The organism is Chitinophaga sp. sic0106, from assembly GCF_019219075.1.
Classification (GTDB): domain Bacteria; phylum Bacteroidota; class Bacteroidia; order Chitinophagales; family Chitinophagaceae; genus Chitinophaga.
In genome coordinates, this window is the sequence record NZ_JAHUWJ010000020.1 from 1 (window position 1) to 115,343 (window position 115,343).

Here is a 115,343-nt window from a genome sequence, read left to right on the forward strand (position 1 = left end):
CCTTTTTTACGATATGACCAATGCCTATCTGGGTGTATCTCTCTCATTTCCCAACAGGGTAATAACTAGTATAACTACATTAATATACCTGTTTAATAATTTCCTACAAAAGTAAAAGGGTGTATCATACTTTTGATACACCCTCTTTTATACCCAGGGCCTGCGGCCCTAAACAGAGGCTATAATTTCCGCATGCCGCCGTTTTTAAACAGCGTGTATGCCGTTTGGTAATTGGCAATGGCCTTGCGCAGCAGCACGCTGTCCATAGGCAGCGATTGCAAATCCCCTGTACTGTCTTTCACATGGAATGTTTGCGCCTGATGCTGTGGTCCAAGAATCATCAGTTTACCTGGCTCGAGATAGCCTAGCAGCTGATAGGTGCTGATCATGGCGCGGGGCTGGTAATCAGCAGCCAGTACATCTCTCCCGTATAAATTTGAATTATAGGACCAGTTGAGGATTCCTAACAGTGTAGGGTATATGTCCAGTTGGGAGCACATGGTAGGGATTTCCCTTGCCGTTTCATTTGGTACGTTGTAAACGATGCAGGGGATATGATATTTGTTGACTTCAATTTCATTTTTTCCTGCTACGCTGGCGCAATGATCCGCCACAAATATGATGATGGTATTTTTAAACCATGGTTTTTGCTGCGCCTGTTTCAGGAATTGCCCGATGGCATAATCGGTGTACTGAACAGCTCCTTCGCGACTGGTATGCGAAGGGATGGAAACTTTTCCTTCCGGATAGGTGAACGGGCGGTGGTTGGAAACGGTCATCACAAAATCGAAGAAAGGTTTGCCAGCCGCATGTTTTTCATCTGCTTTTTTAAGCACGGCGCTATAAATATCTTCGTCGCAAACACCCCATGCATTCTCAAAATGTACGGCGCTGTCCGGGAAGTTATCGCGCTGGGTTGGGAAGTTATCTCCTACCAGGCGATGGCGTAAGCGATCGTAAATATCGAATCCGTTGTTGCCAAAAAACTGGTTCATATTATCGAAGTACCCATCACCGCCGTAGAAGAAGGTGCGGTCGTAGCCGGCATTGCCAAAGATGGTGCTGAGACTGAACAATCCTTCGTTGTTTTTACGGCGTACGATACTCTGGCCTGGTGTAGGTGGTACAGCGAGCGTCAGGGCTTCCATACCGCGTACGGTTCTGGTGCCGGTGGCGTACATGTTGGTAAACAGCAGGCTTTCTTTGGCGATGCTGTCCAGCACCGGTGTGATGTGTTCCTTGCTGCCAAAGCGCTCCATGAATCCGGCACTGAAGCTTTCTATCGTAACCATGATGACGTTAGGCTTTACAGTGGCGCCGGTATCAGCTATGTGGCGATAGATGCTGGAACCGTCTTCCAGGTATTTACTGTTGTTCGACTGTAAAAGACTTCGCATTGCTGCAAAGGCCTGTTTATCATCTTCCAGGATATAATATTTATCGTAGGGCAGCTCATTATTAAAGTAGGCAGAGCCGAAGCTATAGATGCCTGCTTTAGAAAGCTCTTGCTGGTAGCGGTTTTTGCCAGTTTCTGCCCAGGTGTTGCTCACCAGGTAGAGGTGTAAGCCGGCGATTGCAAGAGTGCCTCCGGTGAGAAGGATTCGCCAGCGAACCGGGGTATACGACTGGAAGCTTGCCCGGAACATGCCTAAACGGGCGGTAAGCCAGGTAAGCAGTGCAGTGCCGGCGAGTACGCCACCAATCAGTAATGGCAGCGGGTAGGATTGGTTGATATTGTTGATTACCTCATAGGTGTAGAGGAGGTAATCTACCGCGATAAAGTCGAATCTTGCCTCATATTCCCCCCAGAAGGTAAATTCCGCAAAGAAGGAGAAGATAACGATCAGTAAGGCCAGGAAGAAGCAGAAGGAAGTGAATATTTTGTTGAACCAGGACTTATTGAGTCTTTGCGGCAACAGCAGCAGGTAAACTGAATAAGCGGCGGTAAAAAATACCGCTACGCCCACATCAAAAACAAGCCCTTTCGCGAGTATGGAAAGGATGTTTCCAAAGGATAGGGCGGCCACAGGAAAGGCCCAGCATAATAGCGCGACTCTGACAATCGTGGAAAGCAAAAGGTACAAGGCAGTAAATCCGAACTGCACGGCGTACCTGTTAGGTGTAGGTTTCATTATGAAAAATTGATGGGCGAAGGTAAGCTGTTAGATTAAATTAGGATTAATTTTTTTATGAGCGTATCAGACGTGGGTTTGCAGGAGGGGACTGGATTCTGAAGATTTTCTGAATTTATCTAGTGGGGATATTAGCCGAACCGGTAGCCGGTGCCGTAAACGGTTTTGATATAATCGTTTCCGCCGGCTTCCATCATTTTTTTCCGGAGGTTTTTGATGTGGGTATAGATGAAATCATAGGAGCCGGCCTGGTCGTATGCATCGCCCCAGAGGTGGCTGGCGAGGGCCGACTTGGTAATGAGCCGGTTTTGGTTGGCCAGCAGGTAAAGGAGCAGCTGGTATTCTTTGGTGGTGAGTGTGATAGGTTGCTGATGGATGGTGACGGTTTGGGAGGCAGGGGTGACGGTGATTTCGTGAAAGGTAATTTGTGTGTTCCCGTCAAAGTTTTTACGGCGCAGGAGGGCGTGGATACGGGCATTTAATTCAGGGAGATGAAAGGGTTTGGTGAGGTAATCATCCGCCCCGAGGGTGAGTCCGGATAGCTTGTTTTCCAAAGAGTTTTTAGCGGAGATGATAATGATACCGGCGCGGGAGTGTATGCGTTTAAGTTCTTTGACGATTTCCAGTCCGTTACCATTGGGGAGGGTGATATCGGCTACGATGCAGTCATAGTCAAATTCGTTAACCTTATTGATAGCTTCCTGAAAATCGCCGGCTGTTTCGCAGACATATCCCTGTTGCTCGAGGTACTGCTGAATGGCGTTGCGGAGGGCGATTTCATCTTCTATGATGAGGATCTTCATAAAATAAATATAATGATAATTATTCATTGACAATCATTTATGAAATCGATTGCAAAAAATCGATTGCAACACTAGGAAATTTGGAAAACAGCCCTTATCTTTTGAATGAAAATTGCAGTTCGATACTGTAGTAGCTATTCATAACCCACAAATTTAATCGCATGATTTCCACGTTTCGCATGCATGCATTTGCTGTATTAGCGGCAACCTGTCTATTATCCTGCAAGAAGGATCAAACCCTGGAAACCCCTGCCGATCCTGGCACGGGTACGGGAGCACAAACAGAAGCAATTTTAAGTACCTGGACAAACAACTGGGACAGCTATGCCACGGGCACCTGGCTTTCGCAGGCGCAGGCGGCCAGTGATTTTGGTAATGTCAGCGGTTGGAATTCCGGACGTACTTACATTTCCAATGGTAACCTGCGTATCACGCTGGAGCCGAATGCACTGAGTGCGGCCGGCGGCGTGGTAGCCAACATTGATGTTTCTGACGGTGCTGCTTATGAGATGGATTATGACATCCGGTTCCACAGCCAGTTTGACTGGAGCCGTGGCGGAAAAGTAGGCTTTGGTTTCAGCGTTGGTGAAGGTAACACCGGCGGTGATCCGGGCTGGGATGGTAATGGTGGATCTTTACGCCTGATGTGGTATCAGACAGATGCCGGCAGGGTATTTTTCCAGCCTTACATTTATTACAAAGATCAGCCAGGTGAGTATGGTAACTCTTTCGGCAAAAGTTACCCTTCTTCCGGCAGTATCCAGAAAGGTACTACTTACCATGTGCACATGTACATCAAAAGTAATACCGGCAGCAACACCGATGGTCACGTACAGATCGTGATCAACGGTACGGTGGTACTGGACCAGGACATCCGTTGGACTACCAACGATGCACAGCGTCTGATCAAAAAAGTAACCTTCCACACCTTCCGCGGCGGCAGCCAGAGTTACTGGGAATCTACTTCAACAGGTTATATCTATTATGATAACCTGTCTGTACACAAGATCAACTAAACAACAAATCCCTCATTTCCGGCTCGCACGGGAATGGGGGATTTAGCACGCATGAAGTACCTGATTATATGAATAGATGGGATTCAGAAAAACGTGGTGGAGGCCTGTCTTGACATTATCAACGGCGTACTTTGCGGAGAGAATTACATATCATCGGTAAGATCAGAAAGATCATTTTAAGCGCCTCGTCATTGCCGGTGACGGGGCGCTTTTTTATCGCATCAGGGGAAGATAGTTTTCCAGTCGTTTTTCATACTGATTACCTGCCAGTTGTACTGCTTTGCCATGTTGAGCGATTTATTGTCTTTCTCACTATACTCAAATTCCCTGGCGGCGTCATCATGGTTTACAATGAGTTGTAATGATTTGTAGGGGTTGCCCTGTGAAAAGCGCAGCATATACACATCCCCGGCGCCACCTTCGTTGCCGCAGGCCAGAATAGGCCTTTTGCCAATATGATACTGAATATTGACAGGCTTTTCCTGCTTGTCGTTAAAGGTGGTCAGACCAGGCAAACGCATAATATCATTCACACCGGCGCTATCTATGTACCTGTATTTGAGTTCAGTACCAATCACCTGCTCAGGTGGAATGCCATACAGCGTATCGCTGACCACCCGCATAAAATCTACTGTACCACCCGAACAGATAAACGTTTTAAAGCCATTGGTGCGGAGGTAGTTTAGCAGTTCCACCTGTGGTTTATAAATCGCCTGGTATAGGGAGGTTTTGAGGGTGGGGTGCTTTACCGTATTGAAAAAGAGCTGCACTTCGGCTGCAAACGCGGTTGCGGTCATCCCGGCGTGGGTGAGGTTCACCAGGTGTATCACTTCTTTTAATCCGGCCTTCTCGAAGTATTCTTTATCCTTTTCAATAACGGCCTTGTATGGCTGCTGATTTTTCAATGCCGGGTTTTGAGCTACCATTCTGTGTACGCGAAAAATGGCAAATAAACCTTGAATAAGCGGCTTTTCGGCCCAAAGGGTACCGTCATTGTCAAAAGTAGCGATACGGTCGGCCGGCGGTACAAAATCATTGCCCGGTGTGGTAACAGCCGTAACGAACTGAATAATGGACTGTTTGACAGGGCCTTCATTCCAAGAGGGAAGTGGATCAGTTTGCCCCAATGCCTGGATGGAAATAAGCATACTGATCAGGAGTGCCTGGAGAAGTCTTTGCATGGTCAGTAATTTTTTCTACAGTACAGTTGGCGGGGCGAGATTGTTTAAATGGGGGAAATGGGAGGGCTATTTTAGCGGGGAGATGCCTTTAATGCTATTCCCCGCTATAATATATATGCCTAAAAAAACAAAAACATCATGGCATGACAAACTCCTTTCAGGATGCCGGTGCAGGTTTTCCACGTGTGTACAGTAGAATGATAAATCGTTTTTCGCAAAATCCCCGGCATAGTACAGTAGTTGTTGTGCCTATGAGGACGATTGACCGGAACAGATATTGTACGTTTCATAGTACAAATCTCGCAGGAGGGTGTGACAACCCTGTGTCAGCAGGATTGATCATCTCCCAAAAAAAATCAGATGATATGGTTGGCCTTCATTAATTCTTCCTGGTTCTGGTGATTAATATAGGTCAGGATCAACGGCTGCTGGTGGTTTACCTGCAACAGGTAGGTGACGTTAAAAGGGATGGCGGCATCCGGCTGTTTATGGTAAGTAGCTCCCCAGGTTACTTTTGCGCTGGTATAATGTTCTGTGATGTTATTCAGGGAGATTTCAATGACCTCCATTCTCACCAGTCCCGTTTTTTTATTGTAATCAATTACACTGCGCAGCCATTCTATAAAGGACTCATCATTTTTATAGGTTTTCGATTTTCCGCCATCGGCTACCAGGAATTCTTTTGCATAGAAGTGAGCGATGGCCTGGGGTTGATGACCAGCGGCGGCTTTGCCGTAGTCGGTAAAAAATTTTTCGAGCGTCGTTATCATAGCAGATTATTTATTCCAGCCGATTTCCATAATATCTTTTTCCTGCTGCAGTTGCTGAACGAGTTGCAACATGGACTCATTATTTATTTTATCAAACTTCAGCTGAAGGGTATAGTAATCATCTTCTTTCTCCATGAAAAAGCCGGATAAGCTCAGCTCTTTCATGGCGGTTACCTGTTGCAACACATTGTTGGCGATAGCGCCAGAGGAAGTAACCACGCGTAAGGAGTTTTGGCGAAAGCGCTGGGAAACTCTTTTCTCCAACGGTTGCAGGGCCCATAAAATAATAATGGCTACCAGCGTGGTGGCCCCCGCAGCAAAGTACATACCGCCGCCGGTGGCAAGGCCGATGGCGGCTACAGTCCACAATCCTGCAGCGGTAGTGAGTCCGCGTATAGTGCCCTGCTTCATAAACAGGATGGTGCCTGCACCAATGAAACCGATGCCACTTATCACCTGTGCGGCTACCCTGGAAGGGTCCAGTACCACATGCTCCGTGCCCAGTACATCAGAAAATCCGAATGCGGATACCATCATGATCAGGGAGGACCCAACGGAAACCATCATGTGCGTGCGCATGCCTGCCGTCCAGTCCTTGCGTTCCCTTTCCAGCCCGATCAGCGCCCCGAAAAGCGCTGCCATAGAGAGTCTGATTGCGATTTCCTGCCAGGTTAACATATGCCAACTTTTACTTTAAGTTAACGAAAAGGCAGCGTTTTACCAGCAACATTTGTGCGGCTACCAGATAAAAAAGGGTGATAATACGGTTGTTGGAACGATAAAAAGAGTGCAATTTCGAGAACGCCATATCACTTTAGCATGCAGTTTATATCAATACTCCAAAAGCATTAACGTGGGTATAAACATTTTTTTAGCAGCAAATCCTTCCTTGTACCGCTTTAAAATACAGCGGTTGCTGTCTGCCTGCGACGGACTGCAGGTCGAGGTATTGTCCGCCGAAGAATGGACCTGTCCGGAAAATATACACCTGGAATACGATCTGGTGCTGGTCGACAGCAGAGCCGTATTCCGTCAGATAGAAAGCATTCCCTGGAATGCCTTCAGGCTGGCTTCGTTTATACGTGGTTGTTCTGAACTGGTGCCTATGATTATGTTGGGAGATGATAACGACGTGGAGGAAAAAGTCCGCGGACTGCAAAATGGCTGCGATGATTTTCTGGATCGTTCGGTGAGCGTGGAAGAGCTGGAATGGAGGATTCGTAACCTGGTTAAACGTGCCCGCCGGCAGGCGGCATTTTTGTGAAAGGATGTTTAAGGAGATTTGTTTTCCGCCGTCGGCGGAAAACAAATCTCCGGAGGAGTAAAGACCGAGGGTCTTTACTCCTCCGGAAAAAAATACTGGAATAAGCTTACGGTTTATCCCACCATACCGGTTCCGACAGGTAAGTAGGCTTCGCTGCATTGGCGTTCGCCTTTAACACCTGATCAATATTGAAATTGATTTCATAGCTGGCCACAGCAAACCGACGTGGGTAATCAGTAGGGGCAGGATAACCTTCAATATAAACATGCGATGGCCGCTGATAGCCCTTGTACACACCGGTAGCCACGTTGTACACGCCGGAAGCGTCCGCACAGTAGTTGTTGCGGCGCATATCTACCCAGGCTTCCACGCTGAACGACAACGCAATGTATTTCTGAATCATAATATGGCTTAGCGTCAGGTTAGCAGCGCTTTGTACCACAGAGGTGCTTAGCAGGAACTGCTCCGTTCTTGCCGGTAATATACCGAGCAGGTTCATATGCGCGCGTATCCCCGCCTTGTAAGCCGTTAAGGCCGCGTTGGCATCGCCCTGGCGGAATTTAACTTCTGCCTCAATAAACCTCATTTCCGCATTGGTGAGTAACAGCCCTTTTGCATCTCTTTTCGTATACCAGGAACCGGTAGACAATACCCGCTGACCGGATGTAGGCGCATAAGGATTTTTCCGTAGCGGAATATACACGGAGTCACCATTTGAAAACTTGTTGGTAGCTGCTGTATAGCTGGGGTTGGAAGGGCCTGTTTTAGGCAGGTCGGAAGTCATATCCATTCCTTTGGTAAATAACCAGCCGGTATCTACCTGCATGCGTGGCAGAATGCTGTCCATCCGAGGATCACGCATGTTATTAGCTCCCGTAGGTGCCCCCTGGTAATTATTGGTGAGATAGTCAATGTAGAGTTTGGTGAAGCGCACCGTAGTGGCAGTATTGGTATACTGCAACGCTTCTTTCGCTGTATTGGTCACGGACGGGCCCTCGTCCACATACTGGCGGATGCTGCTCTGGTCATCCGTTTGGGGTGCGTTGGCCAACGCATCCAGCACAGCCTGCGCATTAAAGCTTCCTTTCTTGGTAGTATGCAGCAGGAAACGGGCTTTCAGGCCATAGGCCAGCCTGATCCACTTATCCACCGAGCCATTGTTGAGTACGTCTGCCTTCGACAGTGGAGGCGCCGCAGGGCCCTGGGTCTTTTTCAGGTCAGCAATAGCTTCATCCAACAGTGGGATTATTTTTCCCTGAATATATTCCCCGTCATCAAATTTAGGGGTGTAGGTGCTCGCCATGGCAAATTCATCATAAGGCAGCATGCCATAGAAATCAGCCAGGGTACCAAAGCCCCAGGCCTTGATCACTTTGGCAGCACCGATATAATGCCAGGCTTCTACCTTCTGTGCAGCGGTAATTAACGGGTCCACGTTGACAGCGGTATTTACATACCAGCACTGCCATGGCCAGTTGGCGCTGGAAGTGTTGCTGTACCAACGGGTAAGGTTCCAGTTGTTGTTGGTGGCCGCGTTACTGGCCGGATACACCACCGCTATCTGTTGTGTCAGGAAAGAGGCACGGGTGCCGGAGCTTTCATAACAATCTGAAAACTGGCTGATTAGCGGCGCCAGCCTCATGTCTGCTGTTGGCACATCGGAAGTGGCGGTGTTAGGATTTTTGTTGACATCCAGCCATTTTTTACAGGAACTAACGGCAACGGATATACTTATAAGCAAGAATATTTTTCTCATGGTAGCAGCAATTAGAATTTAAAGTTTAAACCGAAGGCAACTCCTCTCGTAGAAGGTACGCCCACATAGTCGATTCCCACTGATCCGGAACCGGTAACGCCGGCGCCGGCAGCACTGATTTCAGGGTCCATGCCGCGGTAATTGGTAAATAACAGCAGGTTATTGCCGGAAATAGTGGCGGTAGCACCTTTCAGCCAGCCAATACGGTTCACCACATTCGCAGGCAGCGAATACGATAAGGACACAGACCGCAGACGCATCCAGTTCACGCTCTGTATGAAAAACGGAGCATTGTTGGCATATATATCGCGGTAATATTTTTCAGTAGCTTTCACCGTACGGGTTACCGGTTCGTACTTACCGCTGGTAGGGTTCAGCGCCACACCGCTAAAGGTGAGGTCACTGCCACGACCCAACGTAGCTTCGGATAAACCGCTTACCGTCATCAGCCACTCTGTTGCATTATATACATCTCCACCAAAGCGGAAATCCCATAGCATGGAGAAGTTGAACGACTTATAGCTAAAGCTGTTGTTGAGCCCACCTATCATATTAGGTTCCCTGTTACCCACCGGTAAGGTGGTGAGGGAAGAGATGGTAGGGTAGCCGGTATTATAATCCAGGATCACATTTCCACTGGAATCGGTGGCCCATTTGGAACCGCTCAGCCCCATAAACACTCCTTTGTTAAAGGAAGCGGCCTTTCCCGGACCTTCCTGCACATCGGTTACATACAAAATGTTGATAGCGCCAGGCAGCTCTTTCACGCGACCTTTATTTTTAGAGAGGTTGAGGGTTACATCCCAGTTGAAATTCTTGTTACGCACAGGGTTGGCGTTAATGGTAAGTTCTATACCCTTGTTTTCAATCACGCCGGCATTCACCGATTTCAGGATATAGCCGGTAGCGTTACTCACCCTTGGCGACAGTATCTGGTTCACACTTTTGTTGTTGTATACGGTGAAATCCAGTCCCAGCCGGCCACCCAGGAAACGCAGCTCTGTACCAAATTCATAAGAGTCGGTATTTTCCGGTTTCAGCTCAGGGTTGCCTTGCTGCCAGTAGTTCCTGTAGCCGCCACCTATGGTCAGTTCCGGACCAAACAGGCCGGTAGAGGTCACATAAGGATCGGTGTCTTTACCTACACGGGCCCAGGAAGCACGGAGCTTACCAAACGATAACACGCTGTTTTTAGGCAGCAGCTCACTGAACACAAAGCTACCGCTCACAGAAGGATAGAAGAAGGAGCGGTATACCACCGGCAGGGTGCTGCTCCAGTCGTTACGGCCTGTAATGCCCAGGTAGACCAGGTTTTTATATGATGCCCTGAATTCTCCATACACCCCAACCAGCCGCTTCTGGCTTACATTGTCCTGTGCGTAACGGTTTTTGTTATCCGCGTTATTGAGGGAGATCAGCCCAGGTATAGCAAAATTCTCTGCCCGCACGGAACCGGTTTTAGTATAATAGTCTTCTGTATTGTGTCCCAGGAGGAGGTTGAGGTCGAAGTCCTTCACCTGTTTGTGTGCATTGAGCATGAGGTTACCGCTGGTGAAGTTGTAGCGGCGGGTGGTTTCGGACAGCATCCCGTTTTGCCAGGCTATTTTCACGGCAGATCCCGGGCTGGTGAGACTGGTAAACTGTGTCACGAAGTTATCGATACCGAGGCGGTAGGTGGCATCCAGCCAGTTAGTGATTTTCACGCTGGCGTAGATGTTACCGAGCATGCGGGTGGTTTTATCGCTTTGCGGACTTCTGTTGACGGTCCAGTTGGCGTTATCGATATCATCTTCCAGGGCTACATTAGGGAGCAGGCGGCGTTTGGAGCCGTCGGGATTCAGCCATACCGACATATTGTCGTCTGTAGGCCACGACATAATACTTTGGAGATAGCCACTGCCGCTGCCGCCATACAGGCCGCTGCCGGTGAGGGTTTTCTGTGTGTTACTTACCGCGTAGGTAGCGTTTACCCCAAAGGTAAAGCGGCCCACTTGCTGCTCTCCGTTGAAACGTACGGAAGTACGGTTATAGTCGGTAGTAGGTACAATACCCGTTTGCATGATATTGGAGCCGGAGAGGAAAAACTTACTGAGCTTGGTACCGCCGGAAATATTGAAGCTGTTATCAAATGCGTGCGCGGTCTGAAAGAAGTCGCCCAGGTTATCGTAGGCCGATTCGCCGGCGCCGAACTCAGGTCCCCAGGAGAAGTAGGTTTGATCTGTAAACGTGCCGCTGTAGGCGGTACCACGTTTATAGCGGTCCTGTACTTTGGGTAGTTTGTTGACCCAGTTGGTGGTATACCTGGGTGTAACGCTGATGATAGTATTACCTTCGGAGCCTTTTTTGGTGGTGATTACGATGGCACCGGCAGCCGCTTGCAGTCCATACAGCGCAGCGGCAGCGGGGCCTTTGAGCACGGTGATGGATTCCACGTCTTCGGGGTTGATATCCATAGCGCGGTTGCTGTTGGTGGTAGACATGTTCACGGAGCCATCGAAGGCGCTGTTATCGCCCTGACCGGTGGAGTTGTTCATTGGTACTCCATCGATGATAAACAGGGGTTGGTTGTTACGTTCCAGGGAGGTACCACCGCGGATGATAATGGAGGCCGAGGAGCCAGGGGCGCCGCCTGCATTGGTGATGTTAAGACCTGCAATTTTTCCGTTCATGGAGTTGATCAGGTTGGCATCTTTGTTTTTCATCAGCTCATCCGCCTTGATGTCCTGCACGGCATAGCCGAGGGCTTTGCGTTCTTTTTTGATACCCATGGCGGTAACGATCACCTCGCTGAGTCCGGTACGTGTGGGCATCAGCGTTACATTGATGGTGGCTGCTTCGCCAACGCTGATGGTTTGGGCGAGGTAACCGATGTAGGTGAATTCAATCGTTTGCCCGGCGTTTGCCTTGATCGTGTATTTTCCGGAGGCATCCGTGACGGTGTTGACATTGCTTTCCCGGATACGCACGGTGACCCCGGGCAGCTGTACCTTTTCATCGGAGATGACGGTGCCGGAAATAATTTTTTGCTGCGCCACTGTGAGATTGGGCAACAGGAGTGCTATTAACGACAGGATCGTCAATAACCTGAGTGTAGTTCTCATGTTAAACGTTTTAGATGTTGGTTGACTTGCAGTTAATACTTATCTGATTATAATAGGAGCATAGTATTTCTTTCTACATACAAAACTTGATTCCACAATAAGCAAATAATTGAAAAATGTTTCTTTGAATCCGTTGTGAATTACAGTTTGGAAAATGGATTTCGCATTGGTACTAATATACTGGCTAAAAATATAATTTTCAAGCTATTTTTTAAATATTTAGGTATAGGTACCCATGACACCTTCGGTGTCATGGGAGGGGGGCCGTGCTGCGCACGGCGGGCGCTTTTAAAGGACGGGCTTGAAGGCTTGTGCATGTGCCGGTTCTTTTGAATGGGGATTCGTGCCATTTTCCGGAAGGGAGTGCGCACAGCGCACACCCCCTTCCGTGATCAGCCCCCGCCGCAGGCAGGGCTGATCACGGAAAAACCTGCTGAATTTTTAAATTATTTTTCAGAATTTAGGACCTTATCAAAAAATGGGACACGTTATGAACTGTAAGTCAGGTAGCTACTTGATAAGAATAGCTTTATTGCTGCTGCTCTTCGCAGGAACAAAGTTACAGGCGCAAACCGCCAATCCACAGCAGTACAAGTATGTATTCACGGTGGCAAAGGATGGTTCGGGCGACTTCAAATACATTCAGGATGCGATTGATGCCATGCGGGTATATCCGTTGATGCCGATTGTGCTGTACATCAGAAATGGGGTATATAATGAAAAGATTGAATTGCCGGCGCCTAATACGGATGTACGTTTCATCGGGGAGAGTGTGGATAGTACGATCATTACCTACAACGACTTTTCAGGCCGTGGTAAGCTGACGACCTTTACCAGCTATACAGTGAAGATTTCCGGTAACCGTTTTATTGCAGAAAACATCACGTTTGTGAATGCGGCGGGGCCGGTAGGACAGGCCGTGGCGTTGTATGTAGACGCAGATAAGGCCGTGTTTAAAAACTGCCGTTTCCTGGGACATCAGGATACGATTTTTACCGGCGGGGAAGGGGCGCGACAACTGTTCGTAAACTGCTACATTGAGGGTACTACGGATTTTATTTTTGGTCCTGCTACGGCAGTATTCCAAAACTGTACCCTGCATTGCAAGGCTAATTCCTATATCACCGCTGCCAGTACGGCTGGTAAGGCGTATGGCTATGTGTTTGCCGATTGCCGTATTACGGCTGATCCGGCGGTAAAGTCGGTGCAGCTGGGCCGTCCGTGGCGGTCAGGTGCCAAAACAGTTTTTTTACGTTGTGAGATGCCGGCGGCCATTGCGGCGGTAGGGTGGAGTAACTGGAGCAATCCGGAGAATGAAAAAACGGTGTACTACGCGGAATACAAAAGCAGTGGAGCCGGGGCTAATGCTGCCGGTCGGGTAAAATGGAGCCATCAGCTAAGTGATAAGGAAGCCGCACTATATACCCTTGCAAACATTTTTCGTTTAGCCGGTACCGATAGCTGGTATGAAAGCATTGATACGCCTGCGTTTCAATGGCCAGCAAAAACAAAATAATTTTACTTGGTGTTTCATGAATTACGTAGCATATTTGCATTTTTGCACCAATATTCTTTGTAGTTCATGAAACACCTGAAGTTGATCCTGCCATTGCTGTTCCCTGCTGCGCTTACCCAGGCCCAGCAAATTACCAATGCTACTTATCTTGATCGTTTTGACGGCCTTTTTGCCGAGATAAAAGTTAACAACCGTAAAGTGCTGCTGCACCGTTCAGGCCTGGTTACCATTGATAAAATAGAGAACCAGGGCTACTTTCATACGGTAGTAGGGATTAAGAATAATGCCTGCGGCGCCATCAATTACAGCGGCAAAATCATTGCGCCTTTTACCTTTGATGAAGTAAAGCTTGCCGATGAGGACGACGAATACGAGCCGTCTAACAATTACTGCTTCGTTATTACAAAGCTCAATGGCAAATATGGCGCTATTGATACGCTGGGCAATGTCATCTGCAAAAATGAATACCAGTTAATTGAGCCGCTGAACGCACGCCTGCTCAAGATCCAGCGCAATGGCCGCTGGGGCTGGGTGGAATTAGCCACCGGCAAAGTGTTACAGGAACCTGCCTACACAGCAGTGAGTAAGAGTTATGTGAGCCCTTATGTAGAGATAGAAAACAATGGTAAAAAGGGGCTCGCCAAAGAAAGCGGGGAAGTGGTGGCAACACCGGAATACACCGCCTTTCATTATCCCGGTATAGAAAATAGCCCGCAGTTTGGCTATGAAATAAACGGAAAGATAGGCCTGATGGACCTCTCCGGAAAGCGACTCACGCCTGCCGAATACACGAAAATACAACGTGGCCCTATAACCGGAACCTTTACCATGACACTCCCCGGCAAAACCGTTATTATCGATGCCGCCGGAAAAGTGATGACCGCACCGCCATTCACATCTGCCAGCTCCTTCGGCAGCTTTATGGTGGTAAAACAACAGCAAAAATTTGGCGCCATTAACCAGGCTGGAAAAATGGTGGTACCCATTGCATACGACGACATCGAAGTGTACACTGGCAAAGGAGAGCCACAAACGCCATCGGCTTCGCTGCAAAAGCGCTGGGTAGCCCCGGAACCTGCGTATTTCCTGGCAAAGAAGGGCACCTTAACCGAGTTGTTTGACAGTACCGGCAAAAAGTTATTAACCGGCAACTATGCGCGGCTGCGGGTTTTCGGTTCTAAACAAGGTGCTTTCATCATTACACAGGATGCGAAAGGAAATTCCGCATTACTACGTACAGACGGTACCGTTATTATACCGTCCGGCTTTGAAATGGTGGTGGATGGCTATTCCAATTCGTACCTGTATAGCGACGGCAGCGCAGGAGCAAAGCAAAGCGAGTATGTGGCTATCGCTGCCAATAAACAGATGGGACTCTACCATCTCCCTGAAAACAAAATGGTACTACCGGTGAAGTATACACGCATAGAGTGGCAAAACGAACATTTACTTAATGTAAGAGAGGGAGAAGATGCATACGCCATGGTGGATGTCAATAACAAGATCGTCAAACCCCTGCAACAGTACGGATTTTATACGGCGGTGGCACCTGACCGTGTCATCGAAACGAAATATCAGAAAGACGGAAGAGTGACTACCATGACCGACCTGGAAGGCACGGTACTGTATACACGTAAAAACTGGGATTTTAAGCAAAACAGCTTTTCCAGGCTACTGCTTCCTCCAGGTAAGGAGCCGGATCATATCCTATTTACGGACGGACTGCTGAAACTATGGGGTATACCGGAAGAAAACCTGTTCCTGAATAAGAAAGGAGAAGAAGTGAAATTCAAGGAATACGATTTTGTCAGCGACTTCTATAACGGCCTGGCTGTTGCCGGTAAAATGGATGCCGACAGGAATGGTACTTATGGGATCATCAACCTGAAAGGTGAAATCATTTATCCCATCACTGCGGCTGATATGAAACAGTTTGACAGCTCGCTGATACTGGTAAAATCGGACACACTGGAAGGCTTACTGAAAAAGGACGGAAGCGTTTTTTTACCACTGAAATATAAACGTGTTGCCCGCATGAATGACCTGCCTTACTTTAAAGTTACATCCAATAAAGGAGAGGGCGTGCTGGACTCCACAGGTAAAGAAGTGATTGCACCTGCCTACCAGGAAGTGTATTACTATAAGGATAACAAGATTTTCCGGGTGATATCTGAAGATGGTAAGTATGGATTGATTACCCTGGACGGAAAGGTTTTGCTGCCGGCAGTATACGATGAGCTGACTCGTAATTATGGCCATAGTAGCGGAGCTTTCCCTATTTTTGTAAAAAAAGATAACCGCTATTTTTATATAGATGAGCAGGGAAAGGAACTACCTTACACGGCTGCAAAATCCAAAGGGTATAATGACTAAATATATTATTGGCGCTTGTTTGTTATGGAGCGTAACAGCGCATGCACAAAAAGGCTCCGCTTTTGTGGGCGGCCTTGCCAGAATTGAACAGGATGGTAAAAGCTGGTATATCAATACCCGTGGTGAAAAGGTATTTGATGCGCTGATGGATGTATTGAAAGGAGATGCCGACTCTAATGCATTGCAGGTAATCACCCTCAACGGAAAAATGGGCGTGATGGATGCGGCGCAGCGCATCGTGCTGGCGCCGGAATACGATCAGGTGAACAACAAGTGGAACCAATATCTAGAAGTAAAAAAAGGTAATAAAGTAAATCTGGCCGACAACAAAGGAAAGCTGCTCTTTCCCTGGCAGTTTGAAGAAATAAATTACCTCGACGGCAGCAATTTTGATGTGCGTGCTGGTAAGCTGTGGGGGATCTACAGTCTGGAAGCAAAGGGCCTGCTAATACCACTCGCCTATGAGGAATTCGACTACTGTGGCGGCTGCGGGCGTAAAGGAGATTACCTGTTCGCGAAAAAAAATGGAAAATGGGGCATCATTAATTTCAGTAATGAAGTATTGCTGCCCTTCGAATATGACCACCAGCATGCCTTTATGCGCAGTGATAACTGGATTCGCAGCCTCAAACGTGGTGACCAGGATGTGGTAATTAACCTGGATACTAAAAAAGTGTATAACGCTCCCGAATACACGGAAATGGATGTATTGGCAGGCGGTTTGTTGAAAGCCAGGCATAACGGGCAATTCGGACTGATTGACGCCACAGGTAAAATAGTAGCAGATTTTGAATACACAGATATCTATAGTCCCTATGATGAAAGATATGCGGGCCCCTTCATGGGTGTGGTGAAAAATGGTAAACATGGCATCATACTTTCTTCCGGCAAGGGACTGCTGCCTGCTACTTACGACAGTGAAATCCGCTGCCAGGAACACTACCTCATTGTGCAGGAAGATGGCATGTACCAATTATTGGATAGCACGGGCAAACCCTTGCTGGATAAACATTACACCAGCATAGAGCCTATGTACGTGGGCAGGGATGACAACAAACAGCTCATTTTTATCCTGAAGCAGCAGGCGGTGGATGGCTTTTATAACCCGGCAACTGGTAAGACCGCGGCACCGGCATTTTATGAGCTGGACCCTACTTCTGATGCCAGTATGGCCATAGTGGAACACCAGGGCCAGTTCGGGCTATATAGCATCGGCGGTGAAATTATACTGCCCATCACCTATAATGGAATCGAAGAATTAACGACCACGCTATTTACTGTAACTGATGAAGAGAACAGGCGTGGACTGTATGATGTACGTGATAAAAAAATGCAGATACCGCCGGCATTCAGGAATGTAAGCCTGCTGCCAGGCAGCCCGGATAATTTCCTGGTTACCCTGAATCATGACGACGCCGCCTACCGGTATGGGATATACGATAAAAACTACCGGCAACTGCTGCCACCAGATTATACTGATATTATCTGTATTGGTAGGGAAGGTTATTTATTAAAGCAGCTGCAGGGTGATTCAGTAATTTATTCTCTCTATAACATAACAACAAAAAAACGGTTTCCGCTCAAATGCCTGTATGCCCAGCAGGTAGACATACCCGGACAGTTGCAGCTGACCGGGACTGACGAAGCCGGCATCATCAATGAAAACGGCCAGATGGTAATACCGATGGTCAAACAAATGATTCATCCGCTAAAGAATCATACTTATCAGGTAATCAGGGTACAGAAAGATGGTAGTTACAAGTACGGTTATGCCGACAGTACCGGGAAAATGATCGTGCCGGTGATATACGACTATTCTGGAAACGATCGCGATTTTGAGGGAGATGGACTCCTGCTGGTGCGGGATGATAAAGAGGTTGGTCGCAGTAAAGTAGGCCTGGCCTCTACGCAGGGGCTGATTAAACTGCCCACTGCTTATAGCGCCATTATGGAAGGAAAGCCGGGACCAGGATATATTGTGATGAAAGATAATAAGTTCCAGGTGCTGGGCCTAAACGGACAGCCGGTAGTGCCCACTCTCTTTGATGACGTAACCCTGGCAGAAGTGCCTTACCGCAACGCCACGCTGGTATCCTTTTCCTGGCCGGTGATGGTGCTTAACGGCAAAGTATATCAATACCTCACCGCTGACGGTACGCTGCTACCGCTCAAGCTCACAGGGGTGATTTCTTATCAGCCCGCATATGGATACTAATCCATTAGTGGGGAAAAAGTACACAGTTGAACTGATATAAAAGCGAATGCCAGCGCGGGTTACAGGGCTGGCATTTACTTTGGTGGCTATTTCTAAAAGGAATTTGCTATGACTATGCGTAAGAACCTGCTTATCGGAAGTGTCGCAGCCGTGGCTGCCGCCGGTTTAATGCTCTACCTTAAAGGACGCAGTGTGTCCATTCCACGCGGAGCTACCGCCGTAAAGCCTTTCGATCTCTCCAGATACCTGGGTACCTGGTACGAAATTGCCCGGAAAGATTACCGCTTTGAAAAAAATATGAGCAATGTAACCGCTACCTATAGCCTTACCCCAAAAGGAGAAGTGCTGGTAGATAACCGCGGATATGATGAAGAAGCTGGCGAGTGGCGGGAAAGCACCGGTAAGGCCAAATTTGTAGGGGATAAGACTACGGGGAGATTCCGGGTATCCTTTTTTCCGTTTATATATGCCGGTTATAACGTAATCGATATTGATGATGATTATCAACACGCCCTCGTTGTAGGAGATAACCTGGATTACATCTGGTTCCTCTCCCGCACACCTGAACTACCGGAATCTGTACGGGAACGTTTTATGACAAAAGCGGAAAATCTGGGGTACGAGATAACTTCCCTTATCTGGACAACGCACGACAGAAAAGAGCCCGAGCCCGAAGTTGTCAGTTAATTGTCAGTTTGATAAATAATAATTTGAGGATCACCTGCCAGGGGGATGTGTGCTCGCAACACGTCTTCCACGGCGGGTGTCGTCATTTTAAGTTCCATGAATTAGGGAAAAAAATAAGGGTAATAATCTTTGTAAACCCGCATCGATTCTATGGTTTCCATAAAATCCTTATCCGATTAAAACTTTTCCCGATTGCGTAAATGATCCTCCTATCTTCACTGTAATTTTGCGGTTGCGAATTTCGGGATAACATTACTTATACCAACAACATTCTATTTATTCATCCTGCTTTGACCTACCCGGAAGCGAACTATTCAAACTGATAATTGATATATGAACAGGGGAACCATTACGCGGATTTGCTTTATTGCCGTTGGAATAGCTACAGGAAGCGTAGCACACGCACAGCATATTCAGGAGCCATCCGTTAAGTCCAAGACCAGCTTTGCTATTGTAGTAGATGAAGATACTTACCGTAAGGCTAAACCGGAAATAGATGCTTACCGTACCGCAGTGGAACAATCCGGCCTCGGTACCTATGTGATATACGATAACTGGAAAAATCCGGAGCAGATCAGGAAACTCCTGAAAGACCTGTACGCCCGCCCGCAGAAGCTGGAAGGTACCGTGCTGGTAGGCAACATTCCTGTGGCTATGATCCGCGATGCGCAATACCTCACTTCTACCTTTAAGATGAACCAGAAGATCAACTGGCAGCGTTCCTCAGTACCTTCTGATCGTTACTACGATGATTTTCACATGGATTTCGACTTCATCAAACAGGACAGCCTGAAGAAAAATTATTTCTATTATAGCATCAACCCGGATGCGGCACAGCAGCTCAACAAGAGCATTTACTCTGCCCGCATCAAGCCACCAGTGATGGCTGGCAAGGAATCTGCTGAGTTGATCAGCGAATACCTGAAAAAGGTAGTGGCAGAAAAAAAGAAAAAAAATCCGGTGAATGATATGTTTATCTCCACCGCGCATGGTTATAATTCAGAGTCCATCAACTCCGTTGCAGGTGAGCAGATGGCGCTCAGAAACCAGTTTCCTGCAGTGTTCAGTCCAGGTAATGTGGTGAAGTTTTACCATTTCACCAACGAGCCTTTCCTGAAATTCAGTTTGCTGTCGGCACTGAAACAACCGGAAACCGATATCGCCATCATGCATGGCCACGGCGATTCCGATATTCAGTTGATTAACGGTTACCCATATGTATCCAATCCACAGGGTTCAAAAGAGAACATCCTCCGCTACCTGCGCGCCAAGATACAATCCGCTAAGGAAGATGGCCGCGATGTGGAAGCAACCAAAGCTTCTTTCGTAAAATCCCTGGGTGTGCCTATGTCGTGGATGGACAATGCGCTGGACCCGGAAGTGATCAAAGAAGATTCTATCTATAACCACAATCTGGATATTCATATAGACGATATTATTGCCACCAAACCAAACGCACGTTTCGTGAGCATGGATAACTGCCTTACCGGTAGCTTCCACCTGGATGAGTATATCGCAGGTTACTATCCGTTTTCCGGTGGTAGCAATATTGTGGCGGTAGCCAATTCTGTAGGTGTATTGCAGGACCTCTGGCCGGATGAAGGCATGGGCTTACTGCAGCATGGTGTACGCGTGGGCAACTGGTTTAAAAACTACGGTTACCTGGAAACGCATATCATGGGCGATCCTACTTTCAGCTTCAGCAGCATTTCCAACAAAGATATCAATGACGCGGTGACGGTTGATCACCCGCTTGCTTACTGGAAATCCCTGTTGCAAACACCAGACGCCGATATCCAGGGGCTCTCTCTTATCTACCTGAAAAATAAAATGGATAAAGCTGCTTATTCGGCTTTATTGAAAGATACCTACTTCAACTCCCAGTACGAAACTACCCGTATGCAGGCGTTTCAGCAACTGGAAAAGCTGAATGACAAGAATTACGTGGAAGTGCTGAAAGCAGCTACTACTGATCCTTACGAGTTTATCCGCCGCCGTGCCCTTTACGAAATCGGTGAAAATGGTGGTGATGAATTTGCCGCCACCGTGGTGAACATGATTGTGAATGATTATCAGTCCGAACGTATCGGCTTCAAAATCCGTGGTATCATTGCTTTCATGAACGCGCAGCCGCTGCTGAAAGAAATTGATAAGCAGATTACACCTAACAGCATGGTGCATTTTGAACAGAGTCGCGCCGACCTCGTAAAATCCATCAACTACAACGAGAAAAAAGTAAAAGAGCTGACAGATACCATCCTCGATAAATCTAAAACTGACAAGAGCAGGATTTCCGAGATCACTACCATGCGTGCTTACCGTTACCACCAGACTATTCCTGCACTGGTAACCATCGTAAAAGATGCGCAAAACAGTGAAGCCGTGAAAATGGCTGCTATGGAGGCATTGAGCTGGTTTCCGAGATCTTACAGGGTAAACGAGATCATCGCACTTTGCAAAGAGGTGAGCAGCAGCAACAACTATTCCGCGGCCCTGAAAACACAGGCACGCAAGAACCTGAACATCATTCAATAACGCTTGTTTTATACTATAATGAAAGGATTTATCAACGCCATCGCTATTATATTTTTTGCCCAGGCTGCAGTAGCCCAGGCGCCTAAGAAAAAGGAAATTCTCCCTGCCGATGTACAGATTCGTGTAGCCGTGCTGGCAGCACCGAAAGAGTTCCGTGACAGTGCTACTGTGCTGGGTTATACACCGGAAGGTAAGTTGACCGTGCTGCGCCAGGGCACTAACGATATGATTTGCCTGGGCCCTAATCCTAAACAGGCCGGTGTTTACGTATATGCGTACCCGAAGCGCCTGGACCCATTCATGGCCAGAGGTCGTGAACTGGCAGACGAAGGAAAGAATATCAAACAAAAAGACGAAATCAGAGAAGCCGAAATCAAAGCAGGCAAGCTTTCGTTTCCGCAGGACCCTACAGTATTGTATGGTTACTGGGGTAAGGACGAAGACCTGAATCCTGCTACCGGAGAAATCAAAGACGGCTTACGCCGCTACGTAATCTATGTGCCTCACGCCACAGGCGCCAGCACCGGATTACCTACCGCTCCTAACCTGCCAGGCATGCCGTGGCTGATGGGCGCCGGTACTTACAAGGCACATATCATGGTAAACCCTGCAAACATGGGTCATAGTCACTAAAGACTAATCAAATTATTATGGCATTACATTTTTCATTTACACGAAGTGTAAATGCGGGGCTTCTTATCCTTATACTTTTACCGGTAGCCGCCGCCGCACAGGATAAAAAGGCATATAAAATCGCTGGAACCGTTTATGAATCAAAGGTGACCAAAGGCAAACCGCTGCCTTATGCAGCGGTGTCAATTCCGGCCTATGGTATCACTGCTCAAACAGATGCCTATGGCCGTTTTGAGCTGGCTAACGTGCCATCAGGAGCAGCTAACTTACATGTGCGCTTTCTCGGCAAGGTGACGATAGACACTTTGTTGCAGATTAATAACAATATGGATCTCAACTTCACGCTCCGTAATTCGGATTTCCGGTTAACGGAGGTGAGTGTAACGGCGAAGTCGTCCAGCGGCAGCAACGGTACTGCGTCCAGGATATCGCGGGCGGCCATTGATCACCTGCAGGCAAACAGCCTGGCGGATGTGATGGCGTTGTTGCCCGGTGGTGTAACCACCAATCCTGACCTTACCAATGCTAAAACCATTACTATACGTAACGCCTACTCGGGCAATAATCCGGTGGATGCGATGAATGCCTTTGGTACGTCCATCCTCATGAACGGTGCACCGATGACCAATAATGCCAACCTGCAAACGTTGAGTCCTACCGTAAACGGTGGCACCGGTGCGCTGGGTGGTGGCGCTTCTCCCAGCAATGGTTTTGATGTGAGAGGTATTTCTATGAACAATATCGAGTCCGTGGAAGTGATCCGCGGGGTGCCGGGTGTGGAGTATGGAGATGTGACCGCCGGCGTAGTAATAGTGAATACCAAGGCAGGTGAGCAGCCACTGAGTATACAGGCGCGCACCAACCCGAATGTATATCAGCTGAGTGCCAACAAAGGTTTCAATTTAGGAGAGCGCAGCGGCGCCCTCAACCTGGGTGTGGACTACTCTTACAATACCAATGATCCTGTACAGCAATACCTGAAGTACCAGCGCTTTACCGGCAGGGCCATGTATTCCAATACGTTTTTCCATCGCTTGTCGTCCACTACTTCGCTGGACCTGATTTATGGTAAGGATACACGTAATCAGAATCCGGACGACCAGGTAACCAAAACCCGCAGCAGCGGGCAGGATGTAGGCCTGATCTTCAATACCCGCGGAGCGCTGAAGTTTAACGACAGCTGGCTGCGTACCCTCAACTATGTGGCAAGGGTAGGTTATACGGCCAGAAACAGTTACTATGAAACGCAGTATACATCTGCTATCGCGCCGTATTCTATGACTACCAACGACGGAAGTATACTCACGAATCGTCCGGGTACGGATATCTATGATAACAACGGTAATAAGCTCACTACCGCCAATCCGGGGGATCAGGGAAAATATGCCGTTTATCTGCCCAGTACTTATATGGGGGCTAATAATATCAACGGTAAGGAGTTTAACAGCTTTTTTAAAGTAGCAGCTACTTTCTTTAATAAAATTGGCGCTACCAATCACCGTTGGATCTTAGGGGCTGATTTTAAAACGGATAAAAATTATGGAGATGGTAAAACTTTCTCTGATACAGCGCCGCCTTTGCGCAGCAATGCCAGCCTCAATGCGACTTTCCGCCCGAGGGCTTACCGTGATATCCCTGCTTTAAACCAGCTGGGGCTGTATGCAGAGGAGAATTTCAATACCCGCATCGCCGGCCGCCGCCTGGACCTGACAGCAGGTTTGCGTTATGATCAGTTCAGTGGCAACCGCAATGCTTTATCTCCCCGCTTAAATGGTAACCTGGAAATTATCCCAAGAGTACTGAGCATTAACGGAGCCTATGGTAAACTGGCGAAAGCCCCGTCTACCTTATATCTATACCCGGAACAAGCTTACTTTGAATATGTTAACATCAATGAAATCGGCAAGGCCGGCATTCCTGCGGATCAGCAGGTGTTGATGACAACTACCAGGGTATTCAATACCGAAAACAAAGACCTGGAAATTGCGAAGAATGAGAAGGCAGAAGTAGGCATACGATTGAACGTAAGCCAGGCTACCCTGCGCCTCACTGGTTACCAGGAAAAAATGAACAGTGGCTATACGCTGGGTCATTCTGTCAATGGCTACCAGCCGGTGACCTGGAATGAATACACCCGCGTGGGCGATGGTTCCCAGCCTATTTACCAGCTGGCTGCCAGCAACCCTGTACTGGCAGGCTACTTTATGCCTACCAACAACCTGGTGGCTAAAACCCGCGGCCTGGAAATGGATCTGGACCTGGGCCGCTTTAAATCCATCCGTACCGCCTTTGTGCTCAATGGTGCTATCCTGCGCACAGAAAGCTACAATAAGGATTACACCTACTTCGATGATTTCAGCACCAACGCTGCTGCCTCCAGAACACATATCGGACTGTATCAGCCGGGCATGCTACACCGTTATGATCAGTCGGCCGTTACCAGTTTACGCGCTACCCACAACATTCCCAAGCTGGGCTTTGTGGTAACGCTCACCACGCAGGTGATATGGACGGAAAGTAACTGGACGGAATATGGTAACGACAGCATCCCTGTAAAATATATCTCCAAAAATGATGGGCAGGTATATGATTTTGATCCGGCAAGAAAAGATGAACCGGAGTTTAAATCGCTCATCCGCAATACTAACAGGAACGCTTATACGAAAGAGTCGTATCCGCCGTTGCTTACCTTCAACGTGAACATCACCAAGGAGATTGCAGATTATATGCGGGTATCCTTTTTGGCCAATAATATGTTCAGAACTTACCAGCGTGCGGAGTCCGACCGTTCACCGGGAACATATGTACAGAGAGGTAATAAGTTCTTCTTTGGGTTGGAATTATCGCTGACACTATAATAATAGCGTATGAATTATTTAAAATTACTGATAGCTGCTATCCTGGTACCGGTACTGTTTGCCGGTTGTAAGAAAGTACTTGATGCAGCTGACACGGAAATAATAGGAACCTACACGGTGAAAGTGAAGGCTACTTCTACCACTCCGGGTATTACTGATACCGAAGGGTTGAAAGTGACTTTCGAAAATTTTGCGGAAGGTACTAAGGTAGAAGATACATTGGGGGCAGATGTAACTGCTGTAGGCGGCCTGATACCGGGTTTGTACAGTATTAATGTAAGCGGCCGCGTGCTCGACGCCAATGGTGATGTGTATTACCTCAACGGTGCTAAAATCAATTATCCTATCACGCAAAATGGTGCGGTGATTGAAATTGATGTTTCCGGTTTAAAGGTCAGTCCGCTGATTTTTTCTGAGATCTATTACTCAGGTACTGCTACCAATTATTTCAGAAATCAGTTTTACGAGGTATACAACAACTCCATTGACACTATTTATCTCGATGGTTTATACTTCGCCAATCTTACTCCTGCTACGGCTACACTAACCTTACCGGTATGGCCTGCCACTGATGGTAACAATTACGCCTATGCGGAAAGGATCTGGAAAGTGCCTGGTACGGGCAGGCAATATCCGCTGGCCCCGGGGGAATCGTTTGTGATGTCGCAGCTGGCGGTGAACCATAAGCTGCCCCAGTATAATCCTGCTTCGCCTATCGACTGCTCTACCTCCGAGTTTGAGTTCAATATGAACAATCCTACATTCCCGGATAATCCTGCAATTGATATGTCGCATGTGTTTTATAATGGCAGTGCTTCCAAAGGGACTTTACCACAGTACCTTACCTCGGTATTCGGAGGGGCATATGTGATTTTCCGTGTGCCGCAAGGGGAAGCGTATGATCCGGTAAACAATGCTGAGTTGAAAACGAGGAACCTGGGAAGTACGTCCACCAGCTTGTTTGCGAAGATTCCTATCCGCTATATTCTGGATGCAGTAGAGTGCGGACAGAATCAAAACATGATAGCCGCCAAACGTGTGCCTGCTGTGCTGGATGCAGGGATGACCTACGTAGGTGCTACCTATAACTCACTGGGTGTAGCACGTAAGGTAGGGGCGGAAAATGTGGATGGAACGCCTATCTATACCGATACCAATAACAGTACGGAAGATTTCGAACGTGGCCTGGTGCCGGTATTCCGCCGCCATGGTTCAAAGATGCCTTCCTGGAATCCTACGAAGTAAGTAGCTATAATCGCAAAAGAGATGAAGAAATTATATATCACGATGATGCTGGTAGCTGCGGGTGGTGCAGCGGTAGCACAATCACAAAATACCAATACACCTGCCAGTTACGAACTGCGCCAGCAGCGTAGTTTGTGGGAGCAGTCGGGCAATCCTGCCGGGCTTAAGCTGGACCGGCCTTACCAGTTTTCTACCCTGAAAGCTGGCTATGAAGGCTATGACGGAGACTTTCGTCGCCCGCAGGAAGGAGCTTCCGGCAATCGCCAGCTGGTGGAAACTGCCGGTGGGGTTTTTCTCGACAGCTTTTATCTCTCCGGAAAATTCAGTTATCGCAGAGAGCAGGTGAAGGATGCAAAATTTAATGCTTCCATCATAGATCCGTTTCGTGGCATGCCGTATATTATTGCTGACCTGAATCCGAGCGATTGGATCCAGCAGCATTACAACCTGCAATTCCAGGTGGCCAGTCCTACCTATGGCCGCTGGTCCTGGGGCCTTGGCGGCAGCTATAATGCCAGCAGCGGCGCCAAGCAGCGCGATATCCGCACAGAAAATTACTATTATGCCATCACGGTAACGCCTGGTGTGGTATACTCCATATCTCCCAAACACCATGTGGGATTAAATGCGACGTATAAAAACACGAAGGAAGAGGCTTCCATGAAGAATGTAAATACCTATGTAGATCAGGTGTATTACGAACTGTTTGGACTCGGTACGGCGGTGAGTCAGCTGGGTTCAGGGCGTACCAACAACTATGAAGGCGATAGCTGGGGCGGCGGCCTGCAATACCAGTACAAAGGTAATGTGACACTGTTGGCTAACCTGAACTACCTGGTAGAAGCGGAAGACCTGATTATTTCCTTCACCACGCCGCGCGACGGTGGCTCTGTGCTGCGCAAATTGTGGCAGGCGGGCATCGGATTGCAAAAAGAATCTGATAAGTTGCTGCATACCCTGCAGGCGCAGTACTACAACCGCCACATTGATGGTATTCAGTACGTAACTCAGCGTGATAATTCCAGTGCCCAGCAAGGCTGGGTTACACTGGCAAAATACATCCGGTCTACCTACAAAACGCAGGAGCTGGGACTCAATTACAGCATCACTGGTAAGAAAGGTCATGATGACTATTCCTGGAAGGCTGATTTTGCTGCATTATATAGCAAGTTGAATGACGAATATATATTGCCGCATTCCTGGAAGAATACGGAGAATGTATATTTCCAGGTGGGTGGTAAGAAAAACTTTTCACTCGGTGGCGACCGGGAAAGCCGATTGCTGGTGGGCCTGCGCGCGGGATACAATCGTAATCTGAATGGCAGTTATCAGTACAACGGGCAACATCCGGAATACCCAACTGTAACGGAGCTGGAAACAAACGATTACCGTTACCTGGCTTCAGATTTTGTACGTTTCGAGTTGCCGTTAACATATAGCTTGCATATCGGAAAAGATAACAAGCGCGTACTTTTTGTAAATGCCTACGGCAGGTATACAAAAGCTAATAGTTTTGATTTCAATAACCGGTATACTTATGGTGGATCGGTGGGAGTGAACTTTTAAACTTACAGGACACCGGAATGCTACGGGTTTAATCTCAGTAGAGCCGCAATGCTTGCGGCTACTCGCTTTAAACCCGTAGCATTGCGGCTCTACGGTTCAAATCAATTATTACAAATGGAAAACCGCGCTGGTACCCGGTTGCAGGTGTATTGTCAGTTTATCCCCTTCCAACTTATATGTCTTTGGTTTTTGTTCGAACCGAACTGTTTTATATGGCCAATGCAGCACTACTGATCCATTCTTATTAGCCAGCACTGTTACTTGTGTGAGTTCCCCATTTTCCACGGTAGCACTATATATGTGCCCATCTTCACCTCTCAGCTGCTTAAAACTTACATTTAACCAGGTGGCCGGTATGGCCGGAAATAGTGTGGTAACGCCATTATGCGTTTGCAGCAGCAGTTCGTGTATGCCTTGTGCATAGGCGAAATTTCCTTCTAACGTGAAGGGGTTATACGTAAATCCGGAGTATTGTCCGCCTTTCTGGTCGCCGTTGAGGTGAAAGCTGTTGGCGCCAACGAAGTTGCCGGCAAACCTGCGCAGCATGGATACGGCGCTGTCGCCATTACCGGTTTGTGCATACAGGCAGGCGGCCCATGCGAAGGAGTAGCCTACCCATTGGCGGGTACCTTTTTTCTCCATCCAGGCCAGGGAATGATCGATGATGGCTTTCTCCTTCGGATTGTTATAGGAGATAACTTTCAGCGGATAGATGCCGATCATATGGCTGTGGTGGCGGTGGGAGTGGTTCAGCGGTTGCCCCGGGGCTATCAGCAGGCCGGTGGTATCGGTACTGAAATAGGGGTACTGCGCCAGTTCTGAGGTGGTGGTCTTCTTACCGGTGGCAGCTTCGTTGATTTCAGCATATTTTTCAAAGAAGAAGCGTACCAGTGCCAGGTCGTAGTTGGTGAACTGCGGGAACCAGGCTTTGATATTGTTGTCATTGAATTCCGGTGACGAGCTGAGTGGGTGTTTATATTGACCGCTAACGGGGTCGGTTATACGAAGCGCACGTAAATAGGTAGCTACTTCATCGAACCAGGGTTTGCAGCGGGTGAGCAGGAATGTTTTATCGTTGCTGTATTTCCATTGCCAGTAGAAGTGTTGGGACAACCATGCCGCCGTGGTGGGGCTCAGGGAGTACTGTATCCAACCGCCCATGGGCTTGGCGGAGATGGTGCTAACACCGGGCACGTTGAGGCCGTTGACGCCGAAGTATTGTTTGGTCCAGCGTTTATTTTCCCCGCGGGTGTTCCACAGCCAGTTGGTGAAGCCTGCGGTGAGGTCCAGGTGGTTAGCTGTATAGCCGGGCCAATAGCTGAGTTCGGTGTTGAGGTCGTGGTGGATATCACCTTTCCAGGGTGGCAGCTTGCCGTTGTCGGCGGTCCATACGGCCTGCAGGGTGATGGGTGGGGTGTTGTTGCGTGCTACCGCGCCGAACTTATACATGTCCAGGTAGTATTGCTTTGCAAGCAGGGTATCGGGCAGTTGTACACTGGATTTTGCCCAGTATTGCTTCCACCAGCTGGTATGTGCCTGCAGGGCTTTATTAATGAATGCCTGGCTAAGGATTGGCGTTTGTGCGTTAGCGTTATGAGTGATGGTCCAGCTACCGGCGAGGCGGTTGTTGGGTAGTTGTTGCCAGCGTACGGTAACTTCGTAATACTGCCCATTATAGGTAGGCTGGTGGTAGTGTAAACTATTGGCTGTGGTGGTGACTTTACCAGCGGCGTAGCCGAGGCGTTGCAGGCTTTGTCCGTCCACGGAGTTGGTGGCTTGCGTAGCGGCGTTGCCGGTATACGCCGGGGTTACCAGTGTGGGGGTGAAGTTGGCCGGCGCATTGTCTATGATGAAAAGTCCATAGTCGGAGTTTGCCTGCACGAAGGTGTGGAATACGCACCCATTGCGGAAGCGGATGGTGTTAGTGCCCGTTGCAATATCCAGGGTATTGCTTTGTATCTCTCCCAAACCTGCGAGGGGAAAGGTAATAGCAGCGCCAGGTATTTTGGTAGGAGCAGCATTGGTTTCGTAGGGAGCATCGCCGGCGGCTTGAGCGGAATCGTACTGGTTGTGCTTAACCTTTTCGGCTACCCATTTAAAAGTGAACTGATCGATGCCGGGCATGGGGCGGTCGTCCCAGAGGTCGGCGCGGTCAAGGGAGAGCTTGAGCAAGTCTTTTTCTTTCCATACGAGGGCGCCCAACATACCATTGCCGAGTGGCATGGCGTCGTACCAGAGGGTGGCGAGTGTGTCTGATTGCAGGTTGTACGCAGGCTTGGGCTGCGCGAAGGAGTTAGTGCTAAATAGTGCTACGGCAGCTGTTTTTAGCAGCAGCAGTTTTTTCATATTCATTGTTCAGGTTTGTGATCCGAAACTAAGATAACGGAAAAAAGCTGCTGCAATTGAAAAATTGGATGGATGGGATCAGTCGTGTACTACCATTTGCCGGTACATTTTATAGTCGCCATCGGCCTGGCGGCGCCATACGTTAATACTTTTGCCGGTAACAATACCCTTGTTATCGCCGGCTTTCCAATGTACTTTATAGTAGCCGTTGACGAGTACAAAATCTCCCAGATTTTTCAGGCTGGAGATATTAATTTCCACCTGGTCGATGCCTACGTTAGGATCTTCGTGTACCACATAGTAAGCGTTGATGGAGTCAATGCCCTGGATGGCAGTGGCGTAGTAGGGCATGTAAATGGCATCGGTGGTATACAGACGAGCCATGTTAGCGCCATTTCTTTGCTTTACATTATCCTCGAAAGTATCATTTTTCGCATCGATCAGTTTTTGAATTTTATTTTTTTCGGGAGATGGAATGGCTTTCTGCAATACGGTGATCGTGGGAAATACTTTGCGGTCGATATAGCCGGTGCTGCCCTGGATCTGGGTGAGTAACGCGGGACTGGCGGGCGAAGTAATGTCCCAAATCTGCATGTATTTAGCGTGATAGATATAGGGTGCGTTATCGCCATACAGCAGGGTGGTGGTATAGTTACCGATTTCTATTACATGATTTTTCAGCACCTGCACATCGGTGAAGGTATGGGCAGTGTTGCTATGCTTTACAGAATCCAGCCAGGCGCTGATAAAGGTTTGAATGGCGCCTTTGCCATAGAGAGTGGGGTTATATTCCGGCATTACCACGGATTTGGTGTGGTAGTAGGTCATGATGCCGTTGAGGTCGCGGGTGGCCCAGGCATTGTCGATCAGCTGGTTAATAGCCGTGAGTTTGCTGCGCCAGTCGACCTGTGCATGACTGCCAATGGGCAGGGCAAGGAGCATTATGATTAACAATGGCTTCATATAGTTGGGTATTAAGGGTTTTTGGGAGATGTATCGTTGTTACTGATAGTATAACAAAGAAACTGAAAAATTGATGAAGGATTAGTGCAGTAAGTGTTATTTTCCTGCTAAAATCCCCGGCTTCTCAAAAAGAAGGAATTGTGAAATTTTACCCTTCGCTATTTGAAAATTGGGAAACAACGCTTTAATTGCTGTTTTAAATTAAAATGCTATGATATTGGATGTTCAGCCATACAACAGGCTTGGTCAGTATAAAATTGGAGCAGGAAAGCAGGAGATCAGCCAGCAGCTGGACGGTGATACCCATGATATAACCGATGAGGCTTCGCAGGATGCCTATCCGCATCTGGGGTTGACGTTTGATTATGATGAAGAGGGGCATTGCGTGAGTATCAGTGCAGCGGTGCCGGCGGAAGCAATGTATGAAGGGCGGAATTTACTTAAAACTACTTTTGCCGATATCCGGGATCGCTATCCGAATTATACCCGTATGGGAAACAATGGGGTATTATTAGTAGACATTGGCATCGGTTTAACTTTTGCTAATCCGGAAAATCTGGACAAGCAAATGCCTATGGCGGTAAGTATTTTTGCGAGGGAGGTGATGGAAGAACAGATCAGGGATTTGGAAAGGTGGTATAGGATGTCGTGTTAATTAATTCAATAATACAAAAAACAGGCAGTGAATATTTTTTACTGCCTGTTTTTATTTATGGACATGGTTGGTTAAACCAAATTTATTTCCACCGGTATATTACTTTTCACCGCTTTCGAATACGGGCAGGTATTATGTGCCGTGTTCACGATCTGCTGTGCTACCTCTTTTTCCAACCCTGGCAGCGCTACGTTCAGGCGTGCCCGTAAGCTAAAGCCACTGTCGGAAGTTAACAGGTCTACTTCGGCATCTACTGCGGTGTCAGCTGGCAGCCTGGTGCCGAGGGTATGCGCCGCAATGCCCATGGCGCCAATGAAGCAGGCGGACCAGCCGGCGGCAAACAGTTGTTCTGGGTTAGTACCTTTTCCGCTGCCTGGTAAGCCGAGTTTAATTTGCAGCTGCTGATCATCGCTGCTGGCTGCGCCTTCGCGGCCGCCGGTAGTATGTGTTTTACCTGTATATAAAACTTTGGTATTTGTTGCTGTTTCCATGCTATTAATATTTAAGTTGGTGATTGAACTATTTTTGTAAGCTGGCTGCAATGATAACTTGCGCGACTTCTTCAGGATGCGAAATAAACACGGCGTGACTACCTTTTATTTCAGTGATTTTGTCGCCGGCTCTTTCATACATTTTGCGTTGCACCCAGGGAGAAAGCGCGTGGTCTTCAGTAGACAATACCGCATAAGCAGGTTTTGTTTTCCAGGCGGCATGTGTAACCGGTGTGCCAAAACAGGCGGCGTATATAGGTCCCTGTGAGGCGGCCATGAAGTCGGCTTCCTCTTTACTCAGGTCTGCCGCAAAACCTTTATGGAACTGCTTTTTGTCGAAATAAAGTATGCCGTTTTCATCCGGGGGAAGAATGCCTGAGCCTTCCATTTTTGGAGCACCTTCGGATTGCTGTGCGCTGTTCTCCCCTGCATCCGGCTGAAAGGCTGCAATGTATACCAGCGAGGCAACTTTCGGATGTACACCTGCTTCTGTGATCACCGTGCCTGCCCAGGAGTGGCCTACCAGTACCGAAGGGCCGTCTTGTTTATCCAGTATTCTGTTGGTAGCGTCCACATCATCTTTCAGGGAGGTGAGCGGATTTTGAACTACTGTTACGTTATATCCTTTCGCCGTCAATATATTATAGAGCTTCTGGAATCCGGAGCCATCTGCGAAAGCGCCATGTACCAATACTATGTTTTTAATGGGCTTACCACCAGGGCCTGCCGCCAGCAGGGTTACAGGGATGCAAAATAAGAATAGGAGCGTGAGTTGAACGAATGATTTCTTCATGTCTGTTGTGTTTAAATATATCGGGCTTTTTAGTGTAGCCGTTACTGTAATAATTATTATTGATTAAGATTTGTTTTTGTTGCTGCAAGGATTTTACCGTCGCTGTTGCGTTGCAGAAATCCGATCAGTTCCCAGTCCTGGGTGTTGAATCCGGCAGGAGTTGGTACCATGGCGAGACTCGCTCTTTTAGGGTCTATGCTGGTCAGTTGTTTTACAATCTGCACATGACTGAGTTTTCTACCTGCATTTTCACCGGCTCTCACATTACTCTGCGCATTTTTCTGCACCAGTGCCAGGAGCAACCTGGTATTTTTCTGGGGAGATAAAGGCGCCCACGATACAGAGAGGCCGCCAGCTGCCGGCGTAGCCTTCAGGTTCAGTGTTTCGGGTGGGGTGGCCTCCAGTGCCTGGTTGATAGCGTAGGTGATGTTAGCCACGTCGGAGCCTACGTACTGACTCCGGCCGTTGACTACTATCTGCGGCGTATACACGGTATTCAGGTTGAGCCAGCCAGCGTATTCTTCCTGTCTTTCAGAAAAAATATGTTGACTAAAACTGTCCTTCCAGCCCTGATGGTCCCAGTAGTCCACGTGGAAGGCGAGGAGGTACAGCTGTTTGCCATTGCTTTCCTGTTCCAGTTTTGCCAGCAGCTCATCGGCTGGGGGGCAGCTGGAGCAACCTTCGGAGGTGAACAGTTCTACTACGGCAAACCCTTTGGAGCTGTCGGTGCTGGTAACCAGCGGGCCGTTGTTGGTGCGGTACAGCGGGTTACAAGCAGCAAACAGCGCGGAGAGTGACAAGGCGGCGGAGATGATGATAGCTTTCATATACTTAATTTTTTTAAGGATCAGTAAGGATCGCATGGATACCATGCGTGGTCAAGTGTTTGAATAAAGTTTGTACGGGCGGTGGCATCTGCGGGCCGGAAGGCCGGCTGGTTATATACATCCACAGAGTAAGCGGGTGGCTGTCCGTTGGCGGTGGGCTGCATATTTACCGTTTCTACGCGGAGCAGTTCGCCGTTGATATAGCTGCCGAACCAATATTTATTATCCTGTTCGCGGTAGGTCACCAGTTTGAGCATGGCTGCCGGTTGCGTGTTATTTTCTATTGCAGCTTTATTGCCGTATAGCATCGCTACTTCATTATCTTTTTCGTTGATGATGGTGGTGATCACGTGCATGCCGCTGTCGTTAAATGCGAATGGTCGGATGGCAGGTGTTTCTTTTTTTGCGGTGCAGCTGGCGATGACAAAGGCCAGTATTGCCACAGTGAATACATTTATAACGCGCATGGCTATATTAATTTAAGGTGGATAGATCGAAGATACCGCCGGTTTTAGCAGCTGCCTTATGGCAGGTGGCGCAGGACTGTGCTACCAGCAGGGTGGTGGTGGGTTTGAGCGTTTTGGTTTCAAACTTGGCGTAGCCCCAGCCGTCGGTACTTTTATAGCGTTCGGCGTTTCTGACCATGAACTGTACGTTCTGGAAGTTGCCGGGATATATGTAGCCGTCGTTACCCCTTTCCTTATCCCATACTACCTTGGCGATCACGGCACCGTCGGGCCATGGGTGGATCTGCTTTTCCCGGATGGCTTTCATGGCAATCGGATTGGCGTACATCACGCGCATGGTGGTATTATCAAACCGGGAGGTGGTGCTCATTACTTCCCACTGTCTGAACTCGGGCATGAACTGTATGCCGGTGAGTGAGGTGGGCAGTGGGTTGGGCAGGGTGGCTGCGGGTTGCGCTATGCTGTCTTGTTTTACTGCCGTTACCGTTTTCTTTTTAGTGAGAAGGTAATTACGCAGGGTGGTCAGTTCGGCGGCACTTACGCTGGCGTCGCTGTGAACGGCGGCATACGAAGGCAGTGGCATGGTACCGGAGTTGATCATGTTATATGCTTCCCAGAGCGCCGCTTCCCGGGCGGCGGGTGCCAGTTTGTCCCATTCGGAAAAGTTCAGGTGCTTACGGGCAGTGAGAATGTCGTTACGCACGATGGAGGCCACTCCCGGCAACTTATCGAACCATTTCAGGTTTGCCGTGTTGGAATGACAGGGGTAGCATGCACGACTAAAGATCTCTTTCACTGCTGCCGGTGCTTCGAGATCGCCTGTAACTGGCGGGTTATCGACCAACTTGGTAGTAAATGACAGGGCCGCTGTTACTGCAAGGACGATGCCTGCGGATACGCTGATAATTTTGAGCCGGTTTGATATTTTCATATGCCGTAGTATTATGACACAAAGAGAAGAATTGTTGATCTGCTGTTGAAACGTAATACCCTGTATCCGGCAAATAAAGGGGTGAGCCGGACAGATGCCGGGGTGAATCCATCGCCCTTTTTAAGGTTCGTATAAAGAGGTTTCCGGAGCTTGCCGGGCTTGCCGGCTGGCTTGTCCGGTTCGGTCGCCAAATGGCCGGATTCGGGGCTGATTTGCGCCTGCGACAGATGAAATACGATTATCTTTGGTTCACTATGAGGAAAAAACAGTCATTTAAAATATCTGGGCGGATCATATGGCTAAGCTCCCTGTTTCTGGGCGTCATTGTTTCGTTACCCAGCCTGATCCAGCACCAGTACAATTTATACGAGGTGATAGCCAATTCGATGATAACCTTTCTATTTTCATTGTTTGTATGGTATTTCAATATCTATACATTACCCGTGTATACTTCCAGGGAAATTGCGCGGGGATTTGCTATTTATCCCCTGATCAGGAATCTGCTGGTAGGCGTGGCAGTGATGTTCCTGCTATCCTATATCCAACAGCAAATTCTTACACATATTAACTTTGGGCCGGTAATGCTGATGTTTGAGGTACGCGGCGTGCTGATCAACCTTACCTTTTATATGTTTATCCACCTGCTATATCAAACCTACCAGGGGCAACGGGTAAGTATTGAGCTGGAACGCAGCAAAATGGATAACCTGGCCGCCCAGTTTGAACTTTTGCGCCAGCAGGTGAATCCACATTTCCTGTTTAATACCCTCAATACGTTAAAGTATATGGTGGAAAGCGGGGATCATAACAGTGTGGACTTTATTTTGAAATTATCCGATTTCTACCGTTTCACGCTTGAAAACAGAAAGCTTGACCTCATCCGCATGTCGGAGGAACTGAAAATTTTACAGGCCTACGTTTATTTACTGAAAGCCCGCTTTGAGCATGGGTTTGAGGTAGATTTGCAGGTAAGTGAAGCACATAAAGCCACCGCTGTGCCGCCGTTTACTTTACAGCTGCTGGTGGAAAATAGTATCAAACATAATGTAGTAGCACCGAACAAAACACTATACGTAAGGATTTATTCAGAGGGGGACTATATAGTGGTAGAGAACAATGTACAGCCTAAGATTACGCCGGAATCCTCCACCGGTATTGGACTGGAGAATATAAATGAACGATATCAGCATCTGCTCGGAAAGAACATTGAAATCTTACCAGATAATAAAAAATTTATTGTAAAACTTCCGGTAATCGATGAGGATAGTAATAATTGAAGACGAAATTAAGGCAGCAAAGTCGCTGGCAGGGCTGATTGCCAAAATCCGCCCGGAGGCCACGGTAGAAACCATGTTACACAGTATTGAGAGTGCAGTTGACTATTTAAACAACAATCCGCCACCGGACCTGCTGTTTATGGATGTGCAGCTCTCCGATGGCTTATGCTTTGAAATTTTCCGGCAGGTGAAGATCTCCAGCCCGGTGATTTTTTGCACCGCCTTCGGCGAGTATTCGATGGATGCTATCAAATCCAATGGGGTCGACTATCTCCTGAAACCTTTTTCCACCACCGACCTGGAAGCTGCCTTCACGAAAATGGATAATTTCAGGAACTTTTTCCAGCAGCGGGAGCAGTCCGACTGGCAGGAGCTGATCAGGCGGCTGGACAAGCCGGAAAGCAAAACGAGCTTCCTGATATTCCACAACAACAGGTATATGACGGTACGTACGGAGCAGATTGCCTATATCTTTATCAAGTACGATGCGCCTTATATTGTAACGTTCCAGCAGCAGAAATACATCATTTCCCAGACACTGGAGCAGCTGCAGGCACAATTATCTCCCCGGCAATTTTACCGCCTTAACCGGCAATACCTGATCAATTTTGATGCAATTAAAGAGGTAGAACATTACTCCGGCCGGAAACTGGCCATACACCTGGCAGTTCCGGCAGAGGAACAGCTGACTGTTGGGAAAGATAAGATGACGCAGTTTTTGCAGTGGATGGAAAACAGGTAATTGTAAATACAGCATACCAGAATAGCGCCTTACTGACCATCAGTACGGCGCTTTTTTATTTTGGGAACGGAGTTGCAAAGCTTTTAATGCAGGTAATTGTATAAAAATTGAACGCTTTTTTTTAGCTTTAAGAACTGATATAAAAGCTATGGCTATTCCACGTCTTACCCATGAAAAGCAACTGCTGGCTGAAATTGCCCGGGGGGACCGTCATGCTTTTAAAGAGATTTACGACCATTACTACCCACATATCTATCAATTTGCTTTCCGGCTGTTGCAGTCCAGAACGCTGTCCCAGGAAGTGTTACAGGAAACTATGCTCAAGCTGTGGCAGCAGGGGGACCGCCTGCCTGCTATCCTTAACCTGGATGCCTGGCTGCACCAGGTGACCCGCCATCATGCGATTGATCTGCTCCGTAAAAGTGCCGTATCGGCCCGGGTGCAGGCTGTAATCAGGGATAGCTATGACGACAGGCACAATGAAACGGAAGAAAGCATTTTGCTGAATGAAACCCGGAAAATTCTGGAAGAGGGTATCCGCCAGCTGCCACGGCAGCAGCACCTGGTGTACCAGCTTTGTCAGCAACAAGGTATGAAATACGAAGAAGTAGCCACCCTGTTGAATATCTCTCACGGCACCGTACAAACGCACATGAAACTTGCCCTCAAATCCCTGCGCCGCTACATGCAGGAGCATACCGATATCGCCGTACTGCTCATCATTCTCCACCTGTTGTAATTTTTTTTCTACTTCGTTACCTCGATGTTCCCGCTGGTTCGTCAATAGGATATAGCCTGCCAATGAAGGCCGGCTGATGACTCACCAGGATCTAATGGAAAAAGAGAGACTTCGTTACTTATTCCGGCAATACCAGCGTCATTTCCTGAGCGCCGCAGAGCGGGAGGAATGGCTGGCAGCCGTCGCAGATGATAGTCTGGACGGGATGCTGCATGAAATAGCTGCGGAACAATGGGGCAACCCCGAAGCAGCAGCTGACCCTTTGCCGGAAGAAGTAGCCACCAACTTATATACATCCATTGTTGCACACCCTCAGCCGGCAAGGATACGGCGCCTGTGGCCCCGCCTGGCGGTGGCTGCCTCTCTGCTTATCTGCTGCCTCGTAGGAGGATACCTTTACCGCGAAAGTAATGTCAGGTCACATCCTGCTATTGCACAGCAGCAAACAGCCATCACTCCGGGCGCTACCCGTGCCACCTTAACCCTGGCCAATGGCCGGAAAATAATCCTGTCAGCAGCCACGGAAGGGGAGATTGCCCAACAGGCCGGTATCCAGATTAAGAAAGAAAAAAACGGTGTGCTGGTATATGAGGTTAGTGAAAGTGGGGAGGCGGATGTCCATTCAGTGAACACATTGTCCACCGCAAAAGGCGAAACCTATAAAATTATCCTGCCCGATAAAACTGCGGTATGGCTAAACGCTTCTTCCTCGCTCACCTATCCGGTGCGGTTTACGGGCACCGACAGGCAGGTGACCCTCACCGGGGAAGGATACTTTGAAGTAGCCGGTGACCCGCTGCATCCTTTCAAAGTGAGCGCGGGTGCGCAGCAGGTAACGGTGCTGGGTACACAGTTTAACATCAACGCCTATACGAATGAACAGGTGATCCGCACCACCTTGCTGGAAGGAAGTGTAAAAGTGAGTGCCGACCATGCAGTGGCCATTATGCAACCGGGGCAGCAGTCGACCCTCCGGAACGGCGAAATAGGCGTACGCACCGTTGACACTGATCAGGCCACCGCCTGGAAAGACGACCAGTTCGTATTTGACGGTGAAAATATTGCCTATATCATGCGTATGATGGAAAGGTGGTATGATGTAACGGTGGTGTATGAAGGTCCTGTGTCGCAGGAGAAATTCTATGGAGGTATATCCCGCTATGAAAATGTATCTGAAATATTGAAAGTATTAGAGTCAACCAAAAGTATATCCTTTAGGATAGCAGCAAAAACAATTTATGTTAAAACAAACGAAACCAAAAATCAGCTGAAGTAATCGTAAAATCCATCGTTATGAAAGGAAGTATTCCATGTTAAGCAGTTGAAATGACGCATAAAAAAGCCAGGAGTGCGGACACACCCCTGGCTGATCCGGCTCATTTCCCAAGTATGTATTAAATACCACGTTAATCGCAGCTCCGCTTATGGTTCAAGATAGAGCGGCTGCTTAAACCGAACTAAACAAATGTATAGAATTTCCACCAAGGAATGCGGCACTCCCGTGCCGATACGTCCCTATTTTGCTAAATTCTTGTTGATGATGCGTGTCATTAGTTTTTTAATGTTAGCGACGCTAATGCAGGTAAGTGCCAAAACAGTGGCACAGAAGGTGAGTATCAATGCCAGCAACGCCACACTGAAAGCCGTCCTGAAAGATATCAGCAAACAATGCGGCTATCATTTTGTGATTACGGAATCCAGGCTGAAGGAGTCGCGGCCGGTAAATATCCATGCAACCAATATGGAGCTACCCGCTGTACTGGATGAAATATTCCGCGGGCAGGTGTTGACTTACAGTATTAATAAAACTACTATCGTAGTGAAGGAGAAAGACGTTCCTGCCCCGGAGTCTGCACCCACAATGGTGATCCAGGAGATTCGGGGGAAGGTGACCGATGAGTCCAATATCCCGCTGCCTGGCGTCAGCGTAAAAGTAAAGGGCAGCAATACCGGCACGCAAACGAATGAAAAAGGTGAATTCACTATCCGTGCGGATAATGGTGCTGTGCTAATATTTTCCTTTATTGGATTTGAAACCAGGGAAGCAACAGTGACCAACGCCAGCCTGAATATCACTTTGACCATCAGGCAAAGTGCGATCAATACGGTAGTGGTGAACGGTTATACCTCCCAGCGTAGGTCCGATGTAACAGCGGCTATATCCACCGTTTCGGGCGCGGATCTGCTGAAAGCACCGGTAACAAATGTAAACAACGCCCTGGCAGGGCTCGTGCCTGGGCTGGTGGTGCAACAAACCTCCGGCCGGCCAGGTATTAACTCCGCAGCACTGTATATCAGAGGGCAGGTGTCCTCCAATGCTACTGCCCTGATTATTGTAGATGGAGTTGAACGTACTTCTTTCGGAGATATTGATCCTAATGAAATCGAGAGTATCAATATCCTGAAAGACGCATCTTCCACCGCATTATATGGCCTCAAAGGCGCCAACGGCGTTTTTGTGATTACCACTAAAAAAGGGAAGGAAGGCCCCGCAAAAGTAGCCTTCACCAGTAACTTCGCGGTGGTGAGTCCTACCCGCCGTCCCGATGTATTGGGTGCTTACGAGAGTGCCATGCTGTACAACGAAGGACAGGTGAACGTAGGTGATCCCAGGACATTCACTGATGAGGACCTGGCGATTTTCAAAGCCGGTACCGGTGATCAGCTCCTTTATCCGGATGTGAACTGGTATTCAGAACTGGTGAAAGACCACTGGTCCCAAAACCAGCAAAATCTGACGATTTCCGGTGGAACAAAAAATATTAAATATTTCACCTCCTTCGGTCACCAGTTTGAAAATGGCAACTTCAAGGAATTTAAAACTCCACTGGATTACTCCACTACCCCCAGCTACCAGCGTTACAATTTCAGGGCAAGAGTAAGCATGGACGTTACCCAAAGTACCAATTTTGAAGTGAACCTGGCAGGACGTAATGAACACCGCTATTCCCCTACCGGCTATACGGAATATAACGACCCTGCCGGCGCTGTGAGCAACGGTATTGAAGGGGTGGTGGGCCGCGCACTGAAAATGCCATCCTGGGCATCTCCATTCTTTAAGGAATACATAAATTCTGATGATCCTGCACTTATCGCGTTAGACGGAACCTATAACCATATTGTAAACTACGGCCTGGCGGGTGTAAACTCCGTAAATCCCTATGCATTGCTTACCTATGGAGGCTATGCCTTCACCGATAACAATGTAGGAGAAGCTGTATTTACACTCAGTCAACAGCTGGATGCCATCACCAAAGGATTATCGGTGAAAGCGCAGTTCGGGTATGATGCCACACAGCTGTCCGGAAAATTGCAGCGGGGAAGCATCGGCTATTTCAACCTGGACAAAACCACACTGGCGTTAACACCGGTGGCGGGTACCTACAACGATTTTTTCGGTGCCCCCGCCTATACCCGCAGCGGCTATACGAAAACCAACCTCCAGGTATTTATCAATTACCTCCGCTCTTTCGGGAAACATAATATCAGCGCCAATCTCATCGGACAACGGGAGTTACAGGGCGCCACTTCCGCAGCAGCTCCTTTCGCCAATCAGGGGCTTATTTCTCAGCTTACCTATAATTACGGTGGCCGCTATTTTTTAACGGGTAGCGCCACCTATAATGGGTCAGAAAACTACGCCAGCGGCTATCGTTATGGTCTTTTCCCATCTGCGTCACTGGGGTATAACCTGGCCAATGAAGCATTTATGCGGAAATATGACTGGATAAGTATGCTGAAAGTGCGCGGATCAATAGGAAGAGTAGGTATCCCGAGTCCGGGTACTGGTCGTTTCTACTACCAAAATAAATTTGGAGCGGGCGCCAATGTTCCGTTCGGCAATCCTAACAGTTCCTTCAGCGCGCCTACCTACATTCAAACACAATACGGTAACCCATACGTGACGTTTGAAGTCTCCCTGAAAAGAAATATAGGACTGGATGTATCCCTTTTCCGGGACCGGCTGAATATCACCGCAGATGTATTTGATGACACCCGCTCTGATATCCTTGCCACCCGCTCTGCCACCAGCTTTGCCACCTATGGCGCTACGGTGCCCAGTACGAATTACGGGATGAACTACAACAAAGGGTACGAGCTGACGGTCATGTACCGCAATAAGGAGCGCAACTTTACCTACTCCGTTACCGGTAATTTCAGCTATGCACACAACGAGCGCAGGATCATGGATGAAGCGCCGGGACTGGCAGCTAACCTCAAGGCAACGGGTACGCCACTGGGCACCTATTTCGGTTACCAGGTGCTGGGATTTTATGCGGACCAGCATGATATAGATAATAACCCGGTGAATAAAGTAACTGCTTATCCTTCTATTCCGGGCGACTTAAAATACCAGGATATCAATGGGGATGGTATTATTAACAACCAGGATGTGATGCCTATCGGCCACCCGAATATTCCGGAGTACAACGGTAGCCTGCAATTCCAGTTTGGATACAAAGGATTCCAGTTATCCATGCTATTTAACGGGGTTACGAACGTAAGCTCTAACGTAATCTTCCAGAGTGCATCGTTGGCACAATACTATGCACCTATGTTAGGGAGATGGACTCCTGATAATCCAAACCCTACGTGGCCTGCCGTACGGCCGGGTTTGAACGCAAACCCAAACGAAAGTCTGAACGATTTTATCCTCCAGGATGCCTCTTATATCAAACTACGTAATGTGCAGTTAAGCTATTCGCTGCCTGCCTCATTGCTGAACAAGGTGCGGCTAACCGGGCTCACCGTGTATGTGAGTGGGCAGAACCTGAAAACCTGGACGAAATTCTATGGACTTGATCCGGAAAATACCATGTCCGGCAACGCCTACGCACCAGCTATCACTACTATTCCCACTACCAAAGTCATCAACTTTGGACTGAACCTTTCTTTCTAACCAACGATTCCATTTTATGAAAAAATTTATATATCTGGTAAGTCTGGTGATGCTCTCAACCACCTTATCCTGCAAGAAAGATTTCCTTCAAAGGGATGTTGGCATCCAGACAGACCTCGAAGAGGTATTTAAAGATCCTTTACAGGCCGCCCGGTACGGCGATTTTACCTATACATTTTCTATAAATGACTACGGCCGCCTGAGCGGTTACAAGGGTATGACTTCCCAGTTTACGGATGAGTCAATTGCCAATAATGCACAAACAGAAGTGGCTACCATGAACTCAGGGCAGTGGCTGGATGGCGGTGCATCAGATGTTACGGGCATCTATTCCCAGATGTACAGGGGTATTCGCAATGCCAACATCATGTTGCAGTACATGGAAAAAACACCATGGACGGCAGAGTACAACCCCGACTATATGAAAGGGGAACAGCTGTACCTGCGGGCCTATTTTTATTTTGAATTATTACGTCGCTTTGGTGGCGTGGTATTGCTGACAAGAGTACTGGATTTTACCGAGGCTGCTACGGATATGCCACGGAACACCTATGATGAAACCCTGTCGCAGATACTGACGGACCTGGAACAGGCCATTAACCTGTTACCGCTCACCAATGCCGACTGGCCCAACCCTGCGGCCCAGGCTAACCGGGCCACAGGAGCCGCTGCCATGGCTTTGAAAACGCGTGTGCTGCTGTTTGATGCCAGCCCGCTCAATAATTCAACGGAGGATGCCGCCAAATGGCAAAAGGCCGCAGCTGCTGCTAAAGCCATCATTGATCTCGGCAAATACTCACTGGAGCCTAACTACGCCAACGTATTAACGGTGGCTAACTCCAACGAATATATCAGAATATGGCCACGTGGTGGCAGGGCATTTATTGGCACCTACCTGAGTGATTTTTTAATTCCTACCAGCTATGGTGGTGCTCAATCGAACTTATCGCCTACACAAAATCATGTGGACCTCTACGAAATGAAAAACGGGAAACCGATCACAGATCCCACCTCCGGCTATAACCCACAGAACCCTTACCTGAACAGGGACCCACGTTTTTATGTGAACCTGTTATACAATGGCGCTACCTGGCAGGGCAGGGCGGTGCAAACCTGGCAATCCAGGCCTAATGCGCAAGGTGTTGTTACTTATGGCACTGATAACAGTACCGCTATCAGTATAACAAAAACCAGTTATTACCTCAAGCGCTTATGGCCGGAAGCATCCAAGTCAGGGTCTACTGCCAACGCATTACTGAATTATGTGTTTTACCGTTACGCCGAAGTACTGCTTAACTATGCCGAAGCGCTGAACGAGGCCACAGGACCGGACGAAGAAGTGTATAAATCAGTAAATGCCATCCGTGTAAGAGCGGGCATGCCCGACCTGCCGGCAGGTTTATCCAAAACGGATATGCGTGCCCGTATCCGCAACGAGCGCGCCATCGAATTTGCTTTTGAAGATATGCGCTGGTGGGATATCCTCCGCTGGAAACAAGGCGCTGAAATAGTAGCCCAGCCCATGAAAGGCATGAATGTGATTAAAAATGCCGATGCAACGCTTACATATGAGGTGGTGGAATTGCCGGTATTCCAAAAGGTATTCAACGATAATATGTACCACTACCCAATTCCAAGAGCAGAGATGAATAAGACTTCCGGCGCATTGGAGCAGAATCCGGGATGGTAATCAGTATTCACTTAATGAGTTTAACAATGACCAGAAATATAAAATTACCCGGACTGATATTGATGTTGCTGTCAATGATCAGTCAGTCAATATACGCACACCAGGATACTACCGTGGTTATACCTTCTTTCAGTGATACTGCCAGAGGTATTAAAATAATGGCAGCTCCTGAAGAAATAGCCATTCCCTTTGCTGTGGTAACTAAAGCAGCCCTTAATAATGCAGTGAGCTCCGTTAATGCTGCGCAGCTACCGAAACTCCCGCTGAGTAATTTATCGGGCCTCCTCGCCGGCCGCGTTAGCGGCCTATGGGTCAACTGGACCGGCAACCAGCCTGGTGGCGGTAACCTCACCTATCAGATCAGGGGGAAATCTTCCTATGCCGGCGGTGCCACACCTATGGTGCTGGTGGATGGTATAGTCCGTGATTTTGAAGATATGGATATCAACGAAATTGAGAGCGTATCTGTATTAAAAGATGCAGGCACCCTCAACTGGTATGGATTAAGCGGTGGTAACGGTGCCATATATGTGACTACCAAACATGGGAAAGCTAACCAGCCTTTAATTACTGTAGATGCACAGGGTGGATTGCAAACCACTGATAACTTAATCAGACCACTGAATTCGTATCAATATGCCACTTTGTATAACCAGGCATTAACGAATGTAGGGCAGGCGCCGGCCTATGACAGTGCTGCATTGTATGCGTATAAAAACCATACGGACCTGATGCGGTTCCCGGATAATAATTACCTGGATGAATTCCTGAGTAAGTCAGCACCTACGCAGCGTTATGCCTTATCGTTCAGTGGTGGAAGTAATCGTATCAAATACTTTACCACCCTGAGCTACTTTAACCAGCAAGGGCTTTTTAAGCATACCGAAACAGATAATTTTAATTCCAACTATGGTTACAAACGATTCAACTTTCGGATCAACCTGGATTATGAAGTAAATGAATCACTGAGTGTGACCCTGCTGTCTGGCTTGCGGAGTGAAATACGGAATGATGTAGGCGATGGCGCCACAGCGGTGCTCAACAATATTTACAACCTGCCGCCCAATGCATTTCCGCTGCTAAATGAAGATGGCAGTTATGGCGGAACGTCACTCTATCAGAATAATCCGATGGGTCAGTTGCAAGCTACCGGCTATTCCCGTACCACTACCAATGTGCTGCTGGCAAGTGTAATGGCAAAGCAAAAGCTGGATTTCATCACTAAAGGATTATCCGCTAATCTGCTCTTTTCCTATGACGGATATGGCAATTACGGCGATGGCTTAACACAGAACTATTCAGTGATCAACAAAACTGTATCGCCGGTGCAGACATATCGCACGCCGGCGGCCATCGCTTATCGTACTGCGGCCTTTCAAACAAATACAAAGAACAATGAGGTGTGGATGGGTTTTGATTACGACCGCCATTTTTCAGGTGATCACAGGGTGACGGCAGCGGTGCGTGTACAACAATATGTGAGTGCAGCAGTTGACCGGCTGGATTACAAGGAACGTATGGTAGCCGGAAGAGCGGATTACAGTTATAAAGGCCGCTATATGGCTGGCTTTACCGGCAGTTACAATGGTTCTGAAAACTATGCCCCCGGCCATCGGTTTGGATTCTTTCCTGCAGTTACCGCAGGATGGCTCGCTTCTGACGAGAACTTTCTGAAAGACTCCAAAGTGCTGAACTACCTGAAAGTACGAGGATCTGCGGGGCGCTCCGGTAACATAGGCCCTACCTATGATGCCAGTGGCAATGTGGTGCGACTCCCATACAGAACACTCTTCACCAGAGGTGCAGGGCCGCTGCTGGGGTCTTCCTTTTCTACCTCCACCACCGCCTACCTGGTAACGCCGTCAGGTAATCCGCTCACCACTTGGGAAAAAATAAATCGCATTAACCTGGGTGCGGATGTATCCCTGTTTAAAAATGCGTTGTCGCTGTCGGCCGATTACTTTAATGAAACCCGCGATGACATCTTAGGCACTCCTAATTTACCCGGTATCCTCGGGATGAGTATTGCCCAGGTTAATTCCGGAAAAGTGAATAGTAAAGGAGTGGAGTTTAGCGGTACGTATAATAAGCAGTGGGGAGATGTAAATATCGCCCTGAACGGTAATATCACCTATGCTAAAAATACCGTGCTGGTGCGCACCCTGTCCAATGGGCTGGAAGGACAGTCACAGGAAGGCCGCTACGTCAACAGCGGACACTTTTATATCGCAGAAGGGATTTTTCAAAGTCAGGCGGAAATAGATGCCAGTCCAAAGCAAACGCTTTCAGGCCTGGTGGTTCCCGGGGATATAAAATATAAGGATGTGAACAATGATAAGGTCATCGATGCCAAAGATGATATCGCTACCGACTATACGGATATTCCCAATATGTTCTATGGGTTTGGATTAACGATACGTTACAGGCACTTTGATTTGTCCACACAATTCCAGGGAGTAGAAGGCCGGACGATTAATTTAAACGGCGTGTTTCATGCCGGACCTGGTGGTTTAAATCAACTGCTGCTCGACAGCTGGACGCCTGCCACAGCGGCTACTGCCAGGTATCCGCGTTTAGGGTTAACCGATAACGGTAACAATACCGCTAATTCTACGTTCTGGCTGCGCTCCGGCGACTTCCTGAAAATGCGTACGCTGGAAATCGGATATTCCACACCGGAGAGTTTTAACCAACGTTTCCGTTTTAAGGGAGCGCGTTTTTTCCTGGGTGGTTATAATCTGATGACTTTCTCTTCGCTCAATAAGCTGGGCATAGATCCGGAAACGCCTAATGCCGGCAGGTTTACCAGCTTTCCTTATGTAAAAACCTATTCAGTAGGTATTAACGTAAAAATTTAATTCGGGTAATGATGAACAAACTATTATATAGGAGCTTGCTGGTGATGGGAGTGATGGCCTGTGCCGCCTGCGGAAAAGATTTTTTTGCGCCTTCGTACAGCGAAGGTCCCATCTCTGAAGATGCTATCTGGACAACGGACCGCCGGGTGCGCGAATATCTGAATAACGGATACAACTATATGCTGGGCCGCTTCAATGTGGACGGGGGCGGTGCTTTGCTGGCCAGTGGCTGCGATGAGGCGGTGAACTCCAACCTGAACAGTAATGTAAATTACTTTAACAATGGTACCTGGAGCAGTCTGAAAACGTTCGACGAACAGTATACGAACCTGTATGCCGGCCTGTGGGTGGTGAACACTTTTTTGCAGAAGTCGCCCACCGCGGTGGTGTTCCCGGCCAGTGACCTTTGGGGGTTAAGGGGAGAAGCATATTTCCTTCGGGCGATGATGCACTTCGAACTGTTTAAGCGGTACGGCGGCATTGTGCTGGCCACGAAGGCCTTTTCTCCCTCAGATAATTTAAACATCCCACGTAATACTGTTGACGAGGTGGTGCAGTCGATTGTAACAGACTGCGATTCTGCTATCGCGATGATCGGTCCTTCCTGGACGAAGGAATGGGATGCTGCTAACTATGGACGTGCTACTAAGGCCGCAGGGATGGCATTGAAAACAAAGGTATTGTTGTACTATGCCAGTCCGTTGTATAATACCGCCAGGGACCTGAAAAGGTGGCAGGATGCGGCCAATGCAGCAACAGCACTGATAGACCTCAACAAGCACGGACTGCTTTCCAAAACAGATTTCCCGTCGCTCTGGGATTATACCGCAGCGGCTACTTCCTATAACAAGGAGGTGATATTTGCTACACCTGCCGGCAATATCAATACAATTGAATCGTTCAATGCGCCGGTAGGCTTTACTGGTGGATTAGGCAGAACCAACCCCACGCAGGAGCTGGTAGATGCGTTTGAAATGACGAATGGTTTGCCAATTACAGATCCCGCTTCGGGATACAATGCCCAGGCTCCTTATGCAGGGCGTGACCCGAGACTAAATCAATTCATCGTTTACAATGGTGCTACGTTTAAAACCGGTAGTCTTTCCCGTGCAGTGGAAACTTTTGACGGCGGTTTGGATAATGTGCTTACCAACGTGAACAGTACTAAAACGGGTTATTACCTGCGGAAGTTTCTGAGCAGCAATGCCACCTATAACGTAACCAGCATTACCAACGTACGCAGGCCCTGGGTATTGTTCCGTTATGCAGATGTGCTGCTGATGCAGGCGGAAGCGCTTAACGAGGCCGCAGGCCCAACAGCTGCTGTTTATGCGGCGGTAAATGCAGTACGTACGCGGGCAGGTATGCCGGCATTGCCAGCCGCTTTATCGCAGGTGGACATGCGCGCACGCATTAAAAATGAGCGCAGGGTAGAGCTCTGCTTTGAGGACCAGCGGTTTTTTGATCTGCGCCGCTGGAAGGAGGGCGAGTTATATCTGAATGCACCGGTGCATGGTATGAAGATTGCCAAAGCGGGTACTACCCTTACCTATACACCGTTTGTAGTGGAAAACAGGGTCTTCACAAACAGAAATTATTGGTATCCGTTGCAGCAGAGTGAGCTCAATAAGGCAAGCAATTTGCAGCAGAATCCTGGTTATGAATAATCAATAATAAAAGCAGCGATGAAAATATTATCAAAAGTATTGGTGGCAAGTGGCTTATGTTTTTATGCGACGTTGGCAGTGGCGCAAAAAACGGATCAATTCATGGGTGAAATCGTGAACTATGATGAAGAGACGGTGCCTTCGTATGAATTGCCGGCACTCTTGAAAACCAATAAGGGCAGGCAGGTTAGCAATATTGGCACCTGGGAAAAGGTGCGCAGGCCTGAAATTATTCAGCTGTTTGAAGAAAACGTTTACGGCTACACGCCAAAGAAATTTGATAGCATCCGGTACCTTGTAACAAACGAGGTGCCCGATGCAATGGGAGGACGCGCGCATTTGAAAGAGGTTGCCATCCGGGTTTGGAACAAGGGCAATTCGGTTACTATTAACCTGGTATTATTTACACCCAACAAATCCCGGCAGCCGGCGCCTGTATTTCTGCTGATCAACAACAGGGGGAAGCGGAATACAGATCCTACCCGGGCGATGAAGAGCGAATTTTGGCCGGCGGAAATGGTGATTGACAGTGGTTATGCGGTAGCGGCTTTTCATGTGAGCGATGCCGCGCCGGATAATAAAACAGATTATAGTCATGGTGTGCTGGACCAGTTGTATCCTGAAGTATTGCAGCAGGCAAACGGGATGAAAGCAATTGGAGCGTGGGCCTGGGCGGCCAGCAGGGTAATGGATTACTTCACCACGGACAAGGCGGTCAATGCAAAAAGGGTGGCATTGGTAGGGCATTCACGTGGTGGTAAAACGGCTTTGTGGGCAGGTGCGCAGGATCAGCGTTTCGCCATGGTGGTGAGCAGTTGCTCCGGTAGTACCGGTGCCTCTCTGGCCCGGCGTAAGTATGGGGAAACGGTGAGTTTGATCAATAAGCAATTCGGCTACTGGTTCAATGATAATTACAAGCAATTCAGTAAAAACGTAGATGCGTTGCCGGTAGATCAGCATATGCTGATAGCGCTGATGGCGCCAAGGCCGGTATATACCACCAATGCGGCGCAGGACAGGTGGGCGGACCCACGCGGTTCTTATTTATCGGTGGTGAATGCATTGCCGGCATTCCGGTTATATGATGGGCAACTGACGTTGCCTTCCGAAATGCCGGCGCTGAATGAGCCGGTATGGCGTTCTGTTATTGGTTATCACTTTCGTCAGGGCAAGCATGATCTCAATGTATATGATTGGTCTGCCGTTATAAAGTTTGCCCAAACCCGCTTATAGTACTGGTTATTTATTCGTAAATACGGGCTGGCTGATGGCCTTCAGCGATTCCATGATATAACCTGTCATGGCGGCATCAGCCACCCACTCTTCGCAGGAGGCATAGCTATCTTCGCGTTTGTCCAGGTAGGTATGCCCGTCTTTAAATCGTTTTTGCATATCGAGTGCCAGCTGTGCCTGCATCAGTTCCCATGCAGCAGCGCGTTTGCGGGTATCTTTATTATTTGTGAAGACGCTGATGATGCAGTTGAAAACAGCAAAGTTCATTCTCCGGCTTTGTCCCCAGTCGGTGCCGATGGGGTAGAAAATATTTCCCGTGCCTGCTTTAAATATGCTTCCTCCGGGTGGTTGTACCCTTCCTCCGATGATACTGTCTCCCGCATGGAAATTCAGATCGGCGAATGCCTGGAAAACCAGTTCGCTATTGAGTTTGAATGCTTGCGGTATAGGTTGGCCGGCCAGCCAGAAATACTTGGTAGCATTCAGCTCAAATGGCGCAGTCATATAATCCGGATGAATGAAATGATGGTTTACTACGGTGCCATCTTCATTAATATTGGAACCGCTAAGCCAGTCCTTTAATGGCTTGCCGCTATATATCTGCTTGCTGTTTACATCCGCGGGCCTGGCCATTGCGTTGATGGTGAGTTGCAGCAGTTGCTGCCGCCAGATGGCCTGCTGCGGATGCTCAGGCATCATGGCGCAGGCTACGCCGAGGATACTGGCATCCCAGGCATTTTCTTCCGCGCCGGTATCGCCGGGACTTATGACTTCACCTGCTTTGTTGCGATAAGTTTTTATTTGTGCGGCACCTTTGTTGTGCAGCACCCACTCGCATTCGGTATTGATCATGGCCTGCACTTCCTGTTGGGTAGTGGGGTCCAGTTTATCCCACATGGCCCAGGCGGCAGTGGTGGTATAGCAGGCCCATAGCGGTGATTGCCAGGCTTTTCCCCAGCCGCCCGTTGTGTTGCTGCCGTGCGCATGTGCTAGGCTGCGGATCAGTTGTATGGTTTTTTGCTCCGCAGTGGATGCAGGCACACCTGTATATTCAGGGAGATATAAACCCATGCGCAATGAAATGGCTAAGGCCTGGGCTTCGGCTGCAATTGGCCTGATCTTGTGTTCTGTAGTGCCTTTGAAATCTAAAAACTCATTTACCGGAACTTCTGCAAAACCTCGTTTAGCCCACCACGTAGTGAGGGCGTACTTATTAGTATTTAACAATATTTCACCCATCATTTTTCGTGGCGGTGTGTTCGGGCTGTTTTTAAATCTTTCCCAGTTAATGGTTTTGACATTATTTGTTTGTGCAGATAGTTGGAAGCTGCCAAGGCTGAGGCAGAGTAGGATGCTTGATGTGAACTGACGCATAAGGTGGAATCGGAATATTTGTTTTAAATGTAAGCGATAAAGATAGTCAAGGATGTGGAAAAAACTAAGTGAGGTATACCTCTTATTTATTATTGGTACACAAAAAAGGCCTGCTTGCTGCAGGCCCCTTTAAAGTAATATTTGCTGAACTGTTAATCACTTACTTTTTCATATTCCAGCGTTCCGGTTTGTGGGTTAGTGATCACCCTTTTCTTTGCATCAAAATAGTCTACTGAAAACTTCAGTGACACTACGCTGATGGAGATGGTGAGGGTGCTGTTGTCGGCAGAGAGATGCCATTTTCCTTTACGTGATTTATCTTCTTTGATGCCCTGGAACACACCTCCTTCTTCAAAAACCTGGTAAGTTTCGTTGGGGGTGGTTACTTTACCATTTTTTGTTTCCTTTACCAGCTTCCATTTGCCAATAAGTTCCTTTGCTGTTTGGGCTTTGGTGACATAGCCTGCAAGGCATAATGTAAACAGGAGTGCTATTTGTTTCATGGGAGAGAAATTTATTTTAAAATAATGCTATTCCTCCTGACTATAAAATTTTTTATAGCGTTTATCCGGGAACGTATTCCCATGAGACGTTTACATCTCCCTGAAAAAAATTATTTACTATTATCTGTAAAGAGATATAATACCAGCAGGCGAACCATCACGTTTTTACTGTTAATAGGTACGTGTGCAATGTTGCCGTCAAAAAAAAGTGCATCGCCGGTTTCCATTTCAAAGGTTTTATCTTCCAGCTGATATTCCAGGCTGCCTTCCAGCACATATACAAACTCATAGGCCGCGGTTGTTACCTGGGGGCGGTTGGAACCGGGGAATAAAGTAAGGAGGGAGATCTGAAAAGCTCCGCCGTCGTGACTCGATTCCAGGATGGACTGGTATTGGAAACCGACTGCTCCTTCTTCCTTTTCATAGGCAGCAAAAGTTTCCTTTTTTAAGAGCAGGTATCCGGGGAAGGTATTGTCGGCATATAGCTGGGAAAAGAAATGTTCCGGGCGGATACCCAGTTTATTCATGATCGTGAAGAGCGTAGGGATAGTAGGGATCATCCGGCCGTTTTCTATTTTGGAGAGCATGGCCGATTTAATTCCTGTAATAGCCGCCAGGTCCAGCAGTTTCAGGTCCTTTTCCTTCCTGAATTTCCTGATGACTCCGCCTATTTTGTAATATACCAGTTGTCCGTGTTCGATTGACTCCTGTTCCATAAAAACCAATTAATATGTAAAAGTAAGAAAACTTCGTGCATGTATGCCTGTAATAAACTGTAGCGCTGCATTAATAAGGGATATTTCCTTTTTTTTTCAACAATATCTGAATTTACCGTGTTTTGTTAGCATTACCTGTAGTTAAAGAAAAACCGCACAGGCATTCTACCCGCTTAACAGATACTGGCAATCATCAAAAATACTGTTGATAACAACAGCTATAGTTATTGCAAGACCAAAACTTAAAACATATGCAAAAGAAGGTAATTATCTGGATGCTTGCCAGTATGAGCATCCTGAGCGTTGGAAAGGTGGGTGCACAAAAAAAGGAGCGCCCTAAGAAACCCAACATTATCATGATCATTTCTGATGATACCGGTTGGGGAGATTTAGGTGTATATGGGGGTGGTGTGGGCCGTGGAATGCCTACCCCCAATCTCGACAAACTAGCGAAGGAAGGGTTGCAGTTCTGGAGCTTTTATGGACAACCAAGTTGTACACCTGGCCGCGCAGCCATGCTTACAGGAAGAATTCCTAACCGGAGCGGGATGACCACAGTGGCGTTTCAGGGCCAGGGTGGTGGATTACCGGCTGCGGAATGGACGCTTGCTTCCGTACTCAAGAAAGCCAATTACAAGACTTATTTCAGTGGTAAATGGCACCTCGGTGAGGCCGATTATGCCATGCCAATTGCCCAGGGATTCGATAAAATGCAGAATGTAGTACTCTATCACCTTAACGCATATACGTATGCCTTCCCTTCCTGGAATCCGGAAATGGGGCCACAAATGCTGGCTTTCTTTCAGAAAGTAACCACGGGTGTGCTCGAAGGCGAGGCCGGCGGTAAAGCCAGAGAAACCTCAAAGGTGACTGAGGAGAATATCGGTGAGTTGGATATGATGATGACCGATAACGTATTAAAGCAGCTGAATGATTATGCAAAAGGGTCCGGACCATTCTTCATGTGTATCAACTTTGCTAAAAACCACCAGCCCAATGTTCCATCCAAACAGTTTGCCGGAAAATCGCCTGCAAAAAGTAAATACGCAGACTGCGTAATGGAGATGGATTATAACGTTGGTCGCATTATGGATGAAGTCCGTAAACTCGGCATCAGCGAAAATACTTTTGTGATCTATACGGTAGATAATGGTGCATGGCAGGACGTACACCCTGATGCCGGATATACACCATTTCGCGGTTCAAAAGGAACGGACAGGGAAGGGGGAAGCAGGGTGCCTGCTATTGCCTGGTGGCCAGGCCAGATAGAAGGTGGTACTGATAGCCATGATATCGTAGGCGGACTGGACCTGATGGCAACCTTTGCCAGCTTCGCGGGTATCAGCTTGCCTTCTGCGGACAGAGACGGAAAGGCAATGGTATTTGATAGCTACGATATGTCGAACGTATTGTTTAAAGAAGGTAAGCCACTCCGCGACAGATGGTTTTACTTCACAGAATCCGAACTTACGCCAGGTGCTGCACGCGTAGGTCGCTGGAAAGCAGTATTCAATACCCGTGGTGATAATGGCGCACAGGCAGGAAGTGATATGCCAGGCCAGCAACTGGGATGGAGAGGCAATGAAAGCTATGTAGCTACAGTGCCTGCGATCTATGACCTTTGGCAGGACCCGCAGGAAAGATATGACCTGTTTATGAATAGCTTCACCGAGAAAACATGGACAATGCCTATTTTCAATAAAGCCATGCAGGACCTGATGGAAACTTATATCAAATATCCGCCAAGACCACTGCAAAGTGAAGGTTATTCTGGTCCTATGGAAATCAATAAATTCCGTACCATCCAGGAGGCTAAGAAACTGATGGATAGCAAAGGCATAAAACTCCCGGATGAATTGAATAAATAATAAGTTTTGGTACCGCCTGCCGGACGCTTCAAAAGCCTTCACCGGCAGGCTTTTCTAAATTTCAAGCTGACGCCATGAAACAAAAAGTTGTAGCTGTCCTTGCCTTTGGTTTATTGTTGACGGCAAGTTGTACAAATTATGTGAAAGAGCAGGAAAAAACAAATACCGCTTTGGTAACTCCGGAGGCAGATCCGCTGCCTTCCTGGAACAGTGGGGATATTAAAGAAGCAATTATAAAGTATGTGGAGAGTGTGACCGATTCTGCTGATAAATCCTATATCCCGGTACAAGACCGCATCGCTACTTTTGACAATGATGGTACCTTATGGGCAGAACAACCGGTATATTTTCAGTTTTTTTATGCCCTTGATAAAGTCAGGGAGATGGCGGGCCAACATCCGGAATGGAAAACTATTGAACCTTTTAAGTCGGCTCTCATGAATGATATGGGAGGTATCATGCGGCAGGGAGAAAAAGGTGTTTTGGCTATAGTGGCTGCCACTCATGCCGGAATGACCACCAGTCAGTTCGATTCATCAGTTTCACAATGGATTGATACGGCACAGCATCCGGTAAAAAAAATGCATTACACCTCCATGGTTTACCAGCCTATGCTGGAATTAGTAAAATATCTGCAAAACAATCAGTTTAAAGTATTTATCGTATCTGGTGGCGGAATCGACTTCATGAGGGCGTGGGCCGAAAAAGTCTATGGAATTCCCAAAGATCAGATCGTTGGTAGCAGCATTAAATCAAAGTATGAATACAATAATGGCCAGCCAGAGATTATAAAACTCGCTGAGCTGGATTTTATTGATGATAATGTAGGGAAGCCGGTAGGTATTCAAAAGTTCATTGGCCGTAAACCGGTGTTTGCATGCGGTAATTCTGATGGCGACCTGCAAATGTTACAATGGGCGGCATCCAATAAATACAGTAACCTGGAGTTGTATATTCATCATACGGATGCGGACCGGGAGTGGGCATATGACAGGAAATCAGCTATAGGAAAGCTGGATGCCGGCCTGGATGAGGCACAAAAGAAAAATTGGCTGGTGACCGATATGAAGCGCGACTGGAAAACAATATTTCCGGAAAGTAAATAGAACAGACTGAATTTGAAGTCGGCCGGCTTATTGTTTAGATGGACTTGAAATCTATGACCGTAAAATCTTCTCCATCTTCCGGCCTTTTGCCAGTTCATCCACCAATTTGTCCAGGTATCTGGCCTTTTGTGTCAGCGGGTTTTCAATTTCCTCTACACGGTAGCCGCAGATCACGCCTGTAATGAGATGTGCGTTGGCATTAAGTTTTGCGCGCTCAAAGAATGTTTCAAACGTTACTTTTTCCGCTATCAGCGCTTCGAGTTGCTTTTTGTTGAAGCCGGTGAGCCATTGGATGACTTCCAGCAATTCTTCTTCGGTTCTGCCCTTTTTTACCACTTTATCGACGTAGTGAGGGTATACGGAGCCAAAGATCATTTTGGCGATGCGCTGGTCGTGAGCGGGAGTGGTGGTCATGGTGGAAGTTGTTTTTACAGGCTGAATTTATTGTATACGTATTTAAGGAACCAAGCTGGAATGTTATCTGTCTCAAGTGTTATTCTGTTCTCTGTCCATTCTCCTATCAGAAGATAAGTGTCTTCTGAGTTATCAAAGAAAAAGCATCGATGACAATGTGGAAGCATATCAAATAATAAATCCATGGAACGCAGGTAACGTTCCCGGATTTTCTGTTCGCTGACGGGATGTCCACCCTTATTCACCCTTTCTCGAACACGATTTACATTGATATCTGGAGATTCTGTAGAAATAAAATATAAATAATTTCTAAATCCGGCATTCCTGGCAGTTATGAGGATATCTAATTTTGATGGATGGGACATAACAGTCTCAAAGGAAAAGGATTCCTGCTTGTCAATTAATACGCGCCTTAAATATTCAGAAATCAACGCTGCCTCATAACTATTAGAGTCAGCACCTATAGTGATGACATTATTGGTTAATTTTAAATCAATTGTATATCCTTCCTCACGAGCTTTTGCGACGAGGGTAGAATTTTCAATATAGTCGTTAAATGCGGTAGGGGTTGAATTTAGCTTATAATCCCCTAGATTAACAAACCCTTTTTCTTTTGCAGATTTTTCGATTTCATCTGCATTTATGTAAGTGCCGGTTGAATATAATTTCTGAATTTCTTTTATGATAGTACTTTTCCCAGACCCATTGGGTCCGGCAAAAACACGCATCCTTTTAATTTTTTCTGCTGACATGTATTACTGCGCCTTTTACAAGATTTTTTTGTCTGAGTTCATCGCTAGTGGGCAACTGAACCTGAGAAATCTGTTTGAGTGTACCATTCGGCAATTGTACCACTACCCAATCTTCCTTAAGAAATGTAATTGGAAGGTTCATTGCTTTGTTTTCATTGATCGCATTCGTTGCAGCTTGCTTACCGATTTCATTAAAAAAACCCGCAGGCATATGCTCTTCAAAATCAAGAAGATCAGCATTTCTTCTCCTTTTGAGTTGTTGAAAATATCTAGCTCTGTTATGCTTTCCAGCCATGTTTCAAGTATTTTAAATACTACTTAAAGGTACAATTTTTTATTGGTTGATTTTTACAGCGTCTATTGTCTAATCGCTTTGCCTCACTTCACCACCTTCACCCCCTTTTCCTTCAATTCCGCCACCTGCTTTTCCGTTATCTCCTTATCAGTTACCAGGGCATTTAAAAGAGACAGGGGGGCAAATTTCTGGTAGCTGTCGCGGCCTATCTTCGATGAATCGCACAGCACAAATAGCTGATCCGCACTGCCCGCCATGGCGGTGCTGATGCTGGCTTCTTTTTCGCTGAAGGCGGTAAGTCCACTTTTGACAGATAGTCCGTCGGTGCCTATGAAGGCTTTATCAGCATGGTAGCTGTTGATATGTTCTATTGCTTTGCTGCCATGCATGGCTTTACGCTGACTGTCAATTTCTCCGCCTGCAAGGTTTACCTGTATGCCTGGGGTGTCCATAAAAGCGGCGGCAACAGGGAGAGAGTTAGTGATAATGCGCAGGGGAGTAATGTCTTTGAGATGGGCGCACATAGTAAACACCGTGCTGCCGCAGTCGAGGAATATGGTATCGCCGGGCTTCACCAGCGCTGCGGCCAGCTTGCCGATGTATTTCTTTTTGTTGACGGCCTGGGTTTCTTTGTCTGCATAGGCCGTAAAAGGGTGCCTGGGAGGGGCCTTCATGGCGCCACCATGGGTACGGATCAATAACTCCTCGTCCGCCAGCTGCTGTAGGTCCCTGCGGATGGTGACCGCGGAAATGCCCAGTGCATCGGCTATTTCCTGCACTTCCATGCTGTCCCGCTTATCTAAAATCTTAAGAATTTGCTTTTTTCTTTCCGGATATCCCATTTTAATCTACCTTTGATAAAAATAATCAAATTTGATCAAAAGTAATCATTTTTATGCAACCTGAAGTGAAAATTATCTCGAAAGAAGTGTTGTCGGACAACTGGTATACGCTCTATAAAGTAACATACGACTATAAAAACCGCTGCGGCACCTGGCAAACGCAAACACGTGAAGCGTACGACCGTGGCAACGGCGCCGTAATACTGCTCTATAATCCCGCCACGGGAAATGTGATCCTGACGAAACAATTCCGTCTCCCCAGTTATATAAACGGCAACAGCACAGGGATGCTGATAGAAGCCTGCGCAGGCCTGCTGGACGAGAACAACCCCGAAGAATGCATCCGCCGCGAAGCGGAAGAAGAAACCGGCTTCCGCATTAAAGACGTAAGGAAAATATTTGATGCGTATATGTCGCCCGGCTCCGTAACCGAGATACTGCACTTCTTCATCGCCGAATACAGCGCGGAAATGAAAACCGGCGCCGGCGGCGGACTGGAACATGAACAGGAAGAAATCGAAGTCCTGGAAGTACCAGTAGATACTGCCATGGCCATGATCACCAGTGGTGAAATTAAAGACGGTAAAACCATCATGCTGCTGCAATACGTGAAACTGCACCAGCTGATGTAAGCTATTGAAATAGCATAGTTTTGGGATTCAACTGTTAAACTGCTTCAGCTAGCCTATTGAGATAGCGCAGTTTTGGGATACAACTGCTTAAAAGCATTGTACACCGCCTGATGAATAACTGTGCTGTGCAGCTCTTCTGGCAGATAGTCGAACACCGCTTTAATATTTTTAGTGGATTTTATATGATCGTATAATTTCACGGCATCTTCATACATGCGTTTATCTTCCGCCTTATTGGGCGCGCCAATATACACACGTGTATGCGATGCCGTTACCGGCGTATTTAGCAGCGACTCATCATCCCACCACAAGCTTGGACTGATGATGATATAAGTAGAGAATAGTTGCGGGTGCCGCAGTAAAATCTCCGTTGCCAGCAGCCCTGCCAGCGATTCTCCGATTACCGTGCGCTGTTCATTGGTATGGAAATTTTTGCGTAAAAAAGGTTGCAGCTCCTTTTCCAGGAAGCCGATATATTTAGCCGATTTCCCATACTGGGGGAAACTGCTTTTCTTAAACCCTGCCTTTTCAATAAAGTCAGTATTAGGTACGGCAAAGGTGAAGTCGCGGCGGCGGTTAGTGTTCTCAATGCCCACTACTATAGACCTCGGAAAGCGGGCTATCCAGGGTTGAGTATTGAACCGCACGATGCCGGCAATGTGAAAAAAGTCCTCTTCTATGCCCCCGTCCAGCACAAAGATCACCGGATACGTCACCGTATCAGCAGCATTGTAGTCCTCCGGCAGGTAAATGTTGATGTTCCGGTTTTCCTGGAGTATATCGGACCAAAGCGTTACCGACTGCCCGATGGTAATAGGTGTACTGTTGGTTTGTGCGGCTGCAATGGCATGCAGGAATATGAAAATTATGAAGAGGTTCAAAAAACGACTCATGAACAGTGTTGTGTTTTATTGGAAATGAATGTACACTATTTACCTAAAATATTGCAGATGTAAAGTTATCACGTATGTACTTTTCCATTATGCAGATTTTGTTCTTATCAGAAATTATCCTATATTTGCGCCGTCAAATTCACTACAATGAAAACGAACATCACATACCGTACAGCGTTGAACGCAGCTACTGTCATCCGGGCAGTAATTGCAAGCACCTGTATCGTCTTAATTTAAGACGGGGAGGCAGCCCTGCACCCAGTATGATTGATGATTACTCCCCATTACACCTTCAGTTATTTTTAAAGGAATGGTCCATGTACAACATGGAGTAATCTGCTGTTTCCCCTATTGATTCAATCTGAATTATAAACCAATTTATTAACTACGCATGATGCACCTGATCATTAAAACTTTGATTATCATAATTACCGAACCACTCCGGTAACAGGATCGCATTTGCTTATTTGCAGCGCCTCCGTTACCAAACGCAGGCGCTTTTTTTATTTAATACATTTTTATGAAACGCTTAACCCGAAACAGGAATATAGGAATCATGGCCCATGTAGATGCAGGTAAAACCACCGTCACCGAACGTATGCTGTATTATACCGGCCTTACTCATAAATTAGGTAGTGTAGATGAAGGGAACACCGTAATGGACAGTGACCCGCAGGAAGAAAAACGTGGTATCACTATTTCCTCCGCAGCGATTACCACCTATTGGAACGATCACCAGATTAATATTATTGATACGCCAGGTCACGTGGACTTTACCGCTGAAGTGGAAAGGTCGCTGCGTGTGCTCGATGGCGGAGTCGTGGTGTTTTGTGCCAAATCAGGCGTACAACCGCAATCTGAAACGGTATGGCGCCAGGCCGATAAATATAACGTGCCACGCATTGTGTTGATCAATAAAATGGACCGGCAAGGGGCCGACTTCCAAAGGGTATTAAACGAAGTACGGGATGTGCTGAAAGCCAACGCCGTACCGGTACAAATCCCCATCGGTGCTGAAGATGATTTCAAAGGGCTGATTGACCTCGTTAACATGCAGGCACTGATTTGGAATAGTGATGATGGTAAACAGTTTACTGTGAGCGAAATCCCTGCTACGCTGTTGTCTGCCGCCCTTCAGGCAAAACAGATGCTGCTGGAAGAACTATCCCTTGTGGATGAGGTGATCTTCGAAAAGTATACAGTTGATCCGGACAGTATAACCGTATCGGACATACGTAGTGCTATTCGTAAAGCAACTTTGACAGGTACCTTGATACCCGTACTGGCTGCTGCCGCCTATCGTAATAAAGGTGTGCAACCTTTGCTGGACGCGGTAGTTGATTACCTGCCTGCACCCGAAGATATAGCTACCATTCATGTGGCTGATCCGGAGCAGGAACTGGAAGTAAGTGTGGAAGGTCCGCTTGCTGCCCTGGCATTCAAGGTTATGGCTGATGATTATGCGGGTAAATTGACGTTGGTAAGAGTATATACCGGTACACTTCGTACAGGCGATACCGTATGGAATAGCCGCACCGGTAAACGCGTAAGAGTAAGCCGCCTGTTGCGCATTATGTCGGATAAGTTTGAACCAGTGGAAAGTATCGAAGCAGGCGACATCGGCGCTATCGTAGGACTGAAAGAGGTACGCACCGGGGATACATTATCCGCGGGCGACCAACCGCTCACGCTGGAAAGGATCCACTTTCCCGAGCCGATGATCGGTTATGCGATCGAACCTAAGCTGGCAAAAGATGCGAACCGCCTGGGTGAAGTACTGGCACGACTCGTGGACGAAGATCCTACCCTACAGGTTACCGTGGATGAGGTGTCGGGTCAAACCATCCTGAAAGGTATGGGAGAGCTGCACCTGGAAGTTGTCCTGGAAAAAATGGCCACGCAATATCAGCTGGATGTTAACAGGGGACAACCACAGATTGCCTATAAGGAACTATTCACCACCACTGTTACACATAAGGAAGTGTACAGGAAACAGAACGGAGGCTCCGGTAGCTTTGCTGCTATCGAGTTTGAAATGGGACCTCGGGAAGATGGTAAGGCCGGCCTGGAATTCATCAACGAAATCAGGGGTGGTGCCATTCCGAAGGAATTCATCCCTTCTGTTCAGAAAGGTTTTGAAACTGCCATGAAAGCAGGTGTGCTGGCAGGCCACCCATTACAGGGTATGCGAATACGTTTGTTTGATGGTAGTATCCATGAAAAGGATTCTCACGCACTCGACTTTGAACATGTCGCCCTCTTAGGATTCAAGAGTGTTGCGTCACTAGCCAGGCCGAAACTGCTAGAGCCAATCATGCAAGTGGAGGTAACGCTGCCGGAAGAGTTCACCGGTGCTATCACAGGCGATCTGAACAGGCGTCGTGGTGTGGTCCGTCAAATTGAAATGAAAGGAAACGCACAGGTTATAAAAGCGGCAGTTCCCCTTGCGGAATTGTTTGGTTATGTGACCGTGTTAAGAACGTTGTCGTCCGGAAGGGCTGCCGCCTCGGTAACTTTTAGTGATTACCAGGTGGCTCCTGCAAGCGTAGTAGCATAGTGCTTAGTAGAAGCAGGTGATTCCGGAAGGGTCACCTGCTTTTTAATTTTGAGGTTTTTTGTGTATTTTTGAATACTGCCCCAAAACTTGGTTTTTAGGCTTAAAACAGAGATTAAAATGACAACAATAACGCTTAATGTTCCTGATAAAGTAGATCTTGATCCGAGGGAGACAGCACGGTTCCTGGCGGCCAAGCTTTTTGAGGTAGGACGGCTTTCTTTAGGACAGGCCGCTCAAATGGCTGGTTTATCCAAGTCTGCATTTGCGGAAGTTTTGGGAGATTATGATGTATCTCTTATCAATTATTCAATTTCCGATATAAGAAGAGATGCTTCAAACATATAATGTTGTAATCGCAGATACTAGTTGTTTTATCCTTTTGGATAAAATCAATGAGTTGGAACTGTTGCACAAGCTTTTTGGTGATATCATGACGACCGATACTATCGCTATTGAGTTCGGTAAACCTTTGCCAGTTTGGGTGCATATAAAAGAAGTTGCTGATTTACATTACCAGAATATTTTAGAGTTAGAGGTTGACAAAGGGGAGGCCAGTGCTATTTCGCTGGCAATTGAAACGGGGTTGGCGTTATTAATCCTTGATGATTTAAAAGCGCGAAAAGTAGCAGATAAATTACTATTAACTTATACAGGAACTTTGGGGCTATTGTTAAAGGCCAAAGAAAAAGGACTTATAACTGCTGTTAGGCCGATTCTTGAAAAAATTCAAAATACAAATTTCAGATTTTCAAAAAATGTGTTTGCTGATATTTTGAAAGTGGCAGGCGAATGAAATCGGAGATGAAAACTTTGATTTAATTTTCAAATTCTTAATATCTCCCTGATAATCATCTCTATAACTCCAAAATCCTCCCTATCTTTGCCGCTTCATTAACCCGAATTTTAATCATTTTATTTTCTATGCAAAAACATTGGAACCTGCTCTGTATTAGCGTATTTGTATTATTTCTGGCCGCCTGCGCACCCGTATCTCCGCAGAAATTTTTTGAACAGGCAGTATTAAACACCAACCTGATAAACGACTTTGATCCGACATCATTTGGTAAAACACTGGAACAAAATACCATCGAATATCCAGATATTCCATCCAGTAAAAAGAAAGGCGACGAAGCGCAGGAAGCGGTAAAAACAAAAATCCTCACTTCAGAACGCGCACTGGAAAACATCAAGAAACTCTCCACCAACGACGACGAAACCAAAGCAATCAAGGAGAATTCGATCGCTCTTTTCGAAATGGTAATACCAGTGTATAAAAATGAGTACATGCAATATGCTAAGCTCTGTGATACAAAAGGGTCCGACGAAGAAAAGGCGGCTATCCTGACTAAGATCGAACAGGACTATGCGCCTAAAGTATATCAGCAGCTGGATGCACTGTACCAGAAAGGAAAAGTATATGCTGAAAAAAATGATATTAATGTGAACTGGGGGAGATAGTAACTGTTACTCCCAAACGAAGGTGTTGCATCGCATCACGGCGCTACACCTTCGAACTGACCTTCTCAACAAACCATTTTGACCCGCTCACCAAACCTCCCATCCTCCACTCATCCGTAATTTTGTATTACAAAAATACTAACAGATGAGAAAAGTACTTATCACCGGCGCAAACAAAGGACTAGGCTATGAACTGGCAAAATACTTACTGCAACAGGGCTATTTCGTTTACCTCGGCGCAAGAAACAAAGCACTCGGACAACAGGCAGTAGCTACCCTGCAACGGGAAGGCCTCACCAACAGCGCATTCCTGGAAATAGACCTGGCCAATCAGGCGTCTATTACCCACGCTGCTGCTACCTTCGGTAGCAAAGAAACTAAACTGGATATCCTGATCAACAACGCAGGTATCCTCGGACGCCGGCAAAATCCGGAGCACCCCCTTAATATTCAGGATGTACGGGAAGTGTTTGAAACCAACCTGTTTGGCACTATTGCCGTTACGGAAGCATTTCTACCTTTCCTGGAAAAGTCTGAGCTGGCAGTAATTGAAAATATTACTTCAGACCTCTCCTCACTTACTTTACATCAGGACCCCAACTGGCTGTTGTATAAAGCGAAATCAATTACCTACGGCCCAAGCAAAACGGCCCTGAACGCCTATACGGTGGCACTGGCTTACGAATACAAAGACCGTAACTTCAAAATCAATTGTGTTACGCCTGGCTGGACCTCCACCGATTTTAACGGACATAGCGGTGGAAAAACAGCAGCTGAAAACTGTGTGAACCTCGCCAAATATGCCATGCTGGATGCCAACGGTCCTACAGGTAAATTCTTTGGGGAAGAAGGGGAGCTGCCCTGGTAGCAGGTCAACAATTGGCTTTTCCTGTTGTTAATGCAGCATGGGCGTTTTTATGAAACCGGGCGCTGCGCTAATAATTTTACTGGTCGCTTTAACGGCTGGTTACCATGCTGCAGCGCAGCGCGACACCGCACATCACAAAAAGCATAAGGTAAATATTACCGGCATCCCCATCATTAATTACAACAGTTCCTACGGGATTATTCTGGGGGCCAACGGGATGGCGTTTTTTGATATGAGTAAGAAAGATACCATATCACCGGCCAGTTCGGCTGGTATCGGTGTCGGATATACGCAAAATAAGTCCTGGTTCGGAGTCGCGTTTGGTCAACTTTATTTCCAGGAGAATAAATGGCGCATCACCGCTGCTGCCGGTACTGGCAATATCAATTTCCAGTATTTTGAAGCTGCCAGCGATGTGGATGAAGGTCAGTTCGTAGATTATGCCTCGGTGAGTCGCTTCGCTTTTTTAAAGGTACTCCGTAAAATTTACGGACCTTTTTATGGTGGCCTAATGGCAAAGCTCCAGCACTCCGAAACGGTGTTTGATGTTGGTTATGATTCCACCGCTGTGGTCAATGCCAATGGCCTGGGTGTGACCTTTCTCTACGACACCCGCAATAACGTATATACACCTACGAAGGGCTGGAAAGCAAATGTGAGCTTCCTCGGAAACCCGGAGTGGCTGGGGAGCGACAGCGTTTTTAACTCCTTGCGGTTTTATATTAACTACTACCATCCTGTTACCAAAAATGCAGTGTTGGCAGCACGCATCAGCGGGTTTGCCGGCCTGGGTGATGTTCCATTTACAGGTCAGCATGCCGTTGGTGGAAAAGATATCCGCGGCTATACTAATGGTAAATACCGTGGTAACCAGGTGTATGCCGCACAGGCTGAATACCGGTGGAATTTCTACAAACGCTGGGGAGCCGTTGGCTTTTTCGGTGTGGCCTTTACGGAAGCCCCCTCCAGCGTCATGCTGCCAGGAGGCGGCGTGGGCGTACGTTTCAAAGCCATCCGCTCAAGGAATATCAACATCGGCGTAGACGGCGCCCTTGGAAAAGACGATAAAGGCATCTACTTCCGCATCAACGAGGCTTTCTGACATACGGCCGTATAATAGGCATAAGTACCCAGCCAGGTATCAATGTAATCGGGCTCCTGCACATTTTTGAAACCCTGCATTTCCATGTACACAGGTATCAATCCTTTCACGTTGTCAGTAGTGGTATTAAAGCCATCCAGCAGCTGCACAGTATAAAAAGCCATGCGCATGGCACGGGAGGAAGGTTGCCCCCAATCGCCTATCACCAGCCTGCCACCAGGCTTTAGCACCCGCTGTATTTCCTGCAGGGCCGCAAATTTGCCCTCCTTACTCAACTGGTGAAATACCAGGGAACTCACCACTTTGTCAAAGCTGTTATCCGGATACGGAAAAGTACCACCGTCATAAAGGTCCAGTGGAACTGCTATGCCTAGCTTTGCCAGTTTTTTTTCTGCCAGGACTTTTACTTTTGGGTCGATGTCGAGCCCGCGTAATTTCGTAGGTGCATTATAGTGATGAATGCGGATCAGGTTCTGACCCGTGCCAAAGCCGAATTCAAGTACGGCCTCCTGGTGCTGCGGGTTCAGCTCGGCCACCAGCCGTTGCCGGATGCGGTTTTCAGGCATGGTAAGCCGGACGGTGAAATCGTAAAGACCCGTCAGGAAATTATATCCCATGGCCGGGGTGAATTGTTTTCTTGCTGGTTCCAGTGTTGCCATAGCGGAGCGTTTAGGCCACAAAAGTCCGTCAATCAGCCTTCCGGAAATTGTACAATCCTGCTAACTTTTCAGTGCGAAAAATGGCTTGATGCCAAACATCTTATAGAATACACGGGTAAAATGAGAGGAGTCAGTAAACCCTACCTCATGGGCACAGGCGGTGAGCGACCAGCCTTCCCTGGATTTTAAGACCGCTATCATCAGCCGCTTCCAAAGGATATACTGATGTACGGATATTCCCAGTTGTTTTTTAAAGAGATGGGAGAGTCGCCCTTCAGATAAGTACGAGGTCCTGGACAACTGGCTTAAGGTAAGGGTATTGGTATGGGCCAGTGCATCGATGGTGGTCAGGCACTGCTGAATGCGCCCGTCGAGATGGCTGTTGTCGGGAGTACCGGCGTAATGCAACAGCAGCGGGATGTTTACGCCCTCACTGTTGTGAAAGGGCTCCAGGTCCGAATTATTGGTAAGGAGGTTAGCTAACGGGAACGCCTGCATGAAATAGCGGCCCGCAGGTGATAGCGGATCAACGAATAACAGGTCGCAGTCGGCCTGCAGGCAATTAAAGCTATGACTTAAATTAGGCGGCAGAATAGCATTGGTGAGCTGGGTGAATTCTCCTGCTGCCGTGCTGATACTGAAAGTGCCGGTTTTACTATATACTACTTCAATCAGGTAATGCGCGTGCTTCCTCGTTTGGTAATTGCTTTTGGAAAACACGGCATAGCCCTGGTCCAGGTTGAATATCTCTACCGGCATGTGCTTACTCCTCCGGATTTTCAACGTCCTGAACAGCTACGAAATCATTGATTTCCGGGTCCCACTCAAATGCCGGGTGATCGGAAGCAAACACATTTTCCAGTCGCGGTTCAAAGTTGAGCACCTCTGCCAGACTAATAATCGCCACATGATCAGGGTTACCCAGGTAGGCATCATCTTCGTCACCATGAAACAGCTGCCAGCCGCTGTCTTCCGCGTTATCCGGCTCTGCGCACAGCGCCCAGTTGATTTCTCCTTTTTCCAGTGCCCGCAGCGTGATGATGGCTTTCCTGCTTTCATCAAATTGTGGCTGCACCAGTATGGTGGCAATCTGGCCGGCGGTAAAGCTCACTTCATCCCCTTTGTTTAAATCCTGGATATAATGAGGCTGATTGGTTAAGTATCCTTTAAAGGCCTCGCCGCTGATCTCGGAAATCTCTACCCACATCCGCTCCGCACGGCAGTTATCCTCAGTTTTGAAATTAAATACGAAAAACAACCGCACCATATTGCCCACCCGGAGACTGGCAATTTCTTCCGGCGTAGGCGCCAGGAAATGGCGGGGGTGGAGAGATGCTTCCTTACGGATATCCTGTAAATAGTAGCTTGCAGACATGTATGTATTTTGCCTGCAAGATATTATTTTCCGAGGGATTATAACTTCTTCCAAACCTCCGGTGCGCACTGTTAACAGATATGTTGCAGCTGCCTCCAAATTGAAAGAGGCTGTATCACGGATGATACAGCCCCTGGTAGTAGAACTTATAAACTGAAATTAACGCGTCTTCATTGTTTCCATATCTTTCAGGCGCTTCATCGCATCCTGTTGACGTAAGAAGCCGTAGTTGATGCCGCTTGGGTTAAGTGTGGAACCTTCCTGGTAAGGATATTTATCGAAATCTTTAAAGAATTCCTTGATCTTTCCCTGGATAGGTACCAAAAGCCACATCTGCTGGCCAAGGAATTTGGTGGCTTCACCGCCTTCTTTCATTCCTCTTTCATAAGGGTCCATACGGAGGTTGGTGATATTGGCCCATGATGGTACTTCTCTGGTAGCAGTAGCAATATTTCCTTCTGAGGCCACAGCAAAGCTGGTCTTCCAGTCGTTCCAGCGAACTGCATTGAGGTTACCGCCCTGATCAAAGTAATAGATCACATCTCTGGGACCTTTTTGTGTTTGACCGGTGAGGTATGGCAGGAAGTCGTAACCATCCAGGTGTACTTTGAAGTTTTTGCCATTGGCGGTATAGCCATTTGCCATTTTGCTTTTGATGTCCGGAACACCGGCAGCATCGCACAAAGTAGGGAACCAGTCGATGAGCGAAATGATTTCGTTACTCACCTGGCCTGGTTTGATTTTGCCTGGCCAGCGGACCATCATCGGAATGCGCATACCACCTTCCCAGGTAGTGCCTTTTTCGCCATGGAACATGGTCATGGCGCCATCAGGCCATAGGGCTATCTCCGCACCATTATCTGTAGTGTAAACCACGATGGTGTTATCCGCAATTTTCAGCTGATCCAGCAGATCCAGGAGTTCGCCTACCATGCCATCGTGTTCCACCATACCATCGGCGTGTATACCTTTGCCTGTTTTGCCCACGGAAGCTGCCTTCAGATGGGTGAATACGTGCATGCGGGTACTGTTAAACCATACAAAGAATGGTTTATCCGCTTTAGCTGTTTTGGTGATATAATCCTTACATGCACCGAGGAATTCTTCATCAATGGTTTCCATACGTTTGCTGGTGAGTGGACCCGTATCTTCAATTTTACCATCGGCAGAACTACGTATTACCCCGCGAGGGCCATATGCTTTTTTGAATGCCGGGTCTTTTGGATAGAAGTAGCCTTCTGGTTCTTCTTCTGCGTTGAGGTGATAGAGGTTGCCAAAGAATTCATCAAACCCATGTTTAGTGGGTAAGTGCTGGTCCTGGTCGCCCAGGTGGTTTTTGCCAAACTGCCCGGTGGCATAGCCGGCGGTTTTCATTACATCGGCAATGGTAGGCATCCAGTTAGCAATGCCGTGTGGATCTCCGGGCATACCAATGGTGAGCAGTCCTGTCCGGAACGGCTCCTCCCCAAGGATAAACGATGCACGGCCGGCGGTACAACTCTGTTGCCCGTACGAATCTGTAAACAGCATGCCTTCGTTGGCAATGCGGTCAATGTTGGGAGTCTGATAACCCATCAGCCCTTTCGTATAGGCGCTGATCTGCGGAATACCAATGTCGTCACCGAAGATTACCAGGATGTTAGGCTTTTTCTGTGCCTGGGCGGAACTTCCGGTCAATGCACCCAATAAGGCTATGGTCGCTATTGCCCGTAACTGCTTTGAAAAAATCAACATAGCTCGATTTTTAGGAGTTAGTGTGCCAGACATTAACAATAATGGAAAGTATTACGGTAACGGTTTTCCAGGGCATAACCTTCGCCGGAGAGGCGACGGTACTCGGATCTGTTCGTACGCGGTAATTACGATCCAAAATGTTTATGCCTGGTCACAGATGATGTATCTGTTGCTTATATGATCTATTTTAACAGCAAATAATCCAAAATGTTTAAGCGAACGAACCAAACCTGGCAGTAAATTATTTACCGGTAAAATGAGCTACCTTCATCATCCATAAAAAATGAACAATATGAGTACCGAAAAAGCCATTCTTGCAGGTGGTTGCTTCTGGGGAGTAGAAGAGTTGATCCGCCAGCAGCCGGGTGTTATCTCTACCGTAGTGGGATATACCGGCGGCGATGTGCCCAATGCCACCTACAGGAACCATGGCACACATGCCGAAGCCATCGCTATCACATTTAATCCTGATATTATTTCTTATCGCACCCTGCTGGAGTTTTTCTTCCAGATTCATGACCCTACCACCCGCAACCGGCAGGGAAATGACATAGGCACGTCCTACCGCAGCGCTATCTTTTACCTGAATGATGAACAGCACCAAACCGCCGTGAAGCTGATAGAAGAACTGAATGCCTCCGGCAAATGGCCCGGCAAAATAGTGACAGAAGTAGTGCCGGCAGGCGATTTCTGGGACGCTGAAGAAGAACACCAGGATTATCTGCAAAAACATCCTTTTGGCTACACCTGCCATTATATCCGCCCAGAGTGGACTTTATAACCTTACCGATGCTGCCTGCCCCGCGCAGGTGGCATCTCCCTGTTCATACCCCCAAAAAAACCATTCACTCCCCAAAAAATACGGTTAGGCCGGAAAATAAATCTCAGATTGACGATTAATCATCACCTTTGTAAAAACTGTCACATATCCCAAGCTAAAACAACCAGGAGCAAATAATGAGAGATACATTTTTAACCAACAGCTGGAAACGTATACTAATAGTCATTTCTGCGTTCCTGCTGATGTATCTGATTTCCTACCTCATCGATCCATTTACCCCATACTGGGAAAATTTCTTTCAGCGTAGCTGGAAGGAGATTATCAGCGACTGGACCTTTACCTTTATCGGCTGCCTTATTATTTCAGAATCCAGTATTTTCATCAGCAACCGGCTCAACAGACAGGTACCCTGGACGGAATCCCCCGGCAGGCGCTTTGCGCTGGAAGCTGGCCTGATCCTCATAGTAGTGCTGGTACTCCATACTATTTTCAGTATACTATGTATTTTACTGGAAGATGATAATATGATCGCGGGCGGTAATATGACCGTAGAGGAAACGAGGGGCCTGATTCAGTGGGTACTGGTGAGCGTGATCATCGCTTTTGTTATTATTGGTATCAACACCGTTAACTACCTGATATATAACTGGAAAAACGCTTCACTCAAAGCCACAGAACTCAACCAGATAGCGATGGAAGCGGAATTGCAGTCACTGAAACTACAGATAGATCCGCACTTTGTATTTAATAACCTCAGCGTGCTCTCCGAGTTGATCCTCGAGGACCAGCAGATAGGCTACGAATACGCCGAAAACTTTTCACGCATATACCGGTACCTGCTACTCAATTCAAAGAAAAACCTCATCCTCCTGGAAGAAGAGCTGAAGTTCCTGGATGCCTATCGCTTCCTGATCAGTCACCGCTTTGGCGAGGCGGTGAGCTTCGATATTAATGTGCCGGAGTCCAGCCGGCAGCTTTCCCTGCCGCCACTCACCCTGCAACTGCTGGTAGAAAATGCGCTGAAGCATAATAAAGCCAATAAAAAGTCGCCCCTGGAAGTGCGCATCTACACTACCCATGACCAGGGGCTGGTACTTACAGCGGAGGCTACAGAGGTTGCGTTCAGAGAACGTGATGATTTGAAATGGCAGCAGTGGCAGGTGGCAGTAGTGCCGGGTGTGGTATGGGGACCGGTTGCGGATGGGATTGGTGGGTAAACGTGCTGTAGAGACGCAATGCTTGCGTCTCCTTGAGAAGGAGACGCAAGCATTGCGTCTCTACGGGAATTAAAATATGCGCAAAAAGTAAAAAGGCGGCGATGTAAAATCGCCGCCTTTTGCCTTTCTAACCATTTATCACGTGTTATTTCCGGAGGTCGAACCTATCGAGGTTCATCACTTTATCCCATACTTTAACAAAGTCGGTGACAAATTTCTCTTGCGCATCGGAGCTGCCGTATACTTCTGCAACGGCTCTCAGTTCTGCGTTGGAGCCAAATACGAGGTCAGCGCGTGTAGCCGTCCACGTTGGTTGCGTTGTTTTGCGGTTATAGCCCTGATACAATTCTTTATCATCTGAAGCCTGTTTCCATGCGGTGTTCATGTCCAGCAGGTTTACGAAGAAGTCGTTGGTGAGCTGACCCGGGCGTTCGGTGAACACGCCGTTATTGGAGGCGTCGTAGTTGATGTTGATGACACGGAGGCCACCCAGCAGCACGGTGAGTTCGGGCGTGGTGAGGGTGAGCAGCTGTGCTTTATCTACCAGCATGGCTTCGGTGGACTCCACCAGTCTGCCTTTGCGGTAGTTGCGGAAGCCGTCGGCCAGTGGTTCCAGGAAGGCGAAGGAGTGTACTTCTGTTTCTTCCTGTGAGGCATCCATACGACCAGGTGTGAATGGCACGGTGATATTGTGGCCGCCATCTTTAGCGGCTTTTTCCACACCGGCGGCGCCTGCGAGCACGATCAGGTCGGCGATGGAAATTTTCTTTCCATTGGCGGCGGCGTTATTGAAATCCTGTTGGATGCTTTCCAGTTTTTGCAGCACGTTCCACAGTTGAGCGGGGTTGTTTACCTGCCAGTCTTTCTGAGGTGCGAGGCGTATACGTGCGCCGTTGGCGCCACCACGTTTATCCGAGCCACGGAAGGTGGAGGCGGAGGCCCAGGCGGTAGCTACCAGCTGGGAAACGGTGAGGCCGGAGGCGAGGATTTTTTCTTTCAGGGCAGCGATGTCGTTTGCATCTACCAGCGGGTGGTTTACTTCAGGAATAGGGTCCTGCCAGATGAGTATTTCTGCTGGTACTTCCGGGCCTAGGTAGCGACTGCGTGGTCCGAGGTCGCGGTGTGTGAGTTTAAACCAGGCGCGGGAAAATGCGTCCGCATATGCGTCAGGGTTAGCCAGGAAATGGCGACAGATGCGTGCAAACTCCGGATCGAATTTCAGTGCGAGGTCCGTGGTGAGCATGGTGGGCAGGTGCTTTTTGCTGGCGTCATATGCGTCCGGGATGATGGCTTCTGCATTTTTAGCGACCCACTGGTGTGCGCCGGCAGGGCTTTTGGTGAGCTCATAATCGTAGTTGAAGAGGTTTTCCAGGAAGTTGATCCCCCATTTGGTAGGCGTGGTGGTCCAGGTGACTTCCAGGCCGCTGGTGATGGTATCAGCTCCTTTACCGGACTTGTAGCTGTTTACCCAGCCGAGGCCCTGTGTTTCCAGGCCGGCAGCTTCAGGCTCCTTGCCTACGTTGTCAGCCGGGGCGGCGCCGTGTGTTTTACCGAAGGTATGCCCACCGGCAATGAGGGCTACGGTTTCCTCGTCGTTCATGGCCATGCGACCAAAAGTATCGCGGATGTCCTGTACGGATTTTAGCGGGTCCGGGTTACCATCCGGACCTTCCGGGTTAACGTAGATGAGTCCCATTTGCACGGCTGCCAGCGGCTTTTCCAGGTTGCGACCGTGGGTTTGTCCATTTGGATCATCATCGGAGGATACTACCCCATGATTTTCTACTACGCCCGGAGAGCCGTGTGCATAGCGGATATCGCCGCCGAGCCAGGTCTTCTCAGAACCCCAGTATACATCTTCATCTGGTTCCCAAACGTCTGCGCGACCTCCGGCAAATCCAAAGGTTTTGAGGCCCATAGATTCCAGTGCCACGTTGCCTGTGAGGATTAACAGGTCGGCCCATGAAATCTTGTTGCCATATTTCTGTTTGATAGGCCATAATAATCTGCGGGCCTTATCGAGGCTCACGTTATCAGGCCAGCTGTTGAGTGGTGCAAATCTTTGCTGACCGGAACCTGCGCCTCCGCGGCCGTCGCCCACACGATAAGTGCCGGCACTGTGCCAGGCCATGCGTATAAACAGAGGTCCGTAGTGACCAAAGTCGGCAGGCCACCAGTCCTGTGAGTCGGTCATGAGTGCATGGAGGTCTTTTTTTACAGCTTCCAGGTCAAGGGTTTTAAACGCTTCTGCATAGTTGAATGCCGCGTCCATAGGGTTGGAAAGGCTCGAGTGCTGACGTAGTGTATTCAGTCGCAATTGATTTGGCCACCAATCACGATTCCTTGTTCCGCCGCCTGCAACATTTTGTCTTTGTGTGCCGTTGTGAAACGGGCATTTGCTGATGTCTTGAGATTCCATGTTAATAGGTAATGCTAAGAAGTGAATAATATTATTATTGAACCCTTTGTGTTTTTCTGATGCGTCAAATGTAGGACTTTAATGATATAGTCAAAATCAATTGATTTGATGATCGTATAGTTAAAACCTATCTGATGTGTTTTAGGAAGGCCTGTAATGTTAGAAAACACTTTGGGTTGGTGTTGGGTTCGATCATGTTGGAATTTGTACCTCGCCTGGGGCGGGGTACAAATTCCAAGGGGGAAGGAAGGGCTGCAGGCCCTTCCTTCCCCCTTGGAAAAAAACGTATATACGTGTCAGTGATTAAATTTCTCCCACCAGCCAGGAGCCCTCAGCCAGCTCAGCTTCCAGGTCTCCCGCATCCCATCCGCAGTAGCCCAGGAAAATCGTAATTTCTGTATCATCGATTTTCAGGGTGTTGATGTATTCCATGGCGATTTTAAAATCTCCCCCTAAATAATGATTACCGGAGATATGGGTGCCGCCGGGAATGAGGTCCGGCCGCTGATGCACAAAAAACAGGTGCTCACGGTCCATGGGGCCACCATCGTGTATTGGGAACGGAATGCTGTATTTGAACTCTTCCAGCTCATTGATGTGATGGGGAAACAGCTTGTTGGTCACAAATCCCATAGCCCCGTTTTCATTATATTCAGCCAGAAAAATCATGGCGCCTTCAAAAAAGCTGCCATCCAGTAATGCCGTGCTGTGTAAGTAATCGCCTGCTTTCATGCGGATAGAATTAAAATTATAGTAACATTTCAAAACCATATTTGGCGCTGCTCCAATAGTCGTCCAGTGCAATAATTCTGGATTTAAAGAACGTAATCAGCGCGGGCCAGTCCTCCTGACGCAATACCGACACCCCTTCCAGCTCTTTGCGGATATAGCTGACGGGTTTTCCGTACTCATCGTTAACCAGGAACTGCCAGTCCCAGTCGCGCTCTTCCAGGGATGCTTCCAGCATATTTTTCTGCAATTCGAACTGTTCATAGAACAAGTGGTGCAACTGCATATCCGCTTGTGAAATGAGAATGGTTACGCTCGCAGTTTTGTTGTCTGCCGTTAATTTAAAACTCACGCCGGGAATGCCGGTTTTGTAATTTGACCAGCTGATGGTTTCGCCATCTGCAGATAATATAGGTTTCATGTATTTGCCGAATGCCGTCCAGAACGCCTGCTTGATCGTCGATACTTCTTGTTTGGAATACATAGGCCAAAAATAACTATAAATTCAGTATCTGGTTTTTTTAGCTGTGCGTCGCCTTCGGCGGCGGACAGACATAAAATGGGCGCGGACCGAAGGTCCGCGCCCATTTTATATGTATGAAATAGCATTTTTAATATGCCGGAGCTGGCCGGGATGCTGATTTCTTCGGTTTCCTGATTTCACTGGTGAGATCGAGAATATTATGAAGCAACTCCTGGGCTGCGTTGATCTCTTCTTTTTTGATGGACACACTTTCGATGTTAAACCCAACCGGCATGTTCTTCGCCTGTGCGTAGTTCAGGATTTCCGCGGCAATGTTGGTAGTAGTATCCAGGGAAGCCTTGAGTATATCCTTGGAATTTTTCAGGTCGTTGTACAGCCATTTCGGTACTTCAATGCCCAGCCATTCCATGAACTGCAGGGTTTTGAGCGAGCCGCAGGGCGCCAGCGTGAAAATCAACGGGGCTATTGGTTTGCCACTGTCTACACTGTTGTAGTAGTAATCCGACAACAGGTTTTTGGTATCGTGCAGGTTGTATACACACTGTGATACAAAGAAATTACAGCCCTGATCCATCTTGTTAAAGATGCGCAGGTGTTCATCTCCTTTTTTGTTATGCCTTTCAGGAATGGTGACACCGCCGAGTATGAAATCACGTCCGCTGGCCCTTTTCAGGTCGTAGGCATCACTCAGGCTAAACTGCGTGGCGGCTACCTGCTGATGGGAAGAAGCACCTACGAAAACGGAATATTCAATGTCCTCGTTATGCCGCAGCCAGTTGGTAAACGTTTCTTTCGTTTGATTGGCAATGCTCTTGTATATAATTTTAGGAACGGACAAATCCGCTAAAAACTGCTTGCTGTATTGCTCCGGCGCAATAGTAGGAATAAAGGAAAATGTTCTTTCCTTTTCTGTGCGGAGCGACTCATCCTGGATATCATACAGGATCAATCCATCGATGTCCAGGTTCTTCAGGCGTTCTACCTGATTGTATGCAATGGCGGTAACACGTTCTTCTTCTGTCGTGATTTTGGGAGGGGTAAGGCTGTATAATACTATGCCCGACTGTCCTTCCACAAATTTGGTCCTTAATAGCTCCTGCATCCCGAATTGTCTTAATGAGTTAGTTTATGTTCTATTTTGAGGTAAAACTATAGAATAATTTTCTATAAATCAAGAAAAGGCGAAAATTTCATCTAATCATCTGCCTGCCATCGGCAGGGGATTGACTGGTTCCGGGACAGGACGGAAGGCCTGTCCCGGACTAATATTAAAAGATTTATATATATTTGAATCAACATCAAATGAAAAACCACATAGGGATATTTCTTCAAATGCTTCTGGCTACTGTTTTTTGCATACTTCATTTTTGCCCACCCCTTTATCATTTAAGTACAATTGGAAAAAAGCCGGGAAATAGGCAGTGATTCGGGAGATGTTACCCTGTATGTGGTATTTTCCCGGCAGTATCCATAACGACCGCTACGATTACGATATCGCGTACAAGCAGGACGGTACATTACGGACCTTTGAACAAAGATGAGTATGTTTAGTACCACAACCGCTCCCAAGGGATACAAGTGGTTGAGTATTAGATATGAAGATGGTTCCACGTTCACTGAAAACAATTCTATGCATCGTTACGCTGCTGACAGCCCTTCCTGGGGCCGCCCAGCAAGATCGTATATACTCCGGCGTTCCCTGGGCCGATGACCAGGGAAAGGCCGTAAGTGCCCATGGTGGCTGCATTGTGAAAGATAAGGGACGCTATTATTTCTTTGGTGAAAAACACCTGGAGCCCTATAATAACTTCGGCGGCTTTACCTGCTATTCCTCTGCGGACCTCTGCAACTGGACGTTTGAGCGGATAGTCCTGCCGGTACAGGATTCCGGCAAGCTGGGACCCAATGCGGTAGGAGAGCGCCCGAAAGTCATGCAATGCCCCGCTACCGGTGAGTATATCCTGTTCATGCACGCCGACAGCCTGGGTTACAAAGCGCCATATGTTGGTTATGCCACCTCCGCCAATATTACCGGCCCTTATACCTTTCGTGGCCCCTTGTTGTTTGAAGGCAAGCCTATACGAAAATGGGATATGGGAACTTTCAAAGACCAGGATGGCCGCGGTTATCTGCTCCTGCATGGCGGGGACATCTACCAACTGGCGGATGATTATCACAGTATAGCCGTCCACGTTAATAAGGAAATGGTTAAAGGTTTTGAATCGCCCACGCTGTTCCGCAAGGATAGCATTTATTACTTCATTGGCTCCGACCTCACCAGCTGGGAACGTAATGACAACTACTATTTCACGGCCACCTCGTTGGCAGGCCCCTGGGAGAAAGGCGGGTTTATTGCGCCTGCCGGCACGCTTACCTGGAACTCGCAATCCACTTTTGTTTTACCGATAGCAGGCAGTTTGGATACCACTTTTATGTTTATGGGCGACCGCTGGTCGTTCCCCATGCAGACTTCCGCAGCCACTTATGTGTGGCAGCCATTGCAGATAAAGGGCCGGCAACTCTCCATGCCGGTGTATCATGAGGCCTGGAAAATTAATATCAGCACAGGGGTAACATCTCCCGAAAAAATAATTGGAAACAGGATAACGCATACGGATAAACGAATAGAGTATAAGGGCAACTGGATGCATAACGCCTATAGCAGCACTTCGGACAGCAGCGCCTCATTTTCGCTGTCCTTTAAAGGTACGCAGGTAGCCTGGTATGGCCCGGCTCTGCCGGATGGAGGCTATGCACGTATATCCATCACTGATAGTAAAAATATAGTGATATATACTTTTTTGGTAGATAACTACTGTAAACATGAGCAGCCCGGCCTGCGGTTTATAAGTCCTGTACTGGCTGCTGGCAAGTACAGGTTGACGGTAGCAGCAACCGGTACTCATGCTACGTGGTCGGATAAACGAAAATCGGACTATGGCAGCACAGGTTATAAAATTGCGGTAGGGGAGATGCTGGTGTCGCAGATAAATAAATAACAACATTGTAAACACTCAAACAACGGTAGATACATGAAACTGATTTTTCCGATAGCAGCACTGGCATTGGTGTTAGCAGCTGCTTCCTTCCGCGTTGAAAATGATAAGGTAACGGTGCGTGAGCTGGCGGTGAAAGCCCCTTTCACCATGCCTAAAATTAAAGTGCCCGATTACAGCAAAGGCATCACGGTGAACATTATCAGTACGGGTGCAGTGGCAGGCGACAAGGAAAAAAATGCCGCCGCCATTGCGCAGGCAATCGCCCAGGTAAATGCTGCCGGCGGTGGCACCGTGCTCATTCCCGCTGGCGAATGGCTCACTAAAAAAGTACACCTGAAAAGCAATGTAAACCTGCACCTGGAAAAGGGCGCCACGCTGCTGTTTTCAGGTGATCCGGCTGATTACCTGCCGGCAGTGCACAGCAGCTGGGAAGGCATGGAGTGCTACAATTATTCCCCGCTCATCTATGCGTATGAATGTAAGAACGTAGCGGTTACCGGTGAAGGGGAAGTTAAAAGTGAGATGGATACCTGGAAACAATGGTTTACCCGCCCCAAGCCGCATATGGAAAGTCTGAAACGCCTGTATAACCTGGCCTGGAACTACACACCGGTAAAGGAAAGGCAGATGGTGGACGATACTTCGCACCTGCGCCCGCAGTTTATACAGTTTAACCGGTGCCAGAACGTGCTGCTGGAAGGCATTCAGATAACCAACAGCCCTTTCTGGACTATACATCTGTATCTTTCAAAAGACATTGTGATCCGCAAAGTAAAAGTATATGCCAAAGGGCATAACAATGATGGGGTGGACCCTGAAATGAGTCAGCAGGTGCTGATTGAAGATTGTGTTTTTGATCAGGGAGATGATGCGGTAGCGATTAAGTCAGGCCGCAATCCGGAAGGCTGGCGCTTAAAAACACCTTCCAGAAATATTGTGATCCGCAACTGTACCGTGAAAAACGGTCATCAGCTGGTAGCCATTGGCAGTGAGCTTTCCGGTGGTATTGAAAATGTGTTGGTAGATAATTGTACTGTACTGGATGGAGCTAAGCTCAATCACCTGCTGTATATCAAAACCAACGAGCGGATGGGCGGTTTCGTCAATAACATCTACCTGCAAAATGTGCATTCCGGAAAAATTGACCAGGGGGTGCTGGGGATCGATACAGATGTGCTGTATCAGTGGAGAACGCTGGTGCCTACCTACGAACGTAAGCTCACGAAGATCAGCAATGTGTTTTTGAAAGATATCAGTACCGGCGAGGTGAAGTTTGTATCCAGGATAATGGGACAAAAGGAATTACCGGTGCAAAATGTGAAGCTGGCGGGGATTCAGACAGGCAAGGTGGATACCACGGCGAATATGCAGGAGAACCTGGTAGGGTTTAGTGTTACGAATGTTAATCAGTAAGTAAAGTTTGTGAGGAAAGGGGAGGTACTTGTACCTGCCCTTTCTGAGCCAATAAGTTCTTCCTGTTTGCTGCCACGGTGCAAATATTACTAACGGCGGTGGCTATAGTTATTTCCTGCCAGCCCCATGTATCATTACCTTCCATACCTCTACAAACTCCGTCCCCAGGGTTGACCCGTGCTTATCCTTTTTGTCAATATCCGTTACAAATATCTGATGGCGGCTGCTGACAGGTGTATTCGGTTGTACCATAGTCGTATCCGTTACCTGCTGTTGATTTACGGCAGCTACATCCTGGATCTGGTAATTATAGTTAAAGGGGTCCTGCAGGTGCAGCAATGCATAAATCCTGGATACCGGTGTTTTACCAGGTTGCAGCTGCCAGCCGGCAGGCTGCCGGAATTGCTGGAGGTAGTCCTGCGGACCGGAAAACAGCAACACTCCCGCCATGGGGAATCGTTTGCCGAAATAGGCTGCATGCCCGGCGCCCTGACTATGGCCTCCTACGATAATGCGGTCCCAGCGTGGCTTTCCGTTAGATACAAATTGCGCCCATTGTTTTGGCTGTTGCTTCGCCAGGAAGTTGAGCAGGGTGGTAATGCGCTGCACCAGTGAATTGGCGGAGTCAACCTGCACCTTATCACTTACCGGTGTGCCAAACATTATCTCCTCCCTGAAGTTATTGAAACAGGTGCTATCTTCACTCACAGAACAAACCGTGGTCACTACCTTGTTCATATAGTCAGGTGTGATAACGAAATACCCCATAGCTGCGAAGCTGCTGTCGAATCTCCGGAAATCAGCGGCCTTGCCATTGGTACCGGGAATCATGATAAACAGCTGTTGTTTCTTGTTTTTTGCCGCCGGTTCGTATACCAGGTGCGGTGTATGAACCATTACCTGCGATGGGGTAGTGGTGGCGGGTGAAATTTCCTGGTGCCTGATTTGTGCAGTCACCGCTGTGCTGCCGAACAGCAGGGCAATGATGTATGTTAAAGGGTTGTATGCTTTCATAATATCGGAATATGGCTGCCAAGATAAGGCGGCCGCCGGATTATTGCTATAAGCGCCAAACTATTTATTTTCGTAAAAATTGTTACAATGGGATTGCTCAGTAAAATCTTTGGGAAGGATAAGCCGGATAACCAGACTGATGGTTATGAAAACTTTTGGAAATGGTTTCAGAAACACGAACAGCAGTTCTTTAAAGCGCTGAAGAAAAAGAAAGACCTGGAGGAAGATTTCTTTGATGAGCTCACCTCGGAGCTGAAGCAGTTAAACGACGGTTTCTTTTTTCTGGCTGGCATGGTCGACAAAAATACTGCGGAGCTGATCATTACCGCAGATGGAAATATTAAAACAATCCCGTTTGTGGAAGAGCTGGTGGCCGTGGCGCCGCAGCTGCCCAACTGGCATTTTACAGCGTTAAAGCCAGCATCGGACATCAGCACTGCAAATATTCAAATGGGAGAGCTGACGTTTAACCCGGAGAATATTCATTTCTATCCGAATGAACATCCTGAATATCCGGATGAAATTGATATTACCATTGTGTACGATCATTATGAGGAGACCCTTAAGGATAATATTCTCAGCGGCATTTACATCTTCCTGGATAATTTTTTGGGAGAACTCAGGTTCGCTACGGCAGTGGATAACATGACGGTGACAGGCCGGGAGGCAGGTCAGCCCGATCTTATTCCGGTTACCAAGTTAAAGGACTATTTGTTGTGGAGAGAGAAGGAGTTTATTGAGAAAAGTGAAGTGGCTTTCCGCAATACAGAGAACGATAATTATTCCGTGCTGGAGGCCGAGCTGACGTCCGGTAACCGGTTGCTGGCGGTGGTAAATACCGATGTGTTGTCGTGGGAAAACAAGGCTTCGCATCCCTGGGTAATGGTGATAGAAATTCATTTCAAGGGCAATGAGCAAACAGGTATGCCGGATAATGAAACGTACCAGGAGTTGGAAGAAATTGAGGAGAATATTGGCATTGCACTAAAGGCCGAAGATGGCTACATCAATATAGGCCGGCAGACGGCCGAGAGTACCCGTACTATTTTTTATGCCTGCAAGGAGTTCCGCAAGCCGGCTAAAACATTAAAGGATGCACCAGTGGCCTTGGGAAAGGATTTGCAGTTCAATTATGCGATCTACAAGGATAAGTACTGGCGCACCTTCAACCGGTTTGTGACAACAGGCTAAAATGGTCTGTAATAGGGTCGGTGCGTGAGGGGAGAAAAGCCCCAGGGGATAGAAAAAAACAGGATTACAAAAGCGATGCTATACCAGATAGCGATGGTTTTATACTGTTCCCTGGCGCTGGTTTTCCTTTTAGCTTTGGCTGAACCAATGGTAAGTAGGATAATGCTTAGCAGCATCATGGAGCTATGTTCCATCCCAAAAAATCTGATCTCCCTCATTTTTACAGCTTCTCCGAAATGCTGGAGAAAATAATGTACCAGCGGACTGATAAAATACAAGCATATGCCCAGTACCAGCTGGATGTGTGCAGCGGTGACCGTGGCTATACGTAGTTGCTTGCTGCCAGCGCCGAAAGGACGTGCCTGCAACCATCCGCGGTAGGCATTGAAGAGGGAAGCTACCAGGGTGATCACCACCAGCCAGCGAACCAGGGAGTGCAAGGCTAAAAGAAAAGGATACATCATTTGTTGCTGAGGCAATAAAAAAACCGCCGGTGGCGGTTGTTAGTACGTGGTTATACTTCGTAATCGTAGTGTACTACGCGCATGGGTTTACCACCGGTAGCGTTGTAAAAGCGCATGGCTTCGGTGTCTCCTTCCATGGCCTGAACAAAAAATTCACCGATATTTTCCTGCTGGCAGTAGTCGCGCAGGCCATTGAGCAGGAGGCTGCCGAGGCCACGTCTTTGTTCGGCGGGATCTACGGCCAGGTCGTAGAGGTATACTTCTGCAGTTTCTTCAAAATAGGAAGGCAGCACGTAGGCGGTGAGTCCACCCAGCACTTTTCCATCCGCTTCTTTGGCGGCAAGTACAATAAAATCTTTGTTGCTCAGTAGTCGATGCAGGTAGTTTTCTGCGGGTACAGTAAATTCTTCCATCTCAAAAACCGCTTCATAAATGTGCAGGATGGAAATAAAGGCCGGCAGCTCAGCCGCGGTGAGTCGTGAAATTGATACGGACATTGTAATTTTCGTTCTGGCTTATAGAGATAATTCCTGTTTGTCGCCCACAAAATTACAATTCTGATTGAAGTAAAAGAAATTAATAAAAGATTAAACCCGTTCCTGCTGGCGCAAGTGTTCTTCGTGGAGGGTATTGACATCCACAGGGCCACGGCGGCCGGCGAAAGCGTTGTAGCGGATACCTTTGAAGATCCGGTAATTGCCGATGCCTATACGTTGCAGGAAGTACCGGCAACTCGTTTTAAGTACACCGAGTCCGTAGATACTGCTGCGGCGGAAATTGATGGAGGAGGCTTCTTTGAAATAGCGGGTGGGGCAGGTAACCTCACCGATTTCAAAGCCACTGTAGAAGATTTGCGCTACCATCTCATTATCAAACACAAAATCATCGGAGCAGTTGTCAAACGGAATGTTTTCCAGGACTTTGCGGTGGAAGGCACGATAGCCGGTATGGTATTCCGATAATTTCTGGCGCATCAGTATATTCTGGGATACAGTCAGTAACCTGTTAAAAAAATATTTATATAACGGCATGCCACCTTTAAGGGCACCCATACCGAGGATGCGACTACCAAACACCACCGGATATACGTTGTTGCCAATGATTGAAGCCATAGCGCCCAGCAGCTGGGGAGTGTACTGGTAGTCGGGGTGTAGCATAATGATGATGTCGGCCTCCAGTTCCAGTGCCTTTTTATAGCATGATTTCTGGTTGCCGCCATACCCTTTATTCTTTTCATGACGAATGATATAGTGGATGCCGATATTCTGCGCAACCGCCACTGTATTGTCTTTGCTGCAGTCGTCCACCAGGATGATATCGTCCACGATTTTGCGGTCGATTTCTTCATAGGTGATTTGCAGGGTTTTGTCGGCATTATAGGCAGGCAGTACTACTACCACTTTCTGACCATTTATCATAGTAACTGGTTTATAACTTAAATTTAGTTCCGGGCACTGCATTGACCCCGCTCCTGAAATTTTTTCAGCCGTTAACATCTGATTTAGTAACTGCCTGTAAGAAAAGGTTAATATGCAGGGAGATTTGAATATCACAATGTCACAACCATGAAAACTTCCGGTATTTTTTTGTTGTCCCTGCTCTTGTTTGTTTTCTGCCAGGCCACTGCACAGGCGCCGGATTGGAGTAATCGCAGTAGTTGGATTGTGCCCGGTTATGCAGAAGATACCCTGGCGCGGCCCAGCCCATGGTACAGGAAAATTTTCACCATCAATAAGCCACTTGCATCGGCCACGCTGTATGTTACCGCACATGGTATTTATGAGGCATACCTGAATCAGCAGAAGATTGGCAGCGATTATTTTGCACCCGGCTGGACCAGCTACGATAAGCGGCTGCAATTCCAGGAGTATGACCTGCTGCCACTGTTGGGTAAAGGAAAGGCGGAGTTGCGTATAGTCGTAGGCGAAGGATGGTACAGGGGGGCTTTTGGAGGGATGATGCAACGGGATAATTACGGAAATGATCCGGCAATTATCGCTATGGTGGTACTGCGATTTGCAGATGGTACGCAAATGGAAGTTCCAACAGATGTTTCCTGGGAAGTCGCGACTGGCCCAATTCTGCATGCTGATTTATATGGCGGAATGGTGTATGATGCCAATATTCCTGTTACCGGATGGGGGCCTGTAAAAACAGCAGATTATAGCAAAACGATATTAGTGCCTACGATCGGAAAAGGCGTGCGTAAACAGGAAAAGCTACCGGCACTCAAAGTATTCACAGCGCCGGATGGTAGTCAGCTGGCCGACTTCGGGCAAAACCTGGCAGGGTGGGTACAGTTGACAGTGAAAGGTAAAAAAGGGGATACGGTTACCCTGCAACATGCGGAAGTACTGGATAAACAGGGAAATTTTTATACTGGTAATCTGCGGGAAGCCAAAGCTACGGACACGTATATACTAAAAGACGGCGTGCAAACGCTGGAGCCGGTATTCACCTGGCGTGGCTTCCGGTATGCTAAGGTTAGTGGTGTAAGGGTGCGCCCGGAGGACCTTACAGCTATTGCACTATATACAGCAATGACGCCCACGGGGACTTTCAGTTGCTCTAACCCCTTACTTAACCAGCTGCAGCATAATATCACCTGGAGCCTGAAAGGGAATTTCCTCGATATTCCTACGGATTGTCCGCAGCGCAGTGAGCGGCTGGGGTGGACCGGTGATGCGCAGGTGTTTTTCCGCACGGCTGCTTATAATTTTGATGTAAAGGATTTTTATAATAAATGGCTGCAGGATTTAGTGGCGGATCAGCGGGATAATGGCTCTGTGCCGCAGCTGGTACCCTGGATTTATCGTAACCTGCAGCCGCCACGCCGCAATGGAATCGCCGGCTGGAGTGATGCTGCCACCATCGTTCCCTGGGAAATGTACCAGGTGTATGGCGACCAGTCCATCCTCGAAAAGCAGTACCCCAGCATGAAAGCCTGGGTGGATTACATCATTGGGGCCAGCAAAAATGGATTGTGGACCGCCAATGGCTATGGGGACTGGCTCGCGCCGGGGGACTCCACCTCCTTGCCGTATATTGATCAATGTTACTGGGCTTACAGCACTCAGTTGCTGGTGAATACAGCCACGCTGCTGGGCAGGCAAACCGACGTGGATGCCTATACGAAAATAGTGCAACAGGTTAAGGATACTTTCCGGGTACACTACCTGCGTCCCGGTGGGCGCACGATGCCGGACACCCAAACTTCCTATGTGCTCGCCTTGGAGCTGGGAATGTTGCCTGATAGTCTTAAACAGCCGGCAGCAGCACGTTTGGCATCACTGGTGGCTGCAAATGGTAATCACCTGGCCACCGGGTTTCTCGGTACACCCGGACTGCTGCACGCACTCAGCAATAACGGCGAACTATCAACTGCTTATCAATTGTTACTGCAAGATACTTATCCCTCCTGGCTGTACCCTGTGAAAATGGGTGCTACCACCATCTGGGAAAAATGGAATGCCATCCTGCCGGATAGCACCGTGCAGGCTACCTCGTATAACCACTACGCGTATGGAGCCGTGGGCAACTGGTTGTACAGCGTAATAGGCGGCATACAGGCTGCCAGCCCGGGATACCGGGATATCATTATTCGCCCGCAGCCCGGTGGCGGACTCACCTGGGCCAAAGCCAGCTATAACTCCGCCTATGGTGAAATCAGGTCTGAGTGGGAGCTGGAAGGAAATAAGATAAAGATGACGGTGCAGGTGCCGCCAGGTACGAGTGCTAAGGTGTATGTGCCGGGGAAGGAGATGGTGTTGGTGAAGGAGGGGAGGTTTGAGTTTGAGGGGAGCATGACCCGCTGATATAATTTGATTGCTTTTCATTGTTTGAATGCAATTGAAGGCGGTAACATAAATAGTTAACCTGATATAAAGAAGTAATAGCCAAATGACTTTTGAAAAATATACCCACAAAATTGCTTCTGCCGAAATAGCTGCATTAAAATTATTAGGATATAGAATGGAAGGCTTGCATGCTGAAGAGGATAGATTTATTAATAATAATTTTCCAAATTGTGATTTACATCGATTGTTGATACAAGTGAATAATCTGTTGAATCCCCTTTCTGATCGGCACAAGCGTAAAGGCGTCATATTTGAGTCATCAATACCCCCAAGTTTAAGATTGTATTATTTAGCGGACGATTTTGAGGATGTTAATACCGGTCTTGCCATTGCAAGGACTTTTACTTGGGAAACCGGAGCCTTGGTGGCTAAACATGATTTTTTTAGGTTGCCAAGGGTTCATAGAGGCAGGGGAATTGCGAAACAGATATTTAAGGATTTTCTTCAGCAGTATATTAACATGGGAGTAAAAAAGATTTGTGTATATGCTGCTTTAGAGGATGGTGGGTTTATATGGGCCAAAAATTTCTTTGCTGCGGAAATAAAAGAGGAGGTTGCTGAAATACTTAATAAGGCAAAGGCTAAATTAACGCAGCATCAATACTTGGCAATACATAAAATTTATGATAATTATTATATGAAATACCCTGGAGGAAACGCATTTCCAATTCATAAATGGGCCGAATTGCCTTTTATGGAATCTATACTCCGTGGCAGTACCTGGCATGGCTCGATTGATTTGACTAATAGGGAACAATTCGCTAAATTTGTATTATATGTCCTTGGAGAAAAATCATAACATCCATGAGTCAGCTTCAATTGGTGAAGAATTGTTGTTGGGTAGTCCATTATCAGCAATGGATAGAAAGTGCCTTACTGTAAGACAGGTGGTGCATGACGGTGACTTTTCCTTAGAAGAAGCATTGGCGGTTTATGAAGTATCAAGGGCTGAATTCGATGATTTTATAGCTAAATACCTGATTTCGGTGTTGGAATCATCTATTAATCCTTCAACTCCCGAACACCTCAAAATGGTTATAAGTCTGGAGGTTTTCACAAATATTTACAAACGATTATTCTTCAAAATAGATAAAGATGCCACTTCTATTTTGGAGCATCTGGATATATTATCCAAAGATGTTGAGCAAGGAAAGATAAGAGTATAACACCCAATCATATATAAGTCATTTAGGCGGTTAAGTAGGTCTTAACCGCCTTTTTATCTTTAACCTACTGTCACAAAGTATTGAAATTACGGAGTTAATACTTCTTTCTTTTTGACATCGCCTTGTAGTTCACTAATATGCAGCGAAAACAACAGCATAATTATCATCGGTATAAACTGATATCGCAATACCACTGGTGTTGCAAAAACGCTGAACCCAAAGTTGATCACCACAAACACCGTTGCCAGCCATACGGAGGCAAAGGAAACATAAGTGCCACTATTGTGTCTGCGAGCCTTGTATAGAAAGAAGAGTGAAACCAGGAAATAAAAATTAAGACCTGTCCATAGCAAACGGTAGAAGTAGCCGATGATCAGCATAGGCCAGGTAGGGATGCGTTTGTGTACCGCCGCACTTTCGAGCTGAAACCATTTTTGCGGGGAGCGCCACATATCCTTTTGACCCAGGTTATAGTTAGTATATTTTTCCAGGTGTGGATTAAAATATGTTTTCGTATTCAACCACATATAGTAACGCATAAACGAAAAGGGATACTTCTTTATCAGGTACCAACCGTATTTATTGTAGCTGGGGGAAACAGACCCCCACAGTTTGATTAGTCCTCTGGAAGTGCCTTCAAACTTAGGTCCGTATGCAAAGGAATATGGTTTCAGAATAGCGTTGGGCATCTTGATGAAAAATGTGCCTGGCAGTTCGGCCATTTGTTCATCTGTGGGAGCAATCTTTCTGAAATACAATTTTGCATAGCGGTCCAGCGGGCGCAGGTCTTCCGGGAGTTGTGTGCTATCTACCTGAATGTGGCCATACATATAAAGAGCATTGTTGGCGATCTGCCAGCCACCGAAGATGGAAAATTCCGCATGGCCGGTAATTTTCTTCGTTTCCTGTTTGGTGTACAGTATGAAAGGAAAAATGAATAGCCAGGGTAGGATGATACCGAATAATTTGAAGGGCAGTTTATAGGCCGTAATTGGAATAACCAATAGGGCTACCAGTGGATAATAAATAGCAGTATAGCGGACGGTGAACGCGATGCCGATCAATATGCCCTGTATCAGCAGGTACTTGAGCTTTGGCGACCGGAACATCCACATGTACTGCGCAAAGATGGTGACACTCAACGCGCAGAACAACGCATCACTGAGTACACAGTTGGCCAGGTATAGCAAGGCAGGGTTTACTATCAGGAAGATAAAAAAGAGCCGCTTATTCCATCCCCGCAGATCCAGCAGGTACAAGGCTGTATAAAACAGGTACAACAAAGCGACCTGCAATATCAGATACTGCACCGCCACCAGCCACACGTGCGATGGAGAAATGATGTGCACCAATTTTAAGAAAAACGGATATCCCACCGGCCAAATATTTACCCGCAGGTTTTCCAGGTTTGTATCTACATAGTTGGAAGAGTCAGAAATGAAATCCGGAAACGGATACAGCAGTTTAAACACTACAAACTGGACTATTGTTACCAGCAAGGCAGCCAGCAAATACTTCCGGTTGGAAGGGTTACGGAATATAAATGCGACAAATGACTCCCGGTTAAGGGTAGTCAGGGGTTGATGCGATAGTAAACGAATAAGGTTCATAATTCGGATGTTTGAATTGCTGGTAGGTTTGCGGCTAAATATCTGTGTTTGGGATGCTACGGGACTTCAGTGTGGGCAAAAAAAGATTGCGGGGTTCTGATCCGCCATTGGAGCTATCCTATGCTGTGAGTATGGTTCAAATTTTCCTGCTGGTCATCACTACTTATTCTTGGCATTGGAGCTATCATGACTGTGAATACGGTTCAAATTTCGCTGGTCATCATGACCCGCATTCGAAAAGTGGTTTTGTCTAAGAACTGTCACAAGAATATTATATCGTGCGCGATATAATATTTCGATTTACATTTGTGTCGTAAACGATATAAAAATTATCATCATGGCAAATACAATCTATCAGACAAAATCCACCGTTACAGGTGGCAGAAATGGTAAGGTACAATCAGAGGACGGTGTATTGAACCTCGAACTGCGCATCCCTAAAGAAATGGGTGGCCCCGGAGGTAGCTATACCAACCCGGAACAGTTGTTTTCTGCCGGCTATGCCGCCTGTTTCGACAGCGCCCTGAATTTTGTAGCATTACAGCAAAAGATTAAACTCACCGGAACAAGAGTATCTGCAACAGTGGGACTTGAAAAGGCAGATCCTGGATTTAAGCTCGCCGTGGCACTGGATGTAGCCATTCAGGGAATTCCCCGTGAACAGGCGCAGCAACTCCTGGAAACGGCCCATCAGGTATGCCCTTATTCCAACGCACTGCGAAATAACGTAGATGTTAAGTTAACTTTGCTGGAAGAAGAATATTAATATCATGGAACCAACATTAAAACTGGCGGATCAGATTTGTTTTCCGGTATATGCAGCCTCCAGGCTCATCATCAGGAAGTATACCCCTTACCTGGATGAGCTGGGGCTCAGCTATCCCCAATACCTGGTTATGCTGGTATTATGGGAAGAAGATCAGGTGCCCGTAAGTTTTATTGTCCAGAAACTATTACTCAATACCAATACAATTACACCGCTGCTGCAGCGCCTGGAAGCGATGGGTATGCTCACCCGCAAAAAGTCGCAGCACGATGAAAGAAAAGTAATTGTTTCCCTGACCGCCAAAGGCCGGAAGCTAAAAGAACAAGCGGCGACCATTCCATCAGAAATGGCCGCCTGCCTGCTTTCGAAAGAAATCACCGCAGCAGATCTGGGCATGCTCGTGAATAAGTTAAATCAGCTGATAGCCACCCTCAATGAAGAAGATGCTTCATAATTGTGAGGTATGTCACATCCGGTGCGGCCACGATCGCTGAACTTTGTATATTCATACTAAACGAAACGACCTACCATGTTAAATTTCGAACTTTATAATCCCACCAATCTGGTTTTTGGAAAAGGACAGATAGCTAAATTGAAGACATTGGTGCCGCAGGATGCCAAAATCCTCCTGCTCTATGGAGGCGGTAGCATTTTTAAAAATGGGGTGTACGACCAGGTGGCCGCCGCACTCGAAGGCCATGATATCACAGAATTTGGTGGCGTAGAGCCCAACCCGCATTTCGAAACACTGATGAAAGCAGTGGAAGTGATCAGGGAGAAAAATCTCAACTTTATACTCGCCGTTGGCGGCGGCTCCGTGATAGATGGCGCGAAATTCGTTTCTGCAGCAGTGAAATTCGATGGCAATCCTATCGACATCCTGCAAAAACAAATTCGTATAGTAGATAACGTAGTGCCTTTCGGCACTGTGCTCACCCTGCCCGCTACCGGCAGCGAAATGAACTCCGGATCGGTGATCACCATCAGGAGCACGCACGAAAAACTTTCCTTTGGCGGACGGGCATTATTCCCGGTATTTTCGGTATGTGATCCGGAGGTCATTACATCTCTCCCTAAAAGACAACTACAGAACGGTGTAATAGATGCCTATACACACGTGATGGAACAATACCTCACTTACCCTGCCGGTGCGCTCCTGCAGGACCGCTTTGCAGAAAGTATCCTGCAAACGCTCGTGGAAGTAGGCCCTTCCGTGGTGGATAACCCGGACGACTACACGCTGGCGGCCAATTTCATGTGGAGCTGTACCATGGCGCTGAACGGACTAATCCAGAAAGGCGTGCCTACGGACTGGGTTACCCATATGATCGGTCACGAACTCACCGCCCTCTATGATATTGATCACGCCAGAACCCTCGCTATCATTGGTCCTAACCTCTATAAAGTGATGTTCGATACCAAAAAGGAAAAGCTGGCGCAATATGGTCGCAGGGTATGGAATATCCAGGGCGATAATACGGACGAAGTAGCCAAAGTGGCTATCGAAGCTACCATCCGCTTCTTCGATACCATGGGCATGAAAATGAAACTTTCCGCTTACACCACCGAATACGCCAAAACCGCCGATTTCATCGAAAAACGATTCAATGAAAGAGGATGGGTAGCCATGGGTGAAAGGAAAAATATCACCCCTGATAAGGTGCGAGCAATTGTGGAAATGAGCTATTAGTTTTTATTTATTATATAATTTGGAAGCGCGAACGCCACCCGGCTTTCGCGCTTCTTTTTTACCAGCTACGAGAAACGACGGAGGACAACGCCCTCTCCACCTTTTGTTTATCCGGCATCGCAGGCACCCGTAAAATCGAAACAAAAACAAACAACAATTTCCCCACTCCTGTGTTGATGAAGAAAAACTGCTTCAGATGACAAACTTAATCATCGCTTCATTTGCCCAGGAAGCACAAGCCATCACGGCCTTCCACAAGCTGACTGAACTGGAATCTATCGGGGACCTCACTATCTACGAAAGTGTAATTGTACAAAAGAATGCACAGGGCGAAACCGGTGTGGTGCAAACTGGCAACAGCACAGAGGGGGTACGCACCTTATCTGGTATGGCGCTGGGTACACTGGTAGGGGCCTTTGCCGGGCCGGTGGGCATCCTGGCGGGCATGCTGCTGGGAACAATGGGAGGCGCTGTTTGGGAAGCCAATTACTTCAACTTTACAGAAGAGTTCAGCCGCAAAGTGGCCGATTCCCTGAAGCCGGGGTATACCGCCCTCATTGCGGAAGTTGATGAAGACAATGAAGTATTTGCCGATACCTATATCAAATCTTTGGGCGGCACCCTGCTCCGCACAGACGTAGACTTCGAATATGAAAAAATTGTGGACGACCAGGTAGAAGCCCTCGATGAACAGATTGCTGCCGACCGTGCAAAACTGCGCACCGCAGAAGCTGCCGACAAAGCCCGCTTTGAAAAGGAAATCGCTGAACTGAAAGAAAAAAGAAAGCAACGTATCGCTGAACTAAAATCAGCCGTCAAAAAATCAGGCGCACATACGGAAGCTACGCTGAAGGAAATGAGAGCCACCCGCCTGAAAAGTAGGATAGAGCTGTATAAACGGCGTATTGCCACTCTGGAATCCGAACTGGGAAAATTATAAATGCGATCGGGATGGCGAGCCACCGGCCCGTCATCCCAATCAAATAAAATGCTACTTTATCCACTGCACACATACCGGACTTCCAACCTTAATTCGTTTGCCCGTATCCGTTAGCTTGCCTGTTTGTTTATCCACCTTAAAAATCACCACATCATTACTCTCCTGATGCGCTGCCAGCAGGAAGTTTCCAGCCGGGTCAAAATTGAAATTGCGTGGCATCACACCCAGGGTAGACTGGAATCCCGTTACACTGAGCTTTCCGCTGATCTTGTCCCGCTTAAATATCGCAAGGCTGTTGGCATCACCCCTGTTGGAGGCATAGAGGAAATTATTATCCGGGGAGAGATGAATATCCGCTGATCCGATTTTTCCCTTGAAATCCGCAGGGTGACTACTGATCGTTTGTAACAAGGTGAACCTGCCATCTGCATAACTATACACCAATACTTCTCCGGAAAGTTCTGTCATCAGGTACGCGTATTTTCCAGTGGCATCAAACACCATATGGCGAGGGCCGCTGCCTGGTTTTACCTGTACAAACGGAGCCGTAGCAGGGGAGAGCTTGCCGGTACTGGCAGCAAAATTGTAACACATGATCTTATCAATACCGAGGTCATTGACAAACAGGTATTTATTATCGGGAGAAAAGAAGGCCGCATGCGCATGTGCTTTCTCCTGCCGATCGGCCACCGGCCCGGTGCCGGTATGCTGTACCTGGTCCGCCGCTACGCCTATGTGGCCTTTGTTCACAGGGAACACCACGGCATTGCCACTACCGTAGTTAGCCACCGCAATAAATTTACCATTGCTGCTGGCCGACACATAACAAGGCCACTGGCCGTGCGAGGGAACCTTGTTAATAAAGCTGAGCCTGCCGCTGCTGTGGTCAAACGCAAAGGAAGATACACCGCCAGGGCCGCTGTCTTCATTTACCGCATACACGAAGTGCTGATCCGGCGAAACAGCCAGAAAAGACGGATTCGTGGTAGCTGCCTCACTTACAGGCGTAGCTTCCCCGGTTTGGGTATTGAAGTGATATACATAAATGCCTTTGCTCTGGCCGCTGTTGGTGTAAGTACCCAGCAACAGATAAGGCTGATCGGATGGTTTGCCGGACATATGATGTTGTTTATGCTTTTGCTGGCCATATATCCCGCCAAAAGGCAACAGTGCTAAGGCTGATAACGTGGCATATCGCTGGAGAATTCTTTTCATCTGATGTTAACTTGGATTAAAACAGCACCAAGATTAGTGAAAATAAGATAAAGAACAAAAGGCGCAGCTGGCTGTTTTACCAAATTGTATTGTAGTACAGACTAAAAAACGGAAATTATGATATTAACACCCAACACACCCGCACCGGATTTTGACTTATATGCCACGCCCGATCAGCGTTTGAAGCTGTCGGATTTCAAAGGGAAAAAAGTAATCCTGTCCTTTTACCCGGCGGACTGGAGCCCTGTTTGCTCTGATCAGCTGGCACTCTATAATGAAACGCTGAACATGTTTCGTAATGCCGGCGCTGAGCTGCTGGGCATATCGGTGGACAGCAAATGGAGCCATCTGGCATTTTCGCAGGAGCGTAAATTTCATTTTCCACTGCTGGCAGATTTTGAGCCCAAAGGTGAAGTAGCAAAACAATACGGCATTTATAACAACGATGGCGGTGAAGCCCACAGAGCTTTGTTTGTGATAGATGAAAAGGGCATCATCCAATGGAGTTACCTTTCACCGGATGGCATCAATCCCGGTGCAGACGGTATTCTGGATGCTTTGGATCAATTAAATAACGGTAAAAATTAATAGCATGGCACATTTAAAAACAGCAGTCAGCAAAGGGGATCACACGCTTGGTAATCCAAACGCAGCAAAGGTTTTGGTAGAGTATGGCGACTATCAGTGTCCGCATTGTGGCGTTGCTTTCCCCTTCATCAACCGGTTATTGGATAATTATGGAGATGAAATCCTGTTCGTATTCAGAAATTTCCCGTTACAGGAATCGCATCCGGCTGCGATGATGTCGGCCCTGGCAGCCGAAGCGGCCGGGCAGCAGGGTAAGTTCTGGGAAATGCATGATATGATCTTCGAACACCAGGCTAAGCTCAGTGCAGACACCTTGCTCCACTTCGCAGAAAAGCTGCAGCTGGATATGCAGCAGTTTTCACAGGACTGGCGCAGCCAGGAGTTGATGAGCAAGGTGGAAGGGGATTTTGAAGGTGGCCTGCGCAGTGGTGTAAATGGCACGCCTACCTTCTTCCTCAATGGTGAACGTTATGAAAAATATGCTTCTACCTACGAATCGCTGGAGCTGATGATGCGCGATTAATTATTGATAAAACTCTTCCCTGATCTGAATCAGCAGGTGTTCCGCTCTCCGGTAGTCCGGTGCCTCCGGCAGGCCGGAAGCGGCATAGAGGGCGTCCATATTATCCAGTTTGGCATTGATGAGGTCCATCAATTCCGTATATTCATAGGCGCCACTCCGGATCTTCAGCAGGGCTTCCCGGTCGCTGCGATGTACCCGCACTTCCTGATAGCGGGCAATTTCTTCTGCCATACTCAGCAATCTGAATGTATGCATCATATTTTTGGCATCATAGTTTTTCCCATGCGCCAGCGTGCCCTGGTAGCGCTGTTCGTTGCGGTTTTCCACCCACTGCCAGTATTCGAGATATTCCCGGCAATAAACCGACCAGGCATCTTTATTGAAAGTCATTACCGCCAAAGGTTCCACGCCTTTAGGAATGGAGCTCAGCTGTACCTCGTTGGCCTGGTCGCCTGAAACAATACCACGCAGCTGCGGGTGATGGTAAATCAGGTAACCATCCCGGAAGTTGGGAATGGCAGTAAGTCCGCAGGCTTCCTGCTGAAGTTGGTTTTCCAGCAGCCATGCTGCCAGTGTCATGCTGCCATTGCTGTGTACAACATAGCAAAAGTCCAGCACTGTTTTGCGTGCTTTTTCAAATGTTTTATTTATTTTTTTATTGAGACCTGATGCTTTCTTAATCTGCGTTTTAGCGTAGCCGGCAAAGGTTTCCTGGCAAAGCTTCGACAAAAAATCCCGGGGCTGAATGCGTGCCATCACGGGATGCTTAAACAATACACAGTGTGTTGGTGTGTTGAGCAGTTCCAGGATGTTCGGATTGTTTTTACAAAGAAGTTCTATAAACCTGCCAATCTCAAAAAATACCTCGTCATTGCTGTTGTTGTTGACCTGCGGCGTATAATTAAGGCCATAGAATTCCTGTTTAGGCAGTATGAATATGCCTTTTAGGTCCATGTCGGAAGTGGGAAGTGCCAGGTTATAGGCATTGCTTCCACTGATGCATTTGAGCAGCAGCTGCCGTGGTGATTGTATTAATTCCTCAAAGGTCATGGCGGATATACTTTCTAAAAATCTCATCCAGCTGTGCTGTTGTATGTTGTACAGGAGAGATGTTATTCGCTTTTTCTAAACCTGCCACGAGGTTGGTTGAAATCCACTGTTGCAGGAATGGAACAGGGGGCACCAGCGTTTTTTCATCGGCGGCTTTTTTCTGTAGCAGCAGTGCATCTACAGCCTGATGCCATTCCTGGTCTGTGATGAGGGTACGCAGCGCACCGAATTCAATTGGAGGAACGGTCTTTTTATCAAGTATCCACATGCCTGCCAGCAGTGGCCGCAGGGCATAAAAGTACTTTTTGAGCTTTACTTCCGGCGTCTGCAGGCTTTGCTCAAAGGTGTTCCTGGCCATGGAGAAGTAATGGTGACAACCCGCCCGATGTGAATAGTACTCGTTCATCAGGCTGCGGAGTTCGGCGGCAAAATCGGTATCTTCTCTATATATAATTGGCGATTGCAGCCATTCATATAAAGGGCTGTTGGATTTTAGAAACAGTTGTAAAGCCTTTCGTATATCCCATCCATTTATATCCAATACTTCATCTACCGGGATTTCGATTACATCTTTGCGGTCGTGGATGCTGAGGTATTCCAGGCCTGGGCGCTGGTAAATAAAACGCACGTCATAATCGCTGTCGGGCGAAGCAAAGCCCCAGGCGCGACTCCCGGACTCTATCGCCATTAATATCCTGACCCCTTCCTGTTGCTCAATTTGCCTGAGTTGTTGCTGTATAGTTGGTTCCATATAATTACACCTGTTTCAGAAAATCCTCACGGTGAGGGCTAAACGTATCTATGAGCACGCCTGCTTCCAGGCAAATGCAGCCATGCAGCACGTTGGATGGCATATAACAGCCATCGCCGGCACGGATGATGCGGGTTTCGTTGCCGATGGTGAATTCAAAGGCGCCGCTTTCCACATAAGTTACCTGTGTATGCGGGTGCTGGTGCATTGTGCCTACCGCACCTTTCTCAAATTTTACTTTTACGAGCATGACGCGGTCGTCGTACCCGAAGATCTGGCGTTCAATGCCCGGGGAAGGGTTTTCCCATGCTATTTCCTGTTCAAACTGGAAGATCTGGCTTTCTGGTTTCTTACTCATCGATGTGTGTCATTTTGGGTAAAATTAATTTAAATATATATTATCTTGTCTGCCCATAATCGGAACATATGCGAAAGAACTTGTTACTATTAGGTATGAGCTGCCTGTTAACTGCCGGAGTAGCCTCCCGCGCAGCAGTGGCAGCGCCGGCAGTCACGCTGCAGCAGGCCCCGGACGGCAAAGAGCTGATCGGTCGTTGGGATATCACCGTTGATGAGGATGGCAAGCAGCTGCCCAGCTGGCTGGAAGTGAAGCTCAGCGGCTTCCGCACCCTCGTAGGGTATTTTGTAGGTACCAGCGGCAGCGCCCGCCCGGTTGCCAAAGTAAACTTTGACAAGGGTAAATTCAGTTTCACCATACCTCCGCAATGGGAGAGTGGCAGCCAGGATTTTGTGATCGAAGGCACCGTCGCCAACGAAACTATTACCGGTACCATCACCACCAGTGAAGGCAAAAAATACAGCTATAAAGGCGTGAGAGCTCCGATGCTGGTGCGTGAAAAAGCACCTAAATGGGGCAAGTCCGAAAACCTTTTTAATGGTAAGGACCTAACCGGATGGAAACCTACCGGCAAAGTAAACCAGTGGGTCGTGAAAGACGGAGTGCTCACCAGTCCTAAATCCGGCTCCAACCTGGTATCAGAAAAAACCTTCAACGATTTTAAACTCCATGTGGAGTTCAGGTATCAGCAAGGTAGCAATAGCGGCGTATACCTCCGCGGCAGATATGAAACGCAGATAGAGGATAGCCCTAAAGGCGCACATCCGTCATCGGTATTATTCAGTGGTATCTACGGTTTCCTGGCACCAAGTGAAATCAATGCCTTAGGTCCGAATCAGTGGCAGTCGTACGATATCACCCTGATCGGCCGTATGGTAACGCTGGTGGTAAATGGTAAAACCGTTATCTCCAACCAGGAGATTCCGGGTATCACCGGTGGCGCGCTGGACAGTGATGAGGGCGCACCTGGTCCTATCTATTTCCAGGGGGATCATGGCCCGATTGAATTCCGTAAGGTGGTGATTACGCCTGCGTTGTAATATCTCATTGGGGCCTTCGGCCTTGGTGGTCTTTTTTCACGCAAAGCAGCATAAGGGGCATAAGCAGCAAAGGCCTGTGTTTTGTTCCAATAAGTTGTTTGATTAAGGAGGGGGCTGAGCCCCCTCCTTAATCAAAATAGGGTCAGCCGAAGGCCGACCCTATTTTGATTTTAACCAACAAAACACAAGCCTTTGCTGCTTACCTGCTTTGCTGCTTTGCGTGAAAAAAACTCGCTCTTCTGGCGCCGAAGGCGCCATTGCCTCTCTTTGAGCAAAATAACTTCCTGCTTATTTCTGCTGCTGCCTGATCGCCTCCAGATCCACCTCATACAACAACAACTTCCCTTCCTGCTCCCGCTGCAACTCCTCTTTTAACCGCAACCCCAGTTTCTCCAGTAATCGTACAGACGCCACGTTGTGTGGGAACGTAGTGGCATATAACACCGGCTGCTTCGTATGGGCTATGAGCCCGTCCAACACGCATTTGGCAGCCTCCAGCGCGTAGCCGTTGCCGGTATACCGCGGCAAAAATGCATAACCAATATCTCTGTCAGGTAAATAAGCACGCTGGATCAGACTGATCATCCCAATGGGTGATGCCGTGTCTTTCAGGTAAACAACATAGTATTTGATATCCGGATTGCCGTTGATACGCTGGATATAAGCCCTGGCATCCAGGATAGTATGGATATAACGCTCACCTATAAACGTTTTCCATCCTTCAGTATTTAGTAACTCCAGAATAAAAGGGGCATGGTGTAATGTGAGATTTTTTAGCTGCAGCCGATAGGTATCAGTATTAAAATTCATAGTTATAAGATATTCATTTTATTTCCGGACAGTTGTTATCATGTTATTTATAGTGTAACTTGATAAGTAAGAAAGTTATTTATAAGTTACTATTAAATAATTAAATTTACGGATAACCCCTTCATCTAACTAGGTCTGCAGGACTCCTTCACCAGGTTTTTTTTGTTTTCTTCAGTTCCTGCTTGCATTTCAAAGGGATTAAAAGTAATATTGAAATATATTTCTATTCTCATAAGCAAAACTGGAAACTATGCCTCCCATCTTTTATGGGAGGCTTTTCTTAGCAATCCGAACAAAATTGATTTAGCAAGTTCGTTGACGACTGCATCCACGTTCTGAAGAAATTTTTAAATCTCCCCTGTATAATTATAAATTCTCAAAAAAGCATATTATATTAGCAGCCTGAGAGTCACCCAAAAAAACACGCTCGACATTTCCTTCCTCGTAAGGAGCTGTTTTTTTATTGAACCAAAATCAAATCCACGTTTTGACACAGGTGATTCTCTTACCTCACGTAAGTGCTTTTCGTTTATCTGTCGCGTCGGTTTTTTCGATTAATTCTTCCTAGCAGGAGATAATCGTAAAAAGTCACGTCTTAGAAATTCCATTATTAAGTCAGCCAAAATTTACAGCGTAAACTGTATGCGACACGTAAACACTCTACAGTGCCTGCTATCTCTATTCCTATTAAGTACTACCGCTTCGCAGGTCAAAGCACAATCCCGAATTATCAGCGGTAGTGTAAAGGATGAAAAGAATACGCCCCTCCAAGGCGTAACCGTTAAAATCAGGAACTCCAACCTCGGCGCCACCACCGATAGTAAAGGACATTTTTCCTTTAGCGCCTCCGGCAGCCCTGATTCTCTGATCATCACTTTCATAGGATATAATCGCGAGGCCGTAAGCCTTGCCGCTTCCTCTAACTTTAACATTACACTCCTCCCGGCAACAACCGGCCTTACCGATGTAGTAGTGGTAGGCTATGGCCAGCAGAAAAAAGAGTCTGTTACCGCAGCCATCTCCACTATCTCCTCCAAAGAACTGGTGCAGTCACCAGTAGCCAATATCAGTAATGCCCTCGCAGGGCGACTCTCCGGCCTCACCGCCGTGCAAACAAGCGGTAAACCCGGCGCAGATGCTACCACCCTCTACGTACGCGGGGTAGGTACCTATACCGGTAACACCGCCCCACTAGTGATGGTGGACGGTATCGCCCGCGATTCCTACAACGACATCGATCCAAACGAAATCGAAACGCTCAGCATCCTCAAAGATGCCTCCGCCACCGCCGTTTACGGCGTACGTGGTGCCAACGGCGTTATCCTCATCACCACCAAACGCGGTAAATCCGGTGCCCCTAAAATCAGCGCCTCCGCCCAAACCGCTGTCAGCAACTTCGCTGCCATGCCCGATTTCGTTGGAGCATACGACTATGCCACGCTTAAAAATGAGCAGTCGTTTCAAACCTATTGGGTCAACCACGCCAAAGATGCAGATATCAAAACATGGGACGACTTCGTAAAAAAACGAGATGCCAACTGGGTGAAAGAAGCCAATACCTACTTCTCCCCGGATGACCTCAAATATTACCAAAACGCGCATACGCCTACAATCGATGGCAAAACAAATCCATACTATGATCCGTACTTCCACCCGGATGTAGACTGGAAAAGCCAGATCTTTAATAAGTATGCCCCGCAGAACCAGGTCAACACAAATATCACCGGCGGTACAAATTCAGTTAAGTATTTCGTTTCCTTTGGATACCTCAACCAGGGCGGTATGTTCAATACCGATTACATGCCCTTCTCCAAAGAAATGCAGTTTAAAAAGAACCGGTATAACCTGCGCGGCAACTTCGACTTCGATGTCAACAAAGACTTCAAAATCTCCCTGGACCTGGGTACACAATATGTAACCATCACAGGAATGGATAACGACGCATACATCTGGGAAAAGAGGGTACTGTGGTCTTCCCCGATGGCCTCCCCGGGCATCATCGATGGTAAGTTCCTCATCCCTTACACACAAAGCACCAACGACCAAACAAACCCGTTGTATGCCATCGCCAACTCCAATAACTATAACATTACCAACAACAGTACGCTCAACTCTACGCTTAAACTAGCCTATAAACTGGACTTCATCACACCCGGTTTATCCGTAAACGCCAGAGGAGCCTACGACAGCTACTTCTCCAGTCGCACCGGCGGTAAAGCCTTCCCTGTACTCTATAACTTCAGGCCCAACCCTAACGGCGATAAACTGGACCCGATCATTTACCGCGTTAATGATATCCGCCCCAACGAAAGGTGGAGCGACTGGTACAACGGTAAGTGGCGTAAGATATATACAGAGCTTTCCATCAACTATAACCGCACCTTCGGTAAACATGCCGTAACCGGGCTGTTACTCGGTAACACCGAAAAACTGCATGATCCTAACCTGGTGCCGGACCTGCCACATGCCTACCTGGGCCTCGCCGGTAGGGTGACCTACGGCTACGGAGGCCGGTACCTGGCGGAGTTCAATATGGGTTATAACGGCTCTGAAAACTTCCCTGAAGGTCAACGCTATGGCTTCCTGCCGGCTGTTTCCGCAGGATGGGTGGTTACCAACGAAAACTTCTTCCCAAGAAATGAAATCCTCACCTATCTCAAAATCAGGGGATCATTGGGTAAAGTAGGTAATGATAAAATTACCATCCCTAACACCACCACGCAGGCCCGTTACCTCTACCTTCCCGATGCCTGGGAGTACACCGGCAGCTACGCCTTTGGTACACTCACGGATCGTAACGTGATCCAGGGCGCCGGCGAAGCCACACTGGGTAACCCTAACGTTACCTGGGAAACTTCCACCAAAGGAAATATCGGTTTTGAAGCCCGCTTCTTCCACGATAAATTATCCGTTACCTACGATCACTACAACGAAAAACGTGTAGACATCCTTTCCTATAAAGGTACCGTACCGGGTGTACTCGCCGCTACGCTGCCAGCCTACAACCTGGGCTCCGTAAGGAACTGGGGTAATGAGGTGGAAATCGGCTACAATGATCGTATAGGCAGCAAGTTTACCTACTGGCTCAAAGGCAACATCTCCAACACTCAAAACGAAATCCTCTTCAGAGACGAAGCCATTATTCCCGGCCTCGAATACCAGGCCGCTACCGGCCGCCCTATCGGGCAAGGCTCCTGGCTGCAATCCAGCGGTATGTACACCTCCTGGGGGGATCTCTATAAATTAGATGGCAGCGGCAACCCTATCCTGTCAGAACCGGTAGCCGCACTGAATAAACTGGGTAAATCCTATACTAACGCTGACGGCAACACGGTGTACCAGAAAGACCTCGGCTACGGCGGTGTGCCACTGCAACCCGGTGAAATCCGACTGGTGGACTACAACGAAGACGGAAGAATTGATGAGAAAGATTTCGTGAGATCCGGTAACACGGCTATCCCTAAAATCACCTATGGTATCTCCTTAGGCTTCAGCTACCAGGGCTTCGACTTCTCCGTACTCTTCCAGGGCGTATCCGGTACTGCAAGGTATGCGATGCAAAACCAGCTGCACTTCAATAAACAGGAATCCCTGTTTGACGTAGATATGAACCGCTTCACCGAAGAACGCTACAAAAACGGAGAAAAGATCGACTTCCCGATTGCCGGCTACAATATGTCAGGAGCGGCCAATACCTTCTTCCTGATTAATACCTCCTATACCCGCCTGAAAAATATGGAAATAGGATATACCGTGAAGGCGGACCTGCTCAGAAGAATCGGTATCGGCTCCGCACGCATCTATGCCAATGGTAACAACCTGGCTACCTGGTGTCCGAACCCTATCTGGGGCGATCCGGAAAACCTTAACTACATCGGGTATCCCATCACACGTACCTACAACCTGGGTTTAAACGTGAATTTCTAATTCGTAAAGATCACTAGTATGAAAAGATTATATATACTGATGCTGATGATTGCAGGCTGCATAGGCAGTATGCAAATGAGCAGCTGTAAGCGCGACTTCCTCGAGAAACCAAAAGGAGGAACGGTGACGGTGGATACCATTTTCCACACCATGAACCAGGCTCAGTATGCGGTAGCACAGATGTACAACCTCTGTATCAAAAGCGGTTTCCCTGGTAATGATCCCGGAAACTCCCGCCCGGAAATTATCACCGACGCCTTATATATTGTATACCCGGGTTATAACTGGGCCTGCGCCACCATCAATGCCGGCCCTTATAACGGTGGTAATATGTCGCCATCGGCCAGCATCGATCCCAGCTTCACCAACCACTACAAAGGTATCCGCCAGGCCAACCTGGTATACCGCAATGTAGACATGGTTACTGACGTCACCGACGAATGGAAGAAAGACGTAAAAGGCCAGGCAGTGTTTTGTCGCGCTATGCAACACTACGAACTGTTCCGCCTGTACGGAGGTATCCCCATCGTTGGCCAGGTGCTCAACAGCGACAACATGATGGTAAAACGCAGCTCCTTACAAGCTACCGTGGACAGCATCGTGAAATGGTGCGATGAAGCTGCTACACTGATGCCGCCTACCAGGGCGTCGGTAGATTTTGGCCGTGCCACCGCTATTGCCGCGCTCGCGCTGAAAGCCAGGGTACTGCTCTATGCGGCCAGCCCTATCTATAATACGCCGGCAGCCATGTCGTCTATCGCCAATCAGATCCGCTTTAATGACGGTCGCGATTCCGTGCTGGCCTATGCAGCTTACGATAAAGAACGCTGGAACACCGCCGCCAAAGCCAGTAAAGCGGTGATCGATGCCGCCGCTGCGGCCGGCCATGCACTGATGTATGGCCCCAACAGCAATCCTGTCTCCACCGGTAATAGTTATGACACCTATGGCAACTACCAGTTGATGTATAGTCGTTATGCCAACCAGGAGCTGCTGTTTGTGAATACCTACGCGCAGGCCAGTTCCAGCGCGGGTTTCGACTGGAGCCAATACCTCTCCGCTAAACTGCTGATGCAGGCATGGGGCGTGAAAAACAGTCCGCCGGTAGAGTTCATGGAGCTCTATGAAAAGCGCGATGGTACACCGTTTCAGTTTCCTCAAACCGGTACCGACCTGCCAACAGATATCAAAGCCTACAACCTCGATCCACGTTTCTATCAAACCATGGCGTACGATGGTATGCTGTATAACAGCGGTAGGGCAGGTATCCTCAACTATTACAAGGCAGGACCGGGCGTAACCGCCGGAAACCTCTCCAGTAGCGACGTTGGGCCTGATGGCTATGCCTTCGAAACCTACAAGTTTGTGGAGCACCTGGCCACCGGTAATGGTAACGATTCGAAGCACTTCGCCTGGATCATCTTCCGTTTGGGAGAGTTTTACCTCAGCTACGCAGAAGCACTGAACGAATACCAGGGCCCCGGAGCAGAAACAGATTTTTATCTCAACGAAATAAGAAAAAGAGCAGGTATGCCGGACAAACACCCGGGCAGTCAGGATGCCTTCCGTACAGCTATTCATAACGAGCGTGCAGTGGAACTGGCCTATGAAGGCCAGCGTTATAATGACCTGAACCGCTGGCTGGAAGCGCATGTCAAAGGTAACCTCCTCCTGCATGGCATTGCTACCACGGGTAATAAAGTCAACAATGTAATACTCCGTAATTGGGAAAAAGTAGTGCTCATGCAACGCCGCTTCCCGATGAAATACTATTACATCCCATTCCCGTATGCTGAAGTGAGCAAGAGCTATCTCGGCGGTGAAGGCTGGGATGGCCAAAACCCAGGATGGTAACAGCATTTGCAACCTTAATTACAGCCAAAATGAAAAGACAATATATCAGCATATTATCCTTATCCCTGCTGGCCGCGTGGTCTAACGTGCACGCACAAACGACGGTGACGGACTCCGTAAAAGTATTGCAGACAGGGAGTAACAAAATGGTAGACCTGGGCATGCGCAGTGAAAAACAATGGCGCACCACAGCAGCTACCTATACCATCACCGGCGATGACCTGGCCCGCACTTCTGCGGCCAACCTGCTCAATGCCTTGCAGGGCCGCATTCCGGGGCTCACCGTGGTAACCGGCTCCGGTGAACCGGGCTACGATAACCCCGGCTTATACATCCGCGGAACCAGCAGCTGGAACCTGGGCGCCAACCGCCTCGCCATCTACCTCGATGGTTTTCCGGTGGAAATAGGCGCACTTTCGCCATTGTCCGCTTTTGAAATTGAATCCGTAACCGTGTTGAAAGATGCCGCCGCCACCGCTATCTATGGTCTCCAGGGCGGAACAGGGGTACTGAGTGTACGCACTAAAAAAGGTAACCAGAGCGAGCGTATACAAATCACGGCGAACGGCCGCTACAGCGTAGGCACGCCTATCCAGCTGCCGCAGGTGATGAACGCCTACGACTACACGCGGTTATATAACCAGGCACTGGCCAACGATGGCCTGCCGGCGAAATTCCCTAATCCGGACCTGTACAAAGCCACCAATGATCCCGTGCATCCAAATGTAAACTGGTACGACGAAGTGCTGCGGAAAATTTCTGTACTGCAGGATTATAACCTGACCTTCAGAGGAGGTACGGACAAAGCCCGCTACTTTGTACTGATGGGCTATACCGACTATGCCGGCATCTATAAAAATGCAGACGCCATCGATGTGGACTATGGTACCAACGCCAAGTATAAACGGCTCAACCTCCGCGCCAACGTGGACTTACAGCTGAGCAAGAACCTTTCCGTAGGTGTAAACCTCAGCGGTATCACCGAAGACAGGATTACGCCAAATGGCTTCAGTGCTTCCACTATCTTTAATAACCTGGGCCGTATTCCGGCGGCAGCCTTTCCGGTTAAAAACCCGGATGATACCTGGGGCGCCAATGGTGTATATGGGTTTAACCCGGTGCAGTTGCTGCAACAGAGCGGTTCCTATAACTCACATGCGCGCAACCTCCAAACAGCGCTTAATATTACCGAGCGCCTCGATCAGTTTGTGCCGGGCTTGTCCCTCACTGGTTTGATATCTTTCAATAACCAATATATAGGTACTTACCAGAAGATATTCACCGTGAGGTCCTACGAACTACTCAAGGATGTAAACGACCAGGCTATCCTGGACGGGAAGGGAAACTATACCTACAAAGCCTTCGGGGCTATCAGCCAAAGCATCAGTGATGGTGGTAACCAGCACTGGCAGCACAATACCGTGCAGGTGGGGCTGAACTATAACCGTGGTTTTGGTGCACATACTTTCTCTGGTGCCATTCAGGGAAGAAGAGAAAATTACACGCACGACGGGCAGGTATATGCCGTGCGTACACAGGGTCTGTTCGGTTATCTCACCTATGATTACAATGGAAAATACATCGTGGATTTTTCCAGCAGCTACAGCGGTGCTGCTGATTTTGCACCCGGTAGCCAGTATGGATTCTTCCCTGCTGTAGGAGCAGGCTGGATACTCAGTAATGAGCAGTTTCTTAAAAATCAGAAATTTGTCAACTTCCTGAAACTCCGTGCTTCTTATGGTAAAACAGGTAATATCAATGAGGACCAGCGCTTCCTGTTTGAAAAATGGGCAGTAGGTGGTAATGGTTGGTATACCGGGGCAGATGCAGGTACTAACCAGGCAGGCCGCCTCGAGGGGGCTAATCCCAACGCGGCTTTCACCTGGGAAGCAAAAACAGCCGTTAACTTTGGTGTGGAAGCGCAACTGCTGAATAATAAGCTGAGCTTTACGGCGGATGTGTTCCACGAAAAAAGAACCGGTATCCTGCAGGCGCCGGCTTCCATTCCTACTTTTACCGGTTTCCGATTCCAGCGACTGAACGAAGGCGTGGCTGAAAACAAAGGCTTCGAAGCAGCACTGACCTTTAAGGATAAAGCAGGTGCATTCCAATACTATGCTGGTGCTACTGCTGCTTTTGCGAGAAACAAAATTATCAGCATGGCCCAGGAGGCGCAACCCGCGTCTTACCTGTATAACCAGGGCTACCGCATCGATCAGATGCGCGGGCTGCAGCAGGTGGGTTTCTACCAGCAGGGCGACTTCGACGCCAACGGAGTGCTCAAGGAAGGGGTGGTGAAAACTTCCTATACCACGCCTAAGCCAGGCGACCTCAAATATGTGGACCAGGATGGAAATGGCGTCATCAACGATTATGATATCGTGCCGATGAAATATACCAAAATCCCGGAGCTTACGCTGGGCTTCAATCTTGGCTTTAAATACAAAGGATTTGATTTCGATGCATTCGTTCAGGCAGTAATGAACCGTACCGTTTCACTGTTGGATGATGCATTCGATTATACACATCCATTTGTAAATAACAACAACATCACCGCGTTCTCCAAAAATGCATGGACGCCGGAAACAGCTGCTACGGCTACTTCGCCGCGACTCTCCACCCTGAATAACTCTAATAATAACATTAGGGCTGATTTCTGGATGAGAAACGGGAATTTCCTGAAGCTGCGCAGTGTAGAGTTGGGATATACGTTTCCGAAGAAAGGTTTCCTGAAGAAAATGAATACCATGCGGGTGTTCCTGATCGGCAATAACCTGTTTACAATTGACCAGCTGGATGACATGGAAGCGGAGCGTTTATCAATGGGCTATCCACTGATGAAATCTTACAGCTTTGGATTGAGCGCCAAATTCTAGTACCGATAAAATTACCGGCAAATGAAAAAAATTTCCATCATTATAATGGCAGCGGCAGGCCTGTTTTTCAGCGCTTGTCAGAAAGACTTCCTGAATGTAAAGAAGATCGACGCCAACATACCTGTTGACTTACTGTACTCCAACTATCCGTACTACCAGAGTGCCGTATTTAATGCTTATTCTTACCTGCCCGATGGTTTGGGCAGAATCATGAATATGGAAGGGGCATCCGATTTTGCGGAGTTCACCAGTGTGGGCGACTTCTCGCAATATTTTAACCTGGGTATCTGGAACCAGTATATTAATCCGGATGACGTGTGGTATAACAGCTTCCAGGGCATACGCCAGGCAAACCTGGTCCTGAAAAATAAGCCGATGGTGAGTTTGCAGTATAAGCTGGACCGCATTATTGGTACGGACAGTACCGACTACAAAAACTCCGTAGCCTGGCTCAACTCTTCCGAAGGAGGTATGTATTTTCTGAAGGCCTTCTATTACTTTGAGTTGGTGAAACGCTATGGCGGCGTGCCTATCATGGATACGGCGCTGGATTACAACAATCCGGGCAGCTATGAAAATATGCAGCGCAGCACGCTGGATGAATGCATTAAATACATTGTGAGCCTATGCGATAAAGCCGCTAAGATAGTACCGATAGCCTCCGGCAACGGGTATGATCAGGGGCTGGTATTGCGTGGTGCCGTACTTGCGTTGAAATCAAAGGTTTTGTTGTACGCAGCCAGCCCGTTGTTTAAAGATGCGGGTGCTACCGCTACCTGGGAAGCTGCTGCCGCGGCGGCTAACGAGGTGATTGCCTTGAAAATTTATTCACTGGAAGGTAATTACAAAACCATTTTTGGTGCTGGCAACGTGAGTTCTAAAGAGGCTATTTTTTACAAGCGCTATGGTGCTTCCAACTTCTTTGAATTTGCGAACTATCCGATTGCCTTCCAGGGTAGTAATGGTTTAAGTATGACGCCCACGCAAAATTATGCGGACGAGTTTGAGGTTGTCACCCGCGACGGGGCGGGTAATCCGGTTAGTTCCGAGCCTTTCAGCTGGAGTAATCCCGCACATGTGGCTAATCCGTATGCCAACCGTGATCCGCGTTTGGATTCCACTACCTACCACAATGGTTCCCGTTTCGTAGGCTTTGCTACCAGTACTATAGAAACGTTTACCGGCGGTAGCAGTGGTTTACCAAAGCAGAATGCCTCTAAAACAGGCTATTATCTCGCTAAATATGTAAACCCTACCATCAACCTGAACAATGGCGGTAGCGGTACTACCACGGCACATGCGTTTATGTATTTCCGTTATGCGGAGGTACTCCTGAACTATGCCGAAGCAATGTTCAACGCTTATGGCGCCACCGGTGATCCGCAGTTATATGGTATGACCGCGCTGCAGGCCATCAATGCCGTGAGAGGCCGTTCCAGCGTGAAAATGCCGGCTTACACTGCGGGTAATCTTACCGCAGCTGCCATTCAGCATGAGCGTGCAGTGGAACTGGGCATGGAAGGCCACCGCTTCTGGGATGTACGTCGTTACAAGAAAGGAGTGGAGGTGTTAAATACGCCCGTATATAGAATCCTGATCACTAAGAACGGTAATGCTTTTACGTATGAGCGTGTGAAGCTGGAGGATAGAGTATATCAGTCAAAGATGGATTGGTATCCGATTCCACAGCCAGAAATTACACGTACCGGCTGGAAACAAAATGATGGCTGGGGGCAATAAACTTTTTGTTGATTTGTACCGATATATGTAAAGGATAGGTCCCGCGTCTGCGGGACCTTTTTTTATGCTTTTTGCCCTTAGGGAAAATAGCCGCCGCGCACGGCGGCTCCATCCGGCTGACACCGAAGGTATCAGTAATGCAAATTATATATTAGGATCTGATGGCGATAAAAACTTAAACGCCGGCGTATTCACGAATGACTTCACCGCATTACCTGCGTAGGTTTCACCTTTAGTTAATCCCAGTTTTTTCACCGGTGCTTTCTCTCCAAAATCCACATCTTTAAAATTCACCCAGAAAGTATTTGGTGTCAGTGCAGTTTCAAAGAAGTACACCAGGTTTTTCTGGTCTGAAACGCAGCGCCAGCGGGTAGTGGAGATGTTAGGCTGGTTTTCTGTACTGATACCATAAGGCACAGAGCAGTTGCGCACTACGCTGAATACACTGGCCACACCTATACGCTGGTCGGCGGTTTTAGGAATAGCGCCGATGTAGAAGGACGCGCGTACGAAGCGGTCCGCTGCGCGGTTAGTACCTGGCAGCATGGTGGTGCCGCCAATTTCTTTCCAGTATTCATTCAGGGCCAGTTGTTTGTCGAAGGTGGGGGAGTTGGTCATCACATCATAAGATGGATCTTCATGTATAATCAGTTTTCCGTTGAGATATTCAAGTACGGCGTTATCGCCGGTGGCATCGGAAATCGACAGGTGCAGGGTGGCCAGGCGGTCTTCCCCGGGCGTTTTATCCGTTACCACTGTGAATTTTTCTTTTCTCATTTCTGCCACGGCTTCTTTAACGGTGGAGAAGTTGTCCAGCATATATTGTACCCATCCGGCGATAGATAGTCCGGGTTTTGATTTATCCCATTTTGGATATTCCGATTCCACCAACCAGAGGAGGTTGGCTACAAAGCCTTTTTCGTTCATCCCATCGGTGCTGCAGATGTCGTAGGCGGCGGCTACCACGCTGCCGTACTTCGATGTCCATTTGATGGTGTTAGCGCCGGTGGCGCCGTCGCGCTGCATGCCTCGGGGGAATATCCAGAGGTTAGTTTCGATATCATTTTTCCAGTCCATGGATCTGCCGGTGAGGATAAGGCCATCCAGGCCCTTATACATAACGCGGGTGCAGGCGTTGCCCGGGGTATAGGAAGACAGGAAGGCCGCCAGTACAATGGCTGTAAAAATGGTGGTTTTCACTAGTTTTCGGATCATAATGTAGGTTTAATCTCTTTTTATGAACATCATTTCCGGCAAATAGTTGAGGTGGGTATATTAATTTACCAGGGAGATGTTAACCGCGCGTGGAAGGGTGGTATCGCTAAAAAAATAGTGACATTGGTTAAACAATCAACCGTTTCTGCTGTTATAAACCTTATCGTAAACAGAACACCGTCTTTACTTGGTATAGCAATATTTAGCATCATCATCTCTTATCCGTATCTATTTCACTGAACGTAAAAATCAGTTAACCATGTTACAAAGGTATTTTTTGCTGATACCTGCATTGGCTTGTCTGTATGCCTGTGACCATAGCCAGGCAACGAGTACCACCAAAGCTATCACCACTGCGGCCATCTCCGCGGCAGATGCTGTCAAGGGAATGGTGTTGGTAAAAGGGGATGTGTTCATGATGGGCACAGATGATCCTAAGTCGTACCTCGCAGAACGGCCGGCACATCAGGTTAAGGTGCATGATTTTTATATCGATGCAACCGAAGTGACTAACAGGCAATTCAAAAAATTTGTGGATGCTACCGGCTATAAAACCGTTGCCGAGCGCAAGCCCAAGTGGGAAGACCTGAAGCAGCAGCTGCCTCCGGGCACGGCCCAGATTCCTGACGACGAGCTGGTGCCGGGCAGTATGGTGTTTGTAGCACCGGACCGTCCCGTAAATAAGGCCAATATATCCAACTGGTGGCAATGGGTGCCGGGTGCAGACTGGCAACACCCGGAGGGTCCTGGTAGCAATATTGAGGGAAGATGGGATCATCCAGTTGTGCATGTGGCCTGGGAAGATGCTAATGCCTACGCCAAGTGGGCCGGCAAGCGACTCCCTACCGAGGCAGAATGGGAATATGCTGCCAGAGGCGGCCTCGTGGAAAAACGGTACGCCTGGGGCGACGATTTCACTCCCGGCAATAAATACATGGCCAATACTTTCCAGGGCAGCTTCCCGGACAAAAACGACCAGGCCGACGGTTACGCCATTACCGCGCCCGTGGCTTCCTATCCGGCAAATGGTTATGGCCTGTATGATATGATCGGCAACGTATGGGAATGGACCGCCGACTGGTATGATGTGGATGAATATAAGTCTCTGGCGCATCAACTCTCTGAAGATCCAAAAGGTCCTGATAAATGGCATAACCCCGAAGATCCTTACGCCATCCAGCGCGTTACCAAAGGAGGATCATTTCTTTGTGCCAATGATTATTGTATTAACTACCGCCCCAGCGCCAGAAGAGGCACTGCATTTGATTCCGGCGCCTCGCATATTGGCTTCCGTTGTGTAAAGGATAAGAAATAATTATTTAACCCCTATAAAATAAAGGTTCCGCAAAATATCGCGGAACCTTTCTATTTTCAAAACTAATCGCCTGGAGTAAGAGGTTATTACCATACTACCACAGTATCCCTGGTCCAGGAAAATTCCTTAAAATCCAGCTTCACCGGCACGCCATCCTCTTCTGGTTTAGTTACCTGTATAGTGGTTAATGTATTGCGTTTGGGGTTTACCCATTTGGCGCCCAGTGGCACCGTTTGGCCATCCGGCTTTGTCCAGGAGAGGCTTACATATACACGCTCTGTAAATTCATACAGAATTTTATAAATATCAGCTGAATATAGATACTCGGTTTGTGCCGCAGTAGCTACCGGCAACGATTTTGGAGCGGACACTCCACCGTAGTCTACATTCAACGTACCTCCCGGGAAACCAATTGGCTCAAACTTGAATCCGTAGGTAGTACGGCGCATAGGTATAGTTAGTGTAGACAATCCACTGTCACCGGGATAGCCCTGGTATTCGCAATAGAAAATATCCAGTTCTGAATTTTTGTACCGCACCTTATTAATAGTATCGGTGGCTACACTAAAGTAACTGAGGCTATCCAGAAAATCGTATTTAATGGTATAAAGTCCGAGTGTATCCCTGGTGATCCTATAATTATTGAATCTTTGAATAGGACGGTCAAAGTAGGTGAGGTTGGCGGAGTCGCCCTGCCATAATCCCAGGCTGGAGCCACGTCTGATGGCTGCTACCTGCATTTTGTAGTAGATGCCTTTGGGGATTTCTATGGAATCCAGTCGCCTTACAATCCCCTGGGCAAAAGGTTGCCAGTTATTAATACGGATGTCAACTACGTACAGCACACTGTCGGGCGTTATACGTGCGTTGCCGGCCTGGCCAAGTGGGGATTCTACCACTACCAGGTCACCGGACAATTTGAGGCTGATCTTTTGTGTTGCCCCGTTCCAGGCGGCAGGAACTTTTTCAGGACTGGCCGGGGATTTAGTACAGGCATAGCATGTGATTATCAGGATCAATGATCCGATTACATTCAATAGGTTTTTTTTCATGTAAGAGGTGAGTTTAATAAGAATTTTGGTTACAAACAATCTTGCCTATTCGGCTATCCAAATATATATTGAAATGAGGGGTAAGGGAAATATATTTTTAGGTAGATAAGAAGTTGATGCGAAGTCATTGTTTCGCATCAACTTCTGTGCAATTACTTTGGAAAAGCATCGAGCAACAATCCCACCATATCGCCAATCGCCTTGCTGTCTATCCATCGGATAACAGCCACCAGCTGGTGTTCCGGGTCTACATAAATAATATTGGCGCCATTACCGATATGTATAAAGGCAGATGCCGGTGCTTTGGCAGCCAGCTTGTGATCTGTATTTAAAAACCAGTTCATATAGCCGTAGCCGTTATTAGCTTTGGTAGGGGTGAGCGACTGACTTACCCAGTCATCAGAGAGTAGCCGGCGGCCGTTCCACACCCCCCGGTGAAGCGTGAGTAAACCATAGCGGGCCATATCGTATGCATTGATGTACATACCGCCTCCCCAGTGGCCACCACCGCTTACGGATTGTACAGGCTGCCCGTCCAGTACGATCCATGCGTTATCGTAGCCCATCCATCTCCAGGTGGAGGAGGCACCTATCGGGTCCATAATGGTTGTTTTCAGCACCTGAGGTAAAGGCTTTCGCCATACGTTGGTGGCAGCCAGCGCCAGTGCATTCACGCGAACATCATTGTATTTCCACACTGATCCTGGCTCATGCCTGGCTCTGTTTTTCCAGGTAGCAAAGTTGCTGTCGGGGCGGTCCGCCCAGTCAGGCTTGCCCCAGAGGGTGCCTTCCCAGTCGCTGGTTTGGCGCAGCATCACGTCCCAGGTGAGCCTGCGGTTATGTGCAGATACAAAAGGGGTGATCACCTCGGAGGCCTGCCCGGGATGGTATACTTCGATGGGTGGTACATAATGGGCTACGGTGTCGTATACACTGCGGATCAGTCCACTGTCTACTGCTACGCCTACTACGGCCGACAAAAAGCTCTTCGTGACGCTGTTAGTAATATCTATCCTGGCCGGTTGCCCCCATGCTGCAATAATGTATCCCTTATAGATGATCAGTCCGGAAGGATCGGCCCGGTCAATCAACGCACCCACAGGCTCGCTGTAGGGCTCCTTCCCGAACGATTGCCACTGTGCCGAATCCATGTTTCTGCTCTGCTTCGACTCATGTGCGATCGCGTATTGGATGGCAGCATCCAGTTTATCGGATGAAATACCTAACGCCGCGGGGGTACGGTGTTCCCAGCTGCCGGCAGGAGGGAAGTATGGCTTTGGCGCCTTCTGCTGGGCATGCACCGCCAGGGCAGTTAATAGTATACTATGCAGGATCAGTTTCTTCATACCAATAAAAGTAAAAGATTGTTGAAAGCAAAACAAGCAGGTGAAGCTCATCCATTTTAATTCAACTGTTTTTTTTGTATTATTAATCTTTAACTATCCATTCCACATTATGAACTCAAGACGCAGTTTTATTCAAAAGGTAGCTATTACCGCTGCCGGTTTACCATTGCTCCGCTTTCAATCGCTGGCAGCGCCGCCGGCAACCGACGAGCCGGTATTACGTGTAGCATTAATGGGCCTGGGCGGCTACGCTAACCGTGTAGCGGATGCCATGAAAGCGTGCAAAAAAGCGAAAATCACCGGGGCTATCAGTGGTACGCCCGCCAAGCTCACCGACTGGCAACAGCGCTTCGGCATCCCCGAAAAGAATTGCTACAACTACCAAACCTTCGATCAGATAAAAAATAACCCGGATATAGACGTGGTATATATCACCACCCCCAATGCCCTGCACCATAGCCAGGTACTGCGTGTAGCCGCTGCCGGTAAACATGTGATCTGCGAAAAGCCCATGGCCCTCAACGCTAAAGAAGGCCAGGAAATGGTGGATGCCTGTAAGAAAGCAGGAGTACACCTGCTGGTAGGCTACCGGATGCACTTCGAACCCAAAACGCTGGAAGTAATTGGGATGCGCAACCGCGGCGAGTTTGGGAAAATTATGTTCTTTCAGGGACAATGCGGTTTTCGTATAGGCGACCCTACGCAATGGCGACTCAACAGGGAGCTTGCCGGTGGCGGGTCTATGATGGACATTGGCATATACGCCATTAACGGCGCCCGCTACATGGTAGGCGAAGAGCCTATCTGGGTAACGGCTCAGGAAGTGAAAACAGATCCCGTGAAGTTCAAACCTGGTGTGGATGAAACCATCCAGTTCCAGTTCGGCTTTCCCAGCGGCGCCATGGCCTCCTGCCTTTCTACTTACAACATGAATTATCTCGACCGCTTCTATCTCAACGGTGAAAAAGGCTTTGCGGAACTGCAACCCTCCACCGGCTATGGTCCTATTAAGGGCCGCACTAATAAAGGAGAACTCACCGCACCGCATATGACCCATCAAACCATACAAATGGAGGAGATGGCAGATATTATCCTGCGAGGCAAGCAGCCACTGATTCCGGTGAATGGAGAAGAAGGGGTGAAGGATCTGAAAATCATCGATGCGATTTATGCTGCCGTGAGAAGCGGGTGTAAAGAGCCATTGAAACTGGTGTAGGGTGCAGGCTTGAATCAGGGATTAAGAGCCCCTGATTCAAGTCATAAATTACTGATAACCAACTAAAATCCCTATTTTTAAAATAATAGTTTGAATTCAAACGGTTTTAATCTTAACTTTGCTCCGCTAATTCAAACAACACCATGGAACAGCCGCTTCCTTCGCTTGTAGAATACGGCAGCAGGCGGGTCATCATCACCATCACTGCCGTAGTATGTGCCTTATTAGAAATAATTGACACCACCATCGTAAACGTAGCCCTGCCCGATATGCGCGGGAGCCTGGGCGCTACCCTCAATGAGGTAAGCTGGGTTATCACCGCTTATTCCCTCGCCAACGTGATCATTGT

95 protein-coding genes (1 of these 95 running past the window's edge) are annotated in these 115,343 nt (G+C 47.9%); 52 read left to right on the plus strand and 43 right to left on the minus strand.

Going from position 1 to position 115,343, the window contains the following annotated elements:
• Window positions 1-179: 179 nt before the first annotated feature.
• Complete coding sequence (locus tag KW844_RS23420) at window positions 180-2,132, minus strand: LTA synthase family protein (RefSeq protein WP_218379221.1); 1,953 nt, start codon at window positions 2,130-2,132, stop codon at window positions 180-182.
• Between the two features lie 131 nt (window positions 2,133-2,263).
• Entirely contained in the window at window positions 2,264-2,935 is a 672-nt protein-coding gene (locus KW844_RS23425) for a response regulator transcription factor (RefSeq protein ID WP_218379222.1), read from the minus strand.
• A 161-nt stretch (window positions 2,936-3,096) separates the two neighbouring features.
• Here KW844_RS23425 and KW844_RS23430 point away from each other — a divergent pair, with 161 nt between their 5' ends.
• A complete protein-coding gene (locus KW844_RS23430) occupies window positions 3,097-3,951 on the plus strand; it encodes a polysaccharide lyase (RefSeq protein WP_218379223.1) in 855 nt (284 codons plus the stop codon).
• A gap of 221 nt (window positions 3,952-4,172) precedes the next feature.
• Here the strand turns inward: KW844_RS23430 and KW844_RS23435 are convergent, their stop codons facing one another.
• From KW844_RS23435 to KW844_RS23445, 3 genes are all read right to left on the minus strand, one after another.
• Window positions 4,173-5,132, minus strand: coding sequence for an HAD family phosphatase (locus KW844_RS23435; protein WP_218379224.1), 960 nt, complete (start codon window positions 5,130-5,132; stop codon window positions 4,173-4,175).
• 356 nt (window positions 5,133-5,488) lie between these two features.
• Entirely contained in the window at window positions 5,489-5,902 is a 414-nt protein-coding gene (locus tag KW844_RS23440) for a hypothetical protein (protein WP_218379225.1), read from the minus strand.
• A gap of 6 nt (window positions 5,903-5,908) precedes the next feature.
• On the minus strand, window positions 5,909-6,580 hold the full coding sequence (locus KW844_RS23445) for an MgtC/SapB family protein (RefSeq protein WP_218379226.1): 672 nt from the start codon (window positions 6,578-6,580) through the stop codon (window positions 5,909-5,911).
• Window positions 6,581-6,755: 175 nt separating this feature from the next.
• Between KW844_RS23445 and KW844_RS23450 the strand changes: the two genes are divergently transcribed.
• Window positions 6,756-7,166 carry a hypothetical protein gene (locus tag KW844_RS23450; protein WP_218379227.1) on the plus strand — a complete coding sequence of 137 codons (411 nt, stop codon included), beginning with the start codon at window positions 6,756-6,758 and terminating at the stop codon, window positions 7,164-7,166.
• A 106-nt stretch (window positions 7,167-7,272) separates the two neighbouring features.
• On the opposite strand, the gene KW844_RS23455 is transcribed toward KW844_RS23450, so the two are convergent.
• Together KW844_RS23455 and KW844_RS23460 are read right to left on the minus strand one after the other, a co-directional pair.
• Window positions 7,273-8,922, minus strand: coding sequence for a SusD/RagB family nutrient-binding outer membrane lipoprotein (locus KW844_RS23455; protein ID WP_218379228.1), 1,650 nt, complete (start codon window positions 8,920-8,922; stop codon window positions 7,273-7,275).
• An 11-nt stretch (window positions 8,923-8,933) separates the two neighbouring features.
• Window positions 8,934-12,023: a SusC/RagA family TonB-linked outer membrane protein gene (locus KW844_RS23460; protein WP_218379229.1), complete on the minus strand. Its 3,090-nt coding sequence runs from the start codon at window positions 12,021-12,023 to the stop codon at window positions 8,934-8,936.
• Window positions 12,024-12,513: 490 nt separating this feature from the next.
• On the opposite strand from KW844_RS23460, the gene KW844_RS23465 reads away from it, so the two are divergent.
• The 9 genes from KW844_RS23465 to KW844_RS23505 all read left to right on the plus strand — a co-directional run bounded on the left by KW844_RS23465 (window position 12,514) and on the right by KW844_RS23505 (window position 27,651).
• Complete coding sequence (locus KW844_RS23465; protein ID WP_255578600.1) at window positions 12,514-13,539, plus strand: pectinesterase family protein; 1,026 nt, start codon at window positions 12,514-12,516, stop codon at window positions 13,537-13,539.
• Window positions 13,540-13,605: 66 nt separating this feature from the next.
• Window positions 13,606-15,912, plus strand: coding sequence for a WG repeat-containing protein (locus KW844_RS23470; RefSeq protein ID WP_218379231.1), 2,307 nt, complete (start codon window positions 13,606-13,608; stop codon window positions 15,910-15,912).
• The gene (locus KW844_RS23475) at window positions 15,905-18,127 is read left to right on the plus strand and encodes a WG repeat-containing protein (RefSeq protein WP_218379232.1); all 2,223 of its coding nucleotides are present in this window, start codon (window positions 15,905-15,907) and stop codon (window positions 18,125-18,127) included. The genes KW844_RS23470 and KW844_RS23475 overlap by 8 nt, the downstream gene beginning before the upstream one ends.
• A gap of 108 nt (window positions 18,128-18,235) precedes the next feature.
• Entirely contained in the window at window positions 18,236-18,814 is a 579-nt protein-coding gene (locus KW844_RS23480) for a lipocalin family protein (protein ID WP_255578601.1), read from the plus strand.
• 333 nt (window positions 18,815-19,147) lie between these two features.
• A complete protein-coding gene (locus tag KW844_RS23485; protein ID WP_218379233.1) occupies window positions 19,148-21,349 on the plus strand; it encodes a HEAT repeat domain-containing protein in 2,202 nt (733 codons plus the stop codon).
• A gap of 18 nt (window positions 21,350-21,367) precedes the next feature.
• Complete coding sequence (locus tag KW844_RS23490; protein WP_218379234.1) at window positions 21,368-21,982, plus strand: hypothetical protein; 615 nt, start codon at window positions 21,368-21,370, stop codon at window positions 21,980-21,982.
• Between the two features lie 17 nt (window positions 21,983-21,999).
• Window positions 22,000-24,840 (plus strand): carboxypeptidase-like regulatory domain-containing protein, encoded by a 2,841-nt coding sequence (locus KW844_RS23495; protein ID WP_218379235.1) that lies wholly within the window; start codon window positions 22,000-22,002, stop codon window positions 24,838-24,840.
• Window positions 24,841-24,849: 9 nt separating this feature from the next.
• Entirely contained in the window at window positions 24,850-26,085 is a 1,236-nt protein-coding gene (locus KW844_RS23500; protein WP_218379236.1) for a DUF4876 domain-containing protein, read from the plus strand.
• A gap of 21 nt (window positions 26,086-26,106) precedes the next feature.
• Window positions 26,107-27,651, plus strand: a complete 1,545-nt coding sequence (locus tag KW844_RS23505) for a DUF6850 family outer membrane beta-barrel protein (RefSeq protein ID WP_218379237.1) — start codon at window positions 26,107-26,109, stop codon at window positions 27,649-27,651.
• A 108-nt stretch (window positions 27,652-27,759) separates the two neighbouring features.
• On the opposite strand, the gene KW844_RS23510 is transcribed toward KW844_RS23505, so the two are convergent.
• Together KW844_RS23510 and KW844_RS23515 are read right to left on the minus strand one after the other, a co-directional pair.
• A complete protein-coding gene (locus KW844_RS23510) occupies window positions 27,760-29,997 on the minus strand; it encodes a glycoside hydrolase family 95-like protein (protein ID WP_218379238.1) in 2,238 nt (745 codons plus the stop codon).
• Window positions 29,998-30,075: 78 nt separating this feature from the next.
• Window positions 30,076-30,960, minus strand: coding sequence for a DUF4440 domain-containing protein (locus KW844_RS23515; protein WP_218379239.1), 885 nt, complete (start codon window positions 30,958-30,960; stop codon window positions 30,076-30,078).
• A 211-nt stretch (window positions 30,961-31,171) separates the two neighbouring features.
• On the opposite strand from KW844_RS23515, the gene KW844_RS23520 reads away from it, so the two are divergent.
• Complete coding sequence (locus KW844_RS23520) at window positions 31,172-31,615, plus strand: hypothetical protein (RefSeq protein ID WP_218379240.1); 444 nt, start codon at window positions 31,172-31,174, stop codon at window positions 31,613-31,615.
• A gap of 71 nt (window positions 31,616-31,686) precedes the next feature.
• Here KW844_RS23520 and KW844_RS23525 read toward each other — a convergent pair whose 3' ends face one another.
• Genes KW844_RS23525 through KW844_RS23545 form a run of 5 tightly spaced genes read right to left on the minus strand, consistent with a single transcriptional unit; the run spans window position 31,687 to window position 35,124 of the window.
• Window positions 31,687-32,106, minus strand: coding sequence for an organic hydroperoxide resistance protein (locus KW844_RS23525; RefSeq protein WP_218379241.1), 420 nt, complete (start codon window positions 32,104-32,106; stop codon window positions 31,687-31,689).
• Between the two features lie 28 nt (window positions 32,107-32,134).
• The gene (locus tag KW844_RS23530) at window positions 32,135-32,899 is read right to left on the minus strand and encodes an alpha/beta hydrolase (RefSeq protein WP_218379242.1); all 765 of its coding nucleotides are present in this window, start codon (window positions 32,897-32,899) and stop codon (window positions 32,135-32,137) included.
• A 56-nt stretch (window positions 32,900-32,955) separates the two neighbouring features.
• Window positions 32,956-33,726 carry a thioredoxin family protein gene (locus tag KW844_RS23535; protein WP_218379243.1) on the minus strand — a complete coding sequence of 257 codons (771 nt, stop codon included), beginning with the start codon at window positions 33,724-33,726 and terminating at the stop codon, window positions 32,956-32,958.
• Window positions 33,727-33,746: 20 nt separating this feature from the next.
• Complete coding sequence (locus KW844_RS23540) at window positions 33,747-34,193, minus strand: hypothetical protein (RefSeq protein WP_218379244.1); 447 nt, start codon at window positions 34,191-34,193, stop codon at window positions 33,747-33,749.
• A 7-nt stretch (window positions 34,194-34,200) separates the two neighbouring features.
• Window positions 34,201-35,124 carry a heme-binding domain-containing protein gene (locus KW844_RS23545; protein ID WP_218379245.1) on the minus strand — a complete coding sequence of 308 codons (924 nt, stop codon included), beginning with the start codon at window positions 35,122-35,124 and terminating at the stop codon, window positions 34,201-34,203.
• Between the two features lie 254 nt (window positions 35,125-35,378).
• Between KW844_RS23545 and KW844_RS23550 the strand changes: the two genes are divergently transcribed.
• The 9 genes from KW844_RS23550 to KW844_RS23590 all read left to right on the plus strand — a co-directional run bounded on the left by KW844_RS23550 (window position 35,379) and on the right by KW844_RS23590 (window position 50,230).
• The gene (locus tag KW844_RS23550) at window positions 35,379-36,401 is read left to right on the plus strand and encodes a sensor histidine kinase (RefSeq protein WP_218379246.1); all 1,023 of its coding nucleotides are present in this window, start codon (window positions 35,379-35,381) and stop codon (window positions 36,399-36,401) included.
• Window positions 36,382-37,143, plus strand: a complete 762-nt coding sequence (locus tag KW844_RS23555; RefSeq protein WP_218379247.1) for a LytTR family DNA-binding domain-containing protein — start codon at window positions 36,382-36,384, stop codon at window positions 37,141-37,143. Before KW844_RS23550 ends, KW844_RS23555 begins: the two co-directional genes overlap by 20 nt.
• 148 nt (window positions 37,144-37,291) lie before the next feature.
• Window positions 37,292-37,882, plus strand: coding sequence for an RNA polymerase sigma factor (locus tag KW844_RS23560; RefSeq protein ID WP_218379248.1), 591 nt, complete (start codon window positions 37,292-37,294; stop codon window positions 37,880-37,882).
• 94 nt (window positions 37,883-37,976) lie between these two features.
• A complete protein-coding gene (locus tag KW844_RS23565; RefSeq protein ID WP_218379249.1) occupies window positions 37,977-39,158 on the plus strand; it encodes a FecR family protein in 1,182 nt (393 codons plus the stop codon).
• A 285-nt stretch (window positions 39,159-39,443) separates the two neighbouring features.
• Complete coding sequence (locus KW844_RS23570) at window positions 39,444-42,782, plus strand: TonB-dependent receptor (protein WP_218379250.1); 3,339 nt, start codon at window positions 39,444-39,446, stop codon at window positions 42,780-42,782.
• A gap of 16 nt (window positions 42,783-42,798) precedes the next feature.
• On the plus strand, window positions 42,799-44,472 hold the full coding sequence (locus KW844_RS23575; protein WP_218379251.1) for a RagB/SusD family nutrient uptake outer membrane protein: 1,674 nt from the start codon (window positions 42,799-42,801) through the stop codon (window positions 44,470-44,472).
• 26 nt (window positions 44,473-44,498) lie between these two features.
• Window positions 44,499-47,330 carry a SusC/RagA family TonB-linked outer membrane protein gene (locus tag KW844_RS23580; protein WP_218379252.1) on the plus strand — a complete coding sequence of 944 codons (2,832 nt, stop codon included), beginning with the start codon at window positions 44,499-44,501 and terminating at the stop codon, window positions 47,328-47,330.
• A gap of 8 nt (window positions 47,331-47,338) precedes the next feature.
• Window positions 47,339-48,997, plus strand: a complete 1,659-nt coding sequence (locus tag KW844_RS23585) for a RagB/SusD family nutrient uptake outer membrane protein (RefSeq protein ID WP_218379253.1) — start codon at window positions 47,339-47,341, stop codon at window positions 48,995-48,997.
• Between the two features lie 18 nt (window positions 48,998-49,015).
• Complete coding sequence (locus KW844_RS23590) at window positions 49,016-50,230, plus strand: alpha/beta fold hydrolase (protein WP_218379254.1); 1,215 nt, start codon at window positions 49,016-49,018, stop codon at window positions 50,228-50,230.
• 6 nt (window positions 50,231-50,236) lie between these two features.
• Here KW844_RS23590 and KW844_RS23595 read toward each other — a convergent pair whose 3' ends face one another.
• From KW844_RS23595 to KW844_RS23605, 3 genes are all read right to left on the minus strand, one after another.
• On the minus strand, window positions 50,237-51,604 hold the full coding sequence (locus tag KW844_RS23595; protein WP_218379255.1) for a hypothetical protein: 1,368 nt from the start codon (window positions 51,602-51,604) through the stop codon (window positions 50,237-50,239).
• Between the two features lie 152 nt (window positions 51,605-51,756).
• Window positions 51,757-52,107, minus strand: coding sequence for a lipocalin-like domain-containing protein (locus tag KW844_RS23600; protein ID WP_218379256.1), 351 nt, complete (start codon window positions 52,105-52,107; stop codon window positions 51,757-51,759).
• A gap of 110 nt (window positions 52,108-52,217) precedes the next feature.
• Window positions 52,218-52,823: an XRE family transcriptional regulator gene (locus KW844_RS23605; protein ID WP_218379257.1), complete on the minus strand. Its 606-nt coding sequence runs from the start codon at window positions 52,821-52,823 to the stop codon at window positions 52,218-52,220.
• A gap of 251 nt (window positions 52,824-53,074) precedes the next feature.
• Between KW844_RS23605 and KW844_RS23610 the strand changes: the two genes are divergently transcribed.
• Together KW844_RS23610 and KW844_RS23615 are read left to right on the plus strand one after the other, a co-directional pair.
• On the plus strand, window positions 53,075-54,691 hold the full coding sequence (locus tag KW844_RS23610; RefSeq protein WP_218379258.1) for an arylsulfatase: 1,617 nt from the start codon (window positions 53,075-53,077) through the stop codon (window positions 54,689-54,691).
• A 74-nt stretch (window positions 54,692-54,765) separates the two neighbouring features.
• Window positions 54,766-55,797 carry an HAD family phosphatase gene (locus tag KW844_RS23615; RefSeq protein WP_218379259.1) on the plus strand — a complete coding sequence of 344 codons (1,032 nt, stop codon included), beginning with the start codon at window positions 54,766-54,768 and terminating at the stop codon, window positions 55,795-55,797.
• Window positions 55,798-55,848: 51 nt separating this feature from the next.
• Here the strand turns inward: KW844_RS23615 and KW844_RS23620 are convergent, their stop codons facing one another.
• The 4 genes from KW844_RS23620 to KW844_RS23635 all read right to left on the minus strand — a co-directional run bounded on the left by KW844_RS23620 (window position 55,849) and on the right by KW844_RS23635 (window position 58,100).
• Entirely contained in the window at window positions 55,849-56,211 is a 363-nt protein-coding gene (locus KW844_RS23620; protein ID WP_218379260.1) for a DUF2200 domain-containing protein, read from the minus strand.
• Window positions 56,212-56,225: 14 nt separating this feature from the next.
• Window positions 56,226-56,963: a hypothetical protein gene (locus KW844_RS23625; RefSeq protein ID WP_218379261.1), complete on the minus strand. Its 738-nt coding sequence runs from the start codon at window positions 56,961-56,963 to the stop codon at window positions 56,226-56,228.
• Complete coding sequence (locus KW844_RS23630; protein WP_218379262.1) at window positions 56,944-57,258, minus strand: hypothetical protein; 315 nt, start codon at window positions 57,256-57,258, stop codon at window positions 56,944-56,946. Before KW844_RS23630 ends, KW844_RS23625 begins: the two co-directional genes overlap by 20 nt.
• An 83-nt stretch (window positions 57,259-57,341) precedes the next feature.
• Window positions 57,342-58,100, minus strand: a complete 759-nt coding sequence (locus KW844_RS23635) for a DeoR/GlpR family DNA-binding transcription regulator (RefSeq protein ID WP_218379263.1) — start codon at window positions 58,098-58,100, stop codon at window positions 57,342-57,344.
• Between the two features lie 53 nt (window positions 58,101-58,153).
• Between KW844_RS23635 and nudK the strand changes: the two genes are divergently transcribed.
• The gene (gene nudK, locus KW844_RS23640) at window positions 58,154-58,732 is read left to right on the plus strand and encodes a GDP-mannose pyrophosphatase NudK (RefSeq protein WP_218379264.1); all 579 of its coding nucleotides are present in this window, start codon (window positions 58,154-58,156) and stop codon (window positions 58,730-58,732) included.
• 53 nt (window positions 58,733-58,785) lie between these two features.
• Here the strand turns inward: nudK and KW844_RS23645 are convergent, their stop codons facing one another.
• Complete coding sequence (locus KW844_RS23645) at window positions 58,786-59,625, minus strand: alpha/beta hydrolase (RefSeq protein WP_218379265.1); 840 nt, start codon at window positions 59,623-59,625, stop codon at window positions 58,786-58,788.
• A 520-nt stretch (window positions 59,626-60,145) separates the two neighbouring features.
• Between KW844_RS23645 and fusA the strand changes: the two genes are divergently transcribed.
• The 6 genes from fusA (at window position 60,146) to KW844_RS23675 (ending at window position 65,610) form a co-directional block, all read left to right on the plus strand.
• Window positions 60,146-62,182 carry an elongation factor G gene (fusA, locus tag KW844_RS23650; protein WP_218379266.1) on the plus strand — a complete coding sequence of 679 codons (2,037 nt, stop codon included), beginning with the start codon at window positions 60,146-60,148 and terminating at the stop codon, window positions 62,180-62,182.
• Window positions 62,183-62,299: 117 nt separating this feature from the next.
• Window positions 62,300-62,527 carry a UPF0175 family protein gene (locus KW844_RS23655; RefSeq protein WP_218379267.1) on the plus strand — a complete coding sequence of 76 codons (228 nt, stop codon included), beginning with the start codon at window positions 62,300-62,302 and terminating at the stop codon, window positions 62,525-62,527.
• A complete protein-coding gene (locus KW844_RS23660; protein ID WP_218379268.1) occupies window positions 62,511-62,975 on the plus strand; it encodes a DUF3368 domain-containing protein in 465 nt (154 codons plus the stop codon). Before KW844_RS23655 ends, KW844_RS23660 begins: the two co-directional genes overlap by 17 nt.
• 128 nt (window positions 62,976-63,103) lie before the next feature.
• Complete coding sequence (locus tag KW844_RS23665) at window positions 63,104-63,640, plus strand: hypothetical protein (protein ID WP_218379269.1); 537 nt, start codon at window positions 63,104-63,106, stop codon at window positions 63,638-63,640.
• A 145-nt stretch (window positions 63,641-63,785) separates the two neighbouring features.
• The gene (locus KW844_RS23670) at window positions 63,786-64,508 is read left to right on the plus strand and encodes an SDR family NAD(P)-dependent oxidoreductase (protein ID WP_218379270.1); all 723 of its coding nucleotides are present in this window, start codon (window positions 63,786-63,788) and stop codon (window positions 64,506-64,508) included.
• 49 nt (window positions 64,509-64,557) lie between these two features.
• Window positions 64,558-65,610 (plus strand): BamA/TamA family outer membrane protein, encoded by a 1,053-nt coding sequence (locus KW844_RS23675; protein WP_218379271.1) that lies wholly within the window; start codon window positions 64,558-64,560, stop codon window positions 65,608-65,610.
• Here KW844_RS23675 and KW844_RS23680 read toward each other — a convergent pair.
• The 4 genes from KW844_RS23680 to KW844_RS23695 all read right to left on the minus strand — a co-directional run bounded on the left by KW844_RS23680 (window position 65,583) and on the right by KW844_RS23695 (window position 69,378).
• The gene (locus tag KW844_RS23680) at window positions 65,583-66,269 is read right to left on the minus strand and encodes a class I SAM-dependent methyltransferase (RefSeq protein WP_218379272.1); all 687 of its coding nucleotides are present in this window, start codon (window positions 66,267-66,269) and stop codon (window positions 65,583-65,585) included. The genes KW844_RS23675 and KW844_RS23680 overlap by 28 nt on opposite strands.
• A 60-nt stretch (window positions 66,270-66,329) precedes the next feature.
• The gene (locus KW844_RS23685; protein WP_218379273.1) at window positions 66,330-67,028 is read right to left on the minus strand and encodes an AraC family transcriptional regulator; all 699 of its coding nucleotides are present in this window, start codon (window positions 67,026-67,028) and stop codon (window positions 66,330-66,332) included.
• Window positions 67,029-67,032: 4 nt separating this feature from the next.
• Window positions 67,033-67,644: a DUF2185 domain-containing protein gene (locus KW844_RS23690; protein ID WP_218379274.1), complete on the minus strand. Its 612-nt coding sequence runs from the start codon at window positions 67,642-67,644 to the stop codon at window positions 67,033-67,035.
• 159 nt (window positions 67,645-67,803) lie between these two features.
• On the minus strand, window positions 67,804-69,378 hold the full coding sequence (locus KW844_RS23695) for an arylsulfatase (RefSeq protein WP_218379275.1): 1,575 nt from the start codon (window positions 69,376-69,378) through the stop codon (window positions 67,804-67,806).
• 292 nt (window positions 69,379-69,670) lie between these two features.
• On the opposite strand from KW844_RS23695, the gene msrA reads away from it, so the two are divergent.
• Together msrA and KW844_RS23705 are read left to right on the plus strand one after the other, a co-directional pair.
• Window positions 69,671-70,159 (plus strand): peptide-methionine (S)-S-oxide reductase MsrA, encoded by a 489-nt coding sequence (gene msrA, locus KW844_RS23700; RefSeq protein ID WP_218379276.1) that lies wholly within the window; start codon window positions 69,671-69,673, stop codon window positions 70,157-70,159.
• Between the two features lie 176 nt (window positions 70,160-70,335).
• A complete protein-coding gene (locus KW844_RS23705; RefSeq protein ID WP_218379277.1) occupies window positions 70,336-71,376 on the plus strand; it encodes a sensor histidine kinase in 1,041 nt (346 codons plus the stop codon).
• Window positions 71,377-71,521: 145 nt separating this feature from the next.
• On the opposite strand, the gene katG is transcribed toward KW844_RS23705, so the two are convergent.
• From katG to KW844_RS23725, 4 genes are all read right to left on the minus strand, one after another.
• A complete protein-coding gene (gene katG / locus KW844_RS23710; protein ID WP_218379278.1) occupies window positions 71,522-73,795 on the minus strand; it encodes a catalase/peroxidase HPI in 2,274 nt (757 codons plus the stop codon).
• Between the two features lie 303 nt (window positions 73,796-74,098).
• Window positions 74,099-74,527 carry a YqgE/AlgH family protein gene (locus tag KW844_RS23715; protein WP_218379279.1) on the minus strand — a complete coding sequence of 143 codons (429 nt, stop codon included), beginning with the start codon at window positions 74,525-74,527 and terminating at the stop codon, window positions 74,099-74,101.
• Between the two features lie 16 nt (window positions 74,528-74,543).
• The gene (locus tag KW844_RS23720; RefSeq protein ID WP_218379280.1) at window positions 74,544-75,008 is read right to left on the minus strand and encodes a DUF4268 domain-containing protein; all 465 of its coding nucleotides are present in this window, start codon (window positions 75,006-75,008) and stop codon (window positions 74,544-74,546) included.
• Window positions 75,009-75,135: 127 nt separating this feature from the next.
• Complete coding sequence (locus tag KW844_RS23725; RefSeq protein ID WP_218379281.1) at window positions 75,136-76,110, minus strand: methylenetetrahydrofolate reductase; 975 nt, start codon at window positions 76,108-76,110, stop codon at window positions 75,136-75,138.
• Between the two features lie 499 nt (window positions 76,111-76,609).
• Between KW844_RS23725 and KW844_RS23730 the strand changes: the two genes are divergently transcribed.
• Together KW844_RS23730 and KW844_RS23735 are read left to right on the plus strand one after the other, a co-directional pair.
• Window positions 76,610-78,007, plus strand: a complete 1,398-nt coding sequence (locus tag KW844_RS23730; protein WP_255578602.1) for a family 43 glycosylhydrolase — start codon at window positions 76,610-76,612, stop codon at window positions 78,005-78,007.
• A 33-nt stretch (window positions 78,008-78,040) separates the two neighbouring features.
• Window positions 78,041-79,420, plus strand: a complete 1,380-nt coding sequence (locus tag KW844_RS23735) for a glycoside hydrolase family 28 protein (protein ID WP_218379283.1) — start codon at window positions 78,041-78,043, stop codon at window positions 79,418-79,420.
• Between the two features lie 108 nt (window positions 79,421-79,528).
• Here the strand turns inward: KW844_RS23735 and KW844_RS23740 are convergent, their stop codons facing one another.
• Window positions 79,529-80,434, minus strand: a complete 906-nt coding sequence (locus tag KW844_RS23740) for a hypothetical protein (protein WP_218379284.1) — start codon at window positions 80,432-80,434, stop codon at window positions 79,529-79,531.
• An 87-nt stretch (window positions 80,435-80,521) separates the two neighbouring features.
• Between KW844_RS23740 and KW844_RS23745 the strand changes: the two genes are divergently transcribed.
• The gene (locus tag KW844_RS23745; RefSeq protein WP_218379285.1) at window positions 80,522-81,625 is read left to right on the plus strand and encodes a DUF695 domain-containing protein; all 1,104 of its coding nucleotides are present in this window, start codon (window positions 80,522-80,524) and stop codon (window positions 81,623-81,625) included.
• Here the strand turns inward: KW844_RS23745 and KW844_RS23750 are convergent.
• The 3 genes from KW844_RS23750 to KW844_RS23760 form a co-directional block, all read right to left on the minus strand.
• A complete protein-coding gene (locus KW844_RS23750) occupies window positions 81,622-82,089 on the minus strand; it encodes a hypothetical protein (protein WP_255578603.1) in 468 nt (155 codons plus the stop codon). The genes KW844_RS23745 and KW844_RS23750 overlap by 4 nt on opposite strands.
• Before the next feature lie 50 nt (window positions 82,090-82,139).
• Window positions 82,140-82,586 (minus strand): GNAT family N-acetyltransferase, encoded by a 447-nt coding sequence (locus KW844_RS23755; RefSeq protein ID WP_218379286.1) that lies wholly within the window; start codon window positions 82,584-82,586, stop codon window positions 82,140-82,142.
• Between the two features lie 90 nt (window positions 82,587-82,676).
• A complete protein-coding gene (locus KW844_RS23760; RefSeq protein WP_218379287.1) occupies window positions 82,677-83,507 on the minus strand; it encodes a glycosyltransferase family 2 protein in 831 nt (276 codons plus the stop codon).
• Between the two features lie 147 nt (window positions 83,508-83,654).
• On the opposite strand from KW844_RS23760, the gene KW844_RS23765 reads away from it, so the two are divergent.
• From KW844_RS23765 to KW844_RS23775, 3 genes are all read left to right on the plus strand, one after another.
• Complete coding sequence (locus KW844_RS23765; protein WP_218379288.1) at window positions 83,655-85,904, plus strand: family 78 glycoside hydrolase catalytic domain; 2,250 nt, start codon at window positions 83,655-83,657, stop codon at window positions 85,902-85,904.
• An 85-nt stretch (window positions 85,905-85,989) separates the two neighbouring features.
• On the plus strand, window positions 85,990-86,745 hold the full coding sequence (locus KW844_RS23770) for a hypothetical protein (RefSeq protein WP_218379289.1): 756 nt from the start codon (window positions 85,990-85,992) through the stop codon (window positions 86,743-86,745).
• Window positions 86,723-87,112, plus strand: a complete 390-nt coding sequence (locus KW844_RS23775) for a hypothetical protein (protein WP_218379290.1) — start codon at window positions 86,723-86,725, stop codon at window positions 87,110-87,112. Before KW844_RS23770 ends, KW844_RS23775 begins: the two co-directional genes overlap by 23 nt.
• Window positions 87,113-87,198: 86 nt before the next feature.
• On the opposite strand, the gene KW844_RS23780 is transcribed toward KW844_RS23775, so the two are convergent.
• Window positions 87,199-88,722, minus strand: coding sequence for a hypothetical protein (locus KW844_RS23780; protein WP_218379291.1), 1,524 nt, complete (start codon window positions 88,720-88,722; stop codon window positions 87,199-87,201).
• 337 nt (window positions 88,723-89,059) lie between these two features.
• On the opposite strand from KW844_RS23780, the gene KW844_RS23785 reads away from it, so the two are divergent.
• From KW844_RS23785 to KW844_RS23800, 4 genes are all read left to right on the plus strand, one after another.
• Window positions 89,060-89,488, plus strand: coding sequence for an organic hydroperoxide resistance protein (locus tag KW844_RS23785; RefSeq protein ID WP_218379292.1), 429 nt, complete (start codon window positions 89,060-89,062; stop codon window positions 89,486-89,488).
• Between the two features lie 4 nt (window positions 89,489-89,492).
• Window positions 89,493-89,942 (plus strand): MarR family winged helix-turn-helix transcriptional regulator, encoded by a 450-nt coding sequence (locus tag KW844_RS23790; RefSeq protein WP_218379293.1) that lies wholly within the window; start codon window positions 89,493-89,495, stop codon window positions 89,940-89,942.
• Between the two features lie 75 nt (window positions 89,943-90,017).
• A complete protein-coding gene (locus KW844_RS23795; protein ID WP_218379294.1) occupies window positions 90,018-91,178 on the plus strand; it encodes an iron-containing alcohol dehydrogenase in 1,161 nt (386 codons plus the stop codon).
• 196 nt (window positions 91,179-91,374) lie between these two features.
• Window positions 91,375-92,118, plus strand: coding sequence for a DUF1269 domain-containing protein (locus KW844_RS23800; protein ID WP_218379295.1), 744 nt, complete (start codon window positions 91,375-91,377; stop codon window positions 92,116-92,118).
• Window positions 92,119-92,169: 51 nt separating this feature from the next.
• Here KW844_RS23800 and KW844_RS23805 read toward each other — a convergent pair whose 3' ends face one another.
• Entirely contained in the window at window positions 92,170-93,333 is a 1,164-nt protein-coding gene (locus KW844_RS23805) for a lactonase family protein (RefSeq protein ID WP_255578604.1), read from the minus strand.
• 117 nt (window positions 93,334-93,450) lie between these two features.
• Between KW844_RS23805 and KW844_RS23810 the strand changes: the two genes are divergently transcribed.
• Window positions 93,451-93,921: a redoxin domain-containing protein gene (locus KW844_RS23810; protein ID WP_218379296.1), complete on the plus strand. Its 471-nt coding sequence runs from the start codon at window positions 93,451-93,453 to the stop codon at window positions 93,919-93,921.
• A gap of 4 nt (window positions 93,922-93,925) precedes the next feature.
• Window positions 93,926-94,444: a DsbA family protein gene (locus KW844_RS23815; protein ID WP_218379297.1), complete on the plus strand. Its 519-nt coding sequence runs from the start codon at window positions 93,926-93,928 to the stop codon at window positions 94,442-94,444.
• Here the strand turns inward: KW844_RS23815 and KW844_RS23820 are convergent, their stop codons facing one another.
• From KW844_RS23820 to KW844_RS23830, 3 genes are read right to left on the minus strand one after another with little or no spacing between them, the layout of a single operon-like run.
• Window positions 94,445-95,521: a DNA polymerase beta superfamily protein gene (locus KW844_RS23820; RefSeq protein WP_255578605.1), complete on the minus strand. Its 1,077-nt coding sequence runs from the start codon at window positions 95,519-95,521 to the stop codon at window positions 94,445-94,447. It abuts the gene before it with no gap.
• Window positions 95,484-96,245: a nucleotidyltransferase domain-containing protein gene (locus KW844_RS23825; protein WP_218379298.1), complete on the minus strand. Its 762-nt coding sequence runs from the start codon at window positions 96,243-96,245 to the stop codon at window positions 95,484-95,486. Before KW844_RS23825 ends, KW844_RS23820 begins: the two co-directional genes overlap by 38 nt.
• Window positions 96,246-96,249: 4 nt before the next feature.
• Window positions 96,250-96,603 (minus strand): cupin domain-containing protein, encoded by a 354-nt coding sequence (locus KW844_RS23830; RefSeq protein ID WP_218379299.1) that lies wholly within the window; start codon window positions 96,601-96,603, stop codon window positions 96,250-96,252.
• 68 nt (window positions 96,604-96,671) lie between these two features.
• Here KW844_RS23830 and KW844_RS23835 point away from each other — a divergent pair, with 68 nt between their 5' ends.
• Complete coding sequence (locus KW844_RS23835; RefSeq protein ID WP_218379300.1) at window positions 96,672-97,643, plus strand: DUF1080 domain-containing protein; 972 nt, start codon at window positions 96,672-96,674, stop codon at window positions 97,641-97,643.
• Window positions 97,644-97,931: 288 nt separating this feature from the next.
• On the opposite strand, the gene KW844_RS23840 is transcribed toward KW844_RS23835, so the two are convergent.
• Window positions 97,932-98,453 (minus strand): GNAT family N-acetyltransferase, encoded by a 522-nt coding sequence (locus KW844_RS23840; RefSeq protein ID WP_218379301.1) that lies wholly within the window; start codon window positions 98,451-98,453, stop codon window positions 97,932-97,934.
• Between the two features lie 642 nt (window positions 98,454-99,095).
• On the opposite strand from KW844_RS23840, the gene KW844_RS23845 reads away from it, so the two are divergent.
• The 4 genes from KW844_RS23845 to KW844_RS23860 are packed head-to-tail and all read left to right on the plus strand — an operon-like array spanning window position 99,096 to window position 108,850.
• Entirely contained in the window at window positions 99,096-102,380 is a 3,285-nt protein-coding gene (locus tag KW844_RS23845) for a TonB-dependent receptor (RefSeq protein ID WP_218379302.1), read from the plus strand.
• Window positions 102,381-102,398: 18 nt separating this feature from the next.
• Window positions 102,399-104,234: a RagB/SusD family nutrient uptake outer membrane protein gene (locus KW844_RS23850; RefSeq protein ID WP_218379303.1), complete on the plus strand. Its 1,836-nt coding sequence runs from the start codon at window positions 102,399-102,401 to the stop codon at window positions 104,232-104,234.
• 29 nt (window positions 104,235-104,263) lie between these two features.
• A complete protein-coding gene (locus KW844_RS23855) occupies window positions 104,264-107,110 on the plus strand; it encodes a SusC/RagA family TonB-linked outer membrane protein (RefSeq protein ID WP_218379304.1) in 2,847 nt (948 codons plus the stop codon).
• Between the two features lie 21 nt (window positions 107,111-107,131).
• Window positions 107,132-108,850 carry a RagB/SusD family nutrient uptake outer membrane protein gene (locus tag KW844_RS23860; RefSeq protein ID WP_218379305.1) on the plus strand — a complete coding sequence of 573 codons (1,719 nt, stop codon included), beginning with the start codon at window positions 107,132-107,134 and terminating at the stop codon, window positions 108,848-108,850.
• 144 nt (window positions 108,851-108,994) lie between these two features.
• Here the strand turns inward: KW844_RS23860 and KW844_RS23865 are convergent, their stop codons facing one another.
• Window positions 108,995-110,065 (minus strand): linear amide C-N hydrolase, encoded by a 1,071-nt coding sequence (locus KW844_RS23865; RefSeq protein ID WP_218379306.1) that lies wholly within the window; start codon window positions 110,063-110,065, stop codon window positions 108,995-108,997.
• 259 nt (window positions 110,066-110,324) lie between these two features.
• On the opposite strand from KW844_RS23865, the gene KW844_RS23870 reads away from it, so the two are divergent.
• Window positions 110,325-111,380 (plus strand): formylglycine-generating enzyme family protein, encoded by a 1,056-nt coding sequence (locus KW844_RS23870; protein WP_255578606.1) that lies wholly within the window; start codon window positions 110,325-110,327, stop codon window positions 111,378-111,380.
• A gap of 86 nt (window positions 111,381-111,466) precedes the next feature.
• On the opposite strand, the gene KW844_RS23875 is transcribed toward KW844_RS23870, so the two are convergent.
• Both KW844_RS23875 and KW844_RS23880 read right to left on the minus strand, forming a co-directional pair.
• Entirely contained in the window at window positions 111,467-112,432 is a 966-nt protein-coding gene (locus KW844_RS23875; protein WP_218379307.1) for a hypothetical protein, read from the minus strand.
• Window positions 112,433-112,584: 152 nt separating this feature from the next.
• On the minus strand, window positions 112,585-113,778 hold the full coding sequence (locus KW844_RS23880) for a serine hydrolase (protein WP_255578607.1): 1,194 nt from the start codon (window positions 113,776-113,778) through the stop codon (window positions 112,585-112,587).
• A 109-nt stretch (window positions 113,779-113,887) separates the two neighbouring features.
• Here KW844_RS23880 and KW844_RS23885 point away from each other — a divergent pair, with 109 nt between their 5' ends.
• A complete protein-coding gene (locus tag KW844_RS23885; protein ID WP_218379309.1) occupies window positions 113,888-114,994 on the plus strand; it encodes a Gfo/Idh/MocA family protein in 1,107 nt (368 codons plus the stop codon).
• Between the two features lie 143 nt (window positions 114,995-115,137).
• A protein-coding gene (locus tag KW844_RS23890) for a DHA2 family efflux MFS transporter permease subunit (RefSeq protein WP_218379310.1) crosses the window boundary here: on the plus strand, window positions 115,138-115,343 show its 5' end (the start). 1,378 nt of this gene lie beyond the right edge of the window; the window shows 206 of its 1,584 coding nt (coding positions 1-206); its start codon is at window positions 115,138-115,140; its stop codon lies beyond the right edge, outside the window.

Coding starts and splice junctions, on each gene's coding strand:
- KW844_RS23830 (WP_218379299.1), bottom strand. CDS start 96,603: ATGAGTAAGAAACCAGAAAGCCAGATCTTCCAGTTTGAACAGGAAATA.
- KW844_RS23445 (WP_218379226.1), bottom strand. CDS start 6,580: ATGTTAACCTGGCAGGAAATCGCAATCAGACTCTCTATGGCAGCGCTT.
- KW844_RS23665 (WP_218379269.1), top strand. CDS start 63,104: ATGCAAAAACATTGGAACCTGCTCTGTATTAGCGTATTTGTATTATTT.
- KW844_RS23425 (WP_218379222.1), bottom strand. CDS start 2,935: ATGAAGATCCTCATCATAGAAGATGAAATCGCCCTCCGCAACGCCATT.
- KW844_RS23800 (WP_218379295.1), top strand. CDS start 91,375: ATGACAAACTTAATCATCGCTTCATTTGCCCAGGAAGCACAAGCCATC.
- KW844_RS23525 (WP_218379241.1), bottom strand. CDS start 32,106: ATGGAAACAGCAACAAATACCAAAGTTTTATATACAGGTAAAACACAT.
- KW844_RS23880 (WP_255578607.1), bottom strand. CDS start 113,778: ATGAAGAAACTGATCCTGCATAGTATACTATTAACTGCCCTGGCGGTG.
- KW844_RS23760 (WP_218379287.1), bottom strand. CDS start 83,507: ATGATAAATGGTCAGAAAGTGGTAGTAGTACTGCCTGCCTATAATGCC.
- KW844_RS23620 (WP_218379260.1), bottom strand. CDS start 56,211: ATGACCACCACTCCCGCTCACGACCAGCGCATCGCCAAAATGATCTTT.
- KW844_RS23675 (WP_218379271.1), top strand. CDS start 64,558: ATGAAACCGGGCGCTGCGCTAATAATTTTACTGGTCGCTTTAACGGCT.
- KW844_RS23790 (WP_218379293.1), top strand. CDS start 89,493: ATGGAACCAACATTAAAACTGGCGGATCAGATTTGTTTTCCGGTATAT.
- KW844_RS23810 (WP_218379296.1), top strand. CDS start 93,451: ATGATATTAACACCCAACACACCCGCACCGGATTTTGACTTATATGCC.
- KW844_RS23540 (WP_218379244.1), bottom strand. CDS start 34,193: ATGCGCGTTATAAATGTATTCACTGTGGCAATACTGGCCTTTGTCATC.
- KW844_RS23625 (WP_218379261.1), bottom strand. CDS start 56,963: ATGTCAGCAGAAAAAATTAAAAGGATGCGTGTTTTTGCCGGACCCAAT.
- KW844_RS23465 (WP_255578600.1), top strand. CDS start 12,514: ATGAACTGTAAGTCAGGTAGCTACTTGATAAGAATAGCTTTATTGCTG.
- KW844_RS23885 (WP_218379309.1), top strand. CDS start 113,888: ATGAACTCAAGACGCAGTTTTATTCAAAAGGTAGCTATTACCGCTGCC.
- KW844_RS23775 (WP_218379290.1), top strand. CDS start 86,723: ATGTCCTTGGAGAAAAATCATAACATCCATGAGTCAGCTTCAATTGGT.
- KW844_RS23860 (WP_218379305.1), top strand. CDS start 107,132: ATGAAAAAAATTTCCATCATTATAATGGCAGCGGCAGGCCTGTTTTTC.
- KW844_RS23840 (WP_218379301.1), bottom strand. CDS start 98,453: ATGAATTTTAATACTGATACCTATCGGCTGCAGCTAAAAAATCTCACA.
- KW844_RS23630 (WP_218379262.1), bottom strand. CDS start 57,258: ATGGCTGGAAAGCATAACAGAGCTAGATATTTTCAACAACTCAAAAGG.
- KW844_RS23585 (WP_218379253.1), top strand. CDS start 47,339: ATGATGAACAAACTATTATATAGGAGCTTGCTGGTGATGGGAGTGATG.
- KW844_RS23870 (WP_255578606.1), top strand. CDS start 110,325: ATGTTACAAAGGTATTTTTTGCTGATACCTGCATTGGCTTGTCTGTAT.
- KW844_RS23590 (WP_218379254.1), top strand. CDS start 49,016: ATGAAAATATTATCAAAAGTATTGGTGGCAAGTGGCTTATGTTTTTAT.
- KW844_RS23495 (WP_218379235.1), top strand. CDS start 22,000: ATGGCATTACATTTTTCATTTACACGAAGTGTAAATGCGGGGCTTCTT.
- KW844_RS23580 (WP_218379252.1), top strand. CDS start 44,499: ATGACCAGAAATATAAAATTACCCGGACTGATATTGATGTTGCTGTCA.
- KW844_RS23420 (WP_218379221.1), bottom strand. CDS start 2,132: ATGAAACCTACACCTAACAGGTACGCCGTGCAGTTCGGATTTACTGCC.
- KW844_RS23670 (WP_218379270.1), top strand. CDS start 63,786: ATGAGAAAAGTACTTATCACCGGCGCAAACAAAGGACTAGGCTATGAA.
- KW844_RS23575 (WP_218379251.1), top strand. CDS start 42,799: ATGAAAAAATTTATATATCTGGTAAGTCTGGTGATGCTCTCAACCACC.
- KW844_RS23745 (WP_218379285.1), top strand. CDS start 80,522: ATGGGATTGCTCAGTAAAATCTTTGGGAAGGATAAGCCGGATAACCAG.
- KW844_RS23720 (WP_218379280.1), bottom strand. CDS start 75,008: ATGTATTCCAAACAAGAAGTATCGACGATCAAGCAGGCGTTCTGGACG.
- KW844_RS23685 (WP_218379273.1), bottom strand. CDS start 67,028: ATGCCGGTAGAGATATTCAACCTGGACCAGGGCTATGCCGTGTTTTCC.
- KW844_RS23550 (WP_218379246.1), top strand. CDS start 35,379: ATGAGGAAAAAACAGTCATTTAAAATATCTGGGCGGATCATATGGCTA.
- KW844_RS23515 (WP_218379239.1), bottom strand. CDS start 30,960: ATGAAGCCATTGTTAATCATAATGCTCCTTGCCCTGCCCATTGGCAGT.
- KW844_RS23785 (WP_218379292.1), top strand. CDS start 89,060: ATGGCAAATACAATCTATCAGACAAAATCCACCGTTACAGGTGGCAGA.
- KW844_RS23645 (WP_218379265.1), bottom strand. CDS start 59,625: ATGAGTCGTTTTTTGAACCTCTTCATAATTTTCATATTCCTGCATGCC.
- KW844_RS23635 (WP_218379263.1), bottom strand. CDS start 58,100: ATGGGATATCCGGAAAGAAAAAAGCAAATTCTTAAGATTTTAGATAAG.
- KW844_RS23725 (WP_218379281.1), bottom strand. CDS start 76,110: ATGCAGGAGCTATTAAGGACCAAATTTGTGGAAGGACAGTCGGGCATA.
- KW844_RS23440 (WP_218379225.1), bottom strand. CDS start 5,902: ATGATAACGACGCTCGAAAAATTTTTTACCGACTACGGCAAAGCCGCC.
- KW844_RS23485 (WP_218379233.1), top strand. CDS start 19,148: ATGAACAGGGGAACCATTACGCGGATTTGCTTTATTGCCGTTGGAATA.
- KW844_RS23695 (WP_218379275.1), bottom strand. CDS start 69,378: ATGTTGATTTTTTCAAAGCAGTTACGGGCAATAGCGACCATAGCCTTA.
- KW844_RS23460 (WP_218379229.1), bottom strand. CDS start 12,023: ATGAGAACTACACTCAGGTTATTGACGATCCTGTCGTTAATAGCACTC.
- KW844_RS23615 (WP_218379259.1), top strand. CDS start 54,766: ATGAAACAAAAAGTTGTAGCTGTCCTTGCCTTTGGTTTATTGTTGACG.
- KW844_RS23505 (WP_218379237.1), top strand. CDS start 26,107: ATGAAGAAATTATATATCACGATGATGCTGGTAGCTGCGGGTGGTGCA.
- KW844_RS23735 (WP_218379283.1), top strand. CDS start 78,041: ATGAAACTGATTTTTCCGATAGCAGCACTGGCATTGGTGTTAGCAGCT.
- KW844_RS23740 (WP_218379284.1), bottom strand. CDS start 80,434: ATGAAAGCATACAACCCTTTAACATACATCATTGCCCTGCTGTTCGGC.
- KW844_RS23865 (WP_218379306.1), bottom strand. CDS start 110,065: ATGATCCGAAAACTAGTGAAAACCACCATTTTTACAGCCATTGTACTG.
- KW844_RS23455 (WP_218379228.1), bottom strand. CDS start 8,922: ATGAGAAAAATATTCTTGCTTATAAGTATATCCGTTGCCGTTAGTTCC.
- KW844_RS23480 (WP_255578601.1), top strand. CDS start 18,236: ATGACTATGCGTAAGAACCTGCTTATCGGAAGTGTCGCAGCCGTGGCT.
- KW844_RS23690 (WP_218379274.1), bottom strand. CDS start 67,644: ATGTCTGCAAGCTACTATTTACAGGATATCCGTAAGGAAGCATCTCTC.
- KW844_RS23680 (WP_218379272.1), bottom strand. CDS start 66,269: ATGGCAACACTGGAACCAGCAAGAAAACAATTCACCCCGGCCATGGGA.
- KW844_RS23845 (WP_218379302.1), top strand. CDS start 99,096: ATGCGACACGTAAACACTCTACAGTGCCTGCTATCTCTATTCCTATTA.
- KW844_RS23850 (WP_218379303.1), top strand. CDS start 102,399: ATGAAAAGATTATATATACTGATGCTGATGATTGCAGGCTGCATAGGC.
- KW844_RS23610 (WP_218379258.1), top strand. CDS start 53,075: ATGCAAAAGAAGGTAATTATCTGGATGCTTGCCAGTATGAGCATCCTG.
- fusA (WP_218379266.1), top strand. CDS start 60,146: ATGAAACGCTTAACCCGAAACAGGAATATAGGAATCATGGCCCATGTA.
- KW844_RS23770 (WP_218379289.1), top strand. CDS start 85,990: ATGACTTTTGAAAAATATACCCACAAAATTGCTTCTGCCGAAATAGCT.
- KW844_RS23500 (WP_218379236.1), top strand. CDS start 24,850: ATGAATTATTTAAAATTACTGATAGCTGCTATCCTGGTACCGGTACTG.
- KW844_RS23530 (WP_218379242.1), bottom strand. CDS start 32,899: ATGAAGAAATCATTCGTTCAACTCACGCTCCTATTCTTATTTTGCATC.
- KW844_RS23825 (WP_218379298.1), bottom strand. CDS start 96,245: ATGGAACCAACTATACAGCAACAACTCAGGCAAATTGAGCAACAGGAA.
- KW844_RS23570 (WP_218379250.1), top strand. CDS start 39,444: ATGTTAGCGACGCTAATGCAGGTAAGTGCCAAAACAGTGGCACAGAAG.
- KW844_RS23520 (WP_218379240.1), top strand. CDS start 31,172: ATGATATTGGATGTTCAGCCATACAACAGGCTTGGTCAGTATAAAATT.
- KW844_RS23755 (WP_218379286.1), bottom strand. CDS start 82,586: ATGTCCGTATCAATTTCACGACTCACCGCGGCTGAGCTGCCGGCCTTT.
- nudK (WP_218379264.1), top strand. CDS start 58,154: ATGCAACCTGAAGTGAAAATTATCTCGAAAGAAGTGTTGTCGGACAAC.
- KW844_RS23765 (WP_218379288.1), top strand. CDS start 83,655: ATGAAAACTTCCGGTATTTTTTTGTTGTCCCTGCTCTTGTTTGTTTTC.
- KW844_RS23430 (WP_218379223.1), top strand. CDS start 3,097: ATGATTTCCACGTTTCGCATGCATGCATTTGCTGTATTAGCGGCAACC.
- KW844_RS23435 (WP_218379224.1), bottom strand. CDS start 5,132: ATGCAAAGACTTCTCCAGGCACTCCTGATCAGTATGCTTATTTCCATC.
- KW844_RS23470 (WP_218379231.1), top strand. CDS start 13,606: ATGAAACACCTGAAGTTGATCCTGCCATTGCTGTTCCCTGCTGCGCTT.
- msrA (WP_218379276.1), top strand. CDS start 69,671: ATGAGTACCGAAAAAGCCATTCTTGCAGGTGGTTGCTTCTGGGGAGTA.
- KW844_RS23820 (WP_255578605.1), bottom strand. CDS start 95,521: ATGAGATTTTTAGAAAGTATATCCGCCATGACCTTTGAGGAATTAATA.
- KW844_RS23795 (WP_218379294.1), top strand. CDS start 90,018: ATGTTAAATTTCGAACTTTATAATCCCACCAATCTGGTTTTTGGAAAA.
- KW844_RS23595 (WP_218379255.1), bottom strand. CDS start 51,604: ATGCGTCAGTTCACATCAAGCATCCTACTCTGCCTCAGCCTTGGCAGC.
- KW844_RS23660 (WP_218379268.1), top strand. CDS start 62,511: ATGCTTCAAACATATAATGTTGTAATCGCAGATACTAGTTGTTTTATC.
- KW844_RS23815 (WP_218379297.1), top strand. CDS start 93,926: ATGGCACATTTAAAAACAGCAGTCAGCAAAGGGGATCACACGCTTGGT.
- KW844_RS23875 (WP_218379307.1), bottom strand. CDS start 112,432: ATGAAAAAAAACCTATTGAATGTAATCGGATCATTGATCCTGATAATC.
- KW844_RS23730 (WP_255578602.1), top strand. CDS start 76,610: ATGGTTCCACGTTCACTGAAAACAATTCTATGCATCGTTACGCTGCTG.
- KW844_RS23565 (WP_218379249.1), top strand. CDS start 37,977: ATGGAAAAAGAGAGACTTCGTTACTTATTCCGGCAATACCAGCGTCAT.
- KW844_RS23715 (WP_218379279.1), bottom strand. CDS start 74,527: ATGAAAGCAGGCGATTACTTACACAGCACGGCATTACTGGATGGCAGC.
- KW844_RS23555 (WP_218379247.1), top strand. CDS start 36,382: ATGAGGATAGTAATAATTGAAGACGAAATTAAGGCAGCAAAGTCGCTG.
- KW844_RS23750 (WP_255578603.1), bottom strand. CDS start 82,089: ATGATGTATCCTTTTCTTTTAGCCTTGCACTCCCTGGTTCGCTGGCTG.
- KW844_RS23835 (WP_218379300.1), top strand. CDS start 96,672: ATGCGAAAGAACTTGTTACTATTAGGTATGAGCTGCCTGTTAACTGCC.
- KW844_RS23780 (WP_218379291.1), bottom strand. CDS start 88,722: ATGAACCTTATTCGTTTACTATCGCATCAACCCCTGACTACCCTTAAC.
- KW844_RS23605 (WP_218379257.1), bottom strand. CDS start 52,823: ATGGAACAGGAGTCAATCGAACACGGACAACTGGTATATTACAAAATA.
- katG (WP_218379278.1), bottom strand. CDS start 73,795: ATGGAATCTCAAGACATCAGCAAATGCCCGTTTCACAACGGCACACAA.
- KW844_RS23855 (WP_218379304.1), top strand. CDS start 104,264: ATGAAAAGACAATATATCAGCATATTATCCTTATCCCTGCTGGCCGCG.
- KW844_RS23600 (WP_218379256.1), bottom strand. CDS start 52,107: ATGAAACAAATAGCACTCCTGTTTACATTATGCCTTGCAGGCTATGTC.
- KW844_RS23705 (WP_218379277.1), top strand. CDS start 70,336: ATGAGAGATACATTTTTAACCAACAGCTGGAAACGTATACTAATAGTC.
- KW844_RS23535 (WP_218379243.1), bottom strand. CDS start 33,726: ATGAAAGCTATCATCATCTCCGCCGCCTTGTCACTCTCCGCGCTGTTT.
- KW844_RS23560 (WP_218379248.1), top strand. CDS start 37,292: ATGGCTATTCCACGTCTTACCCATGAAAAGCAACTGCTGGCTGAAATT.
- KW844_RS23475 (WP_218379232.1), top strand. CDS start 15,905: ATGACTAAATATATTATTGGCGCTTGTTTGTTATGGAGCGTAACAGCG.
- KW844_RS23655 (WP_218379267.1), top strand. CDS start 62,300: ATGACAACAATAACGCTTAATGTTCCTGATAAAGTAGATCTTGATCCG.
- KW844_RS23805 (WP_255578604.1), bottom strand. CDS start 93,333: ATGAAAAGAATTCTCCAGCGATATGCCACGTTATCAGCCTTAGCACTG.
- KW844_RS23545 (WP_218379245.1), bottom strand. CDS start 35,124: ATGAAAATATCAAACCGGCTCAAAATTATCAGCGTATCCGCAGGCATC.
- KW844_RS23490 (WP_218379234.1), top strand. CDS start 21,368: ATGAAAGGATTTATCAACGCCATCGCTATTATATTTTTTGCCCAGGCT.
- KW844_RS23510 (WP_218379238.1), bottom strand. CDS start 29,997: ATGAAAAAACTGCTGCTGCTAAAAACAGCTGCCGTAGCACTATTTAGC.